Origin of the sequence: Pediococcus pentosaceus ATCC 25745 (assembly GCF_000014505.1) — a bacterium.
Classification (GTDB): domain Bacteria; phylum Bacillota; class Bacilli; order Lactobacillales; family Lactobacillaceae; genus Pediococcus; species Pediococcus pentosaceus.
On the sequence record NC_008525.1, the window covers coordinates 1326445 to 1441787 of the forward strand.

The following is a 115343-nucleotide window of genomic DNA, read 5'->3' on the forward strand; positions in this document are numbered from 1 at the left end:
CGAAGTTCATCAATGGCATAATCAATCCACTGATAAATTGCGCTTTCCAAGCTGACTTATAATACTTAACGTTTTCTTTTTCAAAATCTTCAATTGCATCTTGTTCATGATTAAAAGTCTTGATTACTGTATGTCCCGCATACGTTTCTTCAACCTGATTATTCATTAAACCAAGGTGTTTTTGCTGAGATTTAAAAAATCTTTGTGATTTAGGTGCGACAACCGCAACGACAATCAAACTCAGTGGCACCGTTGCAACAGCAAGTAGGGTTAGTTTCCAACTAATTGTTAGCATCATGTACAATACCCCGACAAATTGGAAGAAACTAGTTACTAATTGAGTCAAACTTTGTTGTAAAGTTGAACTAATATTATCCATATCATTGGTCATCCGACTCATGATATCCCCATTTGAATGGGTATCATAGTAAGAAATCGGTAATTTTTGCATCTTATTTTTGAAATCTGCTCGAAGTTGTGCAACGGCTTTTTGAGAAACGCGCGTCATTACCACTTGTTGAACAAAACTAAACGCAGCTGAAAGGACATACAATAGTCCCACTGACGTTAAGATTTCGACAATCTTGGTAAAATCAATAGGAAATTTATGCACTGGTACACCCATCTTCATCTGAGCTGCACCCTTCATTACCCCTTTAAAAATTTCAGTCGTAGCTTCACCCAAAATTTTAGGTGCTCGAATTTGAAGAATGGTAGAAATTGCCGCAAAAATAAGGACAACAATGAAACCAAACATCCAAGGCGAAAGATATTTTACCAATCGACCAGCTGATTTCCAAAAATTCTTGGGCTTTTCGATTACACCACGGGGACCGCCATGTCCGCCAGGCCGAGGCCCATTTTGTGGTCGTGCTGCATTATTTGCTTTAGCCATTTGTTTGATCTCCTTCCTTAATTTGTGATTCGATAATTTCTCGATAAGTTTTATTTGTTTGTTTTAATTCTGCATGCGTTCCTTGCCCAACCACTTTTCCATTTTCTAATACTAGAATTAAATCTGCATCAGCAACCGTGGCAATTCGTTGAGCAACGATAATAACAATACTCTTTTGAATTTCAGGATCTTCCCGAAGAGCTTTTCTTAAATTAGCATCTGTCTTAAAATCAAGGGCTGAAAACGAATCATCAAAAACATATACCTTAGCTTTTTTAACTAACGTTCTAGCAATTGACAAACGTTGCTTTTGTCCACCTGAGAAATTATCCCCATTCTGTTCAACAAAAGTATCTAGTCCATCGCCATCACGTTTAATAAATTCTGTCGATTGTGCTACCTCTAAAGCATGCCAAATCTCTTCGTCAGTAGCATTTTCATTCCCATAACGCATATTTTCACGAATCGTTCCCTTAAAGAGAACTGCTTTTTGTTGCGCAAATGCTACTTGTTCATGTAGATTGAATTGGCTTAACTTTTTAATATCAACGCCATTCAATTCGATTGAACCAGATTCGGGATCAAATAAACGTGGTAACAAACTAATCAAAGTAGTTTTACCAGACCCAGTTCCGCCAATTACGGCAACGGTGTCTCCCGCCTTAGCTTCAAAATTAGCGTTATCAATTGAAAGACGTTCAGCACCAGGATATCTGAATTTAACATTGTTATAAGCCAATGTAGCAGTCGAATCTTCAACCATGTTTTCCACGTTTGCTTGGTCTTTAACACTATTTTCAGAATTCAATACTTCATTAATACGAGCTGCCGAAGCTGAAGCTCTCGGGATACTTACGAAGACCATCGAAAGCATCATAAAACTCATTAAAATTTGAGTGGCATACGTCATAAAGGCTACCAAATTACCAACTTGCATCGTTTGGTTGGCAATTAAATGAGCTCCATACCAGACGATTCCAATATTAGTTCCACTCATCAAAAGAGTCATTACCGGGATCATGAAGGAAACGATTGTAAATACCTTAATACCAGTTTTCATATAATCATGGTTTGCATCAGCAAAACGATCTTGTTCAAATTGATCTTGATTGAATGCTCGGATGACACGTACCCCAGTTAATCCCTCACGAAAAACCAAGTTGATCCGGTCAATCTTTTTCTGAAGGCCCTTAAACAAAGGGACCGCAAAAAACATAATAATTCCCACAAAAACTGCCAGTAATGGTAATGCAACTAAGAAAACTGCGGTTAACTCGGATTGTTTTTGATAAGCCATAAATCCTGCTCCGACTAACATAATCGGCGACATTAACATCATGCGTAAAATCATAACAATCACGTTTTGAATTTGAATAACATCATTAGTTGTACGAGTAATTAACGAAGCTTCTCCAAATTTTTCAAATTCATAATTGGACATGAACGATATTTTTCTGAAGAGATCACTGCGTAGTTTATTACCAACTTTTTGGGCTTGAGTTGCAGCAAAAAACACGTTAACTCCCGCACCAATTAATCCTACTAGTGAAACTAATAACATTTTTAAACCCGAGTTCCAAATGTATCCAATGTTATTTTTGGCGATACCATTATTAATGATATCCGAAGTAATATTAGGTAAAAGCAAATCACCCGCAATTTGAACCATCAAGAAAACTGTCCCAACTAATACCGCCCACCACGTAAATCGAGACTTTAGTAGTTTCCACATAACTATTTATCCTCCGTTCTTCTTGCACCAAATTCCAACCAGTTGAGGTTCCGTTCAATTTCTTTTTGAACTTCTGCCGGATCTGAATCAGTGTTGTTTGAATGTACAAAATAATTTGCAAAAGAATGAAAGAAAATCATCATTATCAATTGCTGAATCATATTTTGATCCTTTTCGTTAGTCACTTTTAGGAGTTTCCAATTGACTTCTTTTTTAAGATTGACACGTAGTTCTTTCATACGATCTGAATGATATACATCAAACCCGGGATGTTTACCATCTTTAGAACGCTTTGAAATATTGGCTCCTAAAAAGAAGTTTCTATAAAAATCACGATGATTGCCTGAAATAATTTCTTTCATATATTCCCCAGCATATTTTTTAACTGCTGAAAAAATGTCACCATCCGCCTCTTGAACACTATCAATCAAATTCTCTTGAATATCTTCTAAAATCAAACTAAAATAATACCCGTATAAATCTGATAAATCATCAAAGTATTGGTAGAAACTTCCCCGTGGAATTTTCGCATCCTTAATGATATTATTTATCGAAGATTCATATAGAGGACATTGACTAAATTCACGTTCAGCTGCATCTATAATACGTTGCCGTTTTTCGTCCTTTAAATTAAAAAATGTTTGCTTTGGCATTTCGACCTCCTAAAAATGACAACTTGTCATAAACCACAATTATACACTTTGGTTTTCGATTTGCAACAACATTTACTTAGGAATTTTTGCTACAATATCAACATGTAGAAAGGAACTTATTTATGGCAACTAACTCAGATTCTTTATATAACATTTTGTACCGAATTGATAATAAACCCGAGATGGTTAAGATTCATCACATTGGCTACAGAAACGTAATTAATATGACTTTCCCGGACACCGTTCCCGTTTCTGAACCACATGTTTATTTTCCAGACAATTCTTTATTAGTCGATCGATTTGCTGACGAATTTGTGGCTAAAAATAGTGACATTCTTGATCGTTTCCAGCAAAAAACATTAGATAAAAATCATGGGCTAGATTCTGTCTGGGTAACCACCTCACATATCCTTGAAAAGCATGAATATATGATTGAACTTACTTTCGAATCATCATCCATGTAGAAAGGAGTGATTTTATGCAACCAAAGTTTGTACCTATGACTCCTAGTGGCTACGCTAAAATTAATCAAGAAATTGATGATTTAAAGCAGACACGTCCGGCCTTAATCAAGGCCCTTGCCGATGCCCGAGCCTTGGGTGATCTTTCTGAAAATGCCGAATATAGTGCCGCCAAACGTGACCTTCGTCGGATGGAAGGCCGACTACGATACTTGCAGCGTCAAATTAGTTATTCCAAAATCATTCAAAACACTAATCATTCCAAAATCGATTTGGGTAGCATAGTCAAGATGCGTTTTGTCGATGACCATGACGAAATCACCTACGAGATTGTGGGAAAACATGAGGCGGACGTGGTTAACAACAAAATCTCTTTCCAATCTCCCCTAGGTTCAGCACTTATGCACCATAAAACCCATGATATTGTCCTAGTTACTGCTCCTGATGAACAATATCAGGTTGAAATTCTTGAAATTAATTAAGGTCTTTATTGACGAAACGTATTTTTTAGTGTAAATTAATAGAGTAATTTGCCCGCTGGTCAAATTGGTTAAGACGTCGGCCTCTCAAGCCGGAGTTACGGGTTCGATCCCCGTGCGGGTGATTTTTTAATGGCCATTCGCCAAATTGGTAAGGCAGCGGACTCTGAATCCGTAATTTACTGGTTCGAGCCCAGTATGGCCAATCAACCTAAAAAGAGTCATGTAGTTTTCACACTACATGACTCTTTTGCTTTCCATTTAACATTTTGTTAATTTTATCCCCCACTACTAAATAACTTCGCCCTTCCAAGCTAGCATCCCTCCAGTTACATTAGTAACGTTCAATCCCTTATCTTGCAAGAAAGCACATGCATTTGCTGAGCGTGCCCCTGAACGACAAATCACATAGTAAGATGTGCTAGTATCTAATTTGCTATATTTTTCGGCTAATTCACTCAAGGGCCAATTTTGTGCCATCGGTACATGACCATCGATAAATTCTACTTTCTCACGTACATCTAAAACCGTTAATTTTTCATTTTGCATCTTTTGGTAAAAATCATCATTTTCAATCGAATTAATCATTAGTTTACTCTCCTATATCTATAAAAATACCTATCGGAGCATTTTATCATATTTTACGGCTCATTTTTTATAGGTTTCAGTAATCACGAATATTAACCTTCGGTCGAAATCACTCTCGATCAAACCATCCAATCGTCTGCCAAAATTTTAAGCTTTATCCATCCCTTTTTCTAACATTTTTCCTACCACTGGAAGATTGCCTATTTCCGTCATTCCATCCGATGGAACTACTACCAGATTAGCAGCTGATTTAGCAAGTGTGGAGAAGGCTTCAATCGATTGATTTTTGAAGTACTTTCCATCCGCATTAGCTAACCCAGTTTGGACTGTATCAATCCGATAACGTTCAGCGTCTGCGCGTGTTTTAGTTGCGTCCGCTTCAGCTTTAGCAGTGGCCATGATAGCATCATTTTTAGCTTTGGTAGTTAATTCAATCGAACGGGCTTCTCCCTCTGCCCTAGCAATTGTAGCAACTCTTTCACGATCAGCAGTTAATTGTTTATCCATTGCTTCTTGAATCGCCCTCGATGGTGTTAATTCATCAATGTTAATGCGGTCGACATTAATTCCATATGTATTAGTTAAGTCGCCAATTGCCAAGGCTAATTCTTGATTAATTTTAGCCGTTGAACCAAGTGCTTCGTTCAAGTCCATCCGCCCAATAATATCGCGCAAGTGACCTCGAACTAATTGAGCCATTGATTCAACTGAGTCTGTATTTTCATATTGATACTTAGCCGCATCCGTTACATGGTAATTCAAAGTTAAACTAGCAGAAACATCAGCATTATCCTTAGTAATGATTGAATAATTAGGAAGCGCTAAAGGTCGCATCGCCAAACTAATCTTTCGAATTTTTTGGAAAATTGGAATATAAAAATTTAGCCCTGATTCTACACTATGACTATACTTTCCTAACGTCTCAACTAAACCCTGGTTATTTTGCGGAACGATTTTAATACCTAACATCAAATATTCCCCCTATATTCTTCTTAAAGTTAAGATATTTCCATTTGCTTCAATGATGGCATATTGGGCGTCTTCGACCACATTACCATTATCATCAAGTAAATATCTGTAATAAATTCCTGAAACTAATACTAGTCCACTCTGACTTAAATCTTTACCTGCAATGACTTTTCCAATAATTTGGCGTTTCTCAAAGGTCGCTGGCGTGTTAGTTCTATTTAAGATATTAACGATATGTGCATTAACACTTCGTCCTTGTTCATCCGCTTCCGATTGAAGTCTTTCATAAAGTTTTTGATCTAAACGAAGCAAAAAACGTTTTTCATGATCTTTGTTGCCCATCTTAACTCCTTTCGTGATATCAAAACAATATCATTAATATATTATGGTTAAAGTGTAGTCTTAGATATTACTTCTGTCAATAAAAAAATGATCCCTTATTATCAAGGAATCATTTTATATAATCATTTAAACTTCTGAAGCCCCCGAAGTAGCATCTACTTCTGGATTGCTCTCGAGTGTTTCTGAAGCTCCGCTTGTGACATCAAGACCTGCAGGCCCCTCTTTCGAAGCTCCTGAAGTTACATCAGGCTCTGGATTAGCTGAAGCACCAGCCATTACGTCAATTCCTGTAATTGGTGAAATCGGTTTGGCTGCTGGATCCTTTATTAGTTTTTGGCCAGTGGATGCTAAATAATATTTAATGATGGGCATGATATCAGTTACCCATTCATTAACCCCTCGATAGCGACCATTTTCATCACGCATTGCTTTGTAGTAATGCATAACATGTCGATCCGGACCATTACCTGGAACTGGCATCGAAACTAGATCAGTTTCTCCGGTACGAAGCGCATGTATCACCTGTTTAACTCGGTCAACTGCTCGCCCTGGATGAACGTCTGCTAACGGATCACCAGCTTGCCCAGGATTTCTTGGTGCTAGCATCTTGTCAGCCGGTTGATTTTTGTTGTAGTAAATAAACTGATTGTTATCATCTGCATACGTAAGTTCCACTGGCATGGTCTTCAAGAAATAATTAAGCTGGTCAACCGTTAGAATTCCACGATCCAATTTAACATAAGTACTTCCATCCACCGCGTGAACTTTTTGGGCTGCTTTTTCAACCCAATGCTCATCGTGCATATCGACCCCTTCGATAGTTGTATTTACTTTACCTTTAGATTCAAGATCTTCGTCTTGGTAAGACTTTGGATCAGGAGCATCTAACATATCAATTACCTTCACAAATTTAATAAATTTCTGGATGACCATTTCTAAAAACTGAACAGTACCAGCATCCTTTAATTGACCTTCTGCATCGAACGCTTCCTTAGCGTTCCGAAGTAGAAATTCATTACCAGGCATTACAATTGCATTAACTCCTGGAGCTTCGAGGATCTGTTTTAGATGGAGTTGCGCTCTTGAGGAACCCTGGTTGAAATAAGAAGCTCCAACAATCCAAACCGGCTTGCCATCAAAGGGATGTAATTTAAAGGATAACCATTCGATGACATTTTTAATTGCAGCTGTTACTGTGTGATTATGTTCTGGGGTAGCTAAGATAACCCCGTCGGCTCCATAAATTTTTTGATATATTTTTTGAATTTTAATATTATCACTTAAATCTTCATCTTCATTGAAAACTGGAACATCATCAATATTTAAAAGTTCAATATCAACTAAGTTTTCAAAATGCTTGGCAATGTATTGTAATAACATTCGATTATAAGATTGCTCACCTATAGATCCCGCAATTGCTACTAGTTTCATTTTTCTTCATCCCTTCTACCAGAACCTTCGTCCCATGAAAAGTTTTGCATTTCCTTTGCGTTATTAGAATTAGCGTGGTTTAACTGTTTGGAAATATCTGAGAATAAAATAAAGTCTTCAAATAAACCGTCTAATCTTTCAACTTGTTCTTGATCGATTAAATTTCCCGCTGAATCAAAAGCTTTAAGCGAATTAGCCAGTAAAAATTCAGAGCTAGGCATAATCCGCGCTTTAATTTCTGGTGAATCTAGTATTTGTCTAAGTTGAGCCTGAGCTCGTGATGCACCTAAAGCACCATATGAAGCTCCCGTAATCATCACCGGCTTATCTAGCAGAGGATGGATTCCATAGGACAGCCATGCTAATGTACTAAGCAAGATGGCCGGAACGGAATGATCATACTCCGGAGTACCAATAATCACTCCGTCAGCATTCTCAAGCTCGTGAGCAATTCCTTGAGCTAGTTTTGGAATCGCCATTTCCTCGGTCTTTTTAAAAATTGGCAGTCCCGCCACCTCAACGAGCTTAATTTCTGCGTCATTTTTATATCTTTTTTGCATGTACTGTAGTAATTTACGGTTGGTTGATTTTTTACTATTCGTTCCAACGATTGCAACAAATTTTTTCATAAATATTCCCCATTCTATATGTAAAAATATGGATTAACTATTATTCGCGATTTCATTGAAACAATTCTGTAGTCCATCGGTTACATAAACTTTCAAATCCCGTGTAATAAACACTGCTTCAATTCCTGGTTGATTGGCCAGTAGCGCTTTGCCCTTTTCAATTCCTTGATAAAAACAAATGGTTGACCAAATTTCTCCATCAATCGAACGATCGCTTACTATGGACACGCTAGCTAAATTATTAGCAATTGGATATCCCGTCGCTGAATCAAACATGTGATGATATGTCTGCCCTTCAACTATTAATTTCCGTTCATAAATGCCTGATGTGCCAACAGACTTTTCTGGAATATGTAGAACTCCCAACGGGACGTGCCTTGATTTAATTGGATTTTGAATCCCAACTTTCCATTTTGCATCGGGATGCTGACTCCGCCCCACTAACAACACATTACCGCCCAAATCAATAATTCCTGACGCTACGTGTTCGCTTTGCCAATATGCCTTAATTTCGTCAGCAATAAATCCTTTCGCAATCCCCCCTAAATCTAATTCCATTCCCTCTTTTTTAAGGAAAACACTTCGATTTTGAGCGTTCAAAACAATTGCTTGCGGGTCAATTAATTTTATCCGTTCTAAAATTTGAGCATGACTAGGTTTATTCGCCCCATCAAATCCAATTTTCCACAATTTGACTAGCGGCCCAATGGCCACGTTAAAACCTAATTGCCATCTACTAACTTCTACCGCCTTTTCAATTAAGCGATACGTTGTTTCCGAAACTTGAACAGCTTGTTTTCCAGCTTGATGGTTAATCTCCATCACTTCCGAAGATGGTCGATTAACTGTTAAACGGTCTTCGAAATCATCAATCATTTTTATAGTTTTTTCTAAGATATCAACTTGATAGATGGAGGCTATTGAAAGGTTAATTACCGTTCCTAAAGCATGATGCTGTTTATTAACTAACTCCATTCGTCCGCCCCCTTTTCCCAATATATTTATATCTAATATTATACCTTACCTAGAAAACGATTTCTTTTGTAGTTTGGAAATTATTTTCAATAAAAAAAGCTATCACAAATGTGATAGCTTCTGAGTAGTACTTCAGTTTTTTATAGACGAGCGTTTAATTCAGCTGTCTTATCTTCATAACCTGGTTTACCAAGTAATGCAAACATATTTGACTTGTATGCTTCAACACCTGGTTGATTGAATGGATTAATTCCGTTCAAGTAACCAGATACAGCAACAGCTGCTTCGAAGAAGTAAATCATGTAGCCTAATGTGTAAGCTGTTTGATCAGGAATGTTAACTGTCATAACTGGAACACCACCGTCGTTATGAGCAAGAGTTACACCTTGATAAGCTTTCTTGTTAACTTCGTCCATTGTGCGACCTTCAAGATAACGTAATCCATCAAGGTCTTGGTCAGCCTTAGGAATGTCGATGTCATGGTTAGGCTTTTCAACATTGATAACCGTTTCCATCAAATTGCGACGACCTTCTTGGATGTATTGTCCTAGTGAATGTAAGTCAGTTGAGAAGTTAGCAGAAGATGGGTAGATACCTTTTTGATCTTTACCTTCTGATTCACCCATCAATTGCTTCCACCATTCGCCGAAGTATTGAAGTGTTGGTTCGTAGTTTTCAAGAAGTTCTGTTGTGTAGCCCTTACGGTAAAGGATGTTACGTAAAGCAGCGTACTTGTATGCTTCGTTCTTTGTAACATCAGCATCCTTGTATTCGTTGCTTGCATCTTCAGCACCCTTCATCAATTGGTCAATATCACCACCAGCAACTGCGATTGGTAATAAACCAACAGCTGAAAGAACAGAGAAACGACCACCAATGTCATCAGGAACTACGAATTCTTCATAGTTTTCTGCATCAGCTTCTGTCTTTAGGGCACCTTTAGCACGGTCAGTTGTTGCATAAATACGTTTCTTAGCTTCTTCTTCACCGTACTTCTTGATTAGTTTTTCTTTAAGAACACGGAATGCAATAGCTGGTTCTGTAGTTGTACCTGACTTAGAAATTACGTTAATTGAGAAGTCACGGTCACCGATCAAGTTCAATACGTCTGCAAGATATGTTGAACTAATTGAGTTACCAGCGAAGATTACTTGAGGAGCACCATTACGTTGTTCTTTAGTAAGAAGATTGTAGAAAGTGTTGTTCAAGAAATCAATGGCTGCACGAGCACCCAAATATGAACCACCAATACCGATAGCAACGAATACTTCTGAGTCGTTGCGGATCTTATCAGCGGCTTTCTTGATACGGGCAAATTCGTCCTTATCATAATTTGATGGTAAATCGATCCATCCACGGAAATCACTACCGGCGCCAGAGCCATCACGTAAAATCTGATCAGCAGCTGTAACAAGTGGTTGGATTTCTGCAAGTTCGTTTTCATGTACAAAATCTGCAACATTAGAACTGTCAAATGAAATATGTGCCATTAATAACTACCCCTTTTGTTTAAAATTCTTTATCTGTACCATTATACAATAAAATTACTTAATTTGGTTAAGCCTATCCGATTTAACCTAATATTTACTAAAATTTAACTACTAAGGGTATCGCAGATTAACAATTTACGCTTTTTAGTTAAGATGTTTTTTAAGTATCTTCATTTAGTTAGATTGCCATTCCCACTTTCGACTCCATCGGTTCTAATAAATACGAAAAAAATCGCTCCCCAGGTCACCTAACAACCTCGAAAACGATTTTTCCTACTATAGTATTGCTTTTATTTAAAATTATTTTAGCGTTGCTAGTAAAGTTTCACCAACAATGATTAAAATTGAACCGATGATGATAAATTGCATTTCACGACGCGTCTTGTGTTCACCAAGTAACCAAATTGAACCAAAGGTTGAAATAACAATCCCAGCTTGAGCAAGTGAATAACTAATTGCCAATCCAACTGATGGAATTGCAAGGAACATAAAGATGTTACCTGTTCCCCAAATCAAACCAGTAATAATATTCATAAAAGTTGGTTTCTTAGTAATTTCCTTTTGTTCTTTAGCGATTAGAACAAAAATTAAAGCACCAATTAACATCCCAATTGCTTGAGGGAAGATAATGGCTTTGGCGTCAACATTAGCAAAACGAACAATTACTGTATATCCGATATAACCAATAGTTGAAACAACCAAAGCGCGAATTCCAGCTGGCATATTTTCGTCATTTCGATCTGCAGTTGTGTCACTTTTATCTTTAAGTGAAGTTAATGCTGCACCAATAATCAAAGCAATGACAGCAATTGTACCAACCATAATCATATTACCAGAAGTCCACTCATGCCAGATTAATACCCCGGCTAAGGCGTTACCAGCCAATTGTAATCCAGTTGAAATTGGCACCGTCTTTGAAACACCAATATGTTTCATCGAACTAAATTGATTAAATTGACCGACAGCCCAAAATAAACCTGAAATCAAACCAGCAATCCAAATTTTACCATTCAAAGTAGGATGGTAAAGAACTAAAGTGATTAAAGAAAAGACAACCGCACCCATTGTCATTCCAAGCGTTTGTTGAGAAGCGCTTCCACCTAATCGACCGCTAACTAATCCAATACTTCCCCACATGATTGCGGGAACTAACGCGATTAAAATACTCATATTCAATTCTCTCCTATATATATATATCTAAAAATATATGTCTCTCTCTCTAAGACAAAATATCATTTTACCAGTTATGAAAGCGAATTCCAACTTTTATTTTGTAAATGTAAAATGGTATATACTTTATTCCATGTAAAATAAATTCTAAAAATGCCGTATTATGTGGCTTTTCATTACTTTTCAATAAAAAATTGGACCACACTAATTTTTTAATTAAAAACGTCCATATGTTAACTTGTTTCTGAAAAACTCGTATAATATTTTTTAATTTTGTGATAAAATAGATGTGTTGCGAAGAGAAAAGCTCTTTGTTTGTATAAACAATATTGGGAGGAACCAGTTTTATGTCATTTATTAATGGTACATCAACATTTGCAGCAGCTCGTAAGGGTGGATACGCTGTAGGTGCTTTTAACACAAACAACCTTGAATGGACTCGTGCTATCTTAGCTGCAGGCCAAGAAACACACACACCTATCTTGATCCAATCATCAATGGGTGCTGCTAAGTACATGGGTGGTTACAAAGCTGTTAAGAACCTCGTTGAAAAACAAGTAGAATCAATGGGTATCACAGTTCCTGTTATCATGCATTTAGACCATGGTAACTACGAAGCTGCTAAAGAAGCTATCGCTGCTGGATACAGTTCAGTTATGTTTGATGGTCATGATCTTGACTTTGAAGATAACCTTCTAAAGACAAAAGAAATCGTTGCTTTGGCACATGCTCAAGGCGTATCAGTTGAAGCTGAAGTTGGCTCAATTGGTGGTGAAGAAGACGGTATCGTTGGTGCTGGTGAATTAGCTGATGTTGAAGAAGCTAAACAACTTGCTGCTACAGGCGTTGACTTCCTTGCTGTTGGTATTGGTAACATCCATGGTGTATACCCTGCTAACTGGACTGGTTTAAACTTTGACCGTCTACAAGAACTTGCTGATGTTATTAAGACACCACTTGTACTTCATGGTGGTTCAGGAATTCCTAAGGAACAAATCGTTAAGGCTATTTCAATGGGTATTTCTAAGGTTAACGTTAACACAGAACAACAAATTGCTTGGTCAAACGCTGTTCGTAAATACTACGAAGCAGACAATGACAAGAAAGCTAAAGGATTCGATCCTCGTAAAGTTCTTGCTTCAGGTACAGAAGCTATCAAGAACACTGTTAAGGAACGTATCGAATGGTTCAACACACCATCAATGTGGTAAGATGATCCATGAAAAAAGCTTGGCTTAATGGCCAAGCTTTTTTTGTTGCTCTGGAAAATGTAATTTAAAAGTTGTTCCTTTTTCTGGAGTACTCTCGACAGTAATTTGTCCTCCATGAACTTGCATTAATTCATGGACAATTGCCATCCCCAATCCAGATTCACCTTTGGTTTGAATTCTTGATGCATCAGCCTTATAGTATCTTTCCCAGATATTTTTGATCTGCTCTTCTGTCATACCAATTCCATTATCGCTAATTTGGATATCAGTACCATCTTTAGCATTTTGGGCCCGAATAGTAATTTTTCCATTTTGAGTGAATTGAATTCCATTTTGAATAATGTTAAATAAGATTTGAATTAAGCGATCTGTATCAGCGTATACCATCACATCATCAGCCATATCAATAATAATCACATCATTTTCAAGTTTGGCCTTTTTAGCTAGTTGTTTACTAATCCTTTGAGTTGCTTGCTTTAGATTAATCTGATGACGATTTAAACTAATTTTATTCGTGCGCAACCGTTCATAATCCAAATTATCATTAACTAACCGAATAAGCCGCTTCGTCTCTCGTTGCATTAAATGAACGCTTTCCTCTTTACTATCTTCAGGAATTGCATCATACTCAAGCCCCTCTAAAATACCGTTGATAGTTGTCAATGGCGTTCTCATTTCATGAGCTGCATCAGCCATAAAGGCTCGTCGCCGTTCTTCTTGGCGTTTTATTTCATCATTAGACTCTTTCAGGGAAGCAGTCATAATATTAAAATCGTTGGTCAATTCTCCAATTTCATCCTTACGCCCAGAAACTAACTGAACATTAAAGTTTCCTTCCGTAACCTTGTGCGCAGCTTCTCGAATTGCTTGGATTCGCCTTACTAAGTAACGTGATAAGAAATATGAAGCAATCACTGCTACAATAATCGCAAAGGCAAACGTCATGAAAAGATTCTTTTTAACCTTCTCGATGTCAGCCTGTACGTTAGCTAATGGTGATCCAATCGAAATCACGCAAACCAGATTACCATTACGATTAAAATAAGGCTTATCCATCTCTGTCATGGTAACTTGTCGGCTTGACTTATCAAAAGTCATGCGTGATTTGGTTTTGACCGTGTCACCATTTTTCAATTCTCTTCGCTGAGCTTTAGTAATTCGAGAAGCTATATTACGGTTTGGATAACTAATCGTATTTCCATCATTAGTGTAGATTGTAAAGTGAATGTGTTGATTATCTAACAGTTTTTCCACACCTTGAAGCTGATCAACTTGTACACTCTTTACATCAGCAGTTTCTGTATCTAACACAATTGCTTGCTGAAAAATACTATCAGCATATTCTTGCAAGGAATGCCATTTGTTGCGGTAAACTGAGTCTTTAGTAAACTGAATAAAAACCAATCCAACGATCAATAAAGATGACAGAGTTACTAATAAAAAGGCCATCATCTGTTGAAAAAACAATTTCATATTAACTAATCCTCATCGATTTTACTATCATCAAACTTATAGCCAACTCCCCATACCGTTTGGACCACTTGTGGACCAACTGCTTCTAATTTTTGGCGAAGCTTTTTAATATGGGCATCTACCGTACGTTCATCACCATAATATTCATAATCCCACACTATTTGTAGAAGTTGTTCTCGTGAGAAGACCTGCATGGGCTTCTGCGCCAATGTTTTAAGTAAATCGAATTCTTTAGGGGTTAAATCTGAAATAAGCTTTTCGTCTAAATACACCTCTCGAGTAGATGTACTAATCTTAAGATGAGCCGTTCTAACATCGAATTTCGCATTCTGAGCACCTTGCGTCATCGTTTCCCTACTCATTGACACTCGTCGGTACAAGGCCTTAATACGAGCGATTAACGTAATAGGACTAAATGGTTTAGTAATATATTCATCGGCTCCCATTTCTAAGCCTAAAACTTGATCACTTTCTGAATCACGTGCTGTCAACATAATTAAGGGGATGGACTGCGACGTGCGTCGAAGTTCAGCTGCTACCTCCATACCATCTTTTCCAGGTAAATTTAAATCAAGTAAAACGATGTCCCATTGTTCAGGATCGGTTTTAAAAGTTTCAATGGCTTTTAATCCATCATACACAAATGTAACATTCCATCTTTCTTTTTTAAAAAACATTCCCATCATATCGGAAACAGATTTATTATCTTCAATCATCAATATACGCATTTCAAAACTCCTCCAGTTCCTTTTACCTTATCAAGTATAGCCTTTTTTATCGAAAAAAATGTGAATATAATATCAAAAAAGAGAGACAAACTTAATTAGTTTGTCCCTCTTTTATAAATTTTAGAATTTAATTACCTAATTTTAGTACCAACCTTGTGATAACCAAGCTGACTTAGCAGCTGACCAGCTACCGTAACGACTCTTAACGTAGTTATCAGCAACACGTTCTTGGTTAGCAGCTGAGTAATCACCATTTAGGTATGAAGATGACAATTGGTATTTACCAACATATTGTCCATTTGTAGCTGAGTATGAACCACCAGATTCCTTGTTAGCAATCCATGCTTTAGCTGAAGCTTCACCACCAGAAACAGTTGATGTTGTAGCCGTTGTAGCTGGTGTTGATGTTGCAACTGTATTTGTCTTAGCAACAGTTGTTTTGTTTGTCTTATTTGTTGTTGTGCTTGCAGTTGTATTTGCTGTTGTTGTGTTTGCAGCATTTGTGTTCTTAGCTACTTCTGGAAGAGTGTTAACTTCTGATTTTGTAGCTTTCTTGATATCACCAGAATTTGTGATAACCAGCTTTTGACCAACTTCAATAATATTTGCATCTTTAATATTATTTGCTTTTGCAAGAGAGTTGTAGTCACCATTTAAGCCAAATGCATAACTAATTTCTGAAAGAGTATCACCAGATTTTACTGTGTAAATTTCATCAGCATTTGCACTACTACTTGTAGTTGTAATCATGGCTGCTCCAAGAGCTGCTCCAGAAAGTAATGCGATAGAAAGTTTTGAAAGTTTAGCTTTAATTGACATGTAGAAATATCTCCTTGTGTTTTAAATCATTTTTTTAATTTTTATGTTTTCTTCTTAACAGGTAATTACTTTACAGGACGTTTGTTACAAATATATTTTGGATATCTATAAATATCCCGTTTTTTTGTAAAAAGAAGTAATATTCTGTAATATTATGCTGCATAAACGTTGATATAAAGGTATTCGTGTTTTTATGAAATAATTCAAAATGAAATATTTCTTCTAAAAAACTTTATATTTTAGGACGTTTTTAATAAAAAAACAGGGGAAAGAAAACTTTCCTCTGTCACAAAAGTGTCTATAAAGACGTTACTTTTGCTTATTCACCCCAAGCAGACATACCTTGAGCTTTATATACACTAGCAGCCATGTTAACTTGTTCTGAAGTTGACATGCCAGCATGTTCACCATGACCTAATAGTTGGAAATAACCGTATGCCCCTGATGAAGCATTTACAGCATTAGCATTACCACCAGATTCACGGTTGATAATCCGTTGCCATGTAGCAGCTGAAACACCGGTCTTAGCAGCCATTTGTTGAGCTACTGATCCGCCATTTGAACTGCTTGTTGTTGTGCTACTTTGAGCTGGAGCAACATAGCTTGATTTAGCTGTTGTTTGAGTTGAAGCAGCATTGTTAGTTGTAGTTGTATTATTTGTTGTGCTTGTAGTAGCTGCATTGGCAGCGTTAGTATTCTTAGCTACTTCTGGAAGTGATTTGACTTCTGATTTAGTAGCTTTCTTGATGTCCCCACCATTAGTAATAACTAACTTTTGTCCTACATTGATAACATCAACGTTTTTAATGTTATTTGCTTTAGCAATTGAATTGTAGTCACCATTCAAGTTGAATGCGTAACTAATTTCTGAGAGAGTATCACCAGATTTTACTGTGTAAATTTCGTCGGCATTTGCGCTACCGCCTGTTGTAATCATTGCGGCACCAATTGCGGCACCTGATAGTAATGCGATAGAAAGTTTTGAAAATTTACTCTTAAATGACATATAGATAAATATCTCCTTTATTTTAAAAAAACATATCCTTGCTTCTTTTCGACAAGAAATAACTTTACAGGAAGTATATTACAGGTATATTTGTAATTTCAGGGATAATGGGATATTTTGTAAGACTTTGTAACATTCTGTAATATAAGCCTCGTTATTCACTAGTTTAAAAGGATTCTATCAATTCCCAAAGTTTCTTTAAATGAAATATTTATTTATGAAATCAGTCATTTTATGCCAAATTTGTGCAAAAAAGTTCTTTTTGACTTAAATTCAAACGGTGAAAACTAGGACTTTTTTAAATTTTATTATTTTAAATGCTTCCCCATAATTGTTAAATCGTACAATTGGCCATCCATTTCAGCAATCTGAGGTAGAGTTCCCCATTTTTCATAATTTTCAGATTTAAATAAACCAATACTAGGTAGATTATGCGCAAATATGAAAGCCATAATTCGATTAATTTCCAATTTAGGTGCCTGCTCCTCCGCAAACTTAATTGCTTTTCGTCCTAAGTGCATTCCCCTAAAACTCTGATCAATATAAATACTAATTTCCACGGTATGCAGATAAGCTGGTCTTCCATAAAAGCTACTGAAACTTATCCATCCAGCGATTACTCCCCTAACTTTTATTACCCAAAGCGGGCGAGTAGGTTCTTGATGCGCTTGAAACCATTCCTGACGTTCTTCAACTGTGACATATTTTGTATCAGCAGTCGCCATCCTTGAATCAATTGTTTCATTATATATCTTTACAATTTCTGGTAAGTCTTCTTTTAAAGCTATTTCAAATTCCACCGTCAAATCCAACACTTCTTTCTATAATTGAGTTATGAAGAATAATTTATATATCCAAGTATCGCATAAAAAAGCGACCTGTACTGACTTATCAATTTTAATAAATAGGCATATTTTTTGAATCCGTTTTCAACGGTTGTTAGACTGAAGGTATAATATGAAGGAGGTAATAACATGCAAGATACTCAAAAGTATACTTCTCTAACAGAATTCTTACGCTCCACCCAGAAGGGACCTTTTATTTCTGTTTATATGGATATTGAACCGAATCAGCCCGTTGAAAAGACATCTATTACACTAAAGAATCTCGTTAAACATGCTTTAGAAGTTTTACAAGCCACTTGGGATGTTGATAATGGGGATGATTATCGACAATTAATTGATTCAACCGTTGATAGTTCTTCACTTTGGAATATGGGTAATAATATAAATTCATTTGGGTTAATCACCAACGGAAAAACCATTTTTGTTCAAGAATTAACGGTTGAAACCCATGATATTGCAATGGCTACTGATTTACCATTTATCTTGCCAATGTTACTTGATTACCAAAATCGCTTTGAATTTTATCTATTAGGGATTAGCTACGATAAAATTCGCCTTTACGATTTTACAGATCGTTACTTAAAAGAATTACCGTTACCAGATGATGCACCCAAGACTTTAAAAAAGGCTTTAGGTGACGACATTCGGGGTGGAGAAACTAATTCGGTCTCTGTTGGTAATGGAAAAATCAGTGTTCATGGCCACAATGACACTTCTGCTGAAAAAGAAATCGACCATCGCCGTTACTATCAAATTGTTGATAAGTATATCATTGATAATTTTGGTAATGATCCAGCGAAACCAGTAATTTTAATGGGCCTACCTCAAAATATGACTTTATTCAAAGAAGTTAATAAAACGCCTAATCACTTCAGTGAATTTGAATTAGATCTCAATCCCACTGAACTGGACTATGATCAAAAAATTGAAGATCGGATTGAACGATTCAAACAAGAACGTAATAAAGCCTTGCTTGAACAAGATTTAGATGAGATTGATAAGGCCCGGGGTGCAGCATTAATCTCTGCCGACTTAAATCAAATTATTACGTCAGCAATTCATGGTCAAGTCGATACTATCTATTTGGCCCAGGGGGTTCGGATTGACGGACGTATTTTAGATAATGAAATAGTTGATACAACCAGTTCGCGAGCTATTCACAATAATTTGCTGAGTGACCTAGCCGATCTCACTATTAAAAATAGTGGTAACGTTCGAATTCTTCCCGAAGATAAACTTAACGATAAGGTTATTGCTAAATTACGTTACACAATCTAAATCAAAAAAAGAATTTTCCTTTGGATGGAAAATTCTTTTTTATTGTCTTAATTTAATTTTTCTAACGCTTTTGATGGAACTTCATTCTTATTCACATAATTAGGTCCCTTGTTGATTCTCGTTTTGCTAATCTCAGCCTTGGCATAAGCCCCTGGCTTAAAGGGTTTGACGTTTTCCCCATTTAATTCATACTTCATAGTTTGTTCTTTACCAGATTTGGTCACAAACTTAAATTTATAATTATATGAATAGCTACCAACGATTACTTTGCCTGAATCATCTTTAGTTTGTACCTTAGGCGGAACTTTTTCTGGAATCATAGTGTAAGCTTCAGTACTTTGGTAAGTATCTTGGTAATACCTAAAACCCAAAAAGATTGCTATAAAAACAAATACTATTGCAATAATTGAAAGAGCTCTTTTCATTTAATCCACCTCCCACTTACAGTTTACGGGAAACGTGGTGAGATAGCTATTTTAATGCCTTTAAGTTAAACAATCAAACTTAATAATAACACGCCAATTAATCCAACAATCGAAATGACTGTTTCTAGTACTGTCCATGTTAGTAAGGTTTCTTTAACGGATAAATCAAAGTATTCTTTGAACATCCAGAAGCCTGCATCATTAACGTGACTCGCAGCTAAACTTCCTGCTCCAACTGATAACACCATTAATGCAGGATCAATTCCCGCCCCTTGCATTAAGGGTAATACTAAACCGGCAGCAGTTAGAGATGCCACCGTTGCGGATCCTAAAGCCACTCGAAGGACTACCGCTATCAACCATCCTAAAATTAGAGGAGAGATACTAGATGATGCAAAGATATTTTTGACCGCATCTCCAACACCACCATCAATTAAAACTTGTTTAAACGCACCTCCACCACCAATTACCAGAAGGAGCATTGCAATTGATTTCACCGCATCTTCTAAAGTAGCCATAATATCTTTACTAGCAATCTTACGGTGATAACCCATCAACCACATTGCAAACAATAATGAAATTAACATAGCTATACTAGGAGAACCGATAAATCCAAAAAAATTGTCAACCGCATTAGGATTTTTAGGCGTAACACCGTCGTGGACAATCAATTCATATATCGTTGTGATAGCCATTAAGATGACTGGGAAAAGAGCAGTTAAAACCGAAATACCGAATCCCGGAGTTTCCTCTAATTTAAATTGTTTTTGAGGTCCTAAAGCTTTTAAATTACCATTTCTTTTAAACGCTTCTGGAAGATATTTTTTAGCAATTTTTGAAAATAATACACCTGCAATATAAACAGTTGGAATTGCAATAATCACTCCGTAAAGTAAAACCTTTCCAGCATTAGCATTCAGGACTGCAGCAATTGCAGTAGGAGCTGGATGTGGTGGCAAAAATCCGTGAGTAACTGATAAGGCTGCTGCCATTGGAATTCCTAAGGAAAGAACTGGAACCCCTGCTTCGATCGCAATTGCGAATACAATTGGTACTAATAACACGATTCCTACTTCAAAGAAAAGTGCAATCCCAATAATAAACGAAGCAACTACAACAGCAATTTGTAAGAAGCGGCGTCCGAATTTATCGATTAAGGTATTAGCAATCCGATAGGCTCCCCCTGCGTCGGCAACCAAGCGACCCAACATAGCTCCAAAGCCAAATACCAACGCTAGTTCACCCAATTGACTCCCAATTCCATTTTGAATCGTGGTGGCAATCTGGCTAGCCGGCATCCCTAAACCTAATCCAACAACCACCGCAGTAATAATCAATGAAACATAAGTATTCATCTTAAATTTTATAATTAAAGTTAACAATAAAATTATTCCAATAACTAAGACCATAATTTCCATAAATAACACGCCCCCATCTAAGTAACCGCTTTCTTTTTGCTATTAAATTAAAAAGACCGTTGATCGTCTCTTTAATCTTCTTCAGCTATTTTTGCATGTTCATTAGGATGATTTCTTTGAAATTTTGCAATACTATCGTATTCTCCAGATAATTCATCTGTTAATCTAATCCAAATTGGTAGCAATTCTCGATAGGAAGCAAAATTCTCTTGATTGGGTTTATGTGTATTTGTTACCCCAACCATATCCTTAACAACGCTCAAATCGTCGACAATTCCCAAACTCTTCATCCCTATCACCACGGCCCCCAGCGCTGAGCTTTCAAAACTTTCTGGAATATTAACATCTTGTTCAAAAATGTCAGCTAACATTTGACGCCAAAGTGCGCTCCTAGCAAATCCACCGGTGGCTTGAATTGATTTCGGTTTACCGGCTACTCCTTCAATCATTAGCATTACCATGTAAAGGTTATATACAATGCCTTCCAAAGCTGCTCTAACCATGTGTGCACGAGTATGTTGACGCGTTAATCCGAAGAAACTTCCACGTGCGTTTGCATCCCAAATCGGCGCTCTTTCTCCGCCTAAATATGGGTGAAATAATAGTCCATCTGCGCCAGCTGGAATCTTAGAAGCAATGTCGGTTAAAATTTCATAAGAATTGACTTGCATTTGTTCAGCCGTAATTTTTTCAGGAGAGAATAATTGATCGCGAACCCAGCGAAATACAATTCCACCATTATTGACCGGTCCACCTACTACCCACTTACCATCATCTAAGTAATATGTGAATAATCGACCCCGTGGATCAACAACTGGCTTATCCACAACCACGCGTACTGCTCCAGAAGTTCCAATTGTTACCGCCAAAACTCCTGGTTCAATTGCATTAACCCCTAGATTACTAAGGGTACCATCACTAGCTCCCATGATGAACGGAGTATCTTCCGGAATCCCAGTCACCTCCGCATACGATTTAGCTAACCCCGTTAATTGATATTCAGGGGAAACTAATTCTGGAAGCTGGTCTCGCGTTACACCCGTAATTTCAAGGGCTTGTTCATCCCAATCCATCGTGAAAATGTTAAATAGTCCAGTCGCGTTAGCAAGAGAGTAGTCCTGAACATACTTTCCATATAATCGAAATAAAACATAATCCTTAATACCAATAAAATGAGTCGCCTTTTTAAAAATTTCTGGTTGTTCATTCTTTAACCAAATCAATTTAACTAATGGTGACATTGGATGAGTGGGTACACCAGTATGGGCGTATAATTGTTGGCCAAGTCCATTGTCCTTTAATTCTTCAGCATACTTGCTCGAACGGTTATCTGCCCAAGTTATAACTCTAGTTAATGGATGATTATCTTTATCCATCAAAATCAAACTATGCATCGCACTTGAGAATGATACTCCCTTTAATTCACCATTCTTAACATTTCCCTTACGCATCACTTCAGTTAATCCATTAATAACTGCTTCAAAAATTTCGGCTGGATCTTCCTCGGCCATATCTGGACTATCCTGATATAAAGGATAAGGATTGTTTGCATAGGCAATTGAATTTCCCTTCATATCAAATAAAACTACTTTTGTACTAGTAGTGCCAAGATCAACACCAATCATATAATCCATATTCTGTACCTCAACTATTCTTTATGATCAACTTTATGTCCGCCAAAACCATTTCTTAAGGCAGATACTACTTTTCCTGTCATCGTATCATCTTCTTCAGAACGATAACGCATCATCAACGAACTACTGATTACAGGGGTTGGGACGTGTAACCTTATCGCCTCTTCGACCGTCCAAGCGCCCTCTCCAGAACTATGCATAACCCCTTTTATTTCATCCAAGTTAGGATCGTTACTAAAGGCTGATTGTGCGAGTTCCATCAACCAACTTCGGACAACCGATCCATGGTTCCATACTTTGGCAACTGCTTCATTATCATAATCAAATTCACTTTTAGAAAGTACTTCAAATCCTTCACCAATCGCTTGCATCATTCCATATTCGATTCCATTGTGGACCATTTTTAAATAATGCCCTGAACCAGCTTGGCCTGTATAAAGATATCCATCTTTTTCAGCAATAGCTTTAAATAATGGTTCAATCTCCCCAAACTTGTCTTTATCTCCGCCAATCATAAAATTGCCTCCATGGCGGGCTCCGGACATCCCTCCAGATGTTCCTACATCGAAGAAATAAATCCCAGCTTTACTAAGTACCTGATTATGATGAAGTGAATCTTGATAATATGTATTTCCTCCATCAATCACAACATCATTTTTGCTTAATAAATTGCTTAATTGGCCGATAGTGTCGTTAGTGGGAGCTCCGGCTGGTACCATTATCCAAATTATTCGCAGTTGATCAAGTTGTTTAACTAGCTGTTCAATACTATCTACAGTAATTATGTTATGCTTTTCAGCATTCTCTCTAGCTTTGTCAAAGACATCAAAAGCCAATACTTCGATATTATTATCTAACATATTTTCTGCTAAATTGAGTCCCATTTTTCCTAAACCAATCAATCCAATTTTCATGACGTTCCCTCATTTCTTCATATATCTCTTAATTTATATTTATATTGTATGAAAATATGTTACATATTGCAAGCGTTTACAAGAAAATTATTTTCTTATACAATTTTGATGTTATAATTAAATAAATCACAAACTCGAGGTAATCACGATGGCAAATTTTAATTTAAGACTTCAAGCTTATCAAGCCAATTTTAGCGATAAGGAAAAAGAATTAGCACAATTTTTATTAAAAAATCAGGCCCAAACTACCCAACTTACGATATCTGAACTTAGCCATAGAACTAATATCTCTACTGCGACTATTTCACGTTTTGCCAAGAATCTAGGTTTTGATAATTTTCAAGCTTTAAAACTCTGCATAGCTCAAAATATAGAAACTAATAATCCCTATGTAGAAATCAGCCCTGCCGATTCTCCTAAAACCATGGCTAAAAAGATATTTAAATTGAATGTGGATACTTTAAATGCTACTGAAAATGCTCTAAATGGAAAAGATTTGGATCAGTGTGTAAATCTAATTTTAAATACTAAAAAACTAGGTTTATTTGGCTTAGGTGCTAGCAATATTGTTGCATTAAATGGATTTCATAAGTTTTTACGTACCACTATCGAACCCATCTATGCAAGTGATTTTCATATGCAATTAATGGAAGCAGCCCGCCTCTCAAAAAATGATGTGATGTTGTTAGTATCTCATTCGGGGGAAAATCGGGATGCCCTCGCCCTAGCTGAAGTCGCTAAAGAACGTAATATTCCATTAATATTAATTACTAGTTCTGCTAACTCAACTCTTTCAAAAAAAGCTGATGTTACTCTTGTTTCAGTCGCTGAGGAATCACTTTACCGTCCGGATGCCTTACACGCACTCATTGCTCAAATTAGTATAATGGATACCTTATTTATGATGATTGCTATTAAGACTAAACGAAATATTGCTACCAATATTCGACATGAAATTGATAAAACTAGAAATAGACAATAAAAATTTCAAAATGCTGTTATAATGCTTTTATCAAACAAACTGGAGTCGTTACTGTACCTCAAAAGTTATTAGCAGAATACGCAATTGATATCCCCAAGATTGCTGAACTATTAGAAGATACCGATAGTTTACATACTTTTTTTATAAAACTTACTCCGGGATATCAGCGCGAATGGGCTCGTTTTATTTTTGGAGTTAAATCTGAAACAAGCTTATGATCAACGCAAAAAATAAGTTTAGAACAACAATTTTTTGTACTAAACATAAAAAAGCTCCAAGAAACTGAATTGCATCTAGTTTCTTGGAGCTTTTAGTTACTTTATCGCCAATAGTAACCGTAGTATGGCTTAACACTATTCTTAATAGCAACCATCGCGGAGACCTGCTAGTGTAGGCAATAGTTTTACAACCATTAATAGCAGTATCGACAATACTTTCTTGGCTTAAATCTCAAAACGGAATGTGACTATCCATTTTTTGTAGAAAGAATTTTTAAGGAAAAATGCAAAGCAAAGAAGCTAATGGTTAAGTTAAAATGTAAATAATTGAATTGTACTCAGTAATTTTTAGTTGTGTATCTATTTTTCAGGAAATCCTTTAAATAGGTTTAGTTCTGAATCTGTTTTATCAGATTAGAAAATCCAAATTTGTTAGTAGACATTATTCTTCAGCGTGAATTCACATATAGAGTTGTTTAAATTTTATTAATTGACACAAGCATGCCTTTTTATTGACCAGAAGTAAGTCTTGAAAAGAATTGCATTTGCATTCTGCTCATACTCACTACAATGTGAGATAACCCCAAATATTAGCTGGCATCTAAAAAATCTAGTTGTTGATATGTTATAGTTTCGGATTTGACGTCAGGACCAGATAAGATAGGTATTTTTCTTTTTTAAAGAGCCTATAATATTTATTATTTAACGATACACTCACAAAAAATCAGCGTCATCTTTTAAATTTATAGAAAATGCTGGATTGCATTAAAAACTATCTTTACTAAAATTCCTCGATATACCTTACAAGTCTGAATTGTACAAATAACCATTGTTAATCCTTATCCAAATAAAATTCTTTAAGTCGGTATGTAGTTACAGGCTCAACGTAATAATTATATTTAGCAACTAGATCACAAATTTGATCGCCATTAATTAATGTAATAATTCTTGTACCTTGACGAGCAGTTTCAACGGCTTCTCGAGTAAAATCTGAATTAGTAATAAAGATCCCAAATTCGGCATTGAATTTGTCCATAGCACCACGAAATTTATCAATCTCAGGAGCGGACACCTTACTTTGCCAACGTTTAACTTGAAGAGCTACACGAGTAGTTCGATAATCATCCGAACGGACATATCCAAAACCATCTAGGCCTCCATCAGCGACAAACTTTACACCAATTACATCGTCAACATCAATGTCCATTTTCTTTAATAATCCTCGGCAGAAAAGTTCAAATTTCTTAGGATTCATCTTTATTAATGCATTTAGTAATTGCTCTCGCCAAGATTCTTCTCTAGCATCAGGCTCGACCTGTTCACTTTCAACTTCTTCGATAACCGAAATTTTATTCTCTTTTTCCTCAACTAACTGTTTTTCAACAATAGGCCTCACGTACCTTGCTGCATCAAATTCTAGAAAATTAATATTACGACCTTTTTTTGATAACTCTAATTCTCGATTATCTTCTGTTTCGATATAATCTGTCATGATAAGATACTTAATGGCAAAATTTAATGTCCAATTAAAGGGTCTGTACTTGTTGCCCGTTTTTTTTGATACCCTAACTTTATCTACTTCATTATCGGAAATTACATCTGAATTATCTCGTATATCTTGCCGAATATCCTTTCTTGTAACTTGACCTCCTAATCGATGCATTGCCTTTAATACCTCATTCATAGTAATGTTCTCGATTTTTATTTGTTGACTAGCCATCACATTGCCCTCCATACTTTCGTTCTGTAATCAATTATAATATTTAATCCGTTTCTTATCATAATTTTAATAAAAAAGCGTACTACTTATTTTCGAATAAGTAGTACACTTTTTAATCAACGAAATTTAAAATTTATTTTTATCTAAGCTCGTTCTAACACCGTAACGCTTTCTACATGTGGTGTTTGCGGAAATTGGTCCACGGGAACGATTGGTTGATTTACTACATAGCCTTGTTCGCCAAAACGGTCAATATCACGCACAAGGGTTGCAGGGTTACAGCTTACATAAACAACCCGTTTTGGCTTCATACCAACAGTTGCATCAATAACACTTTGGTCAAGTCCTTTTCGTGGAGGATCAACAACAACAACGTCCGGTTTCAAGCCATCTTCTTGCCATTTTTGCATTTGTTCTTCGGCTTTACCAACAACAAATTCAGTATTACTTGCGTTATTTTGGAAGGCGTTGATTTTAGCGTCTTGGACAGCTTCCTTAACAATTTCTACGCCATAAACTTTTTTAGCAGCTTTTGCCATCGCAAGCGAAATTGTACCGATTCCGCTATAAACATCAATCACAGTTTCTTCTCCAGTTAATCCAGCTTTATCGATAGCAAGTTGATAAAGTTTTTCAGTTTGGATAGGGTTAACTTGATAGAAAGAATGAGCTGAAATAATGAAATCCAGTCCTAAAAGTTCATCATGAATAACTGATTCACCAGCAAGAACTCGGTCTTCATCTCCCATAATGACGTTAGTTTGTTTGTAATTAATATTTTGAATTACACTAACAACTCCATCAATAGCAGCAATTGCTTCTGTAATTTCTGCTAGATGAGGAACATCTTTAGTACGCGTAATCAAAACTACCATAATCTGTCCTGAACGACGTCCACGACGGACCATAATATTTCGAATAATTCCCTTATTTTCGGCTTCACGATATGGATCAATATAAAATTCACGTAAAATATCGCGTACTTCAACGATTACCTTATCAATTACTGGATCTTGAATATAAAAATCTTCGATAGGAACTAAATCATGGCTGTTTCGCTTGAAAAAGCCAGTTTGAAGTTTTCCTTTAATTTTACGTACTGGAATTTGAGCCTTGTTACGATAACCGGTTGGATTTTCCATTCCAACTGTATCCGCCACTTCTAAATCTTCTAGATGTGATTTTTTCAATAAGTTTTTAATTTGATTTTGTTTGAATTTTAGTTGTGCATCATACGTGATGTGTTGTAATGGCGCAATTCCAGTTTGGGTATAAGCCGCATCATTACTTTCTACACGATCTGGACTTTCTTCTAGGACCTTTTCTACACGTCCAAAAGCAAAATTCTTTTGAACCTTAATAATCTTAGTTTCAATCTTTTCACCAGGAATACTATCAGCGATAAAAATTGGAAAATGTTCAATCTTAGCAACTCCCATGCCTTGATATGTTAAATCTTCAATTTCTACCGTATATACTAAATTTTTTTCAACAGGTGCTGTACTCTTCATTTATTTCCCCTATCTATTTACTGATAAAAACAGGCTGGCACATTAATACCAGCCTGTTTTATTCTCGTGTGCTACTCAAGAACTGTAACGCATTTCAGCGTATTTCTCAAGCTTTTCTTTAATCTATTTTGTTATCATCTGGAAGATTTTGAACTTCTTCGACAAATTGTTGTTCCACTTGTCGATATTCGTCATCTTCTTTAATCAAATTAACTGGTACATCATCTAAGTTAGTGAACATTTCAATATGGCGTTTTAAATTTTTAAATACCATAGGAGCATCTCCACCATACTCCCCATCCAAATTAACCATAACACGATCGTTTACTGGACGGACCGTAACTTTTCGTGCTTTCCGATAAATGATTCGCGAATCATTGACATGTTTTCCATTTAAGGCTTTAACCATTAAATGGAGTAAGTTAGGTAAATTACCTGATTTTACAATAATCATTGTAAATTTACCGTCATCCAGAGAGGCATCCGGTACAATTTGTTCAAATCCACCAATTGAATTCGTCAACGCGAGGAAAAACATGGAAGCTTTACCATGATACCGTTCTCCATCATATTCGATGTCCATTTCGACCGGTTTTACCCGTGGTAGTAATTCTGCCCCCTTAACAATATATGCAAGATAGCCAAAAATACTTTTAAGGTTTGAAGGCACATCATAAGTTAGTTCCGTTAATAAACCACCGGCCGCAATATTAATGAAATAATTTTCGCCAGCTTTACCAATATCCATCTTTAGTCGTTGATTTTGCAAAATAACTTTGGCAGCACCCACTGGATCTTCGCGAGGAATTCGTAAAGCCCGCGCATAATCATTGGTCGTTCCAGTCGGGATAATCGCCATTTTAGGACGTCTAAGTAACGGTGCAATTCCATTTACTACTTCATTAATCGTTCCGTCTCCGCCAGCTGCAACCACTAAATCAAATCCATCTTTTGCAGCTCGGCGAGCCTCGTTTTTGGCAGAATCGGGTTCAGGTGTAGTAGCAAAAGCACTTGTCTCATATCCTGCTTTCTCAATTACCGCAAGAATTTCAACTAAGTGTTGTTTAATCATTTCACGTCCTGAAGTTGGGTTATATATAATTCGCGCACGTTTCCGCATCGTACGTCATCCTCCGATTCTATTCCTCTAACGAGAATTAAGTTCTTGCATTAGGATTTTGTTAACTACTTTAGGGTTAGCTTGTCCTTTAGTTTGTTTCATAATTTGTCCCACTAAGAAGCCCACTGCTCGATCTTTACCATTCTTAAAGTCAGCAACAGATTGTTCATTATTATCAACGATTTCTACAATCATTGGCTTCAAAACAGCTGGGTCTGATAGTTGAACCAGTCCCTTAGCTTTAACCCAACTTGTAGGTTCTTCACCTTGGGTGATAGCTTTAAAGACCTTCTTAGCCATCTTAGAAGAAATCGTTTCATCAGTAATCATTTTAACCATGCTGGCCAAGTGTTCAGGAGTTAATTTGGTTTCTTGAAGATCGACTTTTTGGTCATTTAAGTAGGCATTAACATCCCCCATCAAATAGTTGGCCGTTAATTTAGGATCAGCTCCTTGAGCAACAGTAGCTTCAAAGAAATCTGACATTTCCTTAGTTTGAGTTAAGACCATCGCATCGTAATCTGTCAAACCAAGTTCTTCAACGTAACGAGCACGACGCTTACCAGGCATTTCTGGCATCTTATCTTCAACGTCTTTGATCCATTCATCATCAATGGTAATGCTTGGAAGATCCGGTTCTGGGAAATAACGATAATCTTCTGCCCCTTCTTTGACACGCATCAAAATAGTTTGCCCCGTAGCTTCATCATAACGACGCGTTTCAGGACGAACTTGTCCACCAGCTAACAGAATTTTTTGTTGACGTTTTTCTTCAAAAGCAAGTCCCTTACGAACAAAGTTAAAGGAATTAATATTCTTCAATTCAGCTTTTGTACCAAACTTTTCAGAACCCAGTGGTCTAATAGAAATATTAACGTCGACTCGCATGGATCCTTCTTCCATCTTAACATCTGAAATACCAGTAAATTGAATTCGTTGACGCAACGCTTCAAGATATGCATAAGCTTCATCTGGTGATTCGATATCTGGTTTAGAAACAATTTCAATTAACGGAGTACCCTGACGATTCAAATCAACATAAGAGTATCCATTGGGATTATGACTATTTTTACCGGCATCTTCTTCAATATGCATCTCAGCAATACCGACTTTTTTCTTTTTACCTTCTACTTCAATTTCAATCCAACCATCCGTACCAATTGGAGTATCCGCTTGGGTAACTTGATAAGCCTTAGGATTATCAGGATAAAAATAATTTTTACGATCGAAATGTTGAGTTCTAGTAATATTAGCATGTAAAGCTTTGGCAGCCATCATCCCTGCCTCAACCACACCCTTGTTAGTTTGAGGTAATACTCCCGGGTATCCCCAGTCAATTACGTTCGTATTAGCATTAGGTTGGTCACCAAATTCAACGGGTGAAGGACTAAAAATTTTCGAGTTTGTTTTTAATTCAATGTGGACTTCAAGTCCAATAGTTGTTTTAAAATTCATTATTTGTCCTCCATTTCAGGGTGCTTTGAATGTACCTCGGTCGCAGCTTCAAAAGCTGCCCCAGCTTGATACATCGTTTCTTCATCAAACGGTTTAGCAATAATTTGTAATCCGACTGGCATATTATCACTAAATCCAGCAGGAACTGACATTGCTGGTAAACCTGCTAAGTTAACTGGGATTGTTAAAACATCATTCATATACATTGTAGTTGGATCATCAACTTCAGCGCCTATAGCGTAGGCTGGTGTTGGAGCTGTTGGTCCAATAATCAAATCATAATCTTCAAAGATTTTATTGAAATCATTAATAATTAAAGTACGAACTTGGGCTGCCTTCTTAAAGTATGCATCATATGTACCAGCCGATAACGAATAAGTCCCTAACATGATACGACGCTTTACTTCATCTCCGAAACCTTCGGAACGTGATTTAACATATACATCTTCAAGATTTTTGACATCTTGAGCTCGATGACCATATCTAATACCATCGAAGCGTTGTAAGTTAGATGAAGCTTCTGAAGAACCGATAATATAATAAGCTGCTACACCATACTTACTCCGTGGGAGCGAAATTTCTTCAATCGTTGCTCCCAAATTGGTTAATGTTTCAACTGCCTGACGTACGACTTTTTTAACGTCTTCATTGATTCCATCGCCTAGATATTCTTTAGGCAAACCAATCTTCATCCCCTTAATATCTTTACCAATCTTAGATGTGAAGTCTGGTACCTTTTTGTCAGAACTAGTTAAATCGCGCTCATCCATTCCAGCAATAATATTCAATAAAGCTGCATTATCCTTAACTGTACGCGTCATGGGTCCAATTTGATCTAAACTTGATCCAAAAGCAATTAAACCATAACGTGAGATACGTCCATAAGTTGGTTTCACCCCAACAATTCCAGTGTATGAGGCTGGTTGACGAATTGAGCCACCCGTGTCTGAACCAAGAGCAGCAATTGAATTTCCAGCTGAAACTGTTGTAGCAGAACCACCTGATGACCCACCAGGAACCTTAGTATGATCCCATGGATTACGCGTATCACCAAAGTATGAAGTTTCAGTTGATCCACCCATGGCAAATTCATCCATATTTGTCTTACCAATAATAATTACATCATTAGCTTGTAAACGTTCAATAACAGTTGCATCGTAGATGGGTGTGAAGTTACTGAGCATCTTAGATGCAGCAGTAGTTTTGATTCCTTTGGTTACAATATTGTCTTTGATAGCAATCGGGATTCCGGCCCAAATATTATCAGGGTTAATTCCCTTTTCATCGATAGCACGGGCTTGAGCTAAAGCTCCCTCGCGATTAATGGTCACAAAATCATTTAAAACTTTTTGGTCGGCTTCAATTTGATCCAATGTTTCTGAAACTAATTCAGTTACTGTTAATTCTTTATCAACTAACTTTTGGTGAAGCTCTGTTACTGTTATATCAAAAAACTTCATTATGCTTCCCCACTTTCATCAAGAATTGCTGGTACACGGATAAATCCGTTTTCTGTTTCAGGGGCATTAGCTAATAATGCTTCCTTATCATTCGAACGAACAGCTACATCTTCACGCATTCGATTTAATTGATCAGTAACATTAAAAGTAGGTTCGACATTGGTTGTGTCAACCTCATTTAAAGTATCCACTAAATCGATAATATCTTCGATTTGATCCGTAAATTTTTCAAGTTGTTCGTCATTAAATTTTAGTTTAGCTAACGTAGCAACATGTTCTACATCTTTTTTAGTAATGTTATTTTCAGTTGTCATTGATTTCTCCTTCTAAGATTTAATAACTTGAAAAGACATGAGAACTAAACGTCTTTTCTTTAGCTGAGCGCGATAGGAAACTCTGGACTTCATCGGTAGATTTAATTGTTATATCAATATTAACTCCACTAGGAAGATACTTTTCAGCCTGAGTTGAAACAAATTGAGTAAAACTGTTAATCTCAGTCTCACTATAGAATTGAGTCGTGATTGATACACTCATACCTTCCATCGATTTACCGTCGTATCTTGCTTTTGCAGTAATCCCACTTAAATTAGGGAAGAAGCTTTCTACTTGCGTCTTAAAGTTATCAAACGCACTAGAATCATTGCTATTAGGTGAGGTTTCCGTATCACTAATTGGATAAACAACATTCTTGTAGTCTAAGTCTTTCCATTTTGCAAGCTTTTCACCGGAATTGTTAGAATAACGCATAAACGTTCCACCAACTAGGCTATCATTGGAAGCTTGTTTATAGACTGCAATCACAATTGGAACATTTTTAAATTCAGATTTCTTGCGAAGTCGTTCTAGCACTTTTTGAGCAATTTCTTGACTCTTAGCCTTAATCTCTGCATCTGAGATTTTAGTCTCATATTGAGCGCCGTATTGTTCTTTTTGATAATAATCAACCGAATTCATCGCTAATCCAATTGTAACCCCTTTGAGTTTCAAAGAAGTTCCTGATTTTTCCATATAATCCTGTTCTTCAAGAGCCTGGAGATAAATTGGGTTTCGTTTGTCTGGGTCTTTTGAACCATTATCCTTAGGGTTCAGCCCTTCCGGATTGCTCTTAGATTCCCGATCAAGCCAATTTTGAACAGTATCTGAACTCAGATATTGACCTTCTTGGAAAACATATTGAGAGGTTGGAAAAATCTTTTTGGAAATGTCTTGTAATCCACTCTCGAAACTCTTGGTGTTATTAACATTACCATTTTGATCGGCAGTTAATCCCCGTGACTTGCTTGTCACGTATTTTCCATTTTTAATCACCCCAGCATACGAGCCTGAAGCTGATCCTGTTGTTTGGTAATTATTTTTTTTGTTCTTTTTTCCGGTCACATTATTGGTAGAAGATTGCATTGATGAATTATCTAAACTTCCGCAGGCAGTCAGTCCCACGCCCATAACTAATGTGGCAACTAATAAACTCAATTTTTTAGTTACATTCATAGAAAAGTTTCCTCAATCTTTCATTTATCCCTAATTATACCGCTAACCTAAACCCTGTATAAAATTCTTTATTCAACAACCCGTTTAATTGGTGCAAAAGCGGCCAATAACCGCTTAATTCCTTGATCTTTAAAGGCGATATCCAATTCGGCATCTTCTCCAGCGCCAGACACCTTCACTACGGTACCAATACCCCAAGCTTTATGTTCGACTTTATCCCCAGCATTCCAGCTAACTTTACCAGCTCCGCTACCATTAGATTTAACCGCCGTAGCATGGGTATTACCATAAACACTAGCTGTTGCGCGTGCATTTCGGTTATTGTCAAACGGATATGATTTTTCTTTAGTATTTCTTGAAAAACTCTTTTCTTCATTTTCACTCTTCAAATATTGTGATCCAATTTCTGAAATGAACCGTGAAGCTGGATTAGTTTGTGTCCTACCATAAAGCATTCTAGAATAAGCATTCGTAATATACAACTTTTGACGTGCTCGGGTGATTCCAACATAGGCTAATCGTCGTTCTTCTTCCAATTGTTCTTGGTCCATCATTGCTCTAGAAAGTGGGAAAATTCCATCTTCCATCCCAACTAAAAATACGATTGGAAATTCAAGACCCTTAGCCGCATGCAGGGTCATGAGGGTTACTCCTGATGGTTCTTCTTCCACATTATCTTGATCAGAAACTAAGGCCAAATCCGCTAGGAAATCTACTAATTGAATGTTATCACCATTTTCGTCAGCAATTTCATTTCCCTCAGCTTCATTCTTATCGTCAAATTGCTTAGTAACTGTTAAAAATTCGTCAATATTTTCAAGGCGTGCTTCTGATTCCATCGTTCTAGATTTTTCTAAAGCAGCTCGATAACCAGTTTGTTCCAAGACTGCTTCTGTTAATTCTGTGATATTTAAAAATTCACCTGATTTACGTAGAGCGTCAATCATCTTAGCGAAATCTTCAATTGCATTGCGAGCTCGACTAGAAATTCCATTTGCAATCTGAACACTACGAGCCGCTTTCAATAAGGACCAATTATTTTCATCCGCGAAAGCTTGTAATTTAGCAATAGAAGTCGAACCAATCCCACGTTTAGGTTCATTGATCACTCGTTCAAAACTCATCGAATCGTCTTCGTTAGCAATCAAAGTAAGGTAACTCAGTACATCTCTAATTTCCTTACGATCGTAGAATTTATGTCCCCCGACCATTAAGTAAGGGATGTTGGATTTAACAAACGTATCTTCAATTACTCGTGACTGTGCATTCGTCCGGTAAAGAATGGCAAAATCTCCGTAATTTAAATTATGCTCTTTAATTTGCTCACGAATTTTTTGAACGATGAAATGGGCTTCATCAATCCCCGTCTGGCCACGATAATATGAAATTTTTTCACCTTCATCATTATCAGTCCAAAGTTGTTTAGGTTTACGTTCTACATTATTTTCAATCACATCATTAGCAGCATTTAAAATATTTTGGGTTGAACGATAGTTTTGTTCCAACATTACAGTCTTTGAATCTGGATAATCTGATTCAAAGTTCATGATGTTTTGCATATCGGCGCCCCGCCAACCATAAATACTTTGATCAGAATCACCAACTACACAGATATTTCTAAAATGTTTAGCTAGCATCGTTACTAATTGATATTGAGCCTGATTAGTATCCTGATATTCATCCACATGAATATAATGAAATTTATTTTGATAAAATGATAAGGTTTCAGGATTCTTTTGGAAAAGTTCGATGGTTTTCATAATCAAATCATCAAAATCTAAAGCCTGATTGTTCTCTAAGCGACGCTGATATTCTTCATAGATATCTGCGACTACCTGTTCATATGGAGTACTTGCATTCTCACGATAAGTGAGTGGCGTTTTTAAATCATTTTTAGCATTGGAAATCGTTCCTAAAACTGAACGTGGATCAAACTTTTTAGGATCATAATTTAAATCGGCTAAAATATGTTTAACTAGGGTTCTTTGTTCGCTAGGATCGGCAATCGAAAATGCTCGATTATATCCAAGTTGATCAATATTTCTTCTTAAAATTCTTACGCAAAGAGCATGGAACGTTGATACCCAAATTTCAGCAGCTTCATCACCCAGCAAACTAGTAACTCGCTCACGCATCTCTCTAGCAGCCTTATTAGTGAAGGTAATTGCCAAAACATTCCACGGATTAACACCTTTTTCTTCTATTAGATATGCAACGCGGTGCGTCAAAACTCGGGTCTTACCACTACCGGCGCCGGCCATAATCAATAACGGTCCTTCAGTTGTCTGAACCGCTTCTTTTTGCATATCATTAAGGCCTTTTATTAAATTAATTTCTGGCAATTTGTTCAATCCTCTCTATCTACGTAACTAAAAAATAACCACAAACCATTATATCAAAAAAAGCCGGTTTATTTACCGACTTTAACAGAGTTTTACCAAATATCAGTGTTATCAATTTGTTCTTGAATTTGTTTGACATCATCACCATCTGCCAAGATATATCCGATATGCTGTTTAGCATCTGCTTCATCTACTTGTGGATAGAAGTGGAAATGCCAATTTGATTTAATTAACCACTGTGTTTTGATTTTCTTCATTTGTTCATCCGTAATGTTTAACATGATGGTTGGTACTTGGAGCCGGATGTCACTAATCATCATTCCACTCAAGGCCCGGAGCATTTCTTCATAGACCGTGGTGTTTGACGCTAGATTAAATACGTTTTGTTCATCACGAATTCCAGGTATTAATTGTTCAAAATAGATGTCCTCACCATCAACATAGAAGACGATTGAAAATACACCTACGTACTCTACTAAACCAGCAATTTTAGTTGCTGCTTCTAATACTGAATTTTGAACTTTTGAATCTAAATCAACTGGAACTTTAGTTTCTTTTAGAAAATGGTTTTCGTAAACATTCTCGACCATTGGGAACATTTTTTGTCGATTATTTTGATCTTTAACAATACTTACCGCGATTTCTTTTCCACCGGTCATAACTGGTTGAAGCATATAAGTTCCACGTTCTAATAGTACGCTGGCCTTTGGAATATCTATCTCACTCTTAAGAATTAACTCTTTTTCAGTCATAGCATCCTTTAAGATTGGACGAAGAATAGCCGGATATCCAATTTCATTAATTGACTCATATAAATCGTCTAAATCTACAACTGTAACATAGGGCGTTCCCTTAATCCCTGTTTGTTCTAGAGTTGCTCGTTCTAGGATTCGATCTTGATTTAATTCAAGTAATTTAACTCCTTGTGGAATTGAAACAAATTGTTGTAAATATTGAATTGTTTTAATATCAATTAGTTCTGATTCGTATAGAACAATTTTACAACGTTCTGCAAAGCGTTGTAATTTTTCCCCATCATGAATACTACCGACAAAACTAATGTCCGCATATTGATTCACGCCATTTTTCTCAGAAGTAACGTATGTAGCAACCTTAAAACCCATTGACTTTGCAGTAGCAACGAGTTGTACACTTGAACGTCCTTCTCCAATAATACCAATTATGTCCCCTGGATAAATAATTTTTCTAGAGGTAATTACTTCACTCTCCACTTAAATCATCCCGCCTGTTCATCAATCTTCTTACTTATTTATTCAAATTCAACTTGACCATCATCCGTTAGCGCCTTAATTCTTGCTAAAGATTCTAACTGAATGTCACGGTCTTTAATAATTTGGCTTCCCTTTTGGAAAGTCTTTTCAATCACAATTCCGACTCCCACTACATCGATATTAGCTGCATCCGCAATATCAAGCAATCCAGAAACCGCTTGGCCATTAGCCAAAAAATCATCAATAATCAAAACTCGATCTTTTTCATCAATAAACCGTTTTGAAATAGAGATTTGATTACTAGTTTGCTTTGTATATGAGTAAACTGACGCTGTGTATAAATCATCAGTAAGGGTCAAGCTCTTATGCTTTCTAGCGAAAACAACTGGCACATCCATTGCTAAGCCAGTCATTACAGCAGGGGCAATTCCTGAAGATTCAACCGTTAAAATCTTTGTTACGTTCTGTTTTTTAAATAAACGTCCAAATTCTTTGCCAATTTCAAACATCAATTGAGCATCCACCTGGTGATTTAAAAAACCATCTACCTTTAAAACGTTGTTTGGTAATACGATTCCTTCGGACTTAATCTTATCTTCAAGTAACTTCATAATATCCCCCTATTTATCATAGTTATTTAAACCATATTTTTGAATTAAATTAATTAATTTACTAGGATAATCCGGATCAGTTGCATATTGGGCATCATACAGTGCTTGCGCAGCTTGTTTATAATCTGCCGCATTGATGACCGCTTGGTACTGTTGCGAATTCCAATTTGTTCCGTTAACCAAAAGAAGTGAATGATCCCGCATTGACTCTTGCCATGAAGAATAAACCCTAAATCGAGCTGAAACAGTTACCCATCTACCATTTACGAATTCCTGCGTCTTAAAATACCTACTATTAGAATCGGAATCACCTTTAATTCCATAGTAGTTATTAAACTTTTTAGATAGGGTGCTCTGTCCCCAATCCGACTCTAAAATTGCTTGAGCCATTGTAATGCTAGGTAATATGCCATATTGCCGCTGCATTTGTTGGGCATACGGTCCAATTGTTTTAATAAATTGCTGATGTTGAGCATCATTAGATGCTTCCGTAGCCACACTATCGTCCACGACATTATGCTGAGTGACATATAACTTCATGCTAACTGCTACAATCAGGCATAATGCTAACAAAACACCGATCAAGTTAGAAACGTGTAACTGACCTCGATTATAAAAAGAACTAGATTTTCGTCTTCTTTTTCTCTTCGCCACTCGCAATCCAGACCCTTCATTTTGGTGTACGTATTCAGTTTAACTGAACCATCAAAAAAATCATAGTCCTGTGACAACTAATCAAGTTAAAAATTAATTTTTTCTTTCATATTGTCTGAATCTTTCTTGTCCCACTTTAGTATATTTTAACAGCGGAATTGAAATTAGCGGTGCAATCACACCTGCTGCAATGGCCTCAGGTATTCCATGAACCCCCGCCACAGTCAATAAATATGGCATCAAATCTTGAATATTGAGAGCTGCATAAATTCCAGAACCATTGTGAAAAAAGATGTAAATCATACTTAAAACTAAACTAGTATTAACCAAAGAGCCAATGATCGACCCGACAATCAAAGTAATCTGTTGTTTAATATTAATTCTTATCATCCAGTTGACTACCAAACCTGTTACTAAACCGATTAAAATGCGAGGTACGATTGATACCATGGGGTTAGCCATCACGATGTTACTAAAAGGACTCGCTGTTAAAGTAAGTGCCTTTATCCAATCAACGATCCCCCAAATTCCACCAACTATCGCACCATCTACCGGTCCTAGAACAATCGCCGCAATAACAACCGTGATGTGAATTGTAGTTACTACAAATATTCCTACGGGGATATATCCTAATAGTGGGACATAATTTTGAATAATAATAATCGCTGCAAATAACGCAAGTATACTAATCTTCCCAGCGTTGGTTTTTCTTGTCATTGTTAAAGCTCCTTACTGTAAAAAGTATTCTATATATTATATCATTGAGGCGATTAATCAAAGGAGGATTAAGATGAAAATTTATATATCCGACCAAATTTCTAAACAAATTAGGACTAATTTACCCAAAGACAATGTGACATACCTTAATAGTTCGTCTATTACTAAGGCAGACTTAAAAGAAATCCAAGTTGCTTGGGGCTATGACCATCATGTGCAATCTCTATTAGATACTCCTCACCATCAGTTAAAATGGATTCAATCTTTTAGTGCTGGAATTGATTATTTTCCTAAACAACAACTTACAGATCAAAAAATTACTTTAACCAATACTAGCGGTGTCCACAGCGAAGCCATTGCCAATACGGTTCTTTTATATGCCTTATACTTCATGCGCGATATGAATTTAGCTCTTAACATGCATCGCCAAAAGCAATGGGATGGTAGTCGCCATTATGAGGAACTAACCCTACTCTCAAATAAAAAATGGTTAATTTTCGGTACTGGTCACATTGGACAAGAAATTGCTCGAGAAGCTAAAGCTTTAGGTGGTTATACTACCGGTGTTAACCATTCTGGTCATGCAGCTACTAATTTTGATGATACCGTAGCAGATAACGCTTATTCAAATATCATTCAAGATGCTGATATTATTATCAACATTCTCCCCTTAACTCCAGAAACTACTCATATGTTTGACCATCAATTCTTTAATCAATTAGAGCATTTATATCTATTTATTAATGTCGGTCGAGGACCATCAGTCGATACTTCTGCCTTAATGCAAGCTCTTGATGATGGTCACGTTAAACATGCCGCATTAGATGTTTTCGAAGAAGAACCGCTCACTTCAGATAGTCCACTATGGGATTATCCACAAGTTTTAATTACACCGCATAATTCAGCAGTAAGCTCTGAGATGCTGCCAGGTGTTCAGGATGTGTTTATCCACAACTTACAAACCTTTCTAAAAGATGGGCATCCCAACACAAATATTGTTGATTTAACTCGTGGTTACTAAAAAACTTGGTACATAGTAATTTTAATAGACTCCCTAGAGTTGTTATTATTGCTACGTATCAAGTTTTTTTAATTTTTAATTTGATTAACTTTTTGTAAACCTTTTGAGGTAACTTTATATAAGCCTACCTTATAATCTTCGTGATATGTTTTTCTCAACATTGTTGTGAAAGTTCGGTGCCATTCCGGTAATGCCACATATTGGTATCTTTGAACAACTTTTTTAAAGTCTGAATTGGACAACATAAAGTTTTCGCGTCCATCTACTTTATCAGAGAAGAAATAGTATTTACCAACATATCCAGCATAGTAGTCATTAACGTCAGCTGTGTGCGGATCAACTACCAATACTTTAGTATGATTGTATTTCATATCTTGTTTGGCAATATGATTAAGTTCCACCGGTAACTCTTCTTTTCCAATTGTGCTCCGATACTTAATCCCGTTAATTTCTGAGAACATCAGAATGGTTGAAAATAAAGCTAAAACTAAGGCAGATAATTGGTAAGTATTTTTTGTAATAATATTTTTGAAACTTCGTATTCCACGTTTACTTACATCAGGCTCATACATCGCTCGGTCCATCGCTACGACGAGTGCCATCGTGGCTAACAACATGTTTAAAATTACCATACTAGATAAATAACGTTCAGAACCCTCTAAATTAATTGCTTCTGAATAAGGCATTGATACAATATACATCGCAAAGACACTGAGATAGTATGCAACAAAACTAGCATCTAAAGCTAGTAGGACTTTGAGTAAATTATTAGGTTTCTTGAGATACAAGCGAATAACAACCCACGCGGTTATCAGCGTTAAATTAACCAGTAAAAAACCCCTAGTTGATAGTGAATCCAAACTGAAAATTTGATGTAAAAACTTATTACCAATCTTCATTATTACTTTTGAACTTTCACTAGCTAATTGATTTTTATATGCAGATGTACTAATTTGATGCTTAGAAACGGTGCTAAAAGTGGCATGGACATGCTGATTCCACCAGAAAAATGATAGGTAACTCCCCACCATCGTAAGGGCTGTTAGACCCAAACTTTTTCCAAAGCGCTTAAACCACTTAATTTCTTTAGAGTTCTTCATTAACAAATATAATAAGTAAAAACCAATCATAACCACATACATGGTTCCAGAATTTTTAATTAAAAACAACTCTGAACCGAACAAAAAGGCTGTAACACATTGCAACCATGGTTGATGTCGATACACATAGACACCGGCAATGCCAGCCGCTGCAACTACCGGAAGGATAAAATCAACTAATAGATTGTTCATCCGAATGGCAATGTTGAACACATTAATGAGTGAAATGGTGAGACATAAAATAAAAGCATTGGTTGACCTTGTATAATCTCTTAATACCGCAAAAACAGCATAAAGTCCCGCCCAAATTAGTAAAAATTGTCCTACTAACATTGCACCACTACTGAATCCAACCCAAGTTACAAATTGAGTGATAAATAAAGCCGTTGCCGGAGGATATGAAGTAAACGAAATGATTGCATCTGAAGCAATTGGTAAGTGTCCTTGTAACACTAAATATTTAACAATTAAAGCCCAGTGGGAATAATTATCATAGTGAAGCAAAGGACTGCTATATAAAGTCGTTCCTAGTGAAAGTCCAATCACAATCATCCACAAATCAAAATAATGAAAACCTTCAAATGGTATTTTTTGAATCTTGAAGATTGCCATTACCATACGTACCAAGAATAAAATACAGCCCAAAATAACAACCGCGCGAAGCCCAAACCTTAACCAGTTTAACATCGCCATTATGTATAGAAGAAGGGTTTGGATTATCATTGAAGTAATCCATGCCATGTATTTATTAACCCCTACCATTCTAATTGACCCAGCATAACCTAGCTGAGCAATTATAAAAATGATCAATCCGATTAACGCCAAAAAGATCCACCCACCATTTCCATTCTATTTAACTTATCTCTTATAAAGACACTTAGATTATTCTACATCTTTAACTACAACGTGTCCTAAATTCTTTATTTTTGTTATGTAACTGTAAAGACTATAAAGACGGATTAAAAGTTTTAACCGGCTAATTTTTATTGGGTTAAAGGATTAAGTATCTTTTTTTAACAGTTTCCCTACTTTGGTATGCTTTTAAAGAATTATTGTTATAATTGTAAAAAACAGAACAAACGTTCCAATTAGGAGTTTATCTATGAATTTAAATACCAATTTTTCAAATTCAATTTTGTCAGCATTATTAGATAAAAATATCGCTACTAAAACTGAATTCACGCCACAACTAATTGCTAATGCTCCGCACGAAAAATTAAAGCATCACCTAGAGCAAGAATTGCGAACCTGTACGAGTTTTACTTTTGCTGTAGCATTTATTTCTAATGCAGTATTAACCGATTTAAAGGTAACCTTTGCTGATTTAGCCCGTCATCACGTTTCTGGAAGAATTATAACTTCAACTTATTTAAATTTTAATCAACCTAAAATTTTTGCGGAACTCCTAAAAATTCCCAATGTCGAAGTACGGATCGCCGACGCTGATAGTGACTTTCATGCCAAAGGATACATTTTTAATAAGTCTGACTATCAAACATTTTTAATCGGTAGCTCAAATTTGACCAGTAATGCCCTAATTCAAAACTATGAATGGAATCTCAAATTATCTTCAAAAACTGAAGGACGTTTAGCTGAACAAATCAATCAAGAAGTTGAGAAACAATGGCAAAAAGCCCAACCATTAAATCAAAAATGGATTGATCAGTATGCCAAATTTTATTCAGAAAATGTGTCTCTATCCAGCCCCACTACTCCATTCCAATTGGAAAATAAATCACCTTTAACGCCTAACCGAATGCAACAAGCAGCACTTAAAGCTTTGATTAATTTACGTTCAGAAGGTCAGAAGCGCGGATTAATTATCTCTGCTACCGGTACTGGCAAAACATACTTAGCAGCCTTTGATGTGCGTAATTATCGGCCTCGTAAATTTTTATTCGTGGTTCATCGGGAACAAATTCTCCGCAAAGCTTTACTTAGTTTTAAAAATGTCCTAGGCGGACCAGCGGACGACTACGGTATCCTCGCTGGTGGAACTAAAGAAATTGACCGAAAATACGTTTTTGCTACGATTCAAACCCTTTCTAGACCAGACATTTTAAATGAACTTAAGGCTAATACTTTTGACTATATTTTAATTGATGAAGCTCACAAAGCTGGTGCAGCTTCCTACCAGAAAATAATCAATCACTTCAAGCCTGAATTTCTATTAGGGATGACTGCCACACCTGAGCGAACAGATGATTTTAATATATACGAACTTTTTGATTATCACATTGCTTATGAAATCCGGCTTCAGGATGCCATTGAAGAAAAAATGTTGAGTGAATTTCATTACATTGGAATTACTGACTATGAGTATGAGGGACAAGTCATCACAGATAATACGCCTCTGAAACACTTAGTTTCTAGGGAGCGCATGGATTATGTAGAACAACAAATTGATTACTACGGACATGATGGCGATCAGGTTTATGGTCTAATTTTTTGTAGTAGAACTGAAGAAGCCCACGAAGTAGCCCAAATTATGACGCAAAAAGGTCATCCAACCGTTGCACTAACTGGTGAGGACTCTGTGGATAATCGTGAAGCAACTATCAAAAAGTTTGAGAACGGCGAAATAGAATACCTTGTTACTGTTGATATTTTTAATGAAGGTATTGATATACCTAAAATTAATCAAGTTATTATGCTTAGGAATACAGAATCTAGCATTATCTTTATTCAGCAACTAGGTCGTGGCTTGCGTAAAAGTGAAGGTAAGGACTTTGTCACCATTATTGACTTCATTGGAAATTACCAGAATAATTATATGATTCCTATTGCCCTTACTGGTGATCAAACGTTAAACAAAAATAGCCTTCGTAACAAAATATCTATTAATCAAACGGTCGGACTTTCTTCTATTAATTTTAGTGAAATTGCGCGAGAACAAATCTATAATTCCATCAATAATAGTAATTTGACCCTCCTCACGAAGTTACGTGCTTCATACATCGACTTGAAAAACAAACTTGGTCGAGTTCCTTTACTGGTTGATTTTCAAAAGTACGGCTCTACCAATGCTCAAATTTTTGTGGATAAATATGAGAATTATCATCAATTTTTGTTTAAAATGCATGACCAGCAGGCGTTAACTACGCTCGAGGATAGCTTTCTGCGCTTAATTTCGCGAGAATTTTTAAACGGCATGCGTGTTCATGAATTAATTTTATTACAGGATTTATTTACTAATAATGGTAAATATTCCAAAAATGATTTAATCACCGAACTAAGTCAAATGGGTACTTATACTGATGTGGCAACTATTACCTCATTGGAAAAACATCTAGACTTAACTTATTATCAGCCTAATGACAGCAAAAAATATGGCAATACTGCCATGATAAATTTGGTTGAAAATACTTACCATTTGAATGAATCGATTTGGAATTCATATCAAAATAACTCCTACTTTAAAAAACTAGTCGACGACGTAATTACAACTGGATTAATTAATAGTAAGAACTATGATTTGAATACCAAATTTACACTCTATCAAAAATACACACGTCGCCAAGTCAACAGCTTGTTAGGCTGGCCTACAGACCAATCTTCCGCAATTTACGGTTATAAAGAAAAAATGGGATTTTGTCCTATGTTTGTTACTTACCAGAAACGAGCGGACATCCCTGATGAGTTAAACCATAACAACGTTTTCTATAATTCTTCTTTACTAAGTTGGTATACTAAAAGCCCTCGTCGTCTTGACTCTAATGAAGTAGTTCGTCTACTAGAAGGTAACCAAAATAACACGATTGATTTACTACTTTTTGTTAAAAAAAGTGACGATGAAGGCTCTGATTTTTATTATTTAGGACAAGTTGATTTCGATTCAGATTCAGTAGAACAACGATATCGCACCGTTAAAGGTAAAGAAAAACCCATTGTTAAAGCTAATTTGAAGCTCCGAACTGCAGTCAAATATGATTTATACTTAGATTTAATCGATTAACGTTTTGGAGTACAATGTTAGTAGCGTTAATTAAATCTTTTGGAGGAAATCAGTTTGAAAAATGCACATAATAAAATTACTTTAACGTTACTTTTAGGGCTTTGTACCTTACTTCTGAGCGCCTGTGGGCAAAATACTACCAACGCTACTAGCAGTAATACTAAAACAACAGGCACCTCTTCTAACACAAAAAAGTACTCTACCGCTAAAAGTTTTTATTCAAAAAATTCTAGCAATCAAAGTTCGAGTGTCTGGAATGATACCAAGGATGATAAATTAGCTTCCTTCATGGTTACTTGGGGACAAACTATGAAACAAAGCTATACTCAATGTACTCCAGATAGAAATACAACATATACTGGTTTACATTATCCCAACGATTTTTCCGACAATAAAACTGCTTTTAGCAACCATAAGCTGTCTGCTGGCTGGTCGCCAGACGGTTCAAATAAATATAAGGTAAATGTGGTAGCAATTTATGAAGATACTAATGGTGGCTCAACCATTGGCGGGCGAATTTATCTATTTACCATTCAGGATCATACTCCTATTGTCTATTACACTGAACAAAATCAAGGAACTCCCGATGGATTAGTTCATTTGAACCTACTCAAAATACAGGTTTAAGTAACGGATTTAAAAATATTGTTAATAGCAAAAAAACGGCTACTCCAAAATCTGCAACCACTAAGTCATCTAATAAATCAGGTTCATCAGATACAACCGCAGATACAAATAATCAAAAATTTGTATTTCCTTCACGAATGCAAGGAACTTGGTATACGTACACTGATGGGGATAAAATTCAAACCGTTTCTTTTGATGGTAACCTTTGGAAAAGTATGGGGAAAACTGACAAAGCTTTCGAGGCTTCAAAACATCCCTCAGAAATTACTTACAATACTAATGATACTAGTAAGGATAACTGGGTTGTTGCGACGTTTATGGAAAGTAATGATGGTATCTTTAAAGGAGACGAAAATCCCTCTAGGATAGTAAACATCCGAGGCTGGTACCAAGGCAGTGGAGATGGAACTTATTACTATAACACTACTCAAACTGTGGACGGTAAAAAAATTGAAGTACTGACGGAAGCCGGTGGTGCAATGATAGCCACTACTGCTCATTATTATAAATCTCCAGCGCTTGCTAAAGAATATGCATCAAATGATTACTACGCTGATCATCATGGAGATGATTAAAATATCAATTCAATCTAAAAGGCTTAGCTGTTTTTCAACGGCTAAGCCTTTTCAATTATTTATAAAAAATTCTATTTATCTAAAGGACCTTGGTTAAGATATGCACTAACCATCCAAATCCATTTATCAACTTCTGCCCTAAATCCGTTTAACATATCTTGAGTGGAGAAGTCCCGTTCTTCATCCGATACTTCCATACCAATCCGATACTGACTGGCAAGATACTTAAATTGATCATTAAGGCGTTGCATTAGTTCTGGTAATGAATATTGATTCCAAGTTATCTTTTCGTCGGGTAATCCGGTATGATCAATAAATTCATGCGTTGTAGCATATGGTGAACCACCCAGAGCAATTAAACGTTCAGCAATTTCATCAAGTTGTTCACCTAATTCTTCGTTATATTCATCCATTTGAGGATGTAATCTAAAGAATTCTGATCCACGCATATACCAATGAGTTTGCTGAATATTAGTTTCTAATTGACTAATATCTGCAATTAATTGATTGAGTTGTTCCATTGTCTTAGGAAATTGTGCTTTATGTTCTGACATTTTACATACCCCTTTCAAACTTATAACTTATCATCTACGCCTACAGTGTAAATGAAACTGTTTTCTATTTCAAAGAATATGAATTTTATTCTAAAAGCTTTTAAACATTAGCAATCTTCTTTGTATTTCTTTCAGTTAGACTTAGTAAAATTATTCCATTAGTCGCCATTATTCTCAAAAAGAGTTTTTTAGTTATATAAAAGTCAGTTAATCGATAGCATGTATTTAAAACCTATGCTATAGTGCTCTTGTAGCACTATGCTGATAATTTATTTTTTATTACTATTTTTTATCTTTATGATTTTTTCAACTTCTTTCCGAGCAAGTTCATTTAAATCAATATCTAAATAAACCGATAGTGCAAACATTGCTTTTATTGACATTCGTCTTGGCAATGGAGTCAACTCATCCTCATAACGAGATAACATACTAGTTGATATATCAATTCCATATTCATCATGGATTTTGCGAATTAATTCAATTTGGCTCATTTTACGTTCTTCACGAGCCTTTCTTAAAACCGAGCTAAAAATCAAGGACGGAATCCTCCTTTATATTCGAATGTTTCAATTTCAGTACACACATTTTAATTAAAGCATAACAAATATTGAAAAGGATACCCTTAAGTATTATAATCCCATGGGAGGAATCTCTATAAGGAGTATATAAAAATATAATAGGATGGTGAAATATATGAATGACGATGCCCAAGCTTCGCAAGGAGTATTAAAACACCTAAAAGCTAAGCAAATAAAACAAGAAGACGTGGCAAATTACCTCGGTATCAGTCGCACGACCTTAAATCGAAAATTAAATGGTTCAAGTGAGTTTAAAATTTCTGAAATCAAATTAATTCATAAACAATACAATGTTCCTTTAAGTTTATTTTTCGAAGAATAGTAGGTCTTTAAAAAAAGTTTGTCATAGATCAATCTCTGGTATAATCCTATATCAATACCCCTTAAAAAATATAAAAATACAATTGCAGTGATACTGTCCGAAGTTATTAAAAAGTAAGTACCCCAGCTTACTTCCCCATCTCGAATTAACGTATATACTTCTTTTATCACTGCAATTAATAACCCCCACGGATCGTTGTGCATCGATTCATGGGGGTTATTGTACTAAAAATTAAACAAATTTACATTACTATTATAAAGCTCATAATGCCCGTTATATCCTGTGAACTTTAATTATAATGTTACTAGAAAACGTCAAGCAAGCTTAATTATATTTCATTTGAAATTGCGCTCGGTGAGAAAGTAAGAGTTTTAAAATGACAATGAAATTTATACTGCTATCATATGATATATCTAAAAAAAGGATTGACCTCTATATTACAATAGAGATCAATCCTTTTTACTATAATTTCAAAATTAGCAATCACTAAATTTTAGAATAAACTACTAAATAAAATATTTGATATTTCTTAGATTACATCTTAAACAAAAAAACACTCTCCCAAAGGAAAGTGTTTTGAACGAAAATATAAATATTAACGTTTTGAGAATTGAGCTGCCTTACGAGCTTTCTTAAGACCGTATTTCTTACGTTCCTTCATACGAGGGTCACGTGTAAGAAGACCAGCTTTCTTCAAAGGTGCACGGAAATCAGGATCAACATCCAAAAGTGCACGAGCGATACCATGACGGATAGCTCCAGATTGTCCTGAGAATCCACCACCATTAACGTTAGCAATAACGTCATAGTTACCGTTTGTTTCAGTTACACCAAATGGTTGTACAACTACTTGACGTAAGTTTGCAAATGGAATGTATTCTTCGATTGGACGATCATTTACTGTGATTTTACCGGTTCCCGGTACAAGACGTACACGAGCAACGGAGTTTTTACGACGGCCAGTGCCGCGATATTGTGCTTCAGCCAAAATTCAATTCCTCCTTAAATTAAGTTCGTGATGTCAAGCTTTTCTGGATTTTGAGCTTGTTGGTTATGTTCTGAACCTGCATAAACATGCAACTTCAAAGCTTGCTTACGACCAAGAGTGTTGTGTGGAAGCATACCCTTAATTGATGTTTCAATCAAACGTTCAGGTGTCTTTTCACGCATTTCACCAGCAGTCTTAGACTTAATACCACCTGGATGTAATGTATGGTGATAGTAAATCTTACCAGTAGCCTTACGACCAGTTAATTTAATTTTTTCAGCATTGATAACGATAACGAAGTCACCTGTATCCACATTAGGAGTGAATGTTGGTTTGTTCTTACCACGCAAAATAGATGCAACTACTGTTGAAAGACGTCCCAAAGGAATGTCTGTAGCATCAACGATGTACCATTTACGTTCTACTTCACCTGGTTTAGCCAAATATGTTGTACGCACTTGAATTTCCTCCAATTTCTGTTTTGTTTAACTCAACTTTAATAAGTTTCCGGGGCTTATTTTGTGGAGGTAAACAATACCAACTTCCATTATATTAACAGTCCCTATTAAAGTCAATCAAAAATCTAATAATCTACTTCTTTTAAATATAGCCCGCTAGCAGGTGCTGTCCCCCGGGCCTGATTTCGGTCCTTAACTTCAAAGAGACGTGGTATATCATCTGCTGGACGACGTTTACTACCTATTTCAACTAAAACTGCCACCATAATTCGAACCATGTTGTATAAGAAGCCATTGCCATAAAATTCAAACACGATTTCATTTTGTTTTTTATCTTCCCATACTTTAGCTTCATAAATGGTTCGAACATGATCTTTTACGGTACTCCCTGATGCAACAAAACTCGAAAAATCATGAGTACCTTCTAAATCTTTAATCGCTTTTTGGATTAACCCAATATTAATGGGGAATTTCCAATGGCCTGTATAATTTCTTTTAAACGGGTCTACGAATTGTCCCAAAGCCATTCGATACTGATACTTTTTACCATGTGTGGTAAAACGCGCATGAAATGTTTCATCAACTATTTCAACCTTTTTTACTTGCATATCTAATGGTAATTGACTATTTAATGCGTGTAGCATGCTACGTTCTGACATTTCAATGGATAAATCAAAATGAACCACTTGTCCTAAAGCATGTACTCCAGCATCTGTACGTCCTGATCCATAAACTGAAATTTCCGGGGTTGGATTTTTAGCTATTTTATTAACTATTCTTTTTAAGACCCCTTCCACAGTTCGCTGATTAGGTTGCATTTGAAAACCTGCAAAATTAGTCCCGTCATAAGCTAATATTATTTTATATCGCATTACTAACTCCAATTTCTGAGTACCATAATCAATGCTACAGAAACCATCATGAATATCGTACCTATTATGTCATTTTTTGTATAATTTAAAACTCGATACTTACTGCGGCCTTCGCCGCCCTGGTAGCCACGAGATTCCATCGCTGTAGCTAATTCTTCAGCCCGATTAAACGCACTTTCAAAAAGAGGAATCAATATTGTAACTAACTTTTTTAATCTGGCCATAATTGATCCCGAACTAAAATTAGCTCCTCTTGAGCGTTGGGCATTCAAGATTTTTTCTGTCTCGTCTATTAATGTTGGAACAAATCTTAATGCAATTGATAGCATTAACGCCATTTCATAAACAGGAAAATGAATCTTTTTAAGTGGCATAAAAAGTGACTCGATTGCTCCTGATATCTCTAGTGGTGATGTTGATAAAGTTAATACCGTTGATACCAGAATAATCAGGACAAATCGGATTGCAATGTAAACAGCATTTAACAGACCATCACTCGTGATAGATAATATTCCCCAATGCCAATAGACGTGTCCTCCGACGCCGAAGAAGACCTGAATCACAACGGTTAATAGAATTACTCCAATTAATGGTTTAACGCCGTCCCAGAAGAATTTAGGAGCTATTCCTGATGAAGCAATGATAGTCAAAGCAATTATAAAACTAACCGCATATGCTGACCATGAATTAGCCATAAAAACAGCCACAATATAGATCAAACTCAAAATCAATTTAGCGCGCGGATCCATTCGATGTACAAATGAGGTGCCGGGGACATAACGACCAAATAGAATTTTATTCATGACTTGGCCTCCTATCTTTGACATTAACAATCTGATGTACTAGATCACTAATATCAAGTGGCATTTTATCAAATTTAACTCCCCTATCAGCTAACTTACTGGCAAAATTTGCTGCTTTAGGTAATCCTAGTTGATGTTTTATTAGCCACTTAGTGTCTCGAAAAACTTCAACCGGAGCACCATTCTTAACAATCTGTCCTCCATCCATCACAATGACATTATCTGCATAATTTGCCACATCATCCATTTGATGGGTTACTAATAGAATGGTAAGTTGCTCTTTATGATGTAATTCATTAAAAAGTTCCATCATTTCAAATCTTCCTTGAGGGTCTAATCCAGCGGTCGGTTCATCTAAAATAAGGATTTTAGGATTAGTTGCCAACACACCTGCAATTGCTACTCTTCGCATTTGTCCACCAGAAAGTTCAAACGGTGACTTCTGCCAAAATTCTTCTGGTAGCTTAACTTTTTGTAATGCATCTTTGGCTCGATTCGTAGCTTCTGTATCTGATACTCCAAAGTTCAATGGCCCAAACTTAACATCATCAACTACCGTTTCAGCAAAAAGTTGGCTTTCAGGAAATTGAAAAACAATCCCTACATGTTGGCGTAAGGAAACTAATTGTTTATTTTTAGTATTAGCATTAATTATTTGTCCATCGACATTGACCAAGCCCTTGGTTGGTCGTAAGAGTCCATTAACATGTTGAATCAGCGTCGACTTGCCACTTCCCGTATGACCAATAATAGCAGTATATGATCCATCAGGAATCGTTAAATTAATGTTTCTTAAAGATAGATTTTCAAACGGAGTATGCGCTTGGTAAACAAAATCTACGCTTTCAAAAGCAATTGACATAGCCATTCCTCCAAATCATTTTCATCCATTCGTAATTCTACTGGAGGATGAATTCCTTGTTCGACTAAGGCATCAAATAAATGTGCATTAAATGGTTTTTCTAAGCCGGTTAACTTTAACATTTCATCATCATTAAATACTTTTTTAGGAGCACCAGATTCGACGATTTTACCATCATTTAAGACAATGACATGATCTGATAGCATAGCCTCACTTACATCGTGCGTTATAGAAATGACCGTAATATCATTTTCCTGGTGAATTTCATTAATTAAATTAATTATTTCATAGCGTCCTTGAGGGTCAAGCATGCTTGTAGCTTCGTCTAAGATAATGATTTCAGGTTTTGAAGCTAATACCCCAGCGATAGCTACTCGTTGCTTTTGTCCACCAGATAATTGGTCAGGTTGTCTCTCTTTAAAATCTTCCATTCGAACTTTTTTTAAGACATTATTGACAATCTTATGCATCTTGTCAGTTTCAATGCCTAAATTTTCTAAGCCAAATGCGACATCATCTTCGACCGTTGCTCCAACAAATTGATTGTCAGGATTTTGGAAAATCATACCAATTTTCTTACGAATGTCCCAAACTGTATCATCGGATAAAATAATTCCATCTACATTAATTACACCCTCGTTATATGACATCAATCCATCAATTGAACGTGCTAAGGTACTCTTCCCACTCCCATTATGCCCAACAATTGAAGTCCAACTGCCCTTTTCAATAGAGAGCGAAACATTATCAAGTGCTTTTTTGTCACCACTATTTGCATATTTGTATGTAAGATTTTTTACGTCAATAATGTTATTCAAAGTCTCTTATCTCCCTAAACAATATGGACTTAATTCTATCATTCTATACAAAAAAAATCACTGAAGATAATGATAGCAAGTTAAAAACTCGCCGTGGGCTAGACTAGGATTTCTCCAACATCGTAACACCCTACCATTATCTTAAGTGATAGATTTTGTTATTATTAAAATCGTTTTAAATTAATTAATCAACTAATTCTAAAACAACCATTGGGGCACCGTCTCCACGGCGTGGCATCGTCTTGTAGATACGAGTATATCCACCTTTACGATCAGCATAACGTGGAGCTAAATCAGCAAACAATTTTTGAAGTGCTGAAGAAACTTTTACGTCCTCACCATCTTCAGTAACATCAGCAACAACATTACGAACGAATGCTGCAGCTTGACGACGTGCATGCAAGTCGCCACGTTTACCCAATGTGATCATTTTTTCAGTAGTAGAACGAACTTCCTTAGCGCGTGCTTCAGTAGTAACGATCTTTTCGTTAACAATTAATTCTGTTGTGAGATCGCGAAGCAACGCTTTACGTTGGGAGCTTGTACGACCTAATTTACGATAACTCATCTATGGGAACCCTCCTTATGATTAGTCTTCTGAACGGAAACCTAAGCCCAATAAACTAAGTTTCTCTTGGATTTCAACCAATGACTTACGTCCAAGATTACGAACTTTCATCATTTGAGCATCAGTGCGGTCAGTTAATTCTTGAACACTGTTAATACCTGCTCGTTTTAAGCAATTGTATGAACGGACCGAAAGATCTAATTCTTCAATTGTCATTTCAAGCATTTTTTCCTTGTGAGTTTCTTCTTTTTCAACCATAATTTCAGTCTCTTTAGCCTGATCATTAAGGTTAACAAAGATTGCAAGGTGTTCTGTTAAAATTTTAGCAGATAAACTTGTTGCCTCACTAGGAGTGATAGAACCATCAGTCCAAATATCGAGCGTAAGTTTATCATAGTCGTCTCGTTGACCAACACGAGTATTTTCAACTTGATAATTAACACGTTCAATTGGGGTATAAATAGAATCGATTGGTAATACACCGATTGGCATATCAACCTTTCGAGCCTTGTTTTCGTCCGCAGATGTATATCCACGGCCAGTGTCAGCAGTGAGTACTGCATGGAATGTAGTACCTTCAGCTACAGTACAGATTGGTAACTCAGGATTAAGAATCACTACGTCACCGTCTCCCATAATATCGCCAGCAGTTACATTAGCAGGTCCCGCAACATTGATTTCTAATGTTTTATCTTCATCAGATTCAATCTTCAACGAAACCTTCTTAAGATTCAAAATAATTTGTGTTACGTCTTCTACAACACCTTCAATGGTTGAGAATTCATGTAAAACACTATCAATTTGAACGCTAGTAATAGCTGCTCCTGGCAATGATGATAATAGGATACGACGAAGTGAATTACCAAGCGTTGTACCATATCCCCGTTCTAAGGGTTCAATAACAAATCGGCCATAATTGTCATTTTCGTCAATTTTATGAATTTTTGGCTTCTCAAATTCGATCATTCTAATTTTTACCCCTTTCAAAACGCAGTCTGCATTTCGATTTTGAATGCATTATAAAGTTTGCCCTCAAACAGAACCGAACTCTATACACGACGGCGCTTTGGAGGACGAGATCCATTATGAGGAACTGGTGTAACATCACGAATTGCACTTACTTCAAGCCCAGTAGCTTGTAGTGCACGAATAGCAGCTTCACGACCTGAACCAGGTCCCTTAACAGCAACTTCAACATTCTTCATACCATGTTCCATAGCTGCTTTAGCAGCAGCTTCTGATGCCATTTGTGCGGCAAAAGGTGTAGACTTACGACTACCCTTAAATCCAAGAGCACCAGCAGATGACCAAGCAACTGCGTTACCTTGGGGATCTGTAATCATAACAAGAGTATTGTTGAATGTTGAATGGATATGTGCTACTCCAGATTCAATATTCTTTTTTACTCGACGTTTGCGAGTATTCTTTTTCGTTGCCATAAAAAGTTAGCCTCCTTTAATTATTTTTTTCTACCTGCGATAGAAACTTTCTTACCTTTACGTGTCCGAGCGTTATTCTTCGTATGTTGTCCACGAACTGGCAACCCACGACGATGACGCATACCACGGTATGAACCGATTTCTTGGAGACGCTTGATATTGAGACTAACTGTACGACGAAGATCACCTTCAACTAGATAGTTATCTACTTCTGCACGGATCTTGTCTTCTTGATCGGCTGTTAAATCACGAACGCGGATATCTTCTGATACTTCTGCGTCCTTTAAGATTTTTTGAGCGGTAGTGTTACCAATACCGAAAATATATGTCAAACCAATGACAATTCGCTTGTCACGTGGTAAATCAACACCTGCAATACGGGCCATTAAATTTCACCTCCAAGTATAATATTATTTTCCTTGACGCTGTTTGTGCTTAGGATTTGCTGAGCAAATTACCATAACGCGCCCTTTACGTCTAATGATTTTGCAATGTTCACACATTGTCTTAACTGATGGACGTACCTTCATGAATAAATCCTCCTAAACGAATAAAACTTATTTGAAACGATAGGTAATGCGACCTTTGGACAAGTCGTACGGTGACATTTCAACCGTAACCTTATCGCCAGGTAGAATTTTGATATAGTGCATGCGAATCTTTCCCGAAACATGAGCAAGAATTTCATGACCATTTTCAAGCTCTACTTTGAACATCGCATTAGGCATAGTTTCTTTAACTGTGCCCTCAATTTCAATGACATTATCTTTAGCCACTAAATTTGTGCCTCCCATTAACTTTTCTAATAGTAATAACCAACAAAAAGCCTCAAAATATGTATTTCGAAGCTAAACCTGAATTAGCTTACCATACGAAAAAACTATTTGCAAACAATGAACGTTATCTATAGTACCAACAAGCACGAAATTAGAGAGCCTCTAATACTTTTTTGACTTCAGAATAAACATCGTTGATATCCTGATCGCCATTAATGTTGTAAAGGAGATGCTTTTCTTCATAGTAAGAAATCAACGGAGTGTTAAGTTTAGTATTAACAGCAATGCGATTTTTTACAGTTTCTGGCTTGTCGTCCTCACGTTGGAAGAATTCGTGATGTCCGCAAACATCACAAGTTCCTTCAACCTTTGGTGGATTGTAAAGCTTATGATAAGTAGCTCCACAATTTTTACAAATAAATCTGCCAGATAGTCTTTCAACCAAAACTTCAGGATCAACATGAATGTTAATCACTGCTGTAAGTGGTTTGTTTAAACGAGATGTCATTTCATCTAGCGCCTTAGCTTGATCGATATTTCTAGGAAAACCATCAAGCATAAAACCATCGTTGACATCGTCCATTGCAAGACGATCTTCGACGATCCCGTTAGTTACACTATCGGGAACAAGTTCACCCTTATCAATGAACTTCTTTGCTTCCACACCCATTTCGGTTTCATTTTTCATAGCTTCACGGAAAATGTCACCAGTTGAAATATGTGGAATTTTGAAATCCTCAATAATTCTCTGAGCCTGTGTACCTTTACCAGCACCTGGAAGACCCATCAAAACGAGGTTTAATTTACTCATTTGAAATTCTCCTTCATTGTTAAACTAACGAATTATTTTCGAATGAATCCAACGTATTCTCGTTTCATCATTAACCCTTCAAGTTGATTTGCCAACTCGATTGCTACACCAACAACAATCAAAAGACTTGTTCCACCTAAACCAATTGATTCGTCCAAACCAAAAATGTTTGAAGCAAGCAATGGAATTAAGGCAACCAAGCCAAGGAATAATGCCCCAACTACACTAAGTCTAATTAAAAGACCTGACATATAATCTTGGGTTTTCTTTCCCGGCCAAACTCCTGGAATATAACTGCCTTGTTTTTGTAAATTTTCAGCTAGTTTTTCAGGGTTAACCTGAACAAAAGCATAGAAGAACGTAAACAATACAATTAACACAGTATATAAGATGGCACCTTTAGTGGTTTGCATATTGAATACATCGTTTAAAACAGTGTACCAAGTATCATCAGAATGTGATGATGCAAAAGCCATTAAAATGGTTTGCGGTGTAGAAATAAAAGAACTAGCAAAGATAACTGGAATAACACCAGCTACGTTAACCTTAAGAGGTAAATAACTACTATCAGAAGCGCCAGAAGCTCTTCTTGTATATTGAATTGGAATTTTACGACTTGCTTGTTGTACCCATGTAACAAAAATTACAATGGCTAAAACTGCAAGGATAATTGCTCCAACAATAATAAAACTTTGCGTCCATTCGCTTTTCGCAGTATTAACAAACTGCTCAGTGTAAATTTGCTGAATCCCAACTGGTGTACGAGCAATGATACCTGCAAAGATAATCATTGATACTCCTTGTCCAATCCCACGTTCCGTAATCATGTCACCTAACCAGGTAGTTAACATAGTTCCGGCCGTAAGAATTAAACCAATCGTTAGAAAGGTTTGGACACTTGGTGATTCAACCAAATTCATCTGACTTAAATAATTAAAACCAGCTGTAATTCCGATTGATTGAGCAAAAGCAAGGACGATTGTTAACCATCTCGTAGCTTGATTAAGCTTTCGACGACCAACCTCACCTTGCTTACTCCATTCCACAAATTTAGGAACGATATCCATTTGTAGCAATTGTACAATAATTTGTGCTGTGATATATGGCGAAACCCCCATTGCGAAAATGGAGTAATTCGTTAATCCACCACCACTGAACGTATTCAAAATTCCAACTAATCCTGATGAAGACATGCTTTCCAATGCTTTCGCATTAACACCAGGAACAGTGATATATGATCCTAAACGAAATACAATCAAAATACCGAGTGTGAACAGAATCTTATTTCTAATATCCTTCACTTTTAAAGCATTTTTGACAGTCGTCAGCATTAAATCACCTCGGTTTTACCACCAGCAGCTTCGATTGCTTTTACAGCACTTTCAGAGAATTTGTTAGCTTTAACAGTAAGCTTCTTAGTAATTTCTCCATTACCAAGAACCTTAACACCGCTAAGTTGTTTACTAATGATACCAGCTTTAAGCAATGATTCTGGTGTTACTTCAGCACCTTCATCAAAAACGTTAAGAGCATCAAGGTTTACAATAGCAAATTCTTTACGGTTGATGTTTGTGAATCCACGTTTTGGAATTCGACGGTAAAGAGGCATTTGTCCACCTTCAAAACCTAAACGAACTTTACCACGTGCCTTTTGACCCTTTTGACCACGACCAGCAGTCTTACCTGTACCACTAGAAGTACCACGACCAATACGTTTACGGTTAGTGCGTGAACCTTCGCTAGGCATTAATTCATTCAACTTCATGCAAGGAAACCTCCAATCTTACAAAAATTATTTTACTTCTTCAACTTCAATTAAATGTGCAATGTGGAAAATAGCTCCACGAGTTGCCTCATTGTTAGGTAGGACTACAGAGCTATTTACTCGGCCAAGACCTAATTCCTTAACAATTGTTCTTTGTTTTGGGAGGCGATGTGCAGCACTTTTAATTAATGTAACTTTTAATTGTGACATCAGAATATCCTCCTTATTCAGCTAAATGATCGACTGAAACCCCACGAAGGGCAGCAACTTCTTCTGCATTACGCATGCTCTTAAGACCTTCGAAAGTAGCACGAACAACGTTAACAGCAGTGTTTGAACCCAAACGCTTACTTGTAACATCATCGATACCTGCTAATTCCATAACGGCACGAACAGCACCACCAGCAGCTACTCCAGAACCTTCAAGAGCTGGCTTCATCAGAATTCGTCCACCACCGTAAACACCGACGGCTTCGTGAGGGAGAGTTGTTCCAACAATAGGAACTTCAATCAAACTCTTACGTGCAGTTTCAACCGCTTTACGGATAGCTTCTGGAACTTCTTGAGCTTTACCAGTACCAAAACCTACATGACCGTTCTTGTCACCAACAACGACTAAAGCAGCAAAACGAAGACGACGTCCACCTTTAACAACCTTTGTAACACGGTTGATGGCAACTACGCGATCTTCAATTTCCAATTTTTCTGGATCGATAAATTTAGACATGTACGTATTTCCCTCCTATCCTTAAAATTTAAGTCCGTTTTCGCGAGCAGCTTCAGCTAAAGCTTGAACGCGACCATGATAGATGTATCCACCACGATCAAAAACGACATTTTCAATTTTCTTTTCAACAGCTCTCTTAGCAACTAAAGCACCAACTTGTGATGCTAATTCAGTCTTTGAGCCACCTGAAATTTCGCTATCTAATGTTGAGGCACTAACTAGCGTTACACCCGCTACGTCATCAATTACTTGAGCGTAGATGTTTTTGTTAGAACGGTATACATTTAAGCGTGGGCACTCTGCAGTACCAGAGATTTTTGAACGAACGCGTGCATGACGACGTTGACGTTTTTTGTTCTTATCTGGTTTAGAAATCAAAATTTTCACCTCATATTTTTTGAATCTCAGCTAATTATATCAAGCTGCGTGATTATTTACCTGTTTTACCTTCTTTACGGCGAACATATTCACCAACGTAACGAACACCTTTACCTTTATATGGTTCTGGTGAACGTACGGCACGGATTTCAGCAGCTAAATCACCAACACGTTGTTTGCTGATACCACTGATATTAATGTGTGTGTTGTCAGGAACTTCAACCTTAAGGTCTTCAGGAGTTTCCATTTCAACTGGGTTTGAATAACCTAAGTTTAAGATTAATGTCTTACCTTTAAGTTGTGCACGGTAACCAACACCAATTAGTTCAAGTTTCTTTTCAAAACCATTTACAACACCTTCAACCATGTTGTTGAAGTTAGCGCGTGTAGTACCATGTAATGCACGCATTTTGTTATTGTCGTTTGGACGATCAAATGATACAACGTTTCCGTCAACGGACATTGTAATATCTGAGCTCATTGTACGTGTTAATTCACCCTTAGGTCCTTTAACAGTTACGACGTTTCCGTCTTGTTTAATTTCAACACCAGCTGGAATTTCAACTGGTTTTCTACCGATACGGCTCATTGAACGGCACCTCCTTATCTAAAAATTACCAGATGTAAGCTAATACTTCTCCACCGATTTTCTTAGCACGTGCTTCTTTATCTGTGATGACACCTTCAGAAGTTGAAATGATTGCGATACCTAAACCATTCAACACCTTAGGAACTTCGTCAGATTTAACATATGAACGCAATCCAGGTTTTGAAATACGTTTCAAACCAGAGATAACTCGTTCGTTGTTCTTTCCATATTTTAGGAATACACGAATGATGCCTTGCTTGTCATCTTCAATATATTCAACATCCTTGATAAAACCTTCGTTCTTAAGAATTTCGGCCATATCTTTTTTGATTTTTGATGCAGGTACTTCTAAAGATTCGTGGCGAACCATGTTCGCGTTACGAATACGAGTAAGAAAGTCTGCAATAGGATCTGTCATAGACATTCAGTATTACCCTCCTTTGACTCTGATTTCTTTTTTTACCAACTAGCTTTCTTCATACCAGGAATTTGTCCTTCATGAGCTAATTCACGAAGGCAAATACGGCATAAATGGAATTTACGGTATACAGAGTGTGGACGGCCACAACGTTCGCAACGTGTGTATGTTTGTGTCGAGAACTTAGCAGGACGTTCACTCTTTACAACTAATGATTTTTTAGCCAATTTGTTTGCTCCCTTCGCTTACTTTTCAAATGGCATTCCGAATTGTGCCAATAGTTCACGTGATTCTTCATCTGTGTTTGCAGTTGTAACGATAACAATATCTAAACCACGAACACGGTTAACATTATCAAAATCGATTTCTGGGAAAATCAATTGTTCGCGTACACCTAATGTGTAGTTACCACGACCATCAAAGGCCTTGCTACTTACACCACGGAAGTCACGAACACGAGGTAATGAAACGTTAACTAACTTATCTAAGAAGTCATACATTCTTTCACCACGTAATGTAACCTTAGCACCAATTGACATACCTTCACGAAGACGGAATCCAGCGATTGACTTTTTAGCCTTTGTAACAAGTGGCTTTTGACCTGAAATAAGTTCCAATTCAGCAACTGCTTCATCTAAGTTCTTAGAGTTAGTAACTGCATCACCGACACCCATATTCAAAACGATCTTTTCAATCTTTGGTACTTGCATAACTGATGTATAGTCAAACTTTTTAACCAAATCAGGTGTGATTTCGTTAACGAATTTTTCTTTTAAACGATTTGCCATGAATATTATTTCCTCCCTTCGCTTAGATTATTTGTCGATACTCTCGCCAGATTTTTTTGATACTCGTACTTTCTTACCATCAACAGTTTTGAAGCCAACACGTGTTGGTTCATTTGTAGATGGATCGATAAGCATTACATTTGAAACATCCATAGGTGCTTCAACATCAAGAATTCCACCTTGAGGATTTGCATTGTTAGGCTTTTGATGTTTTTTAATCATGTTAAGGCCTTCAACAACAACACGGTTCTTTTTAGCAAGGGTTTGTTTAATAGTACCTTCCTTGCCTTTGTCTTTTCCGCTAATTACGCGAACTTTGTCGCCAACTTTTACGAACATTAATGGCGCACCTCCTTCGTTATGATGGTTGATTACAATACTTCAGGAGCCAAAGAAACGATCTTCATGTAGTCCTTGTCACGTAATTCACGTGCAACTGGGCCAAAGATACGAGTTCCTTGAGGGCTCTTATCATCTTTAATTAATACTGCAGCATTTTCGTCAAATTTGATGTATGAACCATCAGCACGGTGTGCACCTTGTTTTGTACGAACAACAACAGCTTTTACAACGTCACCTTTTTTGACAACGCCACCTGGTGTTGCTTGTTTAACAGTAGCAACGATAATGTCACCAATGTAACCAAATTTAACACGGGAACCACCCAATACTTTAATAACCAACAGTTCACGTGCTCCAGAATTGTCAGCAACTTTCAAACGACTCTCTTGTTGGATCACAGTTAGTGTCCTCCCTTCAATTTTGTATCAGAATACGAAACATGAGCTAGATAATAACCGCTTTTTCAACGATATCAAGCAAACGGAATCTCTTTGTAGCAGACAAAGGTCTTGTTTCCATAATTGTTACGATATCGCCCATCTTAGCAGCGTTGTTTTCATCATGTGCCTTATATTTCTTTGAGTACTTTACACGCTTACCGTAAACAGGATGTGTCTTGTAAGTATCGATTTGGACTGTGATAGTCTTATCCATCTTGTCAGAAACTACGCGTCCTTGGTAAACCTTTCGTGCGTTACGTTCTTCACTCATTGATTAAGTCCTCCCTTCGTATTCTTTTACTTGTTTAATTCTTGTTGACGTAGAGCAGTTTTGATTCGAGCAATGTTCTTACGAACAGCTTTAAGGCGAGCAGTGTTTTCAAGTTGACCTGTAGCCAATTGGAAACGTAGGTTGAATAACTCGTCCTTATACTCTTTTTCCTTATTGATCATTTCGTCAGTGGTTAATTCATTAATTTCTTTAGCCTTCATCTGATTCGCCACCTACTTCCTCGCGTTCGATAATCTTTGTCTTAACAGGAAGTTTCATTGCTGCCAAACGTAGAGCTTCGCGAGCAACTTCTTCAGGAACACCTGCAACTTCAAACATAACCTTTTCGCGTTTTACTGGTGCAACCCAGCCTTCTGGAGTACCTTTACCATTACCCATACGAACACCCACACCTTTAGATGTGTATGACTTATGAGGGAAAATCTTAATCCAAACTTTACCGCCACGTTTCATATAACGTGTCATAGCCACACGAGCAGCTTCGATTTGGCGGTTAGTAATCCATGATGAAGTTAATGCTTGTAAACCATATTCACCAAAAGCAACTGTTTTGCCACCTTTAGCAGCACCACGCATACGACCACGATGTTCGCGACGATGCTTTACTCTCTTAGGTACTAACATGCTTATTTCCCTCCTTGTTCTTTAGAGTTTTTCTTAGCGTCCTTTACTTCAGGTAAAATTTCGCCACGGTAGATCCATGTCTTAACACCAAGTTGTCCGTATGTAGTACGAGCTTCAACCCAAGCGTAGTCCACGTCAGCACGAAGTGTGTGAAGAGGAACCTTTCCTTCTGAGTAGCGTTCTACACGAGACATGTCAGCACCGTTTAAACGACCTGCAACTTGTGTTTTAATACCTTTAGCACCTGAGCGCATTGAGCGTTGCATTGCTTGCTTCATAGCACGACGGAATGCAACACGTCCTTCTAGTTGAGCAGCGATGTTTTCACCAACAAGTTTTGCTTCGAGATCAGGTTTCTTGATTTCGACAATGTTGATGTGAACACGTTTGCCAGTTAATTGATTTAGTTGATTACGCAACTTTTCAACTTCTGATCCACCTTTACCGATAACCATACCTGGTTTAGCAGTGTGAATTGAAATGTTAACACGATTTGCTGCACGTTCAATTTCAACAGTAGATACAGAAGCATCAGTAAGTTGCTTTGCGATAAATTCACGAATCTTGATATCTTCGGCTAAGAACTTTGAAAAGTCTTTATCAGCATACCATTTAGCTTGCCAATCACGAATGACACCAACACGGAATCCATTAGGATTTACTTTTTGACCCACGCGTTATCCCTCCTGTTTTTCTGATACTACAACTGTAATATGACTTGTACGTTTGTTAATTGGTGATGCAGAACCCTTAGCACGTGGACGGAAACGTTTTAACGTTGGTCCTTCGTTAACAAAGACTTTGCTAATTACCAAATCTTCACGATCCAAATCAAAGTTGTTTTCAGCATTCGCCACTGCAGACTTCAAAACCTTTTCAACAACAGGTGAAGCACTACGTGGTGTAAATTTTAAAATTGCAAAAGCTTCAGCGACACTTTTACCTCTGATAAGATCGACTACGAGACGAATCTTACGAGCGGCAATACGAACAGTCTTTGCAGTTGCCTGTGCAGATGTTACTTGTTCAGCCATGATTCATCCTCCTTACTTTCCAGATGTCTTTTTGTCGTCGCCACCGTGACCACGGAATGTGCGAGTTGGAACAAATTCGCCAAGCTTATGACCAACCATATCATCTTGGATATAAACTGGAACATGTTTTCTACCATCGTATACAGCGATTGTGCATCCGATGAAACTTGGAAAAATTGTTGAACGACGTGACCATGTCTTGATTACTGGCTTCTTGTCTTGATCTTTTTGTGCATCGACCTTCTTTAGAAGATGTTCATCAGCGAATGGTCCCTTTTTTAAACTACGACCCATTAATTTGACCTCCTTCGAAAACTGTTCTAGATGTTACCTAAGCGACCGCGCTTACGACCACGAACGATAAATTTGTTTGACTTGTTATGTTTGTTACGAGTCTTCTTACCGATTGTTTTCTTACCCCATGGAGAAAGAGGAGATGGACGACCGATAGGAGCCTTACCTTCACCACCACCATGTGGATGATCGTTAGGGTTCATTACAGAACCACGAACATGTGGACGTTGGCCAGCGTAACGTGTACGACCAGCTTTACCAACGTTAACTAGTTCATGTTCTTCATTACCAACAGCACCGATTGTTGCACGGTTTGTTGCAAGAACCATACGAACTTCAGAAGAAGCAAGACGGATAAGTACATACTTACCTTCTTTACCAAGTAATTGTGCTGAAGCACCAGCTGAACGAACAAGTTGTCCACCTTTACCTGGTTTTAATTCGATATTGTGGATAACAGTACCAACAGGAATATCCTTAAGTGGTAATGCGTTACCTACTTTGATATCAGCTTCTGATCCAGATTGAACCTTGTCGCCAACCTTCAAACCTTTAGGAGCAATGATATATGACTTAACACCATCAGCATAAACAAGCAAAGCAATGTTAGCTGTACGGTTTGGATCATATTCAATAGCTTTTACTGTAGCTGGTACATCATCTTTAATACGCTTAAAGTCGATGATACGGTATTGACGTTTGTTACCACCACCACGATGGCGAACAGTCATACGACCGTAGTTATTACGACCAGCAGTATGGCTTTGAGATTCCAACAATGACTTTTCTGGACTCTTCTTTGTGATTTCAGAGTAGTCCAATTGTGTCATGCCACGACGGGCATTTGTAGTTGGTTTAAATTTCTTAATCCCCACGTTGTTTTCCTCCTATATTTATTTATTCTTCACCAAATAATTGGATTTCTTTTGAATCTGCAGAAAGTTGCACGATTGCCTTACGACGCTTCTTTGTGTAACCAGCGTAACGGCCTTGGCGCTTCAACTTACCTTTAACATTCATAATGTTGATCTTAATAACTGTAACTTCAAAGATCTCTTCGATAGCTTTTTTAACTTGAGTCTTTGTAGCACGTGGATCTACATCAAATGTGTAACGTTTGTTATCGATTAACGCCATTGATGCTTCTGTAACAACAGGGCGTAGAATAATATCACGTGATTCCATTATGCTAGAGCCTCCTCTACTTGAGAAAGAGCCTTTTGTGTAATGACAAGTTTGTCGCTATTCATAATATCTAAAACATTGATACCTTCAGGTTCAACGATTTTTACATTAGATAAATTACGAGCAGCCAATACAGCACTTTCGTTATCTTCTTCAAGAACTAATAGAGCTTTTTTATCAACATTAAGGTTACCTAATGATTGAGCAAAGTCCTTAGTCTTTGGAGTTTCGAACTTGAATTCATCAACGACTACAAGGCTTTCATCCAATACCTTTTGTGAAAGTACTGACTTCAATGCCAAGCGACGCATTTTCTTAGGAATGCTGTATGCATATGAACGAGGAGTTGGTCCAAAGACAATTCCTCCACCACGCCATTGTGGTGAGCGAATTGAACCTTGACGAGCACGTCCAGTACCTTTTTGACGCCATGGTTTTCTACCACCACCACGTACAGCACTACGATTCTTTACTGCGTGTGTACCTTGACGCATAGATGCACGTTGCATAACTACTGCTTCAAAGACTACATCGTTGTTAGGTTCGATACCGAAAATATCGGCATTTAATTCAACGTCACCATTTTTAGTTCCGTCTTGTTTGAATAATGATACGTTAGCCATTTATATGGTCCTCCTCTCTTATTTAGTATTCTTTACAGTACTTTTAACAACTAAGTATGACTTCTTAGCGCCAGGTACATTACCCTTAACTAGTAATACGTTGTTTTCTGTATCTGCTTTAACGATTTCAAGATGTTGAATTGTTACTGTTTTGTTACCCATGCGACCTGGTAATTTCTTTCCTGGGAATACGCGGTTAATAACTGCCCCAAGTGAACCAGGACGACGGTGATAACGAGAACCGTGCGCCATCGGACCACGACGTTGACCGTCTTTTTTGATAACACCTTGGAAACCATGTCCCTTAGTAGTACCAGTTACGTCGACGATTTCGCCTGCTTCAAAAATGTCAGCTGCGATTGTGTCTCCAACTTTGACGTCCCCAAGCTCAACATTTCTGATTTCGTGAATGAAGCGCTTAGGATTTGTATTTGCTTTTGCTACGTGGCCTTGTTCAGGTTTGTTGCTCAAAACTTGACGTTTGTCGTCAAAACCTAATTGAACTGATGAATAACCATCATTTTCAACTGTCTTGAGTTGTAATACAACGTTAGGAGTTGTATCGATTACTGTAACAGGAATTAATTCTCCAGCTTCAGTAAAAACCTGTGTCATTCCGACCTTTTTACCTAAGATTCCTTTTGTGGTCATTAGTACACCTCCGTTTATACTTTAAATTATAGTTTGATTTCGATATCTACACCACTTGGCAAGTCAAGCTTCATCAATGAATCCACTGTCTTTGGTGTTGGGTTAACGATATCGATCAATCGTTTGTGCGTACGCATTTCGAACTGTTCACGAGCCTTCTTAAACTTATGTGGAGAACTCAAAACAGTATATACTGTGCGTTCTGTTGGCAATGGGATTGGACCCGAAATTGTTGCACCAGTACGTTTTGCTGTTTCAACAATCTTGTCAGCAGATTGATCTAAGATACGGTGTTCGTATGCCTTTAGGCGGATACGAATTTTTTGTTTTGCCATTGTGTTACCTCCTTCGTCTATTTTAAAAATAAGACTTGCTCCGTGAAAATTACCGCCACACCCTGTGGCAAAGCGGCCGGGTGTGTCGCAACCTTTCACATCAACGCTATGCTTATACACCACCGTTTAGAGAGCATAATGCTCCCTCGTTTGAAAACGGTACTTGATAATAATACATGATAATCAGCGTTATGACAAGGGTTTTGAGAAATAAATTTAAAATAAAAAGAAGTTTTCTCCTTCAATTAAATAATTGAAAAAAGAAAACTTCTTTAATTTTAAAGATTATTCAGCATGTCCGCCATTTTTCTTGATAATTTCTTCTTGAATTGATTTTGGAACAGCTTCGTAATGATCAAATGTCATAGTAAATGTACCACGACCTTGTGATGCTGAACGAAGTGTTGTAGCATAACCGAACATTTCTGATAGAGGAACAAATGCATGGATTTCTTCAGCACCAGCAATTGCTTCCATACCATCAACGCGTCCACGACGTGCAGTAACTTGTCCCATGATATCACCCATGTATTCTTCAGGAACACGGATTTCTACCTTCATAATTGGTTCTAGGATAACAGGAGCAGCAGTCTTAGCAGCAGCACGTAAAGCAAGTGATGCAGCCACCTTAAATGCAGCTTCACTAGAATCGACATCATGATAACTACCATCATATAGTTTAGCCTTAACATCAACCAATGGATATCCGGCAAGAACACCATTGTTCATAGCTTCTCTCAAACCTTCTTCAACTGATGGAATGTATTCACGAGGAACTACACCACCAACGATGGCATCTTCGAATTCAAAGCCTTTACCTTCTTCGTTTGGTTCGAATTCAACCCAAACGTCACCATATTGACCTTTACCACCAGACTGACGTACAAATTTACCTTGTGCGGAAGTCTTCTTAGTAAATGCTTCACGGTATGATACTTGAGGAGCACCAATTGTAGCTTCAACGTTAAATTCACGTTTCATACGGTCAACAATGATATCAAGGTGAAGTTCACCCATTCCGGCAATAACAGTTTCACCTGTTTCAGGGTTTGTTTCTGCACGGAATGAAGGATCTTCTTCAGCAAGTTTTTGAAGAGCGATATCCATCTTATCTTGGTCAGCTTTTGACTTAGGTTCAACAGCAACTTCGATAACTGGATCTGGGAATACCATTGATTCCAATTGTAATGGATGTGCTGGATCAGTCAATGAATCACCAGTTGTAGTGTTCTTAAGACCGATAGCAGCAGCGATATCTCCAGAGAATACTTCTGGGATTTCTTGACGTTGGTTAGAATGCATTTGTAGCAAACGACCAACACGTTCACGCTTGCCCTTTGTGGCGTTAAGAACATATGATCCTGATTCCAATGTACCTTGGTATACACGGATAAATGTTAAACGACCAACGAATGGGTCAGTAGCAACTTTAAATGCTAAAGCAGCGAATGACTTGTCATCACCAGCAATCAATTCAACTTGGTCGCCTGTTTCAGGATCTGTAGCACTATAAGGCTTAACATCCAATGGTGATGGTAAGTAATCAACAACGGCATCAAGCATCATTTGAACACCCTTGTTCTTAAATGCTGAACCAGCAAGAACTGGGAATAATTCAAGAGCTAAAGTACCTTTACGAATAGCAGCTTTGATTTCAGCAACTGAGATATCTTCTCCACCAAGGTATTTTTCCATGATGTTTTCATCAATATCAGCCAATTGTTCAATCATTTCGTTACGACGCTTTTCAGCTTCTTCTTTGTATTCATCAGGAACATCAACAGTTTCCCATTCTGTACCTAATTCATCAACGTCATACAAATCAGCCTTCATTTCAACCAAGTCAATAATTCCTTGGAAATCATCTTCAGCACCGATTGGCATTTGAATTGGCAAAGCGTTAGCTTGCAAACGGTCGTGGATTGATTGAACTGAGAAATCAAAATCAGCACCAAGCTTATCCATCTTGTTAGCAAAAACGATCCGTGGAACATCATAATCTGAAGCTTGACGCCAAACAGTTTCTGTTTGAGGTTCAACACCAGCTTGAGCATCAAGAACCGCTACGGCACCATCAAGCACACGGAGTGAACGTTCAACTTCGATTGTGAAATCAACGTGTCCTGGTGTATCGATGATATTGATACGGTGGTTCTTCCATGCTGCTGTTGTTGCAGCAGATGTAATTGTAATACCACGTTCTTGTTCTTGGGCCATCCAGTCCATTTGTGAAGCACCTTCATGTGTTTCACCAATCTTGTGGATCTTACCTGTATAGTACAAGATACGTTCTGTAGTTGTTGTTTTACCAGCATCAATATGAGCCATGATACCGATATTACGAGTTCTTTCTAGAGGAAACTCACGTTTGTTAGCCATTATATAAAAGGTTCTCCTTCCAAATGAAATCAAAGTAATAGCTGTTTTTAGAAAAAATGACTACTATATGCATCCATATAATAGTCATCATGGTTGCAATGATTAATTGCAACGACTGAATCTTACCAACGGTAATGTGCGAATGCACGGTTGGCTTCAGCCATCTTATGTGTGTCTTCACGTTTCTTAACAGATGCACCAGTATTGTTAGCTGCATCCATAATTTCACGAGCAAGACGTTCTGGCATTGTGTGTTCACCACGGAGACGAGCGTAGTTAACTAACCAACGTAAACCAAGTGTTGTACGACGATCTGGACGTACTTCAATTGGAACTTGGTAGTTAGAACCACCAACACGACGAGCCTTAACTTCAAGGACAGGCATGATGTTGTTCATAGCTTCTTCGAAAACTCCTGTTGGTTCTGAACCAGTTTCTTTTTCGATAATATCAAAAGCATTGTATAAAATCTTTGAAGCTTTACCACGCTTACCATCTAACATTAAACGGTTGATTAAACGTGTAACAAGCTTTGAGTTATAAATTGGATCTGGTAATACTTCGCGTTTTGGTGCTGGACCTTTTCTTGGCATTTATACACAACCTCCTTACTTCTTAGGTTTCTTTGTACCGTATTTAGAACGGCTTTGTTTACGATCAGTAACACCTGCTGTATCAAGCGCACCACGAATGACATGGTAACGAACACCAGGTAAATCCTTTACACGACCACCACGGATCAAGACAACACTATGTTCTTGAAGGTTGTGACCAATACCAGGAATATAAGCTGTAACTTCAATCAAGTTTGACAAACGTACACGAGCGTACTTACGTAAAGCTGAGTTAGGCTTCTTAGGTGTCATTGTACCAACACGTGTAGCAACTCCACGTTTTTGAGGAGCTGGGTTGTTAACTTGAGACTTCTTCATGCTGTTATAGCCGTAGTTCAAAGCTGGAGCTTTTGACTTCGAGCTTTGTGAACGACGACCCTTACGAACCAATTGGTTAATTGTAGGCATCGATGTTTCTCCTTCCAATATATGAAAATAAATAAGTATTCTTTAAGTACACATATCCAGGCGGTTCTTTTTTTGATATAAAAAAAGACGGCCGAGACTTGTACCAGGGCTAACGTTTCCAGTCAGCATGTCTGCATTTGCAGAAAACCTGTCCACAAAAAGCACCTTAAATAGAATATCACGCAATTTTTATGAATGCAAGTAAATTAAGCAAAAAAACGGAGCGTTATTTCGTATATTATCTAATACCAATCATTAAGTTAAGGAGAAATAACATGCTCTTATTTTATTATTTACTTATAGGAATTCTAGGTGCCAGTTGGGGATCATTTCTTCTAGTGCTTTATGAACGCCGTTTAGTCGGTCAATCCATCATTTTTCCACCCTCCCACTGTTCAAACTGTTCTACTCCACTGCCGTATTATTGCTTAATTCCAATTGTTAGTTATTGGAGTTGCCGAGGGCGATGCATTTTTTGCGACGTATCGATTCCTACCTACTCCGTGATGCTTGAAATATTGTCAGCCTTATTCTTTTTAACGATCGTGCCTACCACTTCGCCAACACCATTTAGTTTTATTTGCTTTTTTATCCTCAGTTACCTAGCCGTGGAGGATGTAGCCGTTCAATCAGTTAGCACGCATATTTTAATTTTTCCAGCCTACTTATTGGTCAAATTTAATTTTTCTTGGTTAAACTTCGCTATTTTACTCATATTAACCTTTTTATTATTCAATAATTTAGAACACCTAGCTTGCTTTCAAAAAATAGGACAAGGCGATATAGAAATCTTATTATTTTTCACTTTATTAGTTGGTGCCCATTTGACTACCCTCATTATTTTGATTGCTGCTACCCTTGGAGCAACCGTACTATTTTTTACTAAAAAAAGCATAATTCCTTTTATTCCATACCTTTTCACTGCATATTATTTATTAATGTTTGCATTTCAGTAAAAATCATTAATATACTTCGCGAAAATCATTTTATAAACACAACATACGAACTTTATGCTATCATTACTTTAATAAATTTGGGAGGTCCTACTTTGCAAAATATTTATTTTAATCATGATGGTAATGTCGACGATCTTGTATCTTTACTTCTACTATTGGAATTTCCAGATACAAAGTTAATTGGAGTGGGGGCAGTTGGAGCAGATTCCTATGTAGAACCTGCTGTTTCAGCATCTAGAAAAATCATTGATCTTTTTGGTCAAGATACTACCCTAGAAGTTGCTAAATCTAATTCACGCCCAGTAAATCAATTCCCCAAAGAATGGCGCCTCAGCGCTTTTTCATTTGATGATTTTCCCATTTTAAACGAACACTTGGATAACAATAATCAACCTAAAACTAAATTGGCATCTCAACCAGCTCATTTAGATATGTTAGAGAAGATTAAAGCTTCTCAGCAGAAGGTGACTTTGATTATGACTGGTCCATTAACTGATCTGGCTCGTGCCATCGAAATCGATCCTACAATTGTGGACAATATCGATGAACTATTCTGGATGGGTGGATCAATGAACGGGGTTGGTAATGTTGCTGAACCCGAACATGATGGTACAGCTGAATGGAATGCATACTGGGATCCTCAAGCTGTCGAAACCGTCTTTGATACGGACCTAAAAATTACCATTGTTAGTTTAGATAGTACTAACCAAGTTCCCTTGACTAAAGCTTTACGTATTCGTTGGGCTAAGCAGCGCCAATTCCCTGCTTTAGATTTAATTGGTCAAGGTTATTCTCTAGTTCACTCTTTTGAAGCTAACTCAACTTATTATTTATGGGATGTTCTAACTACTCTTGTAAGTAAATATCCTGAATTAGTTGATAGTAAACCAATTAAAGCTGCTGTTATCACCGATGGTCCCTCGGCTGGAAAAACTTTTGTTACTGATAACGGACGTCCTTTAACCTTCGTTACTCAAGTAAATTCCGCTCTCTTCTTTGATAAATTCGATGAGCTAGCGCAAGCAGCTAAAACCAACTATTAATTCATCGCGTTTCTTAAAATTACCATAATAAAAAAGCTCACCAAACTGTGTTATCCACAATTTGGTGAGCTTTTTATCTAAAAACTATTATTCAACAGTTTCATTCATTTCTTTTTCAACGTCACTTAATGATTGAGGTTGTTCAACGTTTCCGCCCACAACTTCAGGCTTGATTTGACGATAATCCGTCATACCAGTACCTGCAGGAATAATCTTACCAATGATAACATTTTCCTTCAAACCAACAAGTGGATCATTCTTACCACGAATAGCAGCATCAGTAAGAACTCGAGTTGTTTCCTGGAATGAAGCAGCTGACAAGAAACTATTTGTTTCAAGAGCAGCCTTAGTAATACCAAGAATTACAGGACGTGATGTGGCAGGAATACCACCAGCAATCAAGGTCTTGTAGTTATCATTCTTAAAGTCATTAATGTCCATTAATGTACCTGGAAGAATGTCAGTATCACCAGGATCCATTACCCGAACCTTACGAAGCATTTGACGAATCATGATTTCAACGTGCTTATCACTGATTTCAATACCTTGCATACGGTAAACTTTTTGAATTTCACTTAGCAAGTAATTTTCAGTAGAAAGAACGTCGCGAACTTTGATTAATTCCTTAGGATCGATTGAACCTTCGTTCAATGCTGAACCACGGTGGATGTAGTCACCTTCTGCAACCTTCATACGAGCCGTGATTGGTAATGTGTAAGTACGAGTATCGGTTTCACCCTTAATCGTAATATCCTTTGTACCTTCAGCAGGATCTTCTTCAATAGCTTCGACTGTACCAGTAACTTCTGAAATCTCGGCTGGTCCTTTAGGATTACGAGATTCAACAATTTCTTGGATACGTGGAAGACCTTGAGTGATATCGGCATTACCAGCCACACCACCAGTATGGAAGTTACGCATAGTAAGCTGAGTACCAGGTTCACCAATTGATTGAGCAGCAACAGTACCAACTGCTTCACCAACTTCAACACGGTCACCAGTAGCCATATTACGTCCATAACACTTCTCACAAACACCATGCGCAGTGTTACATGTAAATGCTGAACGAATAGTTACTTCTTGAACGCCGGCTTCAATGATTTGTTGTGCTATAGCTTCGTTAATCATCTCATTTGGTCCAATGATGGTTTCACCATTTTCAGGATTGAAAACAGATTTCATTGTGTAACGACCTAAGATTCGATCATAAAGTGGTTCAATCATTTCATTACCTTCAGCAATTGCTGAAATCAATAATCCACGATCAGTTCCACAATCTTTTTCACGAACGATAACATCTTGAGCAACATCAACAAGACGACGAGTCAAGTAACCAGAGTTAGCGGTCTTCAAGGCGGTATCGGTCATACCTTTACGAGCACCATGAGTAGAAATAAACATTTCCAAAACACTAAGTCCTTCACGGAAGTTAGAAAGAATTGGAAGTTCCATGATTTTACCATTAGGAGCGGCCATCAAACCACGCATACCAGCAAGCTGAGTAAAGTTAGAAATATTACCACGCGCACCAGAATCAGACATCATGAAGATTGGGTTTTGTGGATCAAATGTTTCCATCAGTCTTTGTTGGATGTCATCTTTAGCATCGTTCCAAATTCCAATTACCCGTTCATAACGTTCGTCATCAGTAATAAGTCCACGACGGAATTGCTTTGTAACAGTAGCAACTTGTTTATGAGCTGCAGCAATAATTTCTGGCTTTTCAGGCAAGTTAGTAATATCTGCAATACCCACAGTTAAACCTGAAAGGGTTGAGCGATAGAATCCTAAGTCTTTCATTCGATCAAGTAATAATGAAGTTTCAGTAACTTTATATTGCTTGTAAACTTCAGCGATAACGTCACTCAAGAATCCAGATTTGAATGGTGCAATTAATGGTCGTTGATTTAGTTGTTCACGGATGTCTTCGCCACTTTCGAGGAAGTATTCATCCGGTGTACCACTAACCAAGTTTTCATTAGTTGGAGCATTCAAGTAAACAAAGCCCTTAGGAAGAATGTCATTGAATAACATTTTACCAACAGTAGTAATCAAGATTTGTTTACGTTGTGCATCAGTAAATGGCTTTTCAGGCATTGAATTAGCACGAACACCAATTCTTGTATGAATTGAAACATAACCATTTTGAAGAGCTAAACGAACTTCATCAAGGTCGTTGAAGATCATGCCTTCACCGACACTTTCAGCTCGTTCCATTGTTAACCAATAGTTACCAATAACCATATCTTGAGATGGAGTAACAACTGGCTTACCATCCTTAGGAGCAAGGATATGGTGAGCAGCTAACATCAAAAGGCGGGCTTCAGCTTGAGCTTCATTTGATAAAGGTAAATGAATAGCCATTTGGTCCCCATCAAAATCGGCATTGTAAGCTTCACAAGCTAATGGATGTAAACGCATGGCCTTACCACTTACTAGAACGGGTTCAAAAGCTTGAATACCAAGTCTATGAAGTGTAGGGGCACGGTTCAAAAGAACTGGATGTTCTTTGATAACATCTTCAAGAACATCATAAACATCATCATCTTTACGATCAATTTTACGTTTAGCATTCTTGATGTTAGAAGCTAAGCCACGACCAACGAGTTCCTTCATAATAAATGGCTTGAATAATTCCATTGCCATTGGAACTGGAAGACCCATTTGGTTCATCTTCAATGAAGGACCAACATCAATAACTGAACGTCCAGAATAATCAACACGTTTACCCAGCAAGTTTTGACGGAAACGTCCTTGCTTACCTTTAAGCATGTGTGACAATGACTTCAAAGGACGGTTACCAGGTCCAGCAACAGGACGACCACGACGACCATTATCAATCAAAGCGTCAACCGCTTCTTGAAGCATCCGCTTTTCGTTTTGAACAATAATTCCAGGTGCATTTAAATCTAACAATCGTTTCAAACGGTTGTTACGGTTAATTACACGACGATATAAATCATTCAAATCTGATGTAGCAAAACGACCACCATCCAATTGAACCATCGGACGTAAATCAGGTGGAATGACTGGAATAGCATCGAGTACCATCCATTCTGGGTGGTTACCAGATTTAAGGAAGGCTTCAATAATGTCTAGACGACGAACCGCACGGGTACGCTTTTGACCAGAAGCTTCCTTCAATTCTTCTTTCAATTGGTTAGCTTCTTTTTCAAGATCTACTGTTTCAAGTAAAGCTTGGATAGCTTCCCCACCAATTTTAGCTACAAATTTATCACCATATTCACTTAACTTATTACGATATTCGCGTTCAGTTAATAGTTGTTTCTTTTCTAGTGGAGTTTCACCAGCATCGATAACAACGTATGAAGCAAAATAGATGATTTCTTCCAATGAGCGAGGACTCATATCAAGAACTAGTCCCATACGACTAGGGATTCCCTTGAAGTACCAGATGTGTGTTACTGGTGCAGCAAGTTCGATATGACCCATACGTTCACGACGAACCTTAGATTTTGTAACTTCAACACCACAACGATCACAGACGATTCCCTTATAACGGATACGTTTGTACTTTCCACAAGCACATTCGTAATCTTTGGTTGGTCCAAAGATTCGTTCGTCGAATAATCCATCTTTTTCTGGTTTTAAAGTTCGATAGTTAATGGTTTCAGGTTTTTTAACTTCACCATATGACCACATACGGATCTTATCAGGAGAAGCTAAACCGATTTGCATACTTTCGAATTTATTAACATCGATCAACGGACTGACCTCCTCTTTCTTTTAAGTAATTAGTTTTGATTGTTTTTAGTTTCAACAGGAGCTGATTCCGTTGATGGAGCCTTTGCTTCTTCAGCGCTAGCATTTGTTTTTTCATTTTGCTTTTCAGCATACTTGCTAAGAGCATCGACATTCACAACATCGTCATCTTCTTCGTCCATATCACGAAGTTCAACTTCTTGGTCATCCCCACCTAGAACCTTCATATCAAGTCCTAAAGCTTGTAATTCTTTAACAAGAACTCGGAATGATTCTGGAACACCTGGGCGTGGAATTGGTTCACCCTTAACGATCGCTTCGTATGTCTTAACTCGACCAACGACGTCATCAGACTTGTAAGTAAGGATTTCTTGAAGAGTATATGCAGCACCGTAAGCTTCAAGAGCCCAAACTTCCATTTCACCAAAACGCTGTCCACCAAATTGTGCTTTACCACCAAGTGGTTGTTGTGTAACAAGTGAGTAAGGTCCAATTGAACGAGCATGAATCTTATCATCAACCATGTGAGCAAGTTTCATATAGTGCATGACACCAACAGCCACACGTTGTTCAAATGGTTCACCAGTACGTCCATCATAAAGCACAGACTTAGCATCAGAATCCATACCAGCTTCAGCAACTGCTTCCCAAATATCTTTATCTTGGGCTCCATCAAAAACAGGAGTTGTCATGTGGATACCTAAGTTACGTGCAGCCATTCCCAAATGAAGTTCAAGAACTTGTCCGATATTCATACGAGAAGGCACACCCATTGGGCTAAGCATAATGTCAATTGGAGTTCCATCAGGCATGTAAGGCATATCTTCTTGTGGGATAACCACTGAAACAGTACCTTTGTTACCATGACGTCCGGCCATCTTATCACCAACTTGGAGTTTACGCTTTTGAGCGATATAAACACGAACCATCATGTTTACACCAGGTGATAATTCGTCACCATTTTCACGAGTGAAAATCTTAACGTCTTGAACGATTCCGCCGCCACCATGTGGAACACGGAGTGATGTATCACGAACTTCACGAGCTTTTTCACCGAAAATAGCATGAAGCAAGCGTTCTTCAGCAGATAATTCTGTGACCCCCTTAGGAGTAACCTTACCAACCAAGATGTCACCATCTTCAACTTCAGCACCAACTCGAACAATACCATCTTGATCAAGATTGCGAAGGGCATCTTCACCAATATTAGGAATTTCACGAGTCATTTCTTCAGGTCCAAGTTTTGTATCACGTGCTTCTGATTCATATTCTTCGATATGAATTGATGTATATACGTCATCACGAACTAAACGTTCATTAATCGCAATCGCATCTTCGAAGTTATAACCTTGCCATGTCATGAAGGCGATCAATGGGTTTTGTCCAAGGGCTAATTCACCTTGTTCCATTGATGGACCATCAGCTAGTACTTCATCCGCGTCAACTTTATCATTAACTCGAACAATTGGGCGTTGGTTGTAGTTCTTACCACCATTTGAACGGCGGAACTTCATGAGCTTGTAAGTATCAAGTGCGCCATCATCACGACGGACACGTACTTCACGTGCATCAACATATTCAACTACACCAGCGTGTTGACATAAAAGAGCAACCCCAGAATCATGCGCAGCTTTATATTCAATACCAGTACCAATTAATGGAGAATGTGGATCAACCAATGGAACAGCCTGACGTTGCATATTAGCACCCATCAAGGCACGGTTAGAATCATCATTTTCCAAGAAAGGAATACATGCTGTAGCAACAGCAACTACTTGCTTAGGAGAAACGTCCATGTAATCGACATTTTCAATGCTAGTTTCGATGTTATCACTTTCATGACGAGCCATAACTACGTCGTCAGCAAATGAACCATCATCATTAAGTGGAGAGTTAGCCTGAGCAATAACAAATTGATCTTCTTCGTCAGCAGTTAAGTAATCAATACGATCGGTAACTTTATGATCTTCCCATGAAACACGACGATATGGTGTTTCGATAAAACCATAACGGTTGATCTTACCATATGAAGCCAAGTTATTAATCAAACCGATATTAGGACCTTCGGGAGTTTCAATCGGACACATACGACCATAATGCGTATAGTGAACGTCTCGAACTTCATATCCGGCACGATCACGAGTCAAACCACCAGGTCCAAGTGCTGATAGACGACGCTTATGTGATAATTCACCAAGCGGGTTAGTTTGATCCATGAATTGTGACAATTGTGAAGAACCAAAGAATTCTTTAGTTGCAGCAACTACTGGACGAATGTTAATCAATTGTTGTGGTGTAACTGTTTCAGCATCTTGGATTGACATACGTTCACGTACTACACGTTCCATACGTGATAAACCAATGCGGAATTGGTTTTGAAGTAGTTCACCAACTGAACGGATTCGACGGTTACCCAAATGATCAATATCATCTGTACTACCAATTCCATCTTGAAGAAGGAAGAAGTAATTCATTGAAGCAATAATATCAGCAGGTGTGATGTGCTTCAATTTAGCATCGATATTACCATTACCAATCATATTCAATGTACGTTCTGGGTCGTTAGGGTCTTGAACTTTGATAACTTGGATAGTCATTGGTTCAGTAACGACTGCTTCTTCAGATGGTTGGTATGTAACCATCTTGAAGTCAGGACGATCAAGGAAAACTGCTAATTTCTTCATTACGTCTTTGTTGACCATTTCACCCTTTTGAGCAATAACTTCCCCTGTATCAGGATCAGCTAATGTTTCAGCTAGGGTTTGACCTAAAAGACGAGTCTTAAGGCTAAGTTTTTTATTTACTTTGTAACGACCTACTGGAGCCATGTCGTAACGTTTTGGATCAAAGAAGCGCGCAGTTAGCAAACTTCTTGAACTATCTGCAGTCTTAGGTTCACCAGGACGCAAACGTTCGTAAATATCCTTCAATGATTCAGCAACCCGTGAATCTTCGGGATTCTTATGAACATCTTTATCAAGAGTGAAATCTAAACTATCAGAACCACCAAAAATATCGATGATTTCTTCATCAGAGCCAAATCCAAGGGCACGAACTAATTCGGTCATTGGAATCTTACGAGTACGATCAATCCGTACATAAGAAATTTCTTTAGCATCTGTTTCATATTCTAACCAAGCCCCACGGTTAGGAATAACGGTTGTTCCCCAAATTTTACGATTATTTTTATCTGTATCTAAGTTGTAATAGACACCAGGTGAACGAACTAATTGTGAAACAATAACACGTTCTGCTCCATTAATAATGAAAGTACCTTGTTCTGTCATTAATGGGAAATCACCAAAGAATACGTCTTGTGATTTAATTTCGCCAGTTTCGTGGTTTGTTAAACGTAAAGTTACGTGCAATGGTGCAGAATAGTTTGCTTCATGTTCACGAGCTTCGTCAACCGTGTACTTTGGTTCTAGTAGTTGATAATCGACGAATTCAAGTGATAATTTACCTGCAAAATCTTCAATCGGCATAATGTCATTGAACATTTCACGGAGACCTTCGTCTAAGAACCATTGGTACGAATCAGATTGAATCTCGATCAAATTAGGTAGATCAAGCACTTCTTTAATTCGTGCATAGCTCCGGCGCGTACGATGTTTACCATACTTAACTAAATGTCCTGCCAAGTTATTCACCTCTCCAATTTCTAAACGAGTTAAATGTTACAGTTTGATTACAATTTGCACTGAAACCTGTTTTTTAGCAAAAAAAAACCAAAAATAGTCCTCTATAAGAAACTATTTTTGCTTTTTTATCTAGAACACTGCGGACAATAGATCGCACTGTCTCATTTAACCCTGCTTTAACATACATATTACATTTTATTCCTTGCCATATGCTTTGTCAAACAACTTGCAATGTTAAATTATTTATTTTTTATTAATGTTTTATTTTTAACTTTTAAATTAATTTTTCCGTTGCGCGCTCCGATCGTAATATCGTCACCAACCTTAGCTTCACCGGACAACATTAATTCACTTAATTGGTCTTCAACCTTAGTTTGTAAGGCTCGACGCAATGGACGTGCCCCATATTCAGGATCAAATCCAGCTTCAGCCACCACATCAATTGCACTAGGAGTAAACTTGGCATTAATTCCCTGCTCACTCATCCGCTGAATGACATCTTTAGCCATCAATTTAACGATTTGATGGAGTTCAGGTTTCGTTAATGAATGGAAAATAATGGTTTCGTCAATCCGGTTGAGGAATTCGGGACGGAAACTCTGCTTCAAAACTTCACGTACTTTATCTGCCATAGCATGGTAATCTTCAGCTGCATTTTGAGCACCAAAGCCGACTGATTTTTCATCCCTCAATGCTGTAGCTCCCAAGTTAGACGTCATAATGATAATAGTATTTCTAAAATCAACTCGTCGGCCCTTAGAATCAGTTAGAAAACCATCATCAAAAACTTGAAGTAACAAATTAAAGACATCTGGATGAGCTTTTTCTACTTCATCAAATAAAACAACTGAGTATGGTTTCCGACGAACCTGTTCAGTCAATTGTCCACCCTCGTCGTAACCCACATAACCTGGTGCTGATCCAACTAGACGACTAGTGCTGTAACGTTCCATATACTCAGACATATCAATTCTGATCATATTATCTTCCGAACCAAACATAATATCTGCTAAAGACTTAGCCAGTTCTGTTTTACCAACCCCTGTAGGACCAAGGAACATAAAAGAACCAATTGGTCGCTTAGGGCTCTTCAAACCTGAACGCGCACGGCGAATAGCTCGAGCTACTGACGAAACGGCTTCTTTTTGACCAATTACTCGTTCGTGCAAAGTTTTCTCTAAATTAATCAAGCGATCTGACTCAGATTGTTTCATCTGCGTTAAAGGTACACCAGTCCAATCTGAAACGATTTGCGCAATATCTTCGCCATTTTCAATTAATTTATAATCTTTTTTAGCTTCATTGGTTTCTGGGTTATTTTCAGCACGCTCAATCTTACGGCGTAACTTCATTTCTTTCTTACGGATGTCGGCAGCCTTTTCGAAATCTTGATTATCAATCGCTTCTTCTTTAGCTGTTCGTAATTTTTCTAATCGATCTTCATCCGTAACTTTTTTCACTTGCTTCTCAGAGGCATCGATTCGAATTTTAGCAGCCGCTTCATCGATTAAATCGATGGCCTTATCGGGAAGAAAACGGTCTGCAATATAACGTGATGATAAAGTAACTGCTTGTTGAATGGCATCATCTGAAATTTTAACTTGATGATGTTCTTCATACTTAGGACGAATTCCTCTTAAAATTTGAACTGCTTCAGCTTCCGTAGGTTCATCAACTTCCACTTTAGCAAAACGTCGTTCCAAAGCAGCATCAGCTTCAATATACTTTTGGTATTCTGTTAAAGTAGTTGCACCAATCGTTTGTAGCTCGCCACGAGCTAAAGCTGGTTTTAGGATATTAGAAGCGTCAATGGCTCCCTCAGCCCCGCCAGCTCCAATTAACGTGTGTAACTCATCGATAAAGACAATCACTTGACCATCATTGCGAATTTCTTCAATCACCTTTTTTAAACGATCTTCAAATTCACCACGGTACTTAGTTCCCGCCACTAAAGAACCCATCTCTAGCATCATTAATCGTTTATTTTGCATATCAGTTGGAACATCTTGATCGATAATCTTTTGAGCTAATCCTTCGGCAATCGCCGTCTTCCCAACTCCTGGTTCACCAATCAATACTGGATTGTTCTTAGTCCGTCGGCTTAAAATTTGGATTACGCGACGAACTTCTTTTGTCCGCCCCACCACTGGATCAATTTTTCCTTCAGCAGCCATCGCCGTCAAGTCTCGTGCAACTGAATCTAAAGTTGGGGTTCCTTCAGCACTTGTAGCCCGTTGCTTACTACGTCGATTTTGAGTAGCTGGATTTACACCTAATTTACGTAAAGTAACTTTGCGAACCTCGGCAATATCTGTATCCAACGCCAATAAAATTCTTGAAGACAAAATATTATCATTTTGTACTAAAGCAAGTAATAAATGTTCGGTTCCAATTTTAATAGCGTTTAATTGCTTAGCCTGCTCTTGAGCGTTGACTAAAATTTCACTAGCTTTTGGTGAATATGGTAAATAATCATCTTTTACTGTTCGTAAGTTACCATAGCCGGTAAATTGCTCAATTTCCTCAGCAACGTCCACTTCTGTAACATTGAATTGTCCTAAGACGCTTCGCGCTACACCATTGGTCTCAATTGCCAATGCTAACAACAGGTGTTCAGTACCCACCGCGGGGTGTTTAAATCTTTTTGCTTGTTCTTGAGCAATAACCAAGGCATTTCTTGCACTAGGGGTAAATAAATTTTCCATTTTCCACCTGTCTTTCTCTAATCTCTACTATTCATATCTGAGATGATTCAAAATTCCAATCATCACTTTTGCTCTAATTTGTTCTTCTAAATTACGATCGCCAATATTTAAAGTACTTTTGGAAAGGGTCGAGGCTAATAAGCTCGCTTCTCGTTTACTTAGTACGGAGTCTTCATATAAACTGCCTAGAATTGAAATCGCATCACGTTCATCCAATGAATCTCCAATCACCCGTATTAAAGAATCCAAAACATCAATATCGTCAAGAAGTTTAACTTTTTCAATTCTAATGTATCCACCGCCACCACGCTTACTTTCAACCACGTAACCATTTTGAATGGTGAATCTAGTCTTAATTACATAATTAATCTGAGATGGTACGACATCGAATTGATCGGCAATTTCAGAACGGCGAATTTCAATCTCCTCTGAATTAGCCAAGATTTCCTTTAAATACCGCTCGATTATATCTGAAATATTCTGTCCTTGCATAACGACCACCTTTCTATACTCTGACTAATGTTGACTATTATTATACGAGACTGACAGAAAATTGCAAAAAATATTAATTATTCCGCCTTAAAGCTATCAAAACCTTAAGAAAATAAAAAAACTTACCATCAATTAAACATCAATAATAAGTTTATTCTTGACCTATCTCAATCGGGAAAACAAGATTTGAACTTGCGACCCCCACGCCCCGAACGTGGTGCTCTACCAAGCTGAGCTACTTCCCGCCAACCATTATATTCTAGCACAAATTTAAACCGGTGATTTAGAAAACAAAAAAAGCATTAATCATATCCGATTAATACTTTTTTAAGCGATGCACCCAGCAGGAGTCGAACCTGCAACCTTCTGATTCGTAGTCAGACACTCTATCCAGTTGCGCTATGGGTGCAAAATATTAAATTTGGTACAAAGCGGAAGACGGGATTCGAACCCGCGACCCCCACCATGGCAAGGTGATGTTCTACCACTGAACTACTTCCGCAAAATGCCGACTAGAGGATTCGAACCTCCGACCCCCTGTTTACAAGACAGATGCTCTGCCAGCTGAGCTAAGTCGGCTTAAAATCGATATGCGGGCGAAGGGATTCGAACCCCCACACCTTGCGATACAAGAACCTAAATCTTGCGCGTCTGCCAGTTCCGCCACGCCCGCAAATAATTCTATTTTATTAGACCATTGAGAATCGCTTCTCAATGGAGGATACAGGGCTCGAACCTGTGACCTCCTGCTTGTAAGGCAGATGCTCTCCCAACTGAGCTAATCCTCCATAAATCTCTCGTGAACACATTTATATATAATACGGATAAAACTCCGTTATGTCAATCACTTTTGCAAAAAAAATTAAATTTTTCTTTATTAATTTTTTTAATAGCTTTAAATCACCCTTTTTCTCCCATATTTGCTGAAAAACATTTCTAATCAGAGGCTTATCCTTTATGGATTCCATAAAAAAATAAGAGATCTCAATGCGATCTCTTATTTTTAGATAACTATTTACTTTTTACCAATTACAGTTGTCCCTTGCATATAAGGTACTAAAGCTTCCGGAACGTTGACTGTTCCATCTTCATTTTGATAGTTTTCTAAAATTGCAGCTACTGTACGTCCGACCGCCAAACCAGATCCATTTAGGGTGTGTACGTATTGCAACTTACCATTTTCATCGCGGAAACGAATATGTGCACGACGAGCTTGGAAATCAGTACAGTTTGAACAACTTGAAATTTCGCGGTATTTATCTTGAGCTGGAATCCACACTTCAAGATCGTAAGTCTTGGCTGCCGTAAAACTCATATCCCCAGTGGTTAGGGTAATCACTCGATAAGGCAATCCCAATTTTTGAAGAAGGGTTTCAGCATGGGTAGTTAATTTTTCTAATTCATTCCATGATTGTTCTGGCTTAGCAATCTTGACCATTTCTACCTTGTTAAATTGATGCATACGAATCAAACCACGTGTATCTCGTCCGGCACTTCCTGCTTCTGAACGGAATGCTGGTGATAATGCTGTTACGCTAATTGGTAACTTTTCTTCATCAATGATTTCATCTCGATAGTAATTTACCAAAGGTACTTCAGCTGTAGGAATTAAAGTTAGTCCTTCATCTTTTACTTCATAACCGGCATGGGTTTCTTTAAACTTTGGAAATTGACCAGTTCCAAACATTGATGCATCGTTAACCATGTAAGGTGTGATTTCTTCTGTAAAGCCAGCTGCATTATTTTGATCTAAAAAGAAATTGTAAACTGCTCGTTCAAGACGTGCACCATCCCCAACATAATATACAAAACGACTACCAGCAACTTTAGCTGCCCGTTCAAAGTCTAAAATACCAAGCTCTTCTCCAATTTCCCAGTGAGCCTTAGGCGTAAAGTCAAAAGTCCGTGGTGTTCCATTACGACGTTGTTCAACACTACCCTCTTCAGTTAAACTAACCGGTACATCTTCATGTGGTAGATTAGGTAGATGAGCAGCTTTGCTTTCAACTTCTTCGGCAATATTTTCCAGTTGTTCGTCTAAGCCTTTAATATCTTGGCTCACTTTACGCATTTCTTGAATTTTATCGTTAGCGTCTTCTTTATTACGTTTTAATTGTGAAATTTGATCAGACACTTCATTACGAAGCTTTTTCAAATTTTCACTCTTTACAATCAATTCACGGCGTTCATTATCCTTAGCCAATAAATCGTCGATTGCTTCAGGTTTTACGCCCCGAGTTGCTAATTTAGCTTTGACGTCTTCTACATGATTACGAATCATTTTCAAATCTAACATAATTACATCCTCCTTAAATATAGAAAAAGAGCCTCTATCCACATTGGGACGAAGAGACTCTTTTCGCGGTACCACCCAAGTTCACCTGCTTATATAAGCGGTGCACTCAATCCGACGATAACGGAATCACCGTGTGGCATTACCCACCTTTTAACTAGCGCCGGAGTTTCGGCTAATCCTTTCCACCATGCGGATCTCTCTAAAAACCTACTTTAAACGCCTTTAATTTCTCTATTAATTTATAAACTAATTCTACAAAAAAGCCGGGTAGATATCAATTAAATTGTGGCAATCTTTTCATCAATTAGTTGAATAACTTTTTGACGAGCTTCTGGATTTTCCACAAAATCATATTTATCACCGTCAATTTTAATTTTAGCACTTTGATCATAATTATCGAACCAAGCAACATAGCGCTTATTGAGTTCGTGATAGTATTCGTATAATGATGGATCATTTTCGATTTGTTCGAATGAACGACCGCGCTTTTTGATCCGTTTTAACATTGTATCAAACGAAATATCAATATGAACTAGTAAATCGGGATTCTTCTTATATGAAAGACGTGGCAACTCTTGCATCATATTTTTAAGTAACGAATCGTAAATATCCACTTCTGTATTAGTTGCTCGTCCTAAATCAGCGTTCAAATGGAACAAAAGTGAATCTTCATAAATCGAACGGTCCATAACACTACGAGCATCGCTATTAGCTTGCTTGATACTATCCATACGTTTATTCAAAAAGTAAATTTGAAGTAAGAACGCATAGCGTTTAGGATCTTTGTAGAAAAGTGGCAAAATTTTATTATCATCTACTGATTCGTAATAAGCATCACTTTCCCAGTGACTTGTTAATAATTCTGTAAGTGTTGTCTTTCCTGCGCCAATTGGGCCTGATAAAGCAATCATTATAAGAAATACCTCTTTTTTCGTTTTTTAGCACTACATATTGTACCACCAAACGACCCCAAAACAATATCTTGAAAAAATTATTCTTTCGTGATATCTGGACGCGATAAATCGATTTCTTCCAGCGGTATTAACTTCGTTTTATATCTAATTTTATAATAGGTATACAACACAATGAATAGCGGAATTGCCATGTACGTAATCCCAATTGCTTGCCAATCGAAATTAGCAATGGAATGAATATCTTGTCCCGCAATCACAATAATACTGAGAACAAAGGCAAAGAGTGGTCCAAATGGGAACCATTTTGCACGATATCTAAGTTCTGACACGTCATGTCCTTGTTTAATAAAAGCCCGACGGAACCGCCAATGAGCAATCGCAATACCGACCCAAGCCACAAAGCCAGTCAGTCCACTGGCAGCAACTAACCATATATAAATTTTAGGTCCCATAATACTGGAAATAAAGGTTAGCAATCCTACGATAGTTGTACCAAGTAAGGCCAGGTATGGGATTCCTCGCTTCGAAGTTTTACCAAAAATTTTGGCAGCAAATCCTTGTTTCGAAAGCGAATATAACATTCTAGTCGAGGCATACATCCCCGAATTAGCTGAGGATAGTACTGAGGTCAAAATAACCGCATTCATTACCCCAGCTGCTCCTGCTAGTCCTGCCCGACGGAACACAAGGGTAAATGGACTAATGGAAACATCACGGGCTGATGATCCTAATAAATTAGGGCTTGTATAAGGGATGATACAAGCAATCACAAAAATTGCTAAGATGTAAAATAGTAAAATTCGCCAAAATACTTGGCTAATGGCCTTCGGAACACTAGTTTCAGGTGTTTCAGATTCGCCAGCTGTAATTCCAATCAATTCTGTACCTTGAAACGAGAAACCAGCCACAACGAAAACACTAAGAATAGCAGGGATCCCACCCACAAACGGGGCTTTATGATACACAAAGTTTTCTAAATATGTGGCTTTACCTCCCATAATTCCAACAATGGTTAAAACTCCTACGACCAAAAATATAATAACCGTGACTAACTTAATTAAAGCAATCCAATATTCAGTCTCACCAAAAGCTTTAACCGTCAAAGCATTTACCAAGAAAACTAGCACTAGTGCCAACAGGCTCCAGATCCACCCCGGAGCGTGAGGAAACCAGAATTTCATAATCAAGGCAATGGTACTAATATCAACTGCAACCGTAATAGCCCAGTTAAACCAGTAATTCCATCCCATTGCAAAGCCAAAGGCTGGATCAACGTATTTAGTTGCGTACGTTGAAAACGAACCCGAAACCGGCATATAAGTCGCCATTTCTCCTAAACTAGTCATGAGGAAATAGACCATGACCCCCATCCCAACGTAAGCTAATAATGCACCACCGGGACCTGCAGTGGAGATTGCCGATCCACTGGCTACGAATAGTCCTGTACCAATACTTCCACCCAGTGAAATCATTGAAATATGTCGCGTCTTTAAGGCACGCTTAACCTGACTACCACCTTGTTCTGCCATAAGAAAACCTCCTATAAAATAAAAGAGGCGCTGTTGATTTTCAAAAAACAAAATAAAAAGCCTTTTTGTGAGCATTCCTACGCACAAAAAGACTGTTTAAAATCATTAGTCAAATCGTAGATAGCGCTCCGCAATTTTCATTGCGACAGTCTCTGGCTTATTCAACCAGAGCCCAAATCGTACATGAATAAGCATGTAGTCATTTCGGCCTCTTTTCCTTTCAATTCGGGTCATTGATGCTTAGTCATCTAGCCGGATCTACTAATAATTGAGGCAACCTCTTCTTTCGATGTGATTCAAATTATAACAAATCTGTTCAATTATTCAAGTAATTTTACATTTAATTCGTAGCGATACTCTTTTTGTGAGGATTGATCATAACCAGAGATTCCCGTGGTAATCTTTTCTAAACGCTTAAAACCATTGCGCTTTAGTACTTGCTGAGAGGCATAGTTGTCAATACAAACATTAGCAAAAACTTTAAAATCTCGTTTATTTCGATTTTTCAAGTTTTTAATTGCAAAATGTACTGCTTTTGACATAATACCTTGGTTCCAATACTCTTCACCCAATAAGTATCCTATTTCATATATATCTTCTGCAGCTGGCTGAAAAATAAAAATTCCGCCCACAACTTGGTCTGCTTCGTTGACGATTGCTAAAAAGCCTTGACGTCCAACCATCCCTTTAAACGCCATCCATTGTTCAAACGCGTTTGTCAGAATCTTCATCCCCGCTGATTTAGCAATCTTTCGATTATTAGCTAACGCCTGATAATTACTAAAATCATCTTCTAAAAAATATCTTAATTTAAACTTCATTTCGTAGTTCCTTACCTTTTCTTTGGTGAATAACAGTAAAAAGATTAAAATGTAACCAAATATATAATTCTCAAAAAGGAGTCAACATTATGGAAATTGTTAAAACTAAACTTAATCATACTAATTCTAAATCAAAAGCCGAATTAATTTCATATATATCGCCCAATTTAACTGATCAAAAAAGTCCATCTTTAATCTTTGTGCCCGGTGGATCCTACACCCACATCGATTTAGCTCAAGCTGAAAAAGTTGCCTTACGTCTGGAATCATTTGGTTACCAAGTCTCCGTTCTAAGGTACTCCTTGGTTGATGAAGTTCAGCCACTTTATCCAGCTCCCTTAATCGAATTAGCCGAAGCAATGGATATTACGCATCAAAACGCTGAAAAATGGCAGGTTGACGTTAATCAGATTATTTTAATGGGCTTCTCGGTTGGCGGTCATATCGTCAGCAATTTTAATAATAACTGGAATGCAGCCTGGCTTAGTTCACAAACCCATTTAGCATCAACTACATTGCAGCCTTTTGCAACCATTTTAGGTTTTCCTGTAATTACTCCTAATGATGGTTTTCCTGACGCTAAAACTTTAGCTAAATGGACCACCCATCCTCAACAATTAGCAGCTGATCAAAATGCCACTAAAGACAATGCCCCAACCTTCATTTGGGCAACGGCCGATGATCAGTTAGTTCCATCCCAAAATGCGGTTGATTACTTCTTAGCCCTTCAAGCTCTGCAGGTTCCAACAGAACTTCATCTTTACCAACATGGCCCTCATGGGATGGCTCTAGCCGATGAAACTACCGCCTATGATAACCATCACGTCGATCATCGGATTGCTACTTGGTTAACCACGGCGCTGGCCTGGTTGCATGAATTGAAATAAGTTCGTTATTAATGTCGATATACCAATTTTTTGTGTACTATTTGTTAAACTTTCTTAAACAAAGTTATAGATAATCCATTAATTTGGTATCATATTAATGATTGAATTTTTTAGTATAACTCGGAGGATAAGTTGCATGAATTCTGAATCACCCAGATCCAATTCAAGCCGATTCAGCAGAAACCGGTTCAATTACACACCTGATGACAATAATAACAATGGTGACAACGGTCAAAATAAACAAAACCAGCGCCGAAAACCACGAAAGAAACGACCTCGTAGAAAAAAAACCATCATTGTCGTTTCCATTATTGCTGTTATATTGGCTATCTTTGGGGTTAAGAAATGGTACGATGCCAAAAATGCTGTAGATTCGATTTTTGATAGTGCTAAAATCCAGAAATCACGTGATGTTTCAGCTACCTTAAAGCAAAGTAAACCAATTTCAATTTTGCTTTTAGGTACTGATACTGGGGCCCTCGGGCGTAATTATCGTGGCCGAACAGATACCATTATCGTGGCAACCTTGAATCCTAAAAAGAAAAAAATGACTTTAACTAGCATCCCTCGGGATACGGTTATGTCGATTCCTGGTTACTCAAATTATTCTCCTTCCAAGATTAACGCTGCTTATGATTTAGGTGGAGCCGGTACAGCAATCAAAGCTGTCGAAAAACTACTAAATATTCCCATTGATTATTACGGCTTAATTAACATGGGTGGCTTAGAAAAGATTGTTGACGGGGTTGGTGGAATCGATATCACTCCTAAATTAACCTTCAAATATGGACATGCCGACGTTACTAAAGGTAAAAAAATTCATCTAAATGGTAAGGCAGCACTGGATTATTCACGGATGCGTTATACCGATCCAAACGGTGACTATGGTCGTCAAACTCGTCAACGCCAAGTTTTAATGGCCATTTTACGTAAGAGTGATTCAATTACGGCTTTATTAAACCAAAATTTCTTAAATTCTCTTCAAAAACAAACTAAAACTGATTTAACATTTAATGAACTTTTAGCACTCTCGACTAATTATCGAGTTGCTACCCATCATTTAAAGTCTACTCACCTCCAAGGTAATGGTACTACCATCGATGGTGGTTCTTATGAATTAGTTTCTAAGAGCGAACGTCAGCGTGTTACTAATTTCATCCGTAAAGCCCTTGATTTATCTGCTAAAGAAACTGGGACAACTGGATTAAGCAGTATCTATACTGGCGAAGAAGATGATACCGATACTACCAATTCAGATACTAACAGTTCAGACACTACTAGCTCCTCCACTGAAGATTACGGAACCACAAGCGCATCTTCGGTGGAGACACCGGCTAGTGACACAACAGGCGGTGCAGATAACAACGGAGCTACCACTGATAACACTCCTACAACTCCATCACAAGCTGATCCGCAAGGAAATGCTACTGGTAACTACAACTACTACGGACAATAAAGCTTTAATTAAAGAACAAAGGGCAATCCTGATTTTAAATCGGGATTGCCCTTTTTATAATTATTCCGTTAATAGCTTCTCTGCCAATGCAAAATTACCGACATTCGCTGACCCATTATTTTTAACTTGAGGCATCGTGATATATTGATCCAAATCTGGCACAGTCACATAGCCATTAAGTAATTTATCAAATTCTTTTCGCACTTTCTCTAAGAGGGTTGCATTAGTAACTCCACCACCAAACACAATCTTGTTTGGTCGTAATATTAATGTACTTTGTACAGCTGCTTGAGCAATATAATAAGCTAAAATATCCCATGTCTTATCCGTCAAAGGCACATCCTTACCCTTTTTACCTAATCGCGCTTCAAAAGTTGGTCCAGCAACCAATCCCTCTAAGCAATCACCATGATAAGGACAAACACCCTTAAAATCAAGATCTTCGGGATGACGTTTCAAAGGGACATGTCCCATTTCTGGATGGCCAATCCCACCAATCAAATGCCCATCGATAACCGCACCTGCACCAACTCCTGTTCCAATCGTATAATAAACTAATGAATTAATTTTTTCGTTAAATAGCGTTGACATTGTATACTCCCCATAGGCCGACCCATTAACGTCGGTTGTCCAAGCCATGGGAACATTAATTTCTTTTTTCATGTAACCCAAAAAATCAGTATCTTTCCATCCCGGTTTAGGAGTTGTAGTAATAAATCCATACTTAGGCGACGTTTTTCGAATTTCAATCGGACCAAATGAAGCAATACTTAAAGCTGCTATATCAAATTGTTTAAAATATTTTACAACGGCCGACAATGTCTCTTCCGGGGTCGTTGTTGGAATTTGAATTTGATCTTTCACCTGATAATCTTCGTTCCCAACTGCGCACACAAACTTGGTTCCACCAGCTTCAATACTACCTAATAACATTTACTTTCACTCCTATAACTCAAATTTTTCAAGTCACCATGGCTAAAATTTCGTTAACTTAGATGTCTCTTTCTACTAGTAAATCGCTCTATAAAATGAAAGTCAAGTAACTTTTGTATTCGCTTTCAAAAAGAAATAAAAAAATGTCCAAATTAATTTGGGCATTTTTTAATCCTACTCTTTTTCAGTATTATTAGCACTTTTACTTTTGCTACGTTGTTTGTGTTCCTTCAAAGTAATTATAATTTTACGTTGCAATCGATCGATAAATTCTGCCATTAAAAAACCGATTCCAATTGACCCTGCAATTTCTCCTACTTCTAACATAAAATGCGTTGCCATATCACTGTTAGAAAGCGCAAAGTTTCGAATCATCTGGTATGCTTGTCCTCCTGGAACGAGCGGTACAATTCCAGGAATATTAAAAATAATCATCGGAAGTTTCATTCGCCTAGCAGCGTATAAACTTAATAAAGCAATGACAGTGGTCGCTGTTAAAGCACTTAACGCTAAGCCTAAGCGCACTTGGAGCATCGCCCAGTAAATCGTCCATGACACGCCACCAATGGCACCTGCAGCAATTAAAGCCCGTTTAGGTATATTAATAATAATTCCAAAGCCGATGGTGGCAATGCCGGCCATAAAAAATTCTAGTAGTAATTGCATCTCTTACTCCTTTGTTTACAAAAAACGAAATACGAAGGCAATCCCAAAACCAATTGCACATGCTGATAATAAAGCTTCAATTCCACGAGCCGGACCACTAACCAAGTGACCATTTAAAATATCGCGAACAGCATTAGTTAGTGGCACCCCCGGTACTAACGGCATCACTGATCCAATAATAATATCATCGATAGAATGTCCCCATCCCCAACGCACTGCGAATACAGCTATAATTCCGATTATAATTGATGCAAAAAATTCGCTAATATATTTAATATTTAAAATCCGATTTACAAAATAAAATAGCGTATAGCCTAACGCCCCAGTCAAAGTAGTAATTCCTAAATCAACCATATTTCCAGAAAAGGCTGTCATTAAAGGTCCACTAACTAGGGCTGCTCCAATCACTTGAAGCCAAAATGGGAAGGATGGCGTCGCCTCATCCAAAGTATTTAGTTTTTCGTAAAACTCTTCTAACGTAATATCTTTGTCCGCATAGCGTCTTGAAAAAGTATTAACCGCAGAAACTTTCTCTAGGTCAATCGCTCGCCGATTAATCCCTTCCACCTGAGAGTCCATTGAATTTGGAATTGAAACAATAATTCCAGTAATCGTCCCGAAAATTTTTAAATTATTAACACCTGAATTCATCGCAATTCTTTTCATTGTATCTTCTGCTCGTGACATCTCAGAGCCATTTTCAATCATAATTCGACCTGCAAGTAAGCAAGTATTAATAACGATTTGGTTAGTTTCAATCATTCTTCAAGGCCTCCTCTTCAATTAATTCATTATACCTAATTAATTAATAGTATTTAACTAAATCTTTATGTTTTGCATAAAAAAAGAGTAGGTTGCCGAAGCTCCCTACTCTCATAACTATTTTAATTTAAATTAGTTTTTGTTTACGTTAACTGCTTGTGGTCCACGGTCGCTTTCTTCAACGTCGAAAGAAACTGCTTGGCCTTCTTCAAGAGTCTTGAATCCGTCACCTTGGATAGCTGAGAAGTGAACGAATACGTCACTACCATCTTCGCGAGTAATAAAACCAAAACCTTTATCAGCGTTAAACCATTTAACTGTACCTTGTTCCATTATGAACATCCTCCTGTAAACCTAATCTATATAGTAATAGACGGCATTGTTTAATTTGTAGCTTGAGCCGGTAGTAATGGGGATAGTTCAAAATGAAACGATCTGACCAAAAGCACCTAACCAAAAGCACAAGCTCATTATAGCATGCTCAAAAAAAAAAAGATACCTTCTTTAATATTTTGTTTTAGGCCGCTAAAACATTGATAGATTAATAATTAAAAGGTTTTTCTTCCAAAAAACAAATTATTTTTTAGAAACCGCTTTACCAAAAAAGTCGTTTTGGACCGGTTCGATCAGGAAATAATCAGAAAAAAAGAACCTAAAAGATTAGGCCCTTAAGTAAAATATTTTAATGTTGTCGTTGATGTCGTCCCCCTGAAGGAGCAACAAAGCTGGCAATCCAATCATATAGCATCTGGTAAAGCCATAAAGCAACCCATAGCCACACTATGCCTAAAGCTACCGCCGTAACCGTATCAGTAAGGTAATGAGCCCCCATATAAATTCGTGACCACATTACTAAGACTTGCCATAGAATCAATCCTCGAAAAGCCCAACGCCGCTTACTATCAGACTGAATTGGACGGACAAAATAAAGGTAAATAAAAGCTAACACTAAAAATGCTTCAAAGGTGTGCCCACTAGGCATACTAAAACCTGTTTCTGGAATAATTTGATCAATAGTTGGGCGCGGACGCTTAACCAATTCTTTTAGAATAAACGCTACTACAGCGCCACCAAACATTGTACAAATGACCCAGATAGCATCTACTCGTTGCTGTTCTTTAAACCACAAATATACTGCAATAATGATTGCATAAATTAAACCAAGCTTGGTATCTGCAATCATCGTAATTAAGCGCATGATTGGCTCAAGAAAAGAAAAAGCCGTTCCTTGAACGATACTACTAAATAACTGGTCAAAAAATTGCATAAATGTGTTTTGTAACTTAACACCTAGTGCAAGTAAAACAACAACGACTGCGGATACAATCACATACCCTCTGGGTATATTATCAGTATCTTTTAACATTCCTAAATCCCCCTAAATTCACTGTTACCATTCTTTTTTAAACTCATTTACGAAGCTTTTCATATACTCCGTCCGTTCTACCGCAATTTTTTGTGCTAAAGGTGTGTTCATGTCATCTTTAAGCTTAAAAAGTTTTTCGTAAAAATGATTGATTACCGTTTTATTGTCACGATATTCATCATGCGTCATTTTTTCACGAGGTTGGATTTCGGGATCATATAAAATATGTCCATGTGCACCCCCGTAATAAAATGTACGGGCAATGCCAATTGCTCCGATGGCATCCAAACGATCCGCATCTTGGACAATCTGTCCTTCCAAGGATAATTTATATTTCTGTCCTAAATTATCAGAAAATGACATATGCGTGATAATATCGAAAATATGAGCAATATCAAAATCGCTAACTCCAAGGCTTCTTAGAAACCGAGCTACTTCATTTTCAGCAACGGCCTGATTCTCAACTAATTTTTCATCAATCACGTCATGCAAATACCCTGCAGCGAAAACTATAAACTGATTTACATTTTCAGTGCGATCATCAATTAAGCGTTTAGCCATCTTAACCACTCGTTGAATATGAGCATAATCATGCCCGGTTAAGTCATCTTGAAGCTTCTCTTTAACAAAACTATCGATTTTTTCTAACTGTGCGGTGTTGTCTTCACTCATGCTTGTTTTTTCTCCACGTATTCTACAATCTCTAACTTTCTAACAACCGTTACCTTCACCTGACCAGGATAAGTAACATCCTCTTCAATCTGATTCTTTACGTTAGTAGCTAAACTATGAATCGTCTTATCATCTGTCTCTTTAGGTTGAACAATTACTCGAAGTTCACGACCAGCTTGGATAGCATAACTTTCCTTGACTTCTGGATGTTTGTTAGCAATCTCTTCTAAGCTCTTAATTCTTTGGATATAGTCAGCCACTGATTCACTTCTAGCACCTTGACGAGCTCCAGAAATGGCATCCGCTGCCTCAACCAAATTAGCAATTACATATCGAGCTTCAACATCCCCATGGTGAGAAGCAATAGTATTCACTATCACTGGACTCTCTCGATATTTGGTGGTCAATTCCACACCCAATTCCACATGAGTCGCTTCAATATCGCGATCAATAGATTTACCGATATCATGTAGTAAGCCTGCACGTCGTGCTAAAGTAGCGTCTTCACCTAACTCAACAGCAAAAATACCTGCTAGCTTAGCAGTTTCAATAGAATGTTCTAAAATATTTTGTCCATAACTCGTCCGGTAATGCATTCGACCAATAAATTTGATTAAATCCGGCGCAACATATTTTAATTTCAATTCTCGAACCGCGTCTTCCCCATACTGGCGAATACGCTGGTCAATTACTTTATTAGCCTTATTAACCAACCGTTCGATTGTATCTGGAACAACTCGTTTCTCAGTTTTAATCATTTCCATGGTTTCCATGGCCACTGCTCGACGAACTGGGTCATATCCGTTAAGAATGACCTCTTTTTCTTGATCATCAATCACAATATCTACACCAGTTAATGCTTCAATTGCTCGTACATTCTGACCCGAATTTCCAATCAGTTTACCAAGATATTCAGCATTTTCTGCAATAAAACTGCGGTGATTTTCGGCTTGACCTCTTGGAACATCACTATGTTCCATGGCTAAAGCTATCAAATCCTCAGCTTCACGCTCGCAGGAGCTTTCTAATTCGGTTTGAGCGTTATTAACAAACTCATCTTTAGAACGAATTGCATCTTGTTTAGTTTCTTTCAAAACCAACTTTGAAGCTGCTTGCTCTTCCAAATCAGCAACTTCCTGAAGTTTATTCCATCGATCAGTAATTAGTTGTTTAGCTTCGCCTAAAGTTGTCCGTACGTTGTCACGTTCTTGTAATAGACTTTGTCTTTTTTTAGCTAATGCATCTGCTCGATTAGTTAACACAATCTTTTTTTGGTTCAATAAGTTCATTCTTTGTTCAATCCACGCCTCTTTACGTTGATTATCATGTAGATCATCTGCGAGTTCTTGGTCAATGGTCTCTTGATATTGTTGAGTTTCTTGAACACTATTTTTTTCATATTCAGCCACTTCGGCTTTAGTTTTTTGCCGTTCATGTTCAATAATTTTTTCTGCCGCTTTGCGGGCTTGCGCTAATGTTTCACTATGCTTTTTGGCTCGCAATCCATACCCTACTCCAATGGAAGCCAATAGCAAAACGACGATCAAAATCGTTGCCATCGCGTCGCCCCTTTCTTTTTAGTCGAAGTTAATTATATCATAAAAATATATTCAAAAAGTTGGTACAAAAAAAGAGCTTCTTAGAAGAAACTTACGTTAATTCGCTCCCCATAGTCCGCTCTTTTTAAATGTAAAATTTTATTGTTCCACCATGCGCCACATACCTTCGCCAGCTTTTTCCATATCATTAACAAAACTCAATACCATTTTGGCACGATCGGGATCTTGTTCGAATAATTTGTTTAAGCCTTCACCCGTTGTCATTGGAGTTCCTAGATTAAACTGCCCTTCACCTAAATCTGCTTCGGAAAAGGCTAGGACCCAATCGCCGGTATCAATTTCTGTATATAGAAAGAATAGCGCATATTCGTCACTTAAATAAGCTGGAACTGCCCATACATTTTCCCCAACTTCTTGGGTTGTATTACCCATAAAGTTATATTCTGACGCATTGCTAGCGTTTACCTCATGCGTCATTTGCATCAACATCGCATTAAATTCTGGTTCGCCTAACGTCATTTCTACGTCTTCAAATTCATTTTCTTGTGTCATTTTGTTCTCCTATCTGAAACTGCAATTATGCTACTCTTCCATCCCGATTTGCTTTAAATCATCTGGTAATTCTGCTGTAAAACTAACCTTTTCATCAATAAATGGATCAAAAAATCGGATCGATGAAGCGTGCAAAGCTTGCCGTTTAATTCCTCTATCCATTGGTCCATCGTATAACTGATCACCAACTAGAGGATGACCTGCATTCGCAAAATGAACTCGAATTTGATGGGTTCTTCCTGTTTTTAAGTGAATTTGAACCAGCGTTTGATTTTCAAAACGTTTGAGCACTTTAAAACTAGTAGTGGCTTGCTGTCCATCGTCCCGTACTTCTCGATGAATTCCATCGGCTGCTAACCCTAACGATTGATTAAATGTTCCTTTTTCAGCTTGAACTACTCCATCAACCATCGCTAAATAAATCTTTTTAATTTTATGATGCGCAACTTGTTCACTTAATAAACTGTTAGAAACTTGGTGACGGGCGACCAAAGTTATTCCACTCGTAAATCGATCTAAACGGGTAACTAAATGAGGCATCATATTTTTAGATTCAATGGCCTGCCAATGACCTTTAATCCGGTTGACCAATGTATCTTCTCGATCACTTGGACCAGGGACCGCGGTTAGTCCAGCAGGTTTATTAACTAATAACCAATTTTTATCTTCAAAAATAATGTCTAATGGACCATCACTAATTGCAACATTTTGATCTTGTTCTTCATCAGGCAATTCAATCCAAATTGGTTCAAAAGGCATTAATTTATCACTAAATTCTACATCGTTTTCGTTTTCATCAATCAGGCGACCCTCATTTTGGATTCTTTGCAATAATCTCTGGCTCATCCCTGATCTTTGTAATACTTTTTTGGCACTAATAATTTCTTCTAAGTTATTTTTAAATTGGTATCGCATACGTACTCCCATTCATCTGGCATAATTATTACATCATTAAAGCCATTATATACGATTTTTCATATTAATTAACGAATTCATTCTCTTTATTTTTATTTTAAGTTGGTTATAATGAACTTAGCTCTATCAATGGAGTAGGAATCGATGCGTTAAGTGCCAACAAGACGGAGAGTTGCTTGTTGGACGAATGCTTGTCAGCGATATCGATTCCGCATCTCGCCGTTGAATTGGGAAGTTTTTCATGCTATTTCCTTTTCGTTGAAACGGCCAACTAAAGACTGGAGGGATTTGCATGAAGAATTTTTTTAGTATCAAAAATGTTTTTTCTGTGCGAAATCTAACCATTATGGCTTTGTTGGCAGCATTGGATGTTGTGTTAGCGCGTTATACCACCATCCATTTGACGCCTCAATTTACCTTGGTTAGTTTCGAATATATACCAGCAGCCGTTGTGTCTGCGCTATTTGGACCTTGGGCAGGAATTGTCTTTGGATTAGTTAGTGATACCGTGGGGTATTTTTCTAATCCGGTGGGACCTTACTTACCCATTTGGGCCATCAGTGCTATGGTTGCTAATTTAATCCAATCGATATTCCTATACCCAGGTAAATTCGACTGGTGGCGGATTATTGTGGCACGCCTCTTAGTGATGCTAATTGTCACGATGGGCTTAAATTTCATTTGGCAATCCATTTACTTTGGTGCAGCAGCGGCCGTTTATTACAACTCAGCTCGCATCATTAGTAATATTATTCAATTGCCAATCCAAGTAATTTTAATTCGTATTTTTGGTAAAATTGCAATGCGAACGGTCCAGCGACTCAATGCGAACCGCCAATCCATTTAATAAATTTATTTGCTTTTATCTACCATTCATCATAGAATAGTAATTGATTATTTTTTTCTGAGGAGGATCACCATGAAGTCACCATACAATTCATTTGCACGTGCACGTAAAGTTTCTGGTAAGCGCGAACGTCGTCGCCGTCAAGAACGCGTTGTTGCTATCCAACAATTTGCTAAAGGCAAGACTGAAACAATCGCTGAAACACCAAAAGTTAAATAATAAACTATAAAAAGAGCTGTAAACGAATACTTCGTTTACAGCTCTTTTTTAGTTTACCCGTGTCCATGCGTCAATCGTTTGCCCTTTAGCATCTTTCAGGACTAACCAGCTATTAGTTCCCGCAAAATACAGAAACAACCCCACTTCGTTGACACTTTTTAATATTATATCTTCTGTGGTTTTAAAATCTTTAAAAGATTGTTGATGATCTTCTCGAATTTTCTGTCCCATTTTAGCAGCAAATCCAATTGAACCATTTTTATTCAATGGAACCTCGCGTTTCATTATCGCTCCGGCCCTAATTACCATTTCATTTCGCTTTACCCATTGAATTTCTGCCTGACATTCTTTGGTATCCACATAAAATGGAATCTGACTAACCATTTTATTCCAACGGTGGCTAGGCTTCCCTCCTAGTTTTGACTTTTCTGAAATCAAAACATGATCCGAGCCAAATCGATTAATGATAAAAAGCTGTTGTTGAACAAACCGATCTACTAACTCTTGAACTGCTGGGGGAAGCTTTTCTTTCTTTAAATGTTTTGGCAAAGTCACTTTATTTTTTATTGCCACATGAATGAACCCTTGTAACACATGATGGAGTCTTAAGTTAGCAGGAATAGATATTAAAATTAATCGATCCCAACGATCTCCCTTCACTTTTAACTCTTTTTCTACTTGGAAAATATTTTTAACTTTTCCCTTAAATAATAAAATTCCAATACCAGAATGGTTAACAACTGGTGGTTTAGTTCCATCGTAAATCTTAATTTCGATTGCATCTTCTTTTGAAATAATGTTAGTCCAATGTTCCTTCAACTCGACATTTAACTTCATGAGACCCGCTCCATCGTTTTTCTTCCATTATACTCAGAAAATAAAACAAGAGACCATACCAAATAGTATCATCTCTTGTTTTTAATTATATATTTTAAATTAAACTATTCTCCATCAACGGCTTGGTTACCGTTCAATAGAATATTCATAATAATTGCTGTGATACAGCCTACTACCATCCCATTATCTAAAATTGTTTGAACTGAGGTTGGTAAAATGTGGAAGAGCGTTGGTTGAGTAGTTACACCTAAACCAATTCCAATCGATACAGCAATTACCAATAAATTATTAACGGTCATTTTAACGTTAGCTAGCATTTTAATTCCTTGGGCACCTACCATCCCAAACATTACTAACATTGCTCCACCTAATACAGATGTCGGGATTAATGTAGCAATCGCGCTAAACTTAGGAATCAATCCTAAAATCAAAAGCATTCCAGCAGAGAAATAAATTGGTTTTAATTTCTTAATTCCAGATAATTGCACAATTCCCACATTCTGTGAAAAAGTTGAATATGGGAAGGTATTGAATATCCCGCCTAAAATGGCTGCAATTCCTTCTGAACGATATCCTCGTTTTAAATCATCGGCTGTCAGATTCCGTTTGGTAATATCTGCTAAAGCAAAGTAAACTCCCGTTGATTCAATCATACAAGTTACTGCTGCCAAGAGCATGGTTAAAATTGAGGACCATTCAAATTTGGGAGTTGCAAAATAAAAAGGCATTGGAATTTGAATCCAGTGAGCTTGGCTGATTGGTGTAGGATCGATTAATCCCATTACCACTGCTATCACTGAGCCAACGATAATTCCGATCAAAACTGAAATGCGTTTGATGAATCCGTGCGCAAAAACTTGAATTAAAATAATAACTAAAGCTGTTAAAAATCCTAAAATTAAGTTAGAAGAACTTCCAAAGTTTTTATCAGCAACGTTTCCACCACCAATGTTCTGGAAAGCAACGGGGATTAAGGTAAACCCAATTAAAGTAATCAAAGAGCCCGTCACAACGATTGGAAAAAATTTTCTTAAACTAGCAAATAATCCGCTAATTAAAAACACAAAAATTCCGGCTGCAATTACTCCACCATACATATACCCCCAGCCCATTGTATTACCAATGTGCTCCATCGGTGCCAAGTATTCAACTGCTGATCCTAAAACAACTGGTAAAGCAATCCCAGTTAGTGGAGTGCGTTTAACCTGTAAAAAAGTGGCAACTCCACACATGAAAATATCTACTGAGATTAAATAGGTCATCTGTTGCGCATTAAACTTAAGCGCCGCCCCAATTAATAATGGAACCAATATATCCCCGGCATACATTGCCAGTAAATGCTGAAAAGCTAATAAAATCGTCTTTGGTGTTGATAGTTCAACATTTTTGGCACCTTGTTTTTGTATATCTTCCATATTTCCTCCAACTCCACGTAATTATTAAGATAGCTACAACGAACATTTTAGCACATTAACCTTTTCATTAAAACAAAAATACGAACATTATTATTTTTAAAACGTTTTATCGTTCGTTACCAAAAACAATTTAAAAGCGCTATAATAGAAAATAACAAATTTTTAGGAGGTTTTTAATCTATGAATAAGAAAATTAAAGGTTCTTGCACGACCATTTTGGTCGGTAAAGATGCTTCTATTGATGGTTCAACGATTATTTCCCGTAATGATGATGGTCATGAAGCTCTTGATCCTCAACGTTTCGTGGTCGTTAACCCCGAGGAACAACCACGTGATTACCAAGCCATTATCAGTGGTGTTAAAATCAAGCTTCCTGATCAGCCTTTGAGTTACACATCAATGCCAAATTCCATTTTAACTAACGGAATCTGGCCCGCAGCGGGGATTAATAGTGAAAATATTGCCATGTCTGCAACCGAGACAATCACTACTAATTCACGCGTCTTAGGTATGGACCCCTTCGTAGAGAATGGAATTGGTGAAGAAGACATTGTTACTCTCGTCCTTCCATATATTCACAGCGCACGTGAAGGTGTTAAACGCTTAGGCGCTCTTTTAGAAAAGTTTGGAACATATGAACCTAATGGTATCGCTTTTTCTGATAACGAAGAAGTTTGGTGGTTGGAGACGATTGGTGGCCATCATTGGGCTGCCGTTCGTATACCAGATGACGCCTACGTTGTGGCACCTAACCGTATGAATATTGATCAATTTGATTTTGAATCTGATGACACGCTATGCTCAGTTGATTTAAAAGATTTAATTGATGAATATCACTTAAATCCTGATTTTGACGGTTATAATTTCCGTCATATCTTTGGTAGTGCTTCTATTAAAGATACTGTTTACAATAATCCCCGTACTTGGTATGGCCAAAAATACTTCAACCCTGAGATTGAAAATGATCCCATGGAGCAAGATTTACCTTTTATCTGTCATGCTAACAAAAAGATCTCTATTGAAGACGTTAAGTTTGTTTTGAGCTCCCACTTTGAAAATACGGAATTTGATCCATATGGTAACGGTACTGAGGACCAAAAGACCCTCTTTCGTCCAATCGGTATCAATCGGAATCATAATGTCCACATCCTTCAAATCCGAAACCATGTTCCAGCAGAAATTGCCGGCATTCACTGGCTTGCATACGGAGCCAACACGTTCAACACGGTAGTTCCTTTTTACGCTCATGTCACCGACACACCAGCTGTCTATAAGAATGCAACTGGTACATTTGATATGAACAACATGTATTGGCTGAGCTGTACTACCGCTCTTTTAGGTGATACAGATTACGACTTATACGTTGATCTTCGGAACACCTTCGAACTTGAAACCACTGGTATTTATCGTCGAATTCAAAATGAAACTGATCGGGCAATCAAGCACCAAACTAACCCAACTCAATTTCTTGAACAAGCTAATGAACAACTAGCTACAGAATCCTTTACCCGTCAAACTAAATTACTTGGTGACATGGTAACATTAGGATCAGCTCACATGAAATTACGCTATAACTTAAATGATTAAAATAAAAAAACGATTTTAAGTAACTATGATATCTTCCGAATTGAGACAAAAATTCTAAGATAACAGTTAATGTCCTCATCGACACTTAAAATCGTTTTTTTATTTTTTATATTTTTCAATAATTTTTAAAAAGTCTCCATGATGATGTTTATTTCCCAGATGGCGAGTAGCTACTTTTAGAACATGTTTTTTATTTTTAGTATCCACAATTATGAGCTTATCCGATAGAATGCTCTTTTTTAAGGCAATACTTTTAATTTTTTGATTATCGAAGGGGATAATTTCCCCGGTTAGATTTCCTTGCTGAGCAACAGGTAACAGGGTAACCCCCCGATCACTCAACGCAATCCAATATCCCCTTTCACCTTTGGTACCATAGACAATCCATTCGTTAGTGCTATCTAAGTTATTACCCTTTAATAATTTTTTGATTTCATCATGTTGAACAACCATTTTTATAACTTCTCCCAAAACATTAAATTTATTTCTTCTTTTTTAAAAGCTGAATATTACTGGGTACTCTAAGTTCATACATTATTTGGATATCTTACATTAAAAATATTTAGATAACATACTACTCACAAAACGGACAAGTTAATTAACTCATCCGTCGTAATTTCACTATCAAAATTTCCATTAAACCAATAAATGATGTATCGATTAAATTTCATAAAAGAAGTATACAAACCACATTTCTTAAGTTAGTGCTCATTAAAATCATGACTAAACCGATTACTTAAAATGTTCATCAAATAATCTTGCTTTACTCTGTCATTGTCCTAATCTCTCAAACCCTGTTCAGTTTGTTTGGGAAATCACTCAATGACAAGTAAAAATTATCTCGTTACTTCTTTACTATATCTATACCACACTTACGATTAATTATAGCACTTACTTAAAACGTTTTACACTTTATATAGTATTAAATGTTACTAATTTTTTAGTTAAAAAAACAATGGAATCGAATTATTTTAAGTCGCCGTCATCGTTCTTCCATGGTTATTTTTTATTTTGCTTTATCTCCAATATCACTTCGATAACGTAAGCCCAGAATTGGATGCTGATTTAACCATCCGTACAATATTGCTTGAGCTTTCGTAATATTGCTCGCTCCAGTGGTCAAACATAGGATTCGTCCCCCATTACTAATTAATTGGCCGTCTCGCTTGCAACTAACGCCCGCATAATTAACTGTAATATTGGATGGAAGGTAATTAAAATCTGCTAGTTCAACTCCCCTTGCCGAAGCTTGCGGATAAGTTTGCGAACTAATTACTACTCCTAAGTAAACCTGGTCTTTTTGCCATTTAACCACTGGCACTTGGTGGTGGAGCAATCCCTGCAACATTTCGTATAAATCACTTTGTAGCTGCGGTAATACTACCACCGTTTCAGGATCACCCAACCGTACATTAAATTCAATCACTTTAGGACCGGAGTCTGTCATTATTAGACCAGCGTATAGAATCCCACAAAAAGCAATATTCTTCTTTTTAAGTGTTCGAATAATAGGACGAATAATTTTTTCCACACCTTCATTAACCAAATCACTTGGAAAATGCTGCAAGGGACTATACGCTCCCATCCCACCTGTATTGGGGCCTTCGTCACCATCATAAGCTGCCTTGTGATCTTGCGATAGAGGCATGGGAATAATTTGTTCGTCTTGAATAAAAGCCATCAAGGAAAATTCCTGTCCTGTTAAAAATTCTTCGATAATAATAGACTTAGTATCAAATTGATGTTCACCCAACATTTTATGAATCGTTGTCGTAGCTTCCTTCTGACTTTTAGCAATAACGACTCCTTTTCCAGCCGCTAAGCCATCCGATTTAATTACCAGTGGATAATCATTTTTCGCTAGCCCTTTGATTGCGGTAGCTTCATCTTGATAGCTAACATAACTAGCCGTGGGGACCCCCGCTTCTTGCATAATCTTTTTAGCAAATTCTTTAGAACTTTCTAGTTTAGCGGCTGCTTGAGTCGGTCCAAAAATCGTTAACCCCGCAGTACTAAAATAATCTACAATTCCTTGCTGTAGAGGTTGTTCTGGTCCGACAACCGTCAAATCAATACCTTGTTTCCGGGCGAACTCAACTAATTTCCCAAAATCTGTGACGCCAATAGGAATAATTTCAATGCCACTTTCCAACATCCCTGGATTTCCGGGTGCACAGTAAACTTTTTCTACTTGATTACTTTTCAATAGCTGACGTCCAAGAACGTGCTCCCTTGCACCATTTCCAACCACAAGTACTTTTGCCATCTGGTACCTCCGCTTAATGTCTAAAGTGACGACGTCCACTAAATATTAATGAAATTCCTAACTCATCCGCCTTATCAATTGAAGCTTGATCTTTGATACTTCCACCAGGTTCAACGATAGCTTTAATTCCATGTTTAGCAGCATATTCAACACAATCTTCCATAGGGAAAAATGCATCCGAAGCCATCACCGCATTTTTAAAATTGGCTGAACCTTCAGCCTGTTTAACCGCAATTTCAACCGAACCAATTCGATTCATTTGGCCTGCACCAATCCCTAAGGTTTGTTGATCAGTTGTAATCACAATTGCATTACTTTTAACGTGTTTAACAACGGTTTGACCAAATACCATTGCCTTAAGTTCACTTTCCGTTGGCTGACGTTTAGAAACCACTTTGAAGTCAGTCGCCGTTTCAACTACCGCATCCTGTTCTTGAACCAAGAGCCCGCCCATTACTGAAACTGTTTCAAGTTCTTTAGCATCCTGATGTTGATTAAAATCGACCGTCATAATCCGTAAGTTCTTTTTTTGAGCTAAAACTGTAAAAGCCTCTTTTTCAAAACTAGGTGCAATAATAATTTCAAGAAAAAGTTTATGCATTTTTTCTGCTGTCGCCAAATCTACTGGTCGATTTAAGACGATAATCCCACCAAAAATTGACATCGAGTCTGCTTCATAAGCGCGGTCCCAAGCTTCTTCAATATTTTGACCTAATCCAATCCCACATGGATTCATATGCTTAACCGCAACCACGGCTGGTTGATTAAATTCGGCGCTCATTTTTAAAGCGGCATCAGCATCCTTGATGTTATTGTATGACAATTCTTTGCCGTGCAATTGTTGAGCTTGAGCAATCGAAAATGGTACAGGTAGCGCATCTTCATAAAAGGCTGCTTTTTGATGACTATTTTCGCCATAACGCATTACTTGTTTTTTAGTATAAGTCTTGGTAAGTTCATCTGGAAAAATTTCACCGTTTTGTCCAAGATATTGAGCAATCAAAGTGTCATAAGCAGCAGTATGCTGAAAGACCTTCAAAGCTAACGCTCGCCGAAATTTAACATTGTCCGTCTGATGGGCTAGTGCAGCTAAAACTGGTTGATAATCTTTAGGATCAACTACGGGTAAAACTGATGCAAAATTTTTAGCCGCTGAGCGTAACATACTAGGACCGCCAATATCAATTTGTTCAATTGCTTCTGCTTCCGTCACTCCATTTTGCATAATAGTCGATTTAAACGGATAAAGATTAACACAAACTAGATCAATCAAATCAATATTATGTTCTTTGAGGGCTGCCAAATGTTCCGGTAAGTCACGGCGCGCTAACAATCCTCCGTGAATGGCAGGATGTAGCGTCTTAACTCGTCCGTCCAACATTTCTGGAAAATTAGTAATAGCTTCAACACTAACAATAGATAATCCAGCTTCTTCCAAAACTTTTTTAGTTCCACCCGTTGATATGATTCTAAAATCTGCCTTAACTAAACCTCTAGCAAATTCAACGATTCCAGTTTTATCTGACACACTCAGTAATGCAGTTTTCATGGCTTAATCTCTCCTTAGTTAATCAACTTTCTCTGTTTTAATACTTGGCAGATGCTTCTAAAATATAAATCATGTTCAACTTGATGGATACGTTGAGCTAAATGCTCTACATCATCCCCTTGTAAAACCGGTACAGGTTGCTGAGCAATAATCGGGCCAGTATCAATCCCTCCGTCAATCCAGTGAATCGTTACTCCCGTAATTTTTACTCCATATTCAAACGCATCCTCAATTCCATGGCGCCCCGGAAACGATGGTAACAGCGCTGGATGGATATTAAGAATGGCATGTGGATAAGCCTCTAACAAAACTTTGGTAACAATCTTCATGTACCCAGCTAAAATGATTAATGCTAAATTATATTTTTTTAGCTCACGTAAAATCGCCTTTTCATAGCTCACTTTATCTTCAAATTCTCTCAAACGGTGGGTCCAGACTGGAATTCCTAACTCATCAGCTTTAGTAACAACCGGCGCATTGGGTTGGTCACAAATTAAGCATGCAATTTTAATGGGAACTTTTGTTTCTCGAATATGTTGGTATAATGCCATAAAATTAGTCCCTGTTCCTGATGCAAAAACTGCAATATTAATCATCTGCTCCCTCCTGAAAGGTAAACCGCTGGTGCATCTTTCTCCCGTTTTTTTACTTTACCAATCTTAAAATATGTTTCTTTCTGTTGTTCAAGTTCTGCTACCACTCTGGCATAATTGTCGGGGCTAACAGCTAGTACCATCCCAATCCCCATGTTAAAAGTTTCATAACAGTCTGTCTGGGATAGCTTTCCAAGTTCCGCTAGGATTTTAAAAATTGTCGGCTTTTCCCAACTATCCAACTTAAATTCAGCCTGTTGCTGATCTTGTAACATTCGCGGAACGTTATCTAATAATCCTCCACCGGTAATGTGAGCGATTCCGTTGACCAATTTTTGTTTTAAAAGAGGCCGAATTACGTTGACGTAAAGACGGGTGGGTTGCATCAATTCTTCAATCAAACTACCATTTAATCCTGCCAACTGATCATCAAATTGGAAATCATGATCTTCAAATAAAATTTTACGAACTAACGAATAACCATTACTATGTAATCCACTGGAGGGAAGGCCAATTAAATAATCTCCATTGTGGACATTTTTTGCTTGGAGTAAATTACGTTTAGCAGTTAGTCCCACAGCAAAACCCGCTAAATCAAAATGATGCTTCTGATAAATTCCAGGCATTTCAGCTGTCTCTCCGCCTAACAGGGTGATTGACTGAGCTTGGCAGGCTTTTAAAATTCCGTTTAAAATCTTTTGAACCTGATTTTTCTCTAAATGTGATAGTGCTAAATAATCTAAAAAGAATAATGGCAACGCCCCTTGCGCCAATAAGTCATTTACACACATGGCAACCAAATCTTGCCCAATCGTTTCAACTTGACCTGACTGGGCCGCTAAAAGCACTTTGGTTCCCACTCCATCACTTCCCGCTACTAAAACCGGCTGATCCAATTGATCTTTTGATAACTGGTAACATCCAGCAAAACTGCCAAGTCCGCCTAGAACATGAGGGTCTGGAGCACCTAATTTTTGCTTTAGATCAGCTACAAGTTCTTCACCAGCTGTAATATTCACACCTGCTTTTTCATAAGCACTTTCTACCATTATTTTTCCTCCACTTGGGCCATTGCTGATAATGTAAAGTCGTTAGCTGTTTTAGGGATCTCAAAATCTTTTTCATAATCATAAAGGGGGGTGGGATATTTACCATCAAAATACGCTACACATAAGCCATCATTAGGGGCATCTTGATGTAAACCAATCGCCTCAATTAAACCTGGCAGGCTCAAAAAATGCAGTGAATCTGCTCCAATTTTCTGACACATCTCACTTACCGTATAATTAGCAGCCATCAATTCACGTGTATGTTCAATATCAATTCCATAAAAACATGGATATTTAAGTGGTGGAGAACTTATCATCAAATGCACCGACTTAGCTCCTGCATTTTTTAACATTTTCACAATATACTGACTGGTGGTACCCCGCACGATTGAATCGTCAACTAATGCCACATCTTTCCCCGCAATTACTGCTTTTAATGCAGATAATTTCATCTTCACTCCCTGTTCACGTAGTGCTTGGGTCGGTTGAATAAAAGTCCTACTACTATATTGATTTTTAATTAATCCCATTTCATTGGGAACGCCTAGTTGTTCGGCCACTCCAGATGCTGCTGATAACGAAGAGTTCGGCACCCCCACCACCATATCGACCTTAATGGGGTTTTCTTTTGCCAATCGTTGACCCATCCGTTGACGAGCGAGATGAACATTAACGCCATAAAGATTTGAATCGGGTCGCGCAAAATAAATGTATTCCATCGAACAAATTGATAACTGGGTTTTAGTAGTAAAATTACTAATTTGGAGCCCATGATGATCAATTTGAACTAACTGTCCCGGTTCAACATTTCGAACCAAGGTTGCTCCGACCGCATCTAAAGCACAGGTTTCACTAGCAACAACATACGAACCGTTAGCTAATTTTCCAATTACTAAGGGCCGAAAACCATTCGGATCAAGGGCCGCGTACAGTGCATCTTTGGTAAGGATTAAGTAAGCAAATCCACCTTGAATTTGTTTTAAACTCGCTTTTAATTTTTCAATAAAAGTTGGACCTTTTTGATGCTGAATTAAATGCATTAGTACTTCCGTATCAGAATTAGATTGAAAAGTAGCACCACTTTTTTCTAATTCGCGTCGTAAACTAACTGCATTGGTTAAATTACCATTATGGGCCATCGCCACATCCCCCTGTAAGTAGTGGAAAAGTAACGGTTGGATATTTTCAATTCCTCGGTTTCCAGCTGTTCCATAGCGCACATGACCAATCGCACTCGGCCCAATTAGCTGTGCCAAATCATCGGGACATCTAAATACATCTGCCAAAAGCCCCTTTCCTTTATGAATTTTCAACTGTCCTTCTTGATTACGAACGACAATACCAGCACCTTCTTGGCCTCGATGTTGTAAGCTGTGAAGTCCGAAGTAGGTCCGTTGGGCAGCTTCTGAATCATTCCAAATACCAAAAACACCGCATTCTTCGTTTAGACCCTTTAATTCAGCTGCCATGCTAGGGCTCCCTTCCAACTCTCCTTAGTATTTTTCAAATCAACATCAATTACATCATCCATCGTTGCAATTTTGATCCGCTTACCGCCAACTTGGCCGATTAAAGTTGCTCTGTTTGCCACTTGTGCTTCAAAAATCTTTTGTTTATCTGGAGCAATCGTCACAATAAAGCGGGCCTGATTTTCGGCAAATAGTTCTGTAGCTGTTAAATTAGTCTTGACGTCACATCCTAACTCACTAGCGAACACGCATTCAGCTAAACCAACGGCTAAGCCACCTTCGGCTAAGTCATGCGCACTATTCAAAAGTTCCGCGTGAATTAACTGAGTCAACAATTCTTGTTGCTCCTGTTCATAGCGTAAATCGAAATTAAATAATGGACCTTCAACATGTCCGAGTTGCATTTTTTGTAATTCACTACCATTAAGTTCTGCTGTTGTTTCTCCCAAAATATAAATTAAATCACCAGATTTTTTAAAATCTATGGTTGTTATCCAAGCTGGATTTTCAATTAAACCAACCATTCCAACCATTGGTGTTGGATAAATGGGTTGTTGGTTGGATTCATTATAAAGTGAGACATTACCTGAAATGACGGGTGTATCAAATAATTTACAAGCCTCCGTCATCCCTTTAGTAGCCTGTTCTAATTCATAGAAACTTTCTGGGTCTTCGGGGCTACCAAAGTTCAAACAGTCGGTAATTGCCAATGGTATTCCACCTGTAGCAACTATGTTTCGAGCGGCCTCACTGACCGCGATTTGTCCACCATAATAGGGATCTAAATACAAATAACGCGGATTAGCATCGGTCGTCATCGCCAAAGTTTTCTGAGTTCCTCGAATACGAACCACTGCCGCATCACTTTGTGTCGTTGAAATTGTATTAGTTTGAACTTGAGAGTCATACCGTTCAAAAATAGCACCTTTATGCGCAATTGTGGGTTGTTGCAACATCGCTTGGAAGGTTTTAGTTAAATTTTCAATTTTAGGTTGATACTGTTGCTTTTTAGTTTCACTGATATGCTGAGGTTTCTGACTTGGTTGATGGTAAACTGGGGCTTCATCCACCAAAGCATGCACTGGTACATCAGCAACTTGAACGCCCTTAAAGGTTAATTGATAGCGGTCACCTGCAGTAACTTCACCAATTTTTACTGCTTCGCTCTCGTATTTAGCAAATAGTGCTTCAACTGCGGGTTCAAATCCTTGTTTGACACAGAGCAGCATCCGTTCCTGAGATTCAGATAGCATTAATTCATAAGGGATCATTTCTTCTTCACGTTGTGGAACTAAATCCAAATTCAAATGCATTCCATATCCAGCTTTAGCAGCCATTTCTGCAGATGATGAAATCAACCCCGCTGCTCCCATATCTTGAATTCCCACTAGATATTCGGAATGGTTATGAATCAGTTCTAGACACGCTTCCATTAGTTGTTTTTCAGCAAAAGGATCTCCAACCTGGACGGCTGAACGTTGCGTTTCTTGTTCGTCACTAAATTTGGTTGAAGCAAAAATGGCTCCTTGAATTCCATCACGTCCCGTTTTAGCCCCCACGTAGTAAATGGCATTACCTACACCAGCAGCCGCTCCTTTTTGTTGGTCGTTGATATCCAATAACCCCACACACATTGCGTTCATGACTGGATTGTTTTGATAAATTGTATCGAAGGTCGTTTCCCCTCCTACTGTAGGTATTCCCATACAATTACCGTAATCGCCGATTCCAGCTATTGTCTGGTCAACAAGATACTTAGTATGGGCATCATTCAATTCACCGAAATGTAAACTGTCCATTAATGCAATCGGACGCGCTCCCATGGAAAAAATATCACGAATAATTCCTCCAACTCCAGTAGCCGCTCCTTGATAAGGCTCGACTGCCGTAGGGTGATTATGACTTTCTGCTTTAAAGACCACCGCTTGATTGTTACCAATATCAACAATTCCAGCTCCTTCCCCGGGCCCTTGTAAAATCTGTGAACCCGTTGTTGGAAATTGTTTTAAGAGGGGTTTAGAATTTTTATATGCACAATGCTCACTCCACATCGCAGCGAACAAACCCGTTTCTGTAAAATTAGGTAGGCGCCCTAAAGCATCATTGATTTTCTGATATTCGTCTTCGCTTATCCCCCATTGCAAATACAATTTTTGATCTCGAATTTCGGTAGGTGTTAATTCCTTCATCATTGCGAAAACTCCTTTAATTAAACATTTTGCGTCATGCTTTCAATTAAACTTTGGAACAGCATTTTGCCATCTTCGCCACCTAGGACGGCTTCACTAGCGCGTTCAGGATGGGGCATCATCCCTAGCACATTGCCTTTCTGATTGATAATTCCCGCAATATCGTCTGTACTTCCGTTGGGATTATTTTGATAACGTAAAACAATTTGATGATGATCCTTTAAGTCTTGTAAAGTAGCCGAATCACAATAATAGTTACCTTCACCATGGGCAATGGGAAACATTACGGTCTGTTTTAAATCAAAACGTTTGGTAAAGATAGTCTGATTATTTTCAACCACTAATTTTTGTGGTTTACAAATAAAATTCAAACTATCATTCGATCGCAAGGCCCCCGGAAGCAGCCCGGCTTCGGTTAAAATTTGAAATCCGTTACAAATTCCAATTACTGGGTTTCCCGCATAGGCAAATTTTTTTACAGCATCCATGATGGGAGAAAAACGTGCGATTGCGCCGCTTCGTAAGTAGTCACCATATGAAAAACCGCCTGGAATTAAGACTGCAACTGTATCTTGCGGTAAGGATTTTTCGCGATAGTCCACAAATTGAGGCTCAACGTTCATAACGTCGCGCAAAACATAGTACATATCCCAATCACAATTAGACCCTGGAAAACGAATAATGCTGTAAATCATTGCTAGTCCTCCTCAATCCTGCTAATCTCAAATCGATAAGTTTCCATGTTAATGTTTGCTAGTAGCTCATCACTCATTTTTCTAACTTGCTCTTCAATATTTTGACCATGATCTTCAATTTTTATTTCAAAATATTTTCCGACAGTTACAGCTTTAACATTTTCGTAGTTTAATCGATGTAACGCTGTTTTAATTGCTTCTCCTTGGGGATCTAAGATCGATTCTTTGTAAGTAACGTAAATTTTGGCGTTATCCATGAACTTCCTCCTGTGAATTATTCAAGCGATTTAAAACTTCCTGATAGACGGTCACTAAATCTCCAGTTTTTTTACGAAAAACATCTTTATCAAGTGATTCTTTAGTTGTTAAATCAACCAAGCGACATGAGTCTGGTGATATTTCATCTGCTAATACAATTTCGTCATCTGCGGTTTTACCAAATTCAACCTTAAAATCAACCAGTTGCAAATGGGCTTTAGCAAAGCGTTCTTTTAAAATTTGATTAATTTCTAACGCCATCTTTTCCAATCGTTGACTCTCTTCTAAGTCAATGATTTTCAACGCAATTGCTTTATTAGTATTAATAAATGGGTCATCTAATTCATCAGATTTATAAAAAAATTCCACAACAGGCTGGTCAAATGCTTGTAGATACGAAACATCAAACTTACGTTGGAAACTGCCTGATGCCGCGTTACGCACGACTACCTCTAGTGGAATAATTTTTACTTTACGATTCAATTGTTCGTTGTTTGAAAGTTTTTGGACAAAGTCCGTGTGAATCCCTTTTGCAACTAATTGCTCGAATAAAATACAATCGATTTGGTTATTCAATTCACCTTTACCAGCAATGTGATCTTTACGTTTTCCATTTAGGGCAGTTGCTTGATCCATATATTCAACCCACACCAAATCCTTTTCATCTGTATTGTAAAGTCTTTTTGCTTTGCCTTCTTTAATCAACGTGGTCTTCTTCATTATTTTATCTCCCAAATGTTTTCTGATTTAATTGAATCTAAGCTTTTTTGAATATCACCTAATATTGTGATGTGTCCCATTTTTCGATTCACTCGACTTTCGACTTTCCCATAGTCATGAAAATGCCAATCGGGTCTTTGAACTAACTTCTGACGAGCAGCTTCAAGGTGCTGCCCGAGAAGATTTACCATCACCGCTGGTGTAGTTTGTGTGACTTTTGGTAAAGCCAATCCACAAATACTCCGAATGTGGGCTTCGAACTGCGAAATATTACATGCTTCGATGGAATAATGTCCCGAATTATGTGGCCTTGGTGCCATTTCATTAACCAATAATTGGCCATTTTCTAGCATAAAAAATTCGATTCCTAAAACGCCCCTTAGTTCTAATTTCTGAGCAATTTTTTGAGCAATTTTTCGAGCATTATCTTGTACGTTTTGAGAAACCCGGGCTGGTACAATGCTTTGATGTAGAATGTGGTGCTGATGTTCATTCTCGGCTACTGGAAAACATTGGACGATTCCTTCGCGGCTGCGCGTTACCATGACAGATAATTCTTTAGTAAAATTTTGACGTTGTTCCAATATACATGGAGCTTGGGCTACTAAACGTTGTCCAGCAAGTAAATCCGCTTCGGAATTAATATCTTGTTGTCCATGTCCGTCGTAACCTCCTTCACTAGTTTTCAAAATGCTTGGATAACCTAATTTAGCAATTGCCATTTCTAAATCAGTAGGCTTTTCAACAACTTGATAGGAGGTAACCGGAATTCCATGACTACTCAAAAAATTTTTTTCTCGGATTCGGTCTCCAGTAATAGCTAGTAAGTTGGTTCCCTGCGGAATGGTTACCAATTCTTGTGCTACTTTCAAACTAGCTAAATCAACATTCTCAAATTCATAAGTTAAAACATCGCTCTGCTCCGCCATTTGCATTAAGGCGTGATGGTCAGTATATTCGGCTACAATCTGAAAATCACAAACTTGGCTGGTTGGGCAATCTCGCGTAGGATCTAGAACCCCCACCTTATATCCCATAGCTTTAGCCGCTAACGCCATCATTTGACCTAACTGTCCACCACCAATAATCCCAATTGTTGCCGGTGGTAAAATAATCCCTTTTTCAGAATTGCTTTTCACTCTCAATAGCCTCCTGAGTCTGTTTTTGACGGAATTCAATTAATTTTTCAGCAACTTTTTTATCGGTTAACGCTAAAATTTCAGCTGCTAATAAAGCGGCATTTTTAGCACCTGCACTCCCAATAGCCGTAGTCGCAACGGGGACTCCACTAGGCATTTGGACAATTGATAGTAATGAATCCATTCCGTGTAATGCATGACTTTCAATAGGAACCCCAATTACAGGTGAAATTGTGTTGGCTGCTAACATTCCCGGTAAATGAGCTGCTCCGCCAGCTCCTGCAATCAGCACGGCATATCCATTTTCTTGTGCTTGTTCACCAAACTTCTGTAATACTTTCGGCATCCGATGTGCTGAAATAATATGACGATCATAATCGACTTCAAATTCATCAAGTATATCTGTGGCCAGTTTCATGGTTGACCAATCAGAAATTGAACCCATAACTACTGCGACTTTTCTCATGACAATTCCCTTCCAAATTTAAATGCTGTATCAAATTTCAAGTTCAGTGTAACAAGTAAAATTAGT

General features: G+C 37.6%; 122 protein-coding genes, 8 tRNA genes and 2 riboswitches (1 of these 132 running past the window's edge). Of the genes, 20 read left to right on the forward strand and 110 right to left on the reverse strand.

Annotated elements, in window-relative coordinates; genetic code table 11:
- The 3 genes in view from PEPE_RS06480 to PEPE_RS06490 are tightly spaced (at most 2 nt apart) and all read right to left on the reverse strand, a layout consistent with a single transcriptional unit that may run on beyond the window.
- Positions 1-895, reverse strand: the start of a protein-coding gene (locus tag PEPE_RS06480; RefSeq protein ID WP_002833668.1) for an ABC transporter ATP-binding protein. The gene continues 986 nt to the left of window position 1, outside the view; only the first 895 of its 1881 coding nucleotides appear in the window; the start codon lies at positions 893-895; the stop codon falls past the left edge of the window.
- On the reverse strand, positions 888-2627 hold the full coding sequence (locus PEPE_RS06485) for an ABC transporter ATP-binding protein (protein ID WP_011673619.1): 1740 nt from the start codon (positions 2625-2627) through the stop codon (positions 888-890). Before PEPE_RS06485 ends, PEPE_RS06480 begins: the two co-directional genes overlap by 8 nt.
- Before the next feature lie 2 nt (positions 2628-2629).
- The gene (locus PEPE_RS06490) at positions 2630-3280 is read right to left on the reverse strand and encodes a TetR/AcrR family transcriptional regulator (RefSeq protein ID WP_011673620.1); all 651 of its coding nucleotides are present in this window, start codon (positions 3278-3280) and stop codon (positions 2630-2632) included.
- A gap of 122 nt (positions 3281-3402) precedes the next feature.
- Here PEPE_RS06490 and PEPE_RS06495 point away from each other — a divergent pair, with 122 nt between their 5' ends.
- From PEPE_RS06495 to PEPE_RS06510, 4 genes are all read left to right on the forward strand, one after another.
- Positions 3403-3744, forward strand: coding sequence for a hypothetical protein (locus PEPE_RS06495; RefSeq protein ID WP_002833665.1), 342 nt, complete (start codon positions 3403-3405; stop codon positions 3742-3744).
- 14 nt (positions 3745-3758) lie between these two features.
- Positions 3759-4223, forward strand: coding sequence for a transcription elongation factor GreA (gene greA, locus PEPE_RS06500; protein WP_011673621.1), 465 nt, complete (start codon positions 3759-3761; stop codon positions 4221-4223).
- Between the two features lie 49 nt (positions 4224-4272).
- A tRNA-Glu gene (locus tag PEPE_RS06505) sits at positions 4273-4345 on the forward strand.
- 8 nt (positions 4346-4353) lie between these two features.
- Positions 4354-4426: transfer RNA gene (locus PEPE_RS06510), tRNA-Gln, on the forward strand.
- 85 nt (positions 4427-4511) lie between these two features.
- On the opposite strand, the gene PEPE_RS06515 is transcribed toward PEPE_RS06510, so the two are convergent.
- The 8 genes from PEPE_RS06515 to PEPE_RS06550 all read right to left on the reverse strand — a co-directional run bounded on the left by PEPE_RS06515 (position 4512) and on the right by PEPE_RS06550 (position 11814).
- A complete protein-coding gene (locus tag PEPE_RS06515) occupies positions 4512-4808 on the reverse strand; it encodes a rhodanese-like domain-containing protein (protein WP_011673623.1) in 297 nt (98 codons plus the stop codon).
- Between the two features lie 147 nt (positions 4809-4955).
- Entirely contained in the window at positions 4956-5777 is an 822-nt protein-coding gene (locus tag PEPE_RS06520; RefSeq protein WP_002833662.1) for an SPFH domain-containing protein, read from the reverse strand.
- Between the two features lie 12 nt (positions 5778-5789).
- Entirely contained in the window at positions 5790-6119 is a 330-nt protein-coding gene (locus PEPE_RS06525) for a toxin-antitoxin system HicB family antitoxin (RefSeq protein WP_002833660.1), read from the reverse strand.
- A 126-nt stretch (positions 6120-6245) separates the two neighbouring features.
- Entirely contained in the window at positions 6246-7550 is a 1305-nt protein-coding gene (locus PEPE_RS06530; protein WP_011673624.1) for an NADPH-dependent oxidoreductase, read from the reverse strand.
- Positions 7547-8179 carry an NADPH-dependent FMN reductase gene (locus tag PEPE_RS06535; protein ID WP_011673625.1) on the reverse strand — a complete coding sequence of 211 codons (633 nt, stop codon included), beginning with the start codon at positions 8177-8179 and terminating at the stop codon, positions 7547-7549. Before PEPE_RS06535 ends, PEPE_RS06530 begins: the two co-directional genes overlap by 4 nt.
- Positions 8180-8212: 33 nt before the next feature.
- Positions 8213-9154, reverse strand: coding sequence for an FAD:protein FMN transferase (locus PEPE_RS06540; RefSeq protein ID WP_011673626.1), 942 nt, complete (start codon positions 9152-9154; stop codon positions 8213-8215).
- Between the two features lie 140 nt (positions 9155-9294).
- On the reverse strand, positions 9295-10644 hold the full coding sequence (locus tag PEPE_RS06545) for a glucose-6-phosphate isomerase (RefSeq protein ID WP_002833654.1): 1350 nt from the start codon (positions 10642-10644) through the stop codon (positions 9295-9297).
- Positions 10645-10944: 300 nt separating this feature from the next.
- Positions 10945-11814 (reverse strand): GRP family sugar transporter, encoded by an 870-nt coding sequence (locus PEPE_RS06550; RefSeq protein WP_002833653.1) that lies wholly within the window; start codon positions 11812-11814, stop codon positions 10945-10947.
- 347 nt (positions 11815-12161) lie between these two features.
- On the opposite strand from PEPE_RS06550, the gene fba reads away from it, so the two are divergent.
- Positions 12162-13025, forward strand: a complete 864-nt coding sequence (fba, locus tag PEPE_RS06555; protein WP_011673627.1) for a class II fructose-1,6-bisphosphate aldolase — start codon at positions 12162-12164, stop codon at positions 13023-13025.
- Between the two features lie 24 nt (positions 13026-13049).
- Here fba and PEPE_RS06560 read toward each other — a convergent pair whose 3' ends face one another.
- The 5 genes from PEPE_RS06560 to PEPE_RS06580 all read right to left on the reverse strand — a co-directional run bounded on the left by PEPE_RS06560 (position 13050) and on the right by PEPE_RS06580 (position 17857).
- Positions 13050-14498 (reverse strand): sensor histidine kinase, encoded by a 1449-nt coding sequence (locus tag PEPE_RS06560; RefSeq protein WP_002833651.1) that lies wholly within the window; start codon positions 14496-14498, stop codon positions 13050-13052.
- A gap of 5 nt (positions 14499-14503) precedes the next feature.
- The gene (locus PEPE_RS06565; protein ID WP_011673628.1) at positions 14504-15226 is read right to left on the reverse strand and encodes a response regulator transcription factor; all 723 of its coding nucleotides are present in this window, start codon (positions 15224-15226) and stop codon (positions 14504-14506) included.
- A 141-nt stretch (positions 15227-15367) separates the two neighbouring features.
- The gene (apf, locus tag PEPE_RS06570) at positions 15368-16045 is read right to left on the reverse strand and encodes an aggregation-promoting factor (RefSeq protein ID WP_011673629.1); all 678 of its coding nucleotides are present in this window, start codon (positions 16043-16045) and stop codon (positions 15368-15370) included.
- Positions 16046-16364: 319 nt separating this feature from the next.
- Positions 16365-17051, reverse strand: a complete 687-nt coding sequence (locus PEPE_RS06575; RefSeq protein ID WP_011673630.1) for a LysM peptidoglycan-binding domain-containing protein — start codon at positions 17049-17051, stop codon at positions 16365-16367.
- Positions 17052-17359: 308 nt separating this feature from the next.
- On the reverse strand, positions 17360-17857 hold the full coding sequence (locus tag PEPE_RS06580) for a GNAT family N-acetyltransferase (RefSeq protein ID WP_011673631.1): 498 nt from the start codon (positions 17855-17857) through the stop codon (positions 17360-17362).
- Between the two features lie 168 nt (positions 17858-18025).
- Between PEPE_RS06580 and PEPE_RS06585 the strand changes: the two genes are divergently transcribed.
- Positions 18026-19174 (forward strand): baeRF6 domain-containing protein, encoded by a 1149-nt coding sequence (locus tag PEPE_RS06585; protein WP_002833646.1) that lies wholly within the window; start codon positions 18026-18028, stop codon positions 19172-19174.
- 47 nt (positions 19175-19221) lie between these two features.
- Here the strand turns inward: PEPE_RS06585 and PEPE_RS06590 are convergent, their stop codons facing one another.
- The 4 genes from PEPE_RS06590 to gnd all read right to left on the reverse strand — a co-directional run bounded on the left by PEPE_RS06590 (position 19222) and on the right by gnd (position 23565).
- Positions 19222-19599: a YxeA family protein gene (locus PEPE_RS06590; RefSeq protein ID WP_002833396.1), complete on the reverse strand. Its 378-nt coding sequence runs from the start codon at positions 19597-19599 to the stop codon at positions 19222-19224.
- Positions 19600-19664: 65 nt separating this feature from the next.
- On the reverse strand, positions 19665-21017 hold the full coding sequence (locus tag PEPE_RS06595; RefSeq protein ID WP_011673632.1) for a gluconate:H+ symporter: 1353 nt from the start codon (positions 21015-21017) through the stop codon (positions 19665-19667).
- A 71-nt stretch (positions 21018-21088) separates the two neighbouring features.
- Positions 21089-22651, reverse strand: a complete 1563-nt coding sequence (gene gntK, locus PEPE_RS06600; protein ID WP_011673633.1) for a gluconokinase — start codon at positions 22649-22651, stop codon at positions 21089-21091.
- A 14-nt stretch (positions 22652-22665) separates the two neighbouring features.
- Positions 22666-23565, reverse strand: coding sequence for a phosphogluconate dehydrogenase (NAD(+)-dependent, decarboxylating) (gene gnd, locus PEPE_RS06605; protein ID WP_011673634.1), 900 nt, complete (start codon positions 23563-23565; stop codon positions 22666-22668).
- 148 nt (positions 23566-23713) lie between these two features.
- On the opposite strand from gnd, the gene PEPE_RS06610 reads away from it, so the two are divergent.
- Together PEPE_RS06610 and PEPE_RS09390 are read left to right on the forward strand one after the other, a co-directional pair.
- Positions 23714-24547: a MurR/RpiR family transcriptional regulator gene (locus PEPE_RS06610; protein ID WP_002833390.1), complete on the forward strand. Its 834-nt coding sequence runs from the start codon at positions 23714-23716 to the stop codon at positions 24545-24547.
- A gap of 98 nt (positions 24548-24645) precedes the next feature.
- Positions 24646-24765, forward strand: coding sequence for a YdeI/OmpD-associated family protein (locus PEPE_RS09390; protein ID WP_372237465.1), 120 nt, complete (start codon positions 24646-24648; stop codon positions 24763-24765).
- 832 nt (positions 24766-25597) lie between these two features.
- Here PEPE_RS09390 and PEPE_RS06615 read toward each other — a convergent pair.
- From PEPE_RS06615 to PEPE_RS06670, 12 genes are all read right to left on the reverse strand, one after another.
- Positions 25598-26485, reverse strand: a complete 888-nt coding sequence (locus tag PEPE_RS06615) for a restriction endonuclease (protein WP_011673635.1) — start codon at positions 26483-26485, stop codon at positions 25598-25600.
- 143 nt (positions 26486-26628) lie between these two features.
- Positions 26629-27996, reverse strand: coding sequence for a 23S rRNA (uracil(1939)-C(5))-methyltransferase RlmD (gene rlmD, locus PEPE_RS06620; protein ID WP_011673636.1), 1368 nt, complete (start codon positions 27994-27996; stop codon positions 26629-26631).
- A gap of 118 nt (positions 27997-28114) precedes the next feature.
- Positions 28115-29116, reverse strand: a complete 1002-nt coding sequence (locus PEPE_RS06625) for a diacylglycerol kinase (RefSeq protein ID WP_002833385.1) — start codon at positions 29114-29116, stop codon at positions 28115-28117.
- Between the two features lie 27 nt (positions 29117-29143).
- A complete protein-coding gene (gene gatB / locus PEPE_RS06630) occupies positions 29144-30571 on the reverse strand; it encodes an Asp-tRNA(Asn)/Glu-tRNA(Gln) amidotransferase subunit GatB (protein WP_011673637.1) in 1428 nt (475 codons plus the stop codon).
- Entirely contained in the window at positions 30571-32031 is a 1461-nt protein-coding gene (gatA, locus tag PEPE_RS06635) for an Asp-tRNA(Asn)/Glu-tRNA(Gln) amidotransferase subunit GatA (protein ID WP_011673638.1), read from the reverse strand. Before gatA ends, gatB begins: the two co-directional genes overlap by 1 nt.
- Positions 32031-32345 carry an Asp-tRNA(Asn)/Glu-tRNA(Gln) amidotransferase subunit GatC gene (gene gatC, locus PEPE_RS06640; RefSeq protein WP_002833381.1) on the reverse strand — a complete coding sequence of 105 codons (315 nt, stop codon included), beginning with the start codon at positions 32343-32345 and terminating at the stop codon, positions 32031-32033. Before gatC ends, gatA begins: the two co-directional genes overlap by 1 nt.
- 19 nt (positions 32346-32364) lie before the next feature.
- The gene (locus PEPE_RS06645) at positions 32365-33522 is read right to left on the reverse strand and encodes a CamS family sex pheromone protein (RefSeq protein ID WP_002833380.1); all 1158 of its coding nucleotides are present in this window, start codon (positions 33520-33522) and stop codon (positions 32365-32367) included.
- 68 nt (positions 33523-33590) lie between these two features.
- Complete coding sequence (pcrA, locus tag PEPE_RS06650; RefSeq protein WP_011673639.1) at positions 33591-35864, reverse strand: DNA helicase PcrA; 2274 nt, start codon at positions 35862-35864, stop codon at positions 33591-33593.
- A gap of 92 nt (positions 35865-35956) precedes the next feature.
- Positions 35957-37096 carry an ATP-grasp domain-containing protein gene (locus PEPE_RS06655; RefSeq protein ID WP_002833377.1) on the reverse strand — a complete coding sequence of 380 codons (1140 nt, stop codon included), beginning with the start codon at positions 37094-37096 and terminating at the stop codon, positions 35957-35959.
- Positions 37097-37134: 38 nt separating this feature from the next.
- Positions 37135-37707, reverse strand: a complete 573-nt coding sequence (locus tag PEPE_RS06660) for a xanthine phosphoribosyltransferase (protein ID WP_011673640.1) — start codon at positions 37705-37707, stop codon at positions 37135-37137.
- 9 nt (positions 37708-37716) lie between these two features.
- A complete protein-coding gene (locus PEPE_RS06665) occupies positions 37717-38361 on the reverse strand; it encodes a glycoside hydrolase family 73 protein (protein WP_036673025.1) in 645 nt (214 codons plus the stop codon).
- A gap of 93 nt (positions 38362-38454) precedes the next feature.
- Positions 38455-39078: an ECF transporter S component gene (locus tag PEPE_RS06670; RefSeq protein ID WP_011673642.1), complete on the reverse strand. Its 624-nt coding sequence runs from the start codon at positions 39076-39078 to the stop codon at positions 38455-38457.
- Between the two features lie 73 nt (positions 39079-39151).
- On the opposite strand from PEPE_RS06670, the gene PEPE_RS06675 reads away from it, so the two are divergent.
- Positions 39152-40099 carry a phosphoglycerate dehydrogenase gene (locus PEPE_RS06675; protein WP_011673643.1) on the forward strand — a complete coding sequence of 316 codons (948 nt, stop codon included), beginning with the start codon at positions 39152-39154 and terminating at the stop codon, positions 40097-40099.
- A gap of 68 nt (positions 40100-40167) precedes the next feature.
- Here the strand turns inward: PEPE_RS06675 and PEPE_RS06680 are convergent, their stop codons facing one another.
- Positions 40168-42024, reverse strand: coding sequence for an ABC transporter permease (locus PEPE_RS06680; protein WP_011673644.1), 1857 nt, complete (start codon positions 42022-42024; stop codon positions 40168-40170).
- 277 nt (positions 42025-42301) lie between these two features.
- On the opposite strand from PEPE_RS06680, the gene PEPE_RS06685 reads away from it, so the two are divergent.
- From PEPE_RS06685 to PEPE_RS09335, 3 genes are all read left to right on the forward strand, one after another.
- The gene (locus PEPE_RS06685) at positions 42302-45154 is read left to right on the forward strand and encodes a DUF3427 domain-containing protein (RefSeq protein ID WP_011673645.1); all 2853 of its coding nucleotides are present in this window, start codon (positions 42302-42304) and stop codon (positions 45152-45154) included.
- A gap of 54 nt (positions 45155-45208) precedes the next feature.
- The gene (locus PEPE_RS09330; RefSeq protein ID WP_011673646.1) at positions 45209-45781 is read left to right on the forward strand and encodes a DUF4767 domain-containing protein; all 573 of its coding nucleotides are present in this window, start codon (positions 45209-45211) and stop codon (positions 45779-45781) included.
- A gap of 137 nt (positions 45782-45918) precedes the next feature.
- On the forward strand, positions 45919-46356 hold the full coding sequence (locus tag PEPE_RS09335) for a hypothetical protein (protein WP_011673647.1): 438 nt from the start codon (positions 45919-45921) through the stop codon (positions 46354-46356).
- Between the two features lie 71 nt (positions 46357-46427).
- On the opposite strand, the gene PEPE_RS06695 is transcribed toward PEPE_RS09335, so the two are convergent.
- Together PEPE_RS06695 and PEPE_RS06700 are read right to left on the reverse strand one after the other, a co-directional pair.
- Positions 46428-46910, reverse strand: coding sequence for a Dps family protein (locus tag PEPE_RS06695; protein ID WP_002833369.1), 483 nt, complete (start codon positions 46908-46910; stop codon positions 46428-46430).
- Between the two features lie 269 nt (positions 46911-47179).
- Positions 47180-47446 carry a helix-turn-helix domain-containing protein gene (locus tag PEPE_RS06700; RefSeq protein ID WP_002833368.1) on the reverse strand — a complete coding sequence of 89 codons (267 nt, stop codon included), beginning with the start codon at positions 47444-47446 and terminating at the stop codon, positions 47180-47182.
- Positions 47447-47603: 157 nt separating this feature from the next.
- On the opposite strand from PEPE_RS06700, the gene PEPE_RS06705 reads away from it, so the two are divergent.
- Positions 47604-47810, forward strand: a complete 207-nt coding sequence (locus tag PEPE_RS06705; RefSeq protein WP_011673648.1) for a helix-turn-helix domain-containing protein — start codon at positions 47604-47606, stop codon at positions 47808-47810.
- A gap of 595 nt (positions 47811-48405) precedes the next feature.
- On the opposite strand, the gene rpsI is transcribed toward PEPE_RS06705, so the two are convergent.
- The 38 genes from rpsI to rpsL form a co-directional block, all read right to left on the reverse strand.
- On the reverse strand, positions 48406-48798 hold the full coding sequence (gene rpsI / locus PEPE_RS06710; protein WP_002833359.1) for a 30S ribosomal protein S9: 393 nt from the start codon (positions 48796-48798) through the stop codon (positions 48406-48408).
- 14 nt (positions 48799-48812) lie between these two features.
- Entirely contained in the window at positions 48813-49256 is a 444-nt protein-coding gene (rplM, locus tag PEPE_RS06715) for a 50S ribosomal protein L13 (RefSeq protein ID WP_002833358.1), read from the reverse strand.
- 125 nt (positions 49257-49381) lie between these two features.
- Complete coding sequence (truA, locus tag PEPE_RS06720) at positions 49382-50128, reverse strand: tRNA pseudouridine(38-40) synthase TruA (RefSeq protein ID WP_011673649.1); 747 nt, start codon at positions 50126-50128, stop codon at positions 49382-49384.
- 2 nt (positions 50129-50130) lie between these two features.
- Positions 50131-50931 (reverse strand): energy-coupling factor transporter transmembrane component T family protein, encoded by an 801-nt coding sequence (locus tag PEPE_RS06725; protein ID WP_011673650.1) that lies wholly within the window; start codon positions 50929-50931, stop codon positions 50131-50133.
- On the reverse strand, positions 50924-51793 hold the full coding sequence (locus PEPE_RS06730; protein ID WP_023440647.1) for an energy-coupling factor ABC transporter ATP-binding protein: 870 nt from the start codon (positions 51791-51793) through the stop codon (positions 50924-50926). Before PEPE_RS06730 ends, PEPE_RS06725 begins: the two co-directional genes overlap by 8 nt.
- Complete coding sequence (locus tag PEPE_RS06735; protein WP_002833354.1) at positions 51769-52611, reverse strand: energy-coupling factor transporter ATPase; 843 nt, start codon at positions 52609-52611, stop codon at positions 51769-51771. The genes PEPE_RS06730 and PEPE_RS06735 overlap by 25 nt, the downstream gene beginning before the upstream one ends.
- A 184-nt stretch (positions 52612-52795) precedes the next feature.
- Complete coding sequence (gene rplQ, locus PEPE_RS06740; RefSeq protein ID WP_002833353.1) at positions 52796-53179, reverse strand: 50S ribosomal protein L17; 384 nt, start codon at positions 53177-53179, stop codon at positions 52796-52798.
- 21 nt (positions 53180-53200) lie between these two features.
- Positions 53201-54145, reverse strand: a complete 945-nt coding sequence (locus tag PEPE_RS06745; protein WP_002833352.1) for a DNA-directed RNA polymerase subunit alpha — start codon at positions 54143-54145, stop codon at positions 53201-53203.
- An 83-nt stretch (positions 54146-54228) separates the two neighbouring features.
- Positions 54229-54618 carry a 30S ribosomal protein S11 gene (gene rpsK, locus PEPE_RS06750; protein ID WP_002833351.1) on the reverse strand — a complete coding sequence of 130 codons (390 nt, stop codon included), beginning with the start codon at positions 54616-54618 and terminating at the stop codon, positions 54229-54231.
- A 20-nt stretch (positions 54619-54638) separates the two neighbouring features.
- Positions 54639-55004 carry a 30S ribosomal protein S13 gene (rpsM, locus tag PEPE_RS06755; protein WP_002833350.1) on the reverse strand — a complete coding sequence of 122 codons (366 nt, stop codon included), beginning with the start codon at positions 55002-55004 and terminating at the stop codon, positions 54639-54641.
- 24 nt (positions 55005-55028) lie between these two features.
- Positions 55029-55148, reverse strand: coding sequence for a 50S ribosomal protein L36 (rpmJ, locus tag PEPE_RS06760; RefSeq protein WP_011673652.1), 120 nt, complete (start codon positions 55146-55148; stop codon positions 55029-55031).
- Between the two features lie 27 nt (positions 55149-55175).
- Positions 55176-55394 carry a translation initiation factor IF-1 gene (gene infA, locus PEPE_RS06765; RefSeq protein WP_002833349.1) on the reverse strand — a complete coding sequence of 73 codons (219 nt, stop codon included), beginning with the start codon at positions 55392-55394 and terminating at the stop codon, positions 55176-55178.
- Positions 55395-55545: 151 nt separating this feature from the next.
- On the reverse strand, positions 55546-56205 hold the full coding sequence (locus tag PEPE_RS06770) for an adenylate kinase (protein ID WP_011673653.1): 660 nt from the start codon (positions 56203-56205) through the stop codon (positions 55546-55548).
- Between the two features lie 32 nt (positions 56206-56237).
- Positions 56238-57536, reverse strand: coding sequence for a preprotein translocase subunit SecY (gene secY / locus PEPE_RS06775; protein WP_002833347.1), 1299 nt, complete (start codon positions 57534-57536; stop codon positions 56238-56240).
- Positions 57536-57970, reverse strand: coding sequence for a 50S ribosomal protein L15 (gene rplO / locus PEPE_RS06780; protein WP_002833346.1), 435 nt, complete (start codon positions 57968-57970; stop codon positions 57536-57538). Before rplO ends, secY begins: the two co-directional genes overlap by 1 nt.
- A 27-nt stretch (positions 57971-57997) precedes the next feature.
- Entirely contained in the window at positions 57998-58180 is a 183-nt protein-coding gene (rpmD, locus tag PEPE_RS06785) for a 50S ribosomal protein L30 (RefSeq protein WP_002833345.1), read from the reverse strand.
- A 13-nt stretch (positions 58181-58193) separates the two neighbouring features.
- On the reverse strand, positions 58194-58697 hold the full coding sequence (rpsE, locus tag PEPE_RS06790; protein ID WP_002833344.1) for a 30S ribosomal protein S5: 504 nt from the start codon (positions 58695-58697) through the stop codon (positions 58194-58196).
- Between the two features lie 21 nt (positions 58698-58718).
- On the reverse strand, positions 58719-59084 hold the full coding sequence (rplR, locus tag PEPE_RS06795) for a 50S ribosomal protein L18 (RefSeq protein WP_029258104.1): 366 nt from the start codon (positions 59082-59084) through the stop codon (positions 58719-58721).
- Between the two features lie 43 nt (positions 59085-59127).
- Positions 59128-59664 (reverse strand): 50S ribosomal protein L6, encoded by a 537-nt coding sequence (gene rplF / locus PEPE_RS06800; protein ID WP_002833341.1) that lies wholly within the window; start codon positions 59662-59664, stop codon positions 59128-59130.
- A gap of 25 nt (positions 59665-59689) precedes the next feature.
- Positions 59690-60088, reverse strand: a complete 399-nt coding sequence (gene rpsH, locus PEPE_RS06805) for a 30S ribosomal protein S8 (protein ID WP_011673654.1) — start codon at positions 60086-60088, stop codon at positions 59690-59692.
- 35 nt (positions 60089-60123) lie between these two features.
- Entirely contained in the window at positions 60124-60309 is a 186-nt protein-coding gene (locus PEPE_RS06810; RefSeq protein ID WP_011673655.1) for a type Z 30S ribosomal protein S14, read from the reverse strand.
- An 18-nt stretch (positions 60310-60327) separates the two neighbouring features.
- Positions 60328-60870, reverse strand: a complete 543-nt coding sequence (gene rplE / locus PEPE_RS06815; protein WP_002833339.1) for a 50S ribosomal protein L5 — start codon at positions 60868-60870, stop codon at positions 60328-60330.
- 27 nt (positions 60871-60897) lie between these two features.
- Positions 60898-61209, reverse strand: coding sequence for a 50S ribosomal protein L24 (rplX, locus tag PEPE_RS06820; protein WP_002833338.1), 312 nt, complete (start codon positions 61207-61209; stop codon positions 60898-60900).
- A 32-nt stretch (positions 61210-61241) separates the two neighbouring features.
- Positions 61242-61610 carry a 50S ribosomal protein L14 gene (rplN, locus tag PEPE_RS06825; RefSeq protein WP_002833337.1) on the reverse strand — a complete coding sequence of 123 codons (369 nt, stop codon included), beginning with the start codon at positions 61608-61610 and terminating at the stop codon, positions 61242-61244.
- Positions 61611-61656: 46 nt separating this feature from the next.
- Positions 61657-61923: a 30S ribosomal protein S17 gene (rpsQ, locus tag PEPE_RS06830; RefSeq protein ID WP_002833336.1), complete on the reverse strand. Its 267-nt coding sequence runs from the start codon at positions 61921-61923 to the stop codon at positions 61657-61659.
- Between the two features lie 26 nt (positions 61924-61949).
- On the reverse strand, positions 61950-62144 hold the full coding sequence (gene rpmC, locus PEPE_RS06835; protein ID WP_002832266.1) for a 50S ribosomal protein L29: 195 nt from the start codon (positions 62142-62144) through the stop codon (positions 61950-61952).
- Positions 62134-62568, reverse strand: a complete 435-nt coding sequence (rplP, locus tag PEPE_RS06840) for a 50S ribosomal protein L16 (RefSeq protein ID WP_002833335.1) — start codon at positions 62566-62568, stop codon at positions 62134-62136. The genes rpmC and rplP overlap by 11 nt, the downstream gene beginning before the upstream one ends.
- A gap of 2 nt (positions 62569-62570) precedes the next feature.
- On the reverse strand, positions 62571-63242 hold the full coding sequence (gene rpsC / locus PEPE_RS06845) for a 30S ribosomal protein S3 (protein ID WP_002833334.1): 672 nt from the start codon (positions 63240-63242) through the stop codon (positions 62571-62573).
- A gap of 3 nt (positions 63243-63245) precedes the next feature.
- Positions 63246-63602, reverse strand: coding sequence for a 50S ribosomal protein L22 (gene rplV, locus PEPE_RS06850; protein ID WP_002833333.1), 357 nt, complete (start codon positions 63600-63602; stop codon positions 63246-63248).
- Positions 63603-63614: 12 nt separating this feature from the next.
- Positions 63615-63896 carry a 30S ribosomal protein S19 gene (gene rpsS / locus PEPE_RS06855; RefSeq protein WP_002833332.1) on the reverse strand — a complete coding sequence of 94 codons (282 nt, stop codon included), beginning with the start codon at positions 63894-63896 and terminating at the stop codon, positions 63615-63617.
- Positions 63897-63922: 26 nt separating this feature from the next.
- On the reverse strand, positions 63923-64771 hold the full coding sequence (gene rplB / locus PEPE_RS06860) for a 50S ribosomal protein L2 (RefSeq protein ID WP_002833331.1): 849 nt from the start codon (positions 64769-64771) through the stop codon (positions 63923-63925).
- Between the two features lie 22 nt (positions 64772-64793).
- Positions 64794-65081: a 50S ribosomal protein L23 gene (gene rplW, locus PEPE_RS06865; RefSeq protein ID WP_011673656.1), complete on the reverse strand. Its 288-nt coding sequence runs from the start codon at positions 65079-65081 to the stop codon at positions 64794-64796.
- Entirely contained in the window at positions 65081-65704 is a 624-nt protein-coding gene (gene rplD / locus PEPE_RS06870; protein WP_002833329.1) for a 50S ribosomal protein L4, read from the reverse strand. The genes rplW and rplD overlap by 1 nt, the downstream gene beginning before the upstream one ends.
- Positions 65705-65722: 18 nt before the next feature.
- The gene (gene rplC, locus PEPE_RS06875; RefSeq protein WP_002833328.1) at positions 65723-66355 is read right to left on the reverse strand and encodes a 50S ribosomal protein L3; all 633 of its coding nucleotides are present in this window, start codon (positions 66353-66355) and stop codon (positions 65723-65725) included.
- A gap of 26 nt (positions 66356-66381) precedes the next feature.
- Positions 66382-66690, reverse strand: coding sequence for a 30S ribosomal protein S10 (gene rpsJ, locus PEPE_RS06880; protein WP_002832277.1), 309 nt, complete (start codon positions 66688-66690; stop codon positions 66382-66384).
- A gap of 285 nt (positions 66691-66975) precedes the next feature.
- Positions 66976-69069 carry an elongation factor G gene (gene fusA, locus PEPE_RS06885; RefSeq protein WP_002833327.1) on the reverse strand — a complete coding sequence of 698 codons (2094 nt, stop codon included), beginning with the start codon at positions 69067-69069 and terminating at the stop codon, positions 66976-66978.
- A 122-nt stretch (positions 69070-69191) separates the two neighbouring features.
- Positions 69192-69662, reverse strand: coding sequence for a 30S ribosomal protein S7 (gene rpsG / locus PEPE_RS06890; RefSeq protein WP_002833326.1), 471 nt, complete (start codon positions 69660-69662; stop codon positions 69192-69194).
- A gap of 15 nt (positions 69663-69677) precedes the next feature.
- Positions 69678-70091, reverse strand: a complete 414-nt coding sequence (gene rpsL, locus PEPE_RS06895) for a 30S ribosomal protein S12 (RefSeq protein ID WP_002832281.1) — start codon at positions 70089-70091, stop codon at positions 69678-69680.
- A 275-nt stretch (positions 70092-70366) separates the two neighbouring features.
- On the opposite strand from rpsL, the gene PEPE_RS09140 reads away from it, so the two are divergent.
- Together PEPE_RS09140 and PEPE_RS06905 are read left to right on the forward strand one after the other, a co-directional pair.
- The gene (locus tag PEPE_RS09140) at positions 70367-71047 is read left to right on the forward strand and encodes a prepilin peptidase (RefSeq protein ID WP_041526972.1); all 681 of its coding nucleotides are present in this window, start codon (positions 70367-70369) and stop codon (positions 71045-71047) included.
- Between the two features lie 92 nt (positions 71048-71139).
- On the forward strand, positions 71140-72090 hold the full coding sequence (locus PEPE_RS06905; protein WP_011673657.1) for a nucleoside hydrolase: 951 nt from the start codon (positions 71140-71142) through the stop codon (positions 72088-72090).
- 87 nt (positions 72091-72177) lie between these two features.
- Here PEPE_RS06905 and rpoC read toward each other — a convergent pair whose 3' ends face one another.
- From rpoC to PEPE_RS06975, 14 genes are all read right to left on the reverse strand, one after another.
- Complete coding sequence (gene rpoC, locus PEPE_RS06910) at positions 72178-75816, reverse strand: DNA-directed RNA polymerase subunit beta' (RefSeq protein ID WP_011673658.1); 3639 nt, start codon at positions 75814-75816, stop codon at positions 72178-72180.
- A gap of 29 nt (positions 75817-75845) precedes the next feature.
- Positions 75846-79454 carry a DNA-directed RNA polymerase subunit beta gene (rpoB, locus tag PEPE_RS06915; protein WP_002833322.1) on the reverse strand — a complete coding sequence of 1203 codons (3609 nt, stop codon included), beginning with the start codon at positions 79452-79454 and terminating at the stop codon, positions 75846-75848.
- Between the two features lie 239 nt (positions 79455-79693).
- Complete coding sequence (locus PEPE_RS06920; protein WP_011673659.1) at positions 79694-82159, reverse strand: ATP-dependent Clp protease ATP-binding subunit; 2466 nt, start codon at positions 82157-82159, stop codon at positions 79694-79696.
- Positions 82160-82186: 27 nt separating this feature from the next.
- On the reverse strand, positions 82187-82651 hold the full coding sequence (locus PEPE_RS06925) for a CtsR family transcriptional regulator (protein ID WP_011673660.1): 465 nt from the start codon (positions 82649-82651) through the stop codon (positions 82187-82189).
- 171 nt (positions 82652-82822) lie between these two features.
- Positions 82823-82896, reverse strand: a tRNA-Pro gene (locus PEPE_RS06930).
- 90 nt (positions 82897-82986) lie between these two features.
- Positions 82987-83060: transfer RNA gene (locus PEPE_RS06935), tRNA-Arg, on the reverse strand.
- Between the two features lie 21 nt (positions 83061-83081).
- Positions 83082-83153 (reverse strand) — tRNA-Gly (locus tag PEPE_RS06940).
- A 4-nt stretch (positions 83154-83157) separates the two neighbouring features.
- A tRNA-Thr gene (locus PEPE_RS06945) sits at positions 83158-83230 on the reverse strand.
- A 12-nt stretch (positions 83231-83242) separates the two neighbouring features.
- A tRNA-Leu gene (locus PEPE_RS06950) sits at positions 83243-83324 on the reverse strand.
- A 42-nt stretch (positions 83325-83366) separates the two neighbouring features.
- A tRNA-Val gene (locus PEPE_RS06955) sits at positions 83367-83439 on the reverse strand.
- Positions 83440-83666: 227 nt separating this feature from the next.
- Positions 83667-84947: a serine--tRNA ligase gene (gene serS, locus PEPE_RS06960; protein WP_011673662.1), complete on the reverse strand. Its 1281-nt coding sequence runs from the start codon at positions 84945-84947 to the stop codon at positions 83667-83669.
- A gap of 278 nt (positions 84948-85225) precedes the next feature.
- Entirely contained in the window at positions 85226-85858 is a 633-nt protein-coding gene (locus PEPE_RS06965; protein WP_002833318.1) for a deoxynucleoside kinase, read from the reverse strand.
- Positions 85859-85938: 80 nt separating this feature from the next.
- Positions 85939-87390 (reverse strand): amino acid permease, encoded by a 1452-nt coding sequence (locus PEPE_RS06970; RefSeq protein WP_002833317.1) that lies wholly within the window; start codon positions 87388-87390, stop codon positions 85939-85941.
- 113 nt (positions 87391-87503) lie between these two features.
- Positions 87504-87681: riboswitch (Lysine riboswitch) on the reverse strand.
- A 29-nt stretch (positions 87682-87710) separates the two neighbouring features.
- Positions 87711-88211, reverse strand: coding sequence for a GNAT family N-acetyltransferase (locus PEPE_RS06975; protein ID WP_002833316.1), 501 nt, complete (start codon positions 88209-88211; stop codon positions 87711-87713).
- 89 nt (positions 88212-88300) lie between these two features.
- On the opposite strand from PEPE_RS06975, the gene PEPE_RS06980 reads away from it, so the two are divergent.
- Positions 88301-89098 (forward strand): alpha/beta hydrolase, encoded by a 798-nt coding sequence (locus PEPE_RS06980; RefSeq protein ID WP_011673663.1) that lies wholly within the window; start codon positions 88301-88303, stop codon positions 89096-89098.
- 136 nt (positions 89099-89234) lie between these two features.
- A complete protein-coding gene (locus PEPE_RS06985) occupies positions 89235-90554 on the forward strand; it encodes an LCP family protein (protein ID WP_002833314.1) in 1320 nt (439 codons plus the stop codon).
- 60 nt (positions 90555-90614) lie between these two features.
- On the opposite strand, the gene scrK is transcribed toward PEPE_RS06985, so the two are convergent.
- The 9 genes from scrK to PEPE_RS07030 form a co-directional block, all read right to left on the reverse strand.
- Positions 90615-91487, reverse strand: coding sequence for a fructokinase ScrK (scrK, locus tag PEPE_RS06990; RefSeq protein ID WP_011673664.1), 873 nt, complete (start codon positions 91485-91487; stop codon positions 90615-90617).
- A 174-nt stretch (positions 91488-91661) separates the two neighbouring features.
- Entirely contained in the window at positions 91662-92153 is a 492-nt protein-coding gene (locus tag PEPE_RS06995; RefSeq protein WP_002833312.1) for a threonine/serine exporter family protein, read from the reverse strand.
- Between the two features lie 15 nt (positions 92154-92168).
- The gene (locus PEPE_RS07000) at positions 92169-92915 is read right to left on the reverse strand and encodes a threonine/serine exporter family protein (RefSeq protein ID WP_011673665.1); all 747 of its coding nucleotides are present in this window, start codon (positions 92913-92915) and stop codon (positions 92169-92171) included.
- 132 nt (positions 92916-93047) lie between these two features.
- Positions 93048-93248: a cold-shock protein gene (locus PEPE_RS07005; protein ID WP_002833310.1), complete on the reverse strand. Its 201-nt coding sequence runs from the start codon at positions 93246-93248 to the stop codon at positions 93048-93050.
- Between the two features lie 349 nt (positions 93249-93597).
- A complete protein-coding gene (locus tag PEPE_RS07010; RefSeq protein ID WP_002833309.1) occupies positions 93598-94281 on the reverse strand; it encodes a phosphatase PAP2 family protein in 684 nt (227 codons plus the stop codon).
- Positions 94282-94305: 24 nt separating this feature from the next.
- A complete protein-coding gene (locus tag PEPE_RS07015) occupies positions 94306-94953 on the reverse strand; it encodes an HD domain-containing protein (RefSeq protein WP_011673666.1) in 648 nt (215 codons plus the stop codon).
- Complete coding sequence (gene rny / locus PEPE_RS07020) at positions 94950-96512, reverse strand: ribonuclease Y (RefSeq protein WP_011673667.1); 1563 nt, start codon at positions 96510-96512, stop codon at positions 94950-94952. Before rny ends, PEPE_RS07015 begins: the two co-directional genes overlap by 4 nt.
- 138 nt (positions 96513-96650) lie before the next feature.
- A complete protein-coding gene (locus PEPE_RS07025; protein WP_002833306.1) occupies positions 96651-97064 on the reverse strand; it encodes a hypothetical protein in 414 nt (137 codons plus the stop codon).
- 30 nt (positions 97065-97094) lie between these two features.
- Positions 97095-97979 carry an RluA family pseudouridine synthase gene (locus PEPE_RS07030; protein ID WP_011673668.1) on the reverse strand — a complete coding sequence of 295 codons (885 nt, stop codon included), beginning with the start codon at positions 97977-97979 and terminating at the stop codon, positions 97095-97097.
- Positions 97980-98107: 128 nt separating this feature from the next.
- A riboswitch (THF riboswitch) is annotated at positions 98108-98203 on the forward strand.
- Between the two features lie 68 nt (positions 98204-98271).
- Between PEPE_RS07030 and PEPE_RS07035 the strand changes: the two genes are divergently transcribed.
- Both PEPE_RS07035 and PEPE_RS09175 read left to right on the forward strand, forming a co-directional pair.
- Complete coding sequence (locus PEPE_RS07035) at positions 98272-98826, forward strand: folate family ECF transporter S component (protein WP_002833304.1); 555 nt, start codon at positions 98272-98274, stop codon at positions 98824-98826.
- 72 nt (positions 98827-98898) lie between these two features.
- On the forward strand, positions 98899-99045 hold the full coding sequence (locus tag PEPE_RS09175) for a hypothetical protein (protein ID WP_011673669.1): 147 nt from the start codon (positions 98899-98901) through the stop codon (positions 99043-99045).
- Between the two features lie 48 nt (positions 99046-99093).
- Here the strand turns inward: PEPE_RS09175 and PEPE_RS07040 are convergent, their stop codons facing one another.
- Positions 99094-99882, reverse strand: coding sequence for a hypothetical protein (locus PEPE_RS07040; protein ID WP_011673670.1), 789 nt, complete (start codon positions 99880-99882; stop codon positions 99094-99096).
- 104 nt (positions 99883-99986) lie between these two features.
- Positions 99987-101297, reverse strand: a complete 1311-nt coding sequence (locus tag PEPE_RS07045; protein ID WP_011673671.1) for a nucleobase:cation symporter-2 family protein — start codon at positions 101295-101297, stop codon at positions 99987-99989.
- Positions 101298-101477: 180 nt separating this feature from the next.
- Between PEPE_RS07045 and PEPE_RS07050 the strand changes: the two genes are divergently transcribed.
- On the forward strand, positions 101478-102884 hold the full coding sequence (locus tag PEPE_RS07050) for a C69 family dipeptidase (RefSeq protein ID WP_011673672.1): 1407 nt from the start codon (positions 101478-101480) through the stop codon (positions 102882-102884).
- A gap of 99 nt (positions 102885-102983) precedes the next feature.
- On the opposite strand, the gene PEPE_RS07055 is transcribed toward PEPE_RS07050, so the two are convergent.
- From PEPE_RS07055 to purE, 12 genes are all read right to left on the reverse strand, one after another.
- Positions 102984-103337: a hypothetical protein gene (locus PEPE_RS07055; RefSeq protein ID WP_011673673.1), complete on the reverse strand. Its 354-nt coding sequence runs from the start codon at positions 103335-103337 to the stop codon at positions 102984-102986.
- A 553-nt stretch (positions 103338-103890) separates the two neighbouring features.
- Entirely contained in the window at positions 103891-105150 is a 1260-nt protein-coding gene (gene purD / locus PEPE_RS07060; RefSeq protein WP_011673674.1) for a phosphoribosylamine--glycine ligase, read from the reverse strand.
- A gap of 13 nt (positions 105151-105163) precedes the next feature.
- Positions 105164-106699, reverse strand: coding sequence for a bifunctional phosphoribosylaminoimidazolecarboxamide formyltransferase/IMP cyclohydrolase (gene purH, locus PEPE_RS07065; protein ID WP_011673675.1), 1536 nt, complete (start codon positions 106697-106699; stop codon positions 105164-105166).
- Positions 106700-106713: 14 nt separating this feature from the next.
- Positions 106714-107295 carry a phosphoribosylglycinamide formyltransferase gene (purN, locus tag PEPE_RS07070; protein ID WP_011673676.1) on the reverse strand — a complete coding sequence of 194 codons (582 nt, stop codon included), beginning with the start codon at positions 107293-107295 and terminating at the stop codon, positions 106714-106716.
- Positions 107292-108341, reverse strand: coding sequence for a phosphoribosylformylglycinamidine cyclo-ligase (purM, locus tag PEPE_RS07075; protein WP_011673677.1), 1050 nt, complete (start codon positions 108339-108341; stop codon positions 107292-107294). Before purM ends, purN begins: the two co-directional genes overlap by 4 nt.
- A complete protein-coding gene (gene purF / locus PEPE_RS07080) occupies positions 108341-109810 on the reverse strand; it encodes an amidophosphoribosyltransferase (RefSeq protein WP_011673678.1) in 1470 nt (489 codons plus the stop codon). The genes purM and purF overlap by 1 nt, the downstream gene beginning before the upstream one ends.
- The gene (gene purL, locus PEPE_RS07085) at positions 109795-112002 is read right to left on the reverse strand and encodes a phosphoribosylformylglycinamidine synthase subunit PurL (protein WP_041526973.1); all 2208 of its coding nucleotides are present in this window, start codon (positions 112000-112002) and stop codon (positions 109795-109797) included. Before purL ends, purF begins: the two co-directional genes overlap by 16 nt.
- 17 nt (positions 112003-112019) lie before the next feature.
- Positions 112020-112694 (reverse strand): phosphoribosylformylglycinamidine synthase subunit PurQ, encoded by a 675-nt coding sequence (gene purQ / locus PEPE_RS07090; protein WP_011673680.1) that lies wholly within the window; start codon positions 112692-112694, stop codon positions 112020-112022.
- A gap of 2 nt (positions 112695-112696) precedes the next feature.
- Positions 112697-112951 (reverse strand): phosphoribosylformylglycinamidine synthase subunit PurS, encoded by a 255-nt coding sequence (gene purS / locus PEPE_RS07095; RefSeq protein ID WP_011673681.1) that lies wholly within the window; start codon positions 112949-112951, stop codon positions 112697-112699.
- Complete coding sequence (purC, locus tag PEPE_RS07100; protein WP_011673682.1) at positions 112944-113672, reverse strand: phosphoribosylaminoimidazolesuccinocarboxamide synthase; 729 nt, start codon at positions 113670-113672, stop codon at positions 112944-112946. The genes purS and purC overlap by 8 nt, the downstream gene beginning before the upstream one ends.
- A complete protein-coding gene (gene purK, locus PEPE_RS07105) occupies positions 113672-114811 on the reverse strand; it encodes a 5-(carboxyamino)imidazole ribonucleotide synthase (RefSeq protein WP_011673683.1) in 1140 nt (379 codons plus the stop codon). Before purK ends, purC begins: the two co-directional genes overlap by 1 nt.
- The gene (gene purE, locus PEPE_RS07110) at positions 114795-115277 is read right to left on the reverse strand and encodes a 5-(carboxyamino)imidazole ribonucleotide mutase (protein WP_011673684.1); all 483 of its coding nucleotides are present in this window, start codon (positions 115275-115277) and stop codon (positions 114795-114797) included. The genes purK and purE overlap by 17 nt, the downstream gene beginning before the upstream one ends.
- Positions 115278-115343: the final 66 nt, after the last annotated feature.

Bases quoted from the DNA above. Each gene is read 5' to 3' on its own strand.
- PEPE_RS06485 (WP_011673619.1), bottom strand. From the start codon at position 2,627: ATGTGGAAACTACTAAAGTCTCGATTTACGTGGTGGGCGGTATTAGTT.
- PEPE_RS06490 (WP_011673620.1), bottom strand. From the start codon at position 3,280: ATGCCAAAGCAAACATTTTTTAATTTAAAGGACGAAAAACGGCAACGT.
- PEPE_RS06495 (WP_002833665.1), top strand. From the start codon at position 3,403: ATGGCAACTAACTCAGATTCTTTATATAACATTTTGTACCGAATTGAT.
- greA (WP_011673621.1), top strand. From the start codon at position 3,759: ATGCAACCAAAGTTTGTACCTATGACTCCTAGTGGCTACGCTAAAATT.
- PEPE_RS06515 (WP_011673623.1), bottom strand. From the start codon at position 4,808: ATGATTAATTCGATTGAAAATGATGATTTTTACCAAAAGATGCAAAAT.
- PEPE_RS06520 (WP_002833662.1), bottom strand. From the start codon at position 5,777: ATGTTAGGTATTAAAATCGTTCCGCAAAATAACCAGGGTTTAGTTGAG.
- PEPE_RS06525 (WP_002833660.1), bottom strand. From the start codon at position 6,119: ATGGGCAACAAAGATCATGAAAAACGTTTTTTGCTTCGTTTAGATCAA.
- PEPE_RS06530 (WP_011673624.1), bottom strand. From the start codon at position 7,550: ATGAAACTAGTAGCAATTGCGGGATCTATAGGTGAGCAATCTTATAAT.
- PEPE_RS06535 (WP_011673625.1), bottom strand. From the start codon at position 8,179: ATGAAAAAATTTGTTGCAATCGTTGGAACGAATAGTAAAAAATCAACC.
- PEPE_RS06540 (WP_011673626.1), bottom strand. From the start codon at position 9,154: ATGGAGTTAGTTAATAAACAGCATCATGCTTTAGGAACGGTAATTAAC.
- PEPE_RS06545 (WP_002833654.1), bottom strand. From the start codon at position 10,644: ATGGCACATATTTCATTTGACAGTTCTAATGTTGCAGATTTTGTACAT.
- PEPE_RS06550 (WP_002833653.1), bottom strand. From the start codon at position 11,814: ATGAGTATTTTAATCGCGTTAGTTCCCGCAATCATGTGGGGAAGTATT.
- fba (WP_011673627.1), top strand. From the start codon at position 12,162: ATGTCATTTATTAATGGTACATCAACATTTGCAGCAGCTCGTAAGGGT.
- PEPE_RS06560 (WP_002833651.1), bottom strand. From the start codon at position 14,498: ATGAAATTGTTTTTTCAACAGATGATGGCCTTTTTATTAGTAACTCTG.
- PEPE_RS06565 (WP_011673628.1), bottom strand. From the start codon at position 15,226: ATGCGTATATTGATGATTGAAGATAATAAATCTGTTTCCGATATGATG.
- apf (WP_011673629.1), bottom strand. From the start codon at position 16,045: ATGTCAATTAAAGCTAAACTTTCAAAACTTTCTATCGCATTACTTTCT.
- PEPE_RS06575 (WP_011673630.1), bottom strand. From the start codon at position 17,051: ATGTCATTTAAGAGTAAATTTTCAAAACTTTCTATCGCATTACTATCA.
- PEPE_RS06585 (WP_002833646.1), top strand. From the start codon at position 18,026: ATGCAAGATACTCAAAAGTATACTTCTCTAACAGAATTCTTACGCTCC.
- PEPE_RS06590 (WP_002833396.1), bottom strand. From the start codon at position 19,599: ATGAAAAGAGCTCTTTCAATTATTGCAATAGTATTTGTTTTTATAGCA.
- PEPE_RS06595 (WP_011673632.1), bottom strand. From the start codon at position 21,017: ATGGAAATTATGGTCTTAGTTATTGGAATAATTTTATTGTTAACTTTA.
- gntK (WP_011673633.1), bottom strand. From the start codon at position 22,651: ATGGATTATATGATTGGTGTTGATCTTGGCACTACTAGTACAAAAGTA.
- gnd (WP_011673634.1), bottom strand. From the start codon at position 23,565: ATGAAAATTGGATTGATTGGTTTAGGAAAAATGGGACTCAATTTAGCA.
- PEPE_RS06610 (WP_002833390.1), top strand. From the start codon at position 23,714: ATGGCAAATTTTAATTTAAGACTTCAAGCTTATCAAGCCAATTTTAGC.
- PEPE_RS06615 (WP_011673635.1), bottom strand. From the start codon at position 26,485: ATGGCTAGTCAACAAATAAAAATCGAGAACATTACTATGAATGAGGTA.
- rlmD (WP_011673636.1), bottom strand. From the start codon at position 27,996: ATGAAGAGTACAGCACCTGTTGAAAAAAATTTAGTATATACGGTAGAA.
- PEPE_RS06625 (WP_002833385.1), bottom strand. From the start codon at position 29,116: ATGCGGAAACGTGCGCGAATTATATATAACCCAACTTCAGGACGTGAA.
- gatB (WP_011673637.1), bottom strand. From the start codon at position 30,571: ATGAATTTTAAAACAACTATTGGACTTGAAGTCCACATTGAATTAAAA.
- gatA (WP_011673638.1), bottom strand. From the start codon at position 32,031: ATGAAGTTTTTTGATATAACAGTAACAGAGCTTCACCAAAAGTTAGTT.
- gatC (WP_002833381.1), bottom strand. From the start codon at position 32,345: ATGACAACTGAAAATAACATTACTAAAAAAGATGTAGAACATGTTGCT.
- PEPE_RS06645 (WP_002833380.1), bottom strand. From the start codon at position 33,522: ATGAATGTAACTAAAAAATTGAGTTTATTAGTTGCCACATTAGTTATG.
- PEPE_RS06660 (WP_011673640.1), bottom strand. From the start codon at position 37,707: ATGAAGTTACTTGAAGATAAGATTAAGTCCGAAGGAATCGTATTACCA.
- PEPE_RS06670 (WP_011673642.1), bottom strand. From the start codon at position 39,078: ATGACAAGAAAAACCAACGCTGGGAAGATTAGTATACTTGCGTTATTT.
- PEPE_RS06675 (WP_011673643.1), top strand. From the start codon at position 39,152: ATGAAAATTTATATATCCGACCAAATTTCTAAACAAATTAGGACTAAT.
- PEPE_RS06685 (WP_011673645.1), top strand. From the start codon at position 42,302: ATGAATTTAAATACCAATTTTTCAAATTCAATTTTGTCAGCATTATTA.
- PEPE_RS09335 (WP_011673647.1), top strand. From the start codon at position 45,919: ATGCAAGGAACTTGGTATACGTACACTGATGGGGATAAAATTCAAACC.
- PEPE_RS06695 (WP_002833369.1), bottom strand. From the start codon at position 46,910: ATGTCAGAACATAAAGCACAATTTCCTAAGACAATGGAACAACTCAAT.
- PEPE_RS06705 (WP_011673648.1), top strand. From the start codon at position 47,604: ATGAATGACGATGCCCAAGCTTCGCAAGGAGTATTAAAACACCTAAAA.
- truA (WP_011673649.1), bottom strand. From the start codon at position 50,128: ATGCGATATAAAATAATATTAGCTTATGACGGGACTAATTTTGCAGGT.
- PEPE_RS06725 (WP_011673650.1), bottom strand. From the start codon at position 50,931: ATGAATAAAATTCTATTTGGTCGTTATGTCCCCGGCACCTCATTTGTA.
- PEPE_RS06730 (WP_023440647.1), bottom strand. From the start codon at position 51,793: ATGTCAATTGCTTTTGAAAGCGTAGATTTTGTTTACCAAGCGCATACT.
- rplQ (WP_002833353.1), bottom strand. From the start codon at position 53,179: ATGAGTTATCGTAAATTAGGTCGTACAAGCTCCCAACGTAAAGCGTTG.
- PEPE_RS06745 (WP_002833352.1), bottom strand. From the start codon at position 54,145: ATGATCGAATTTGAGAAGCCAAAAATTCATAAAATTGACGAAAATGAC.
- rpsK (WP_002833351.1), bottom strand. From the start codon at position 54,618: ATGGCAACGAAAAAGAATACTCGCAAACGTCGAGTAAAAAAGAATATT.
- rpsM (WP_002833350.1), bottom strand. From the start codon at position 55,004: ATGGCCCGTATTGCAGGTGTTGATTTACCACGTGACAAGCGAATTGTC.
- rpmJ (WP_011673652.1), bottom strand. From the start codon at position 55,148: ATGAAGGTACGTCCATCAGTTAAGACAATGTGTGAACATTGCAAAATC.
- PEPE_RS06770 (WP_011673653.1), bottom strand. From the start codon at position 56,205: ATGAGTAAATTAAACCTCGTTTTGATGGGTCTTCCAGGTGCTGGTAAA.
- secY (WP_002833347.1), bottom strand. From the start codon at position 57,536: ATGCTGACGACTGTCAAAAATGCTTTAAAAGTGAAGGATATTAGAAAT.
- rplO (WP_002833346.1), bottom strand. From the start codon at position 57,970: ATGAAGTTGAATGAATTAATGCCTAGCGAAGGTTCACGCACTAACCGT.
- rpmD (WP_002833345.1), bottom strand. From the start codon at position 58,180: ATGTCACAATTAAAAGTTACATTAATTAAAAGTGCTGCACATCGCCTC.
- rpsE (WP_002833344.1), bottom strand. From the start codon at position 58,697: ATGTCTAAATTTATCGATCCAGAAAAATTGGAAATTGAAGATCGCGTA.
- rplF (WP_002833341.1), bottom strand. From the start codon at position 59,664: ATGAGCCGTATCGGTAGAAAACCAGTTGAAATTCCAGCTGGTGTTGAA.
- rpsH (WP_011673654.1), bottom strand. From the start codon at position 60,088: ATGTCTATGACAGATCCTATTGCAGACTTTCTTACTCGTATTCGTAAC.
- rplE (WP_002833339.1), bottom strand. From the start codon at position 60,870: ATGGCAAATCGTTTAAAAGAAAAATTCGTTAACGAAATCACACCTGAT.
- rplX (WP_002833338.1), bottom strand. From the start codon at position 61,209: ATGTTCGTAAAAGTTGGCGACAAAGTTCGCGTAATTAGCGGAAAAGAC.
- rpsQ (WP_002833336.1), bottom strand. From the start codon at position 61,923: ATGAGTGAAGAACGTAACGCACGAAAGGTTTACCAAGGACGCGTAGTT.
- rpmC (WP_002832266.1), bottom strand. From the start codon at position 62,144: ATGAAGGCTAAAGAAATTAATGAATTAACCACTGACGAAATGATCAAT.
- rplP (WP_002833335.1), bottom strand. From the start codon at position 62,568: ATGTTAGTACCTAAGAGAGTAAAGCATCGTCGCGAACATCGTGGTCGT.
- rplV (WP_002833333.1), bottom strand. From the start codon at position 63,602: ATGGCTGAACAAGTAACATCTGCACAGGCAACTGCAAAGACTGTTCGT.
- rpsS (WP_002833332.1), bottom strand. From the start codon at position 63,896: ATGGGTCGTAGTTTAAAAAAGGGACCATTCGCTGATGAACATCTTCTA.
- rplW (WP_011673656.1), bottom strand. From the start codon at position 65,081: ATGGAATCACGTGATATTATTCTACGCCCTGTTGTTACAGAAGCATCA.
- rplD (WP_002833329.1), bottom strand. From the start codon at position 65,704: ATGGCTAACGTATCATTATTCAAACAAGACGGAACTAAAAATGGTGAC.
- rplC (WP_002833328.1), bottom strand. From the start codon at position 66,355: ATGACCACAAAAGGAATCTTAGGTAAAAAGGTCGGAATGACACAGGTT.
- rpsJ (WP_002832277.1), bottom strand. From the start codon at position 66,690: ATGGCAAAACAAAAAATTCGTATCCGCCTAAAGGCATACGAACACCGT.
- fusA (WP_002833327.1), bottom strand. From the start codon at position 69,069: ATGGCTAACAAACGTGAGTTTCCTCTAGAAAGAACTCGTAATATCGGT.
- rpsG (WP_002833326.1), bottom strand. From the start codon at position 69,662: ATGCCAAGAAAAGGTCCAGCACCAAAACGCGAAGTATTACCAGATCCA.
- rpsL (WP_002832281.1), bottom strand. From the start codon at position 70,091: ATGCCTACAATTAACCAATTGGTTCGTAAGGGTCGTCGTTCACAAAGC.
- PEPE_RS09140 (WP_041526972.1), top strand. From the start codon at position 70,367: ATGCTCTTATTTTATTATTTACTTATAGGAATTCTAGGTGCCAGTTGG.
- PEPE_RS06920 (WP_011673659.1), bottom strand. From the start codon at position 82,159: ATGGAAAATTTATTTACCCCTAGTGCAAGAAATGCCTTGGTTATTGCT.
- PEPE_RS06925 (WP_011673660.1), bottom strand. From the start codon at position 82,651: ATGCAAGGACAGAATATTTCAGATATAATCGAGCGGTATTTAAAGGAA.
- serS (WP_011673662.1), bottom strand. From the start codon at position 84,947: ATGTTAGATTTGAAAATGATTCGTAATCATGTAGAAGACGTCAAAGCT.
- PEPE_RS06965 (WP_002833318.1), bottom strand. From the start codon at position 85,858: ATGATTGCTTTATCAGGCCCAATTGGCGCAGGAAAGACAACACTTACA.
- PEPE_RS06970 (WP_002833317.1), bottom strand. From the start codon at position 87,390: ATGGCAGAACAAGGTGGTAGTCAGGTTAAGCGTGCCTTAAAGACGCGA.
- PEPE_RS06975 (WP_002833316.1), bottom strand. From the start codon at position 88,211: ATGAAGTTTAAATTAAGATATTTTTTAGAAGATGATTTTAGTAATTAT.
- PEPE_RS06980 (WP_011673663.1), top strand. From the start codon at position 88,301: ATGGAAATTGTTAAAACTAAACTTAATCATACTAATTCTAAATCAAAA.
- PEPE_RS06985 (WP_002833314.1), top strand. From the start codon at position 89,235: ATGAATTCTGAATCACCCAGATCCAATTCAAGCCGATTCAGCAGAAAC.
- scrK (WP_011673664.1), bottom strand. From the start codon at position 91,487: ATGTTATTAGGTAGTATTGAAGCTGGTGGAACCAAGTTTGTGTGCGCA.
- PEPE_RS06995 (WP_002833312.1), bottom strand. From the start codon at position 92,153: ATGCAATTACTACTAGAATTTTTTATGGCCGGCATTGCCACCATCGGC.
- PEPE_RS07000 (WP_011673665.1), bottom strand. From the start codon at position 92,915: ATGATTGAAACTAACCAAATCGTTATTAATACTTGCTTACTTGCAGGT.
- PEPE_RS07005 (WP_002833310.1), bottom strand. From the start codon at position 93,248: ATGGAACAAGGTACAGTTAAATGGTTTAACGCTGATAAAGGTTTTGGT.
- PEPE_RS07010 (WP_002833309.1), bottom strand. From the start codon at position 94,281: ATGTTAAAAGATACTGATAATATACCCAGAGGGTATGTGATTGTATCC.
- PEPE_RS07015 (WP_011673666.1), bottom strand. From the start codon at position 94,953: ATGAGTGAAGACAACACCGCACAGTTAGAAAAAATCGATAGTTTTGTT.
- rny (WP_011673667.1), bottom strand. From the start codon at position 96,512: ATGGCAACGATTTTGATCGTCGTTTTGCTATTGGCTTCCATTGGAGTA.
- PEPE_RS07025 (WP_002833306.1), bottom strand. From the start codon at position 97,064: ATGACACAAGAAAATGAATTTGAAGACGTAGAAATGACGTTAGGCGAA.
- PEPE_RS07030 (WP_011673668.1), bottom strand. From the start codon at position 97,979: ATGCGATACCAATTTAAAAATAACTTAGAAGAAATTATTAGTGCCAAA.
- PEPE_RS07035 (WP_002833304.1), top strand. From the start codon at position 98,272: ATGAAGAATTTTTTTAGTATCAAAAATGTTTTTTCTGTGCGAAATCTA.
- PEPE_RS09175 (WP_011673669.1), top strand. From the start codon at position 98,899: ATGAAGTCACCATACAATTCATTTGCACGTGCACGTAAAGTTTCTGGT.
- PEPE_RS07040 (WP_011673670.1), bottom strand. From the start codon at position 99,882: ATGAAGTTAAATGTCGAGTTGAAGGAACATTGGACTAACATTATTTCA.
- PEPE_RS07045 (WP_011673671.1), bottom strand. From the start codon at position 101,297: ATGGAAGATATACAAAAACAAGGTGCCAAAAATGTTGAACTATCAACA.
- PEPE_RS07050 (WP_011673672.1), top strand. From the start codon at position 101,478: ATGAATAAGAAAATTAAAGGTTCTTGCACGACCATTTTGGTCGGTAAA.
- PEPE_RS07055 (WP_011673673.1), bottom strand. From the start codon at position 103,337: ATGGTTGTTCAACATGATGAAATCAAAAAATTATTAAAGGGTAATAAC.
- purD (WP_011673674.1), bottom strand. From the start codon at position 105,150: ATGGCAAAAGTACTTGTGGTTGGAAATGGTGCAAGGGAGCACGTTCTT.
- purH (WP_011673675.1), bottom strand. From the start codon at position 106,699: ATGAAAACTGCATTACTGAGTGTGTCAGATAAAACTGGAATCGTTGAA.
- purN (WP_011673676.1), bottom strand. From the start codon at position 107,295: ATGATTAATATTGCAGTTTTTGCATCAGGAACAGGGACTAATTTTATG.
- purM (WP_011673677.1), bottom strand. From the start codon at position 108,341: ATGGTAGAAAGTGCTTATGAAAAAGCAGGTGTGAATATTACAGCTGGT.
- purF (WP_011673678.1), bottom strand. From the start codon at position 109,810: ATGGCAGCTGAATTAAAGGGTCTAAACGAAGAATGCGGTGTTTTTGGT.
- purL (WP_041526973.1), bottom strand. From the start codon at position 112,002: ATGATGAAGGAATTAACACCTACCGAAATTCGAGATCAAAAATTGTAT.
- purQ (WP_011673680.1), bottom strand. From the start codon at position 112,694: ATGATTTACAGCATTATTCGTTTTCCAGGGTCTAATTGTGATTGGGAT.
- purS (WP_011673681.1), bottom strand. From the start codon at position 112,951: ATGGATAACGCCAAAATTTACGTTACTTACAAAGAATCGATCTTAGAT.
- purC (WP_011673682.1), bottom strand. From the start codon at position 113,672: ATGAAGAAGACCACGTTGATTAAAGAAGGCAAAGCAAAAAGACTTTAC.
- purE (WP_011673684.1), bottom strand. From the start codon at position 115,277: ATGAGAAAAGTCGCAGTAGTTATGGGTTCAATTTCTGATTGGTCAACC.